The following is a 115343-nucleotide window of genomic DNA, read 5'->3' as shown; positions in this document are numbered from 1 at the left end:
GCTGCGCTGGCCTCTGCCACCTGCGCCAGCGCGGTGTGAGGGCCCAAACCCATCAATGCGCCAGTGAATATTGCGGTGGCAGCTATATTTTTCATGGCGTCCCTCAGTCCTTGGCCAGCGTGTACTGCACCAGGTCGATGTTGCCCATCGCAAACGCCGCCTCGCAGTACGCCAGGTAGAACTCCCAGATGTGCAGGAAGCGCTCATCGAACCCCAGCTGCAGGATCTGTGCGCGCTGCGCCAGAAAGCGCTCGCGCCAGCGCTTGAGGGTTTCGGCGTAGTCCTGGCCAAAGGTAAACTCGTCCGCCACGCGCAGGCCCGCGGCCTCGGCCTCGCGGCGGAACTCGCGTGGGCAGGGCAGGCAGCCGCCGGGGAAGATGTACTGCTGGATGAAATCGGTGGAGCTGATGTAGCGTGCAAACAGGCTGTCGTCGATGACGATGCTCTGGATGCAGGCCTTGCCGCCGGGCTTGAGCAGGCGGTTTACCGACTCGAAATAGGTGGGCCAGTATTCGCGGCCCACGGCCTCGACCATCTCGATGGAGCAGATGGCGTCGTACGGGCCGTCCTGGATGTCGCGGTAGTCCTGCAGGCGCAGGTCGGCCTTGTCTGCGACATCATGCTGCGCCATGCGCTGCTGCGCAAACGCGAGTTGTTCGGTGGACAGCGTCACGCCGGTGAGGGACGCGCCGAATTCGGTGGTCGCCATCTCGGCCAGCGCGCCCCAGCCGCAGCCGATTTCCAGCACACGGTCACCCGCCTGCACGCCCGCCATGCGCAGCGCGCGGCGCACCTTGGCGTGCTGGGCGGTGCGCAGGTCGCCGCCCGCGTCACCCTCGAACCAGGCGGACGAATAGTTCATCGTGTCGTCCAGCCACAGTTCGTAGAACGCATTGCCCAGGTCGTAATGGGCGTGGATGTTCTTCTGGCTGTTGGCGCGCGTGTTGCGGTGGAGCAGGTGCTTGATGCGGTACAGCAGGCGGCCCGCCCAGGTGCCGTAGATCACGCCTTCGACCTGCTGGCGGTTGGCGATGAGGAGCTTGAGCAGGTCGGTGAGGTGCGGCGTGGTCCAGTCGCCCGCGATGTAGCTCTCGGCAAAGCCGATGTCGCCCGACTTGAGCGCGGCGCTGCACACCTTCCAGTTCTTGAACGTGATGGCGGCCGACGGACCGTTGCCATGCCCGAAGTGCTGCAGCGTGCCGTCTGGCAGCTGGACCGTGAGGTGGCCATGCTGCAGCCGCTGCAGGAGCCTGAGCGCCGTGCGCGCGGCAGCGGGCGTGCCGGCAGGCAGCGTCTGTGCGGATCGTGGGGCGGTGCGGGGCGCGGTGGTGGAGTTCATGGCGGCAGTCTCGTTGTGCAGGGAGGTCAACGGGTCACGGCGGCGGCAGGCGCCTCGGGCTTGCGATGGAAGCGCACGCGCTTGAGCCACAGCCGCAGCGCGTGCCAGTGGATGCGGACAATGATGGCCAGCGTCATGGCGGGGTAGCCCCAGAGCGCGCGGCGCAATGTCTGTGCGGTGATGGCGTGCAAGGTGCCGCTCACGCTGGTCTGGATCAGCGGGCCGGTGTCGTCGTCGTGGTCGATGCGCACCACGGTTCGGCCCGCGTCCTGTGCGCTGGCCTCGGTGCGCATGAAGCGAAAGCGGTAGCTGCCGCTCACCTCGCAGAACGGCGACACGTGGAACACCTTGCGCGCCTGCTGCTCCACGCCATATTGCGGCGCATCCAGCAGGTAGCAGTGGCGCTCGCCAAAGGTGTTATTCACCTCGACCACGATGGCGCGCAGGCGGCCGTCCGCACGGTGGCAGTACCAGAAGCTCACGGGCTTGAAGGTGTAGCCCAGCACGCGCGGGTAGCAGTGCAGCCAGGCCTCGCCCGTAGCGTCGGTGATGCCTTCGGTGCGCAGCAGCTCGTCCAGCCAGGCGAGCGCACCGCCCTGCGCGGCGCCGCGGCCGTCGCCATGGTCCACGTCATGAAAGCTGATGGCGCCCGCCCGGTTCACGGCCAGTGCGCCCCGCACTTTGGTCAGGCTGCGCATGGGCAGCATCAGGAAAAACGTGGGGTAGGCAAACGCATGCCACGTCGGCCGCAGCCGTGTGTGGCGCACCTGGCCGAAGCCGATCAGGGGCGCTGCGGGTGGGGCCGGGGCGTGGCTCACGCGGCCTCCGCCAGAGGTGTGGGCAGGGCCGTCCGCAATTGCTCGGCCACGGCCAGGCCGGACTTGAGGCCATCCTCGTGGAAGCCATAGCCCGTCCAGGCGCCGCAGAACCAGGTGTGCTGCTGCCCCTGCAGTTGGCCCACCTGCTGCTGCGCGCGGATGGCGGCCAGGTCGAACACCGGGTGGGCGTACTCGTAGCTACCGATCACGTGTTCGGGCGCAATGTCGCGCACCGGGTTCAGCGACACCACCACGGGCTGGGCAAACGGCACGGGCTGCAGCTGGTTGATGAGGTAGTGCAGGCACACGCGGGCCGACTCGCGGCTGCGCTGCCGGGCACGCTCGTAGTTCCACGCAGCCCAGGCGGCACGGCGCGCGGGCAGCACCGAGGTGTCGGTGTGCAGCACGGCGCGGTTGGCCTGGTAGCGGATGGCACCGAGCACCGCACGCTCTTGCAGGGTGGGCTGGGCCAGCAGCGCGAGCGACTGGTCGGAGTGCGTGGCCAGCACCAACTTGTCAAAGTGTTCTGTGTGGCCTGCCGTCACCACGCGCACACCGGCCGCGTCGCGCTCGATGCGGCGCACGGGGGTGTTCAGGCGCTTGTCGGCAATGCCTGCCACGATCTTGTCAACGTAGTGGCGCGCGCCACCGGACACCGTCCACCATTGCGGGCGGTGGCTCACCTGGATCAGGCCATGGTTGTGGCAGAACCGGATCATGGTGGCCACGGGGAACTTCAGCATCTGGTCGGTAGGGCAGCTCCAGATGCAACCCAGCATGGGCAGGAAGTACCAGTCGCGAAACGCCTCACCAAAGCGGTGCTCCTGGAGGAAATCACCCAGCGGCTGCATCAGCGCTGCCTCGGCCTGCTGCTCGGCAATGCGCGTGCACAGTTGGTTGAAGCGCAGCAGGTCGCGCAGCATGCCCAGAAAGCGCGGGTTGACCAGGTTGGAACGCTGGGCAAACACGGTGCTCAGGCTGGTGCCGCTCCACTCCAGCGTGCGCCCACGGCGCAGGGCGCCCGGCACCTGCACAGAAAACGACATGTCGGACTTTGCCGTCTCGACACCCAGCTCGGTCAGCAGACGGATGAGATGGGGGTAGGTGCGCTCGTTGAAAACCAGAAAACCGGTGTCCACGCCATGCGTGACGGATCGACCCGACGCATCGGGCAGCATGACGTCCACCGTGTGGGTGTGGCCACCAAAGTAGTCACCCGCCTCATACAGGGTGATGGCCGCCTGGCCGCGCAATTCGTGCGCTACGGACAGTCCGGAGATGCCGGAGCCGATGATGGCGACTTTCATGGCCGGCCCCCTCTGGCCGGCGCCTGGAATAAAAAAGTTGCGAAGCGTCCCGAAACGAATAAGAGAGGGAGGGAGGAGAAGCGCTCCAGGAGGTCAGTCGGAACCCGGGGGCCCGAAAGGCTTCGCAACGTCAAACTGGTAAGGCGCCCAATGCGCTCTTGCAATCTACTGAGTGGAGTTATACCGCCAAAGTTCCAGCCCGTGGCGTAAAAAAAAACAGCCGTGCGTAACGAAGTCATGGAAATCACCGGAGTTCGGGCGTGGCCAGTTGCTGTTCGATGGCGCGCACCAGACCCTTGCTGCCGGGTGCCGTCAGGCTGGAGTAGCTGTCCACCAGCTGCCCGTTGCGCCCGAGCAGGTATTTGTGAAAGTTCCAGCGGGGTGCACCGCCCGAGAGCTGCGCCAGCTGGCGAAACAAGGGCGATGCCTCCGGGCCCTTGACGCTGCTCTTGGCGAACATCGGAAACTTCACACCGAAGGTGTTTTCGCAGAATTCGGCAATCTGCTGGTTGCTGCCGCTTTCCTGGGAGAAATCGTTGGACGGGAAACCGAGCACCACCAGCCCCTGGTCCTTGTAGCGGGCATAGAGTTCTTCGAGCCCCTTGTATTGCCCCGTGAACCCGCAATAGCTGGCGGTGTTGACGATCAGCACCACCTTGCCGCTGTACTGGCACAGCGACTGCGGCTTTTCATCCTGCAGCCGGTCAAAGGTGTGCTGCAGGGTTGGCGGGCAGGCCTGCGCCTCGCCAGAGTGCGCCACCGCGCCCGACAGCATCGCTGCCCCGGCCAGGCCCACTGTGCAAAGGATTCTCGTGCAGCGAGACAAGGGTTTTTCGGTGCATTTCATGGAGACTCTCCTGGAATTTGACCATCTCATCATATTTTACACCACTTGGTATTTATTTATACCAAATAGTATTTTTCACAGATACCACTGCGTGCATTGGCCGACACCACCGGTTCTGGCGCAGGGTATGGGACACCTTTCACCACGGTGAAAGCGCAAGGCCACCCCAAGGGCGGCGCAATGGCCGGAGATCGGCCTTGCAGGCTGAGCGCCGTGGAACGCCGCCGCCGATGGCAGGGACCTTGCGTCCAGGGCAGTTTCAGCGAGGCAAGGGAAAAGAGGCGGCCTTCGGGCCCACCGCGCAACCTGCGCGGCTTGCACTACACCAGGGCCAGCAAACGGGCCAGGGGCCATTGCGCCCTGACGTCCCGGCAGGCCACCACGCCGGCAATCTTCCAGGCGGCGTGGGAGGTATCACGCGGAATCATCTCGCCCGTGGGCATGCCTTCGCGGTCCATCACCACGGCCACACGGGGCGTCGTGGCCGTTGCGCCGCGCCGCAGCACCACCGCCACTTCCTGGTTGGCCAGCCGGACAAAAGCCCCGGGCGGGTACACGCCCAGTGTCTTTACCAGCGCCGCGCCGGCCTCGTCCACCTGGTGCGCTTCGTCGTAGTAACTGGCCTGCAGGGCGGCAGTGACCGGCATGGGAGAGCGCGCCACGCGGGGGGCCAGCCGGGCGCCAAAGATGTCGGCGCGCTGCAGCAGGCGCGCCATCTGCCGGGCCTCGGATCTTTTGGCCAGCGGGCCTGGCGTGCGCTGGTGATGGCAGAGCACCGCTTCCAGCCACGCAGGGTCTGCAACACCCAGCCTGCGCAGCAACTGCTCGGAGCGGCTGGAGTGGTCTTGCACCGCCTCGATCTGCTGCGAGGTGAGCGGCTGGGACTGCTGGGCCAGCTGATCCTGCAGCTCAGTCATGGCGATATTCATGGTGAGCGCAGCGCTGCCCAGCTGTCGCACCCGCTCGTCGGGCCAGTGCAGCATTTCGCGCGCCACCACCATGCACACGCAGCACACCAGCATGGCGTGGGTGGCGCTGTACATGCGGGTTTCCTGCGCCGAAAGATAGATCAGCGCCAACAGCGTGGCATCGGGCGTTTGCTCGCAGTGACGGGCCAGTTCACTGTGCAAGGACTGAAAGCGCCCATCGAAATCACCCGCCAGCGGCGCGCGCAGCAGCTGGGTGGCGCGCAACTGCCATTCCGGCCAATCGGGCACATATTTGCCGCCGCGTTCGCCGCCGGACTGCGCACCTGCCTGGATCTTCAGCGCGGCAATCTGCCCCAGGGAGGTTTCGGACAGCCGCATTTTTTGCAGCGGGGCGAGGTACGCACGGTGGCTGTCGTCCGATTCGTCCGTGTCCACGCAGAGCCTCAGGCCGCGCGCCACCAGCGCATCGAGTTCGGCGCGGGTGCGAATGGCATCGCCTTTTTGCGCCAGCAAAGCGCCATCCGCGCCACGCAGCTCAAAAGGCAGGGGCTGACCCAACGGGATGGACTCGATGTTCAGGGCAACAAGGCGCATGGTTCTCGTTACATTATCTAACAATCATCCCGTTGGCAAGGACTATGAACGCGCAACGCCGCACGCCGCTCCAAGGTCCCATCTGCGGGGGAAGCCGGTTTTCTGCCCCACCCCGGACTGGATGCCGTCACCGGCGAGGCGGCTCGTGGACGCTCTGCGCAATGGATGCGCCAGTGCACCGGGGTTTCCCCAACGATGAGGCGCTGGCCTTTCACACGGCCGGAAGAATCGGAGCCTCGCCAAAAACCGCATGCCAGAGCGCCAGCACCGCGCTCTGTTCAGCCTGCAGCGCTGGGGGCGTGACCTCGGTGGGCACCTCGTCCAGCCGCGCGCGGTGCTGGACACGCCGCAGTTCGCGGTAAGCGTCGGCGGCGGCGTGCCCCACCCCGGCGGGCAGCAGCCCCACCTGCTCGGCGCGCTGCAGCAACGCGATGTTGCCCACGTTGCCCACCAGTTCAGGGTGCCTGGCGGAATGTGCCAGCACCAGGTACTGCACCGCAAACTCGGCGTCCACCATGCCGCCCGGGCTGTGCTTCACATCGAACTGCCCGTCGCGCGTGCGATGGGCCGAACGCACACGCTCGCGCATGGTCACGATCTCTGCCTTCAACGCAACCGGGTCACGCGGGGAGGTGACCACGGCTTCGCGCACGGCATCAAACCGGGCCTGCAAGGCCGCACTGCCCAGCACAAAGCGCGCCCGCGTCATCGCCTGGTGTTCCCAGGTCCATGCCGTGTTGCTGCCGCGTTGCTGCTGGTAGGCCGCGTAGGCATTGAAACTGGTGACCAACAGGCCGGAGTTGCCATTGGGGCGCAGTGCCGTGTCGATTTCGTACAGATCGCCCTCGCCGGTCTTCACGGTAAGCCAGTTGATGAGCTTGCGCACAAAGGCCGCATAGATCTCGGGGGCACGTTCGTCGTCGTCATCGAATACGAAAACGATGTCGAGATCGCTCCCGTAGCCCAGCTCCTTGCCCCCGAGCTTGCCGTAGCCAATGATCGCGAATTGCGGGGTTTCGCGGTGCCGGTTCTTGAGGCGGCTCCAGCACCACTGCGCGGAAATGCGCAGCACGCTGTCGGCCAGGGCGCTGAGGTCATCGGCCACCTGCTCGACCGTGATCCGGTGCTCCACATCGCGGGCCAGCGTCCGGAAGGTTTCCGCGTGCTGCGCGCGGCGCAGCAGATTCAGCAGGGTTTCGTCGTCGTCCTCACCGGTGGACTGCAGCGATGCCAGCCGCAGGGCGAGCTCGCGCTCAAAATCGGCCACGACAAAACGTTCGGCCAGCAGCGTGTCGCCCACCAGCTCATCGATGACGCCGGGGTGCTGCACCAGGTAGCGTGCGGGCCATCGGGCAGCGCCCAGCAGGTGCAGCAACTGCTCATGCACCGAGGGGCGCTCCAGCAGCAGGGCCAGATAGCTTTCGCGGCGCAGCAGGGGCTCCAGCCAGTTGACGAGCCGCACGGCGGCTTCCCCGGTGACGCGCCCTTCGCCCAGCCACTGGGCCGTGCGCTGGACCAGCCGGAACAGCCGGGCGCGCGCTTCGTCGCGCAGCGCAGTCACGCGGGGATGGGTGCGCCATTCGGCCACGCGTTCCCGAAAACCGGCGGGCAGCTGCTCAAGCAGCCCTTCCAGTTCAGGCGGTGGGGCGGCAACCGCACGCGGCCCGCCACATCCGCCGCCATTGCACTCCTTCTTGCCATTGCCGCCCAGCAGGGTGTCGAACTCCTGTGCCACCAGTTCACGGTGGGCGTCGAGTTCATGCAGAAAGCCGCAGCAATCGCCGTGGCCCATGGTGCGGGCAATCCAGGCCAGGTCGTCGTCGCGCGTGGGCAGGACATGGGTCTGCTGGTCATCCAGGTACTGGATGCGGTGCTCCACGCGGCGCAGGAACACATAGGCCCGCGCCAGCGCATCGGCCGTTCCCTGGGGCATGAGCCCGGCCTGGGCGAGGCGTTGCAGCGCATCCAGCGTGGGCCGACGGCGCAATTCGGGAAACTGCCCGCCGCGCACCACCTGCAGCAGCTGCACGGTGAATTCGATTTCGCGGATGCCGCCGCGGGACAGTTTCACATCGTTGGCGCGCTCGGGGTGCCCGGCGCTGCGCCGGGAAGCATGTTCGCGGATCTGCCGGTGCAAGGTGCGCAGCGCGTCAAACACGCTGTAGTCCAGGTAACGGCGGAACACGAACGGCAGCACCACGCTGCGCAGCGCCAGCACTTCGGCACTGCCGATGCAGCTGTATGGCGCCACCACCCGGCTCTTGAGCCAGGCAAAACGCTCCCACTCGCGTCCCTGCACCTGCAGGTAGTCCTCCAGTGCCGCCAGCGACACGGCGGCGGGGCCGGAGTTGCCATGGGGACGCAGGGCAAGGTCCACCCGGAAGACGAAACCGTGCTCGGTGGTATCGCCCACCAGGCTGTAGATGATCTTCACCGCATGGGCGAAATATTCATGGTTGGAGATGCGGCCACGCCCCTCGGCGTTGCCGGCCGTTTCGCCGTCCTGCGCGTACACATAGATCAGGTCGATGTCGCTGGATACATTGAGCTCCCGCGCGCCGAGCTTGCCCATGCCGATCACCCACAGGGGCACGGGCTGGCCGTCGGGCCCCTGTGGTGCACCATGGCGGTTGTCGAGTTCGCGGCGGGCCTGGAGGCAGGACTGATCCAGCGCGAATTCGGCCAGCTCGGTGACGGCGCGGGTGATGTCTGCCAGCGGCGCCTGGGCGTCGCAATCGAGCCGGATCAACCGCTCCATGACCAGTTGGCGCAGCACACGCAGGGCGGTGGCGGTGTCGCACCCCCTGGCCTGCAGTGCAGCAAAGGCCTGCGCCATGGTGCCTTTGTGCGGTGCTCCTGCCGGTAGCAAGGCCAGGTCTTGTGCATAGCGCCGGTGCAGGCGCTGGAAGAAGCGGGAGTATTCGGCCAGGTCGGCAGGGGCAGCCGTGCTGCCGTCAGAAAACTCAGAGGAAGAAGTTGACATGGTGGGTCACGCGGGGGGCCGCTGCATACATAAGAACCTGTTCAAAGGACACCGGTTTTCACTGAACCCACCCTGCGGTCGCGGGTCATAATTCCTGCCACATTCAACCCCACCAATGATCGATCCATCCAATCGCCCCACACGCCTGCTGCGATTCGTCGCCGGGTTCGCGCGATGGTCGCTGGGCTGCCTGCTGGCCTTGTGGCTGCTGCTGGCCGTGGCGTGGGGTGCACTGCATGGCTGGATTGTGCCGCGTATTGGTGAGTTTCGCCCGCAACTTGAGGCGCAGGCCGCGCGGGCGCTAGGGGTACCGGTGCGCATCGGGTCGATCGCGGCGCGCTCGGAAGGTTGGCTCCCTTCGATAGAGCTGCTGGATGTGGCGCTGCTGGATGCCCAGGGGCGGGCCGCGCTGCAACTGCCGCGCGTGGTGGTGGCCCTGTCTCCGCGCTCTCTGCTGAACCGGGGTTTCGAGCAGCTCTACATTGAGCAGCCCGATCTCGACATCCGCAGGCAGCCAGATGGCCGCATTGTGGTGGCGGGCCTGCGCTTCTCCGAGACCCCGGGCGAGAGCAGCGAGGCGGCAGACTGGCTGTTTTCCCAGGGGGAAGTCATCGTCCGGGGTGGCACCCTGCGCTGGACCGATGAGCAGCGCGGCGCGCCCGAGCTGGCGCTGGAAAATGTCGATGTGCTGCTGCGCAACAGCAACTGGCAGCACCACATGCGCATTGCCGCCACGCCGCCGGCCGCCTGGGGCGACCGGTTCACGCTGACCGGGCGGTTTCGCGCGCCGCTGCTGCGCGTACGCGACGGCAACTGGCAGCACTGGAGCGGCCAGCTCTTTGCCGATTTTTCGCGCGTGGATGTGTCCCGCCTGCGCCACCACGCCGACCTGGGCGTCGAGGTGGCACAAGGCCGGGGCGCCGTTCGCGCATGGGCCGACGTACAGCGCGGCCAGATCGTGGGTGGCACGGCCGACCTGGCGCTGACCGACGTCCGTGCCACGCTGGGGCCGCAGCTCAAGGCGCTGGCGCTGCCATCCATCGCAGGCCGACTGGGAGCCCGACGGCTGGAAGGGGGTTTGGAGCTCCATACGCAGGGGTTGCAGTTCGAAACCGATGATGGCCTGGTGTGGCCCGGCGGAAACCTGCACCTGCAATACACGGAGGCCGCAGGCAAGGCGCCCGCCCAGGGCGAGCTGCGTGCAGACCGCCTGGACCTTGCCGCCCTGGCCCAGATTGGCAGCCGGCTGCCCATCGGTGCCACCGCCCACACGGCGCTGCAAACCTACGCTCCCCGGGGACTGGTCGACGAAGTGCAAGCCACCTGGCGCGGTCCGCTGGAGGCCTTGCAGCAATACCAGGTGCGCGGCAAGGTCACCGGACTGGCCCTGGCGGCTGGCGAGCGCGAGGCGGGCAACACCATTCCCGGCCTGCGCGGCGCCAGCATGGACATCGACATGACCCACACGGGCGGCAAGGCCAGCCTGGCCATCGCGTCGGGCGCTCTGGTCCTGCCCGGGGCGTTTGAAGAGCCGGTCCTGCCGCTGGACCAGTTGAGCGCAGAGCTGCGCTGGCAGGTGGAGGGGCAGCGCCTGGCGGTGCAGGCGAGCAATGTCCGGTTTGCCAACGCGGACGCGCAGGGTGAGTTGCGCGCCAGCTGGCATACCAGCGATGCCAGCCAGGGCCCCCACTTTTCGCGCTTTCCCGGCGTGATGGACCTTACGGGAACGCTGGTGCGCGCCGACGGCACCCGCGTGCACCGCTATCTGCCCCTGTCCATCCCGGCCGAATCACGCCACTATGTGCGCGATGCCATCCAGGCCGGCAGTGCCAGCAACGTGCAGTTCCGCATCAAGGGCGACCTGAACCATCTTCCCTTCAACGATCCCCGCCAGGGAGATTTCCGCATTGCAGCCCGCGTCAAGGATGTGACCTATGCCTATGTTCCACCCCGGCTGCAACCCCGCGACGCACTGCCCTGGCCCGCACTGACGCAACTGTCGGGCGAACTGGTTTTCGAGCGTTCGTCCATGCAGGTGCGGGGCGCCACCGGGGGTTTTGCCGGCACACCGGGCGTGCGGCTGGCCAAGGTGGAAGCGCAGATTCCCGATCTGTCCCACACCGTGGTCGCCGTCAACGCCGATGCCCGCGGGCCGCTGGCCGAACTGCTGACCATCCTGCGCACCTCGCCGCTGGCGCGCATGACGGGCCACGCCCTCGACCAGGCCAGCGGCACGGGTCAGGCCGGTTTGCAGCTGCGGCTGAGCCTGCCGATCTCCGACATCGACCAATCGAAGGTGCAAGGCAGTGTGGTGCTCGCGGGCAATGACGTGCATATCACCCCCGAAACACCGCCGCTGTCGCGCGCACGCGGCACCGTGCAATTTACCGATACCGGCTTTTCCGTGAACGGGGTGCAGGCGCACGCACTGGGCGGCGACCTGCGCCTGGAAGGCGGCATGCGTGCGCTGCCTGCCAGTGCCGCCCCGACGGAGTCCGCCATACAGCTGCGGGCGCAAGGCACCGCCACCGCCGAGGGGCTGCAGCAGGCACGGCAGCTGGGCATGCTTTCGCAACTGGCCCGCAGCGCCACCGGCAGCACGCCCTACACGCTGGCGCTGGCATTTCGCAGGGGCATCCCCGAGATTCTGGTCACCACCAGCTTGCAGGGACTGGGGCTGGCGCTGCCCGCGCCGCTGGCCAAGACCGCCGATGCCACGCTGCCGGTGCGCTTTGAGACCCAGGTCGCCCGGGAATCCCTGGGCGCGGTTCCCACAGGCACGGCCATGCCGCCAGTGCGTGACCAGCTCACATTGGACCTCGGCCCGCTGGGATCGGCCAGCTACCTGCGCGAGCACCAGGGCAACCAGACGCGCGTGGTGCGTGGCGCCATCGGCATCGGTCTGGCGGCGGGCGAAACCGCGCCCATGCCGGCGGACGGTGTGGCGGCCAACATCCATTCAGCACTGTTGGATGTGGACGCCTGGGACAAAGTGCTGACCCAGGCGACCACCACCGACGCCGCCACCCCGGCAGCCGGCAGCGCCGGCAGCGCGGCACCGGACTATCTGCCCACCACCTTCGCCGTGCGTGCGCAGACGCTCACCGCGCAAGGGCGCACGCTGCACAACCTGGTGGTGGGCGGCTCGCGGGAGAACTCCACCTGGCGTGCCAACCTCGACGCCGATGAGCTCAATGGCTATGTCGAATACCGGCCTGCGGGCGCCCGGGACAACCCGGCGGGCCGCATCTTTGCCCGCCTGGCGCGCATGAAGCTGCCGCAGAGCGCCGCCACGCAGTTCGAGGCGCTGCTGGATGAGCAACCCGGCACGATACCCGCGCTGGATATCGTGGTGGACGATTTTGATCTGCGGGGCCGCAAACTCGGCCGCGTGGAGATCGAAGCGCAGAACCGGGGGGAAGCGGCCCAGCGCGAGTGGCGGCTGAACAAGTTCAACATCTCGACGCCCGAAGCCAGCTTCACCGGCAGCGGCAACTGGGCGGTGCAGGCCGGTGGCGAGCGCGCGCTGCGCCGCCGCACAGTGATGGATTTCCAGCTCGACATCCGCGACTCCGGCGATCTGCTCGCCCGTTTCGGCATGGAAAACGTGGTGCGCCACGGCAAGGGCCGCATGCAGGGGCAGGTGGCCTGGATCGGTGCACCCATGAGCCCGGACTACCGCTCCATGACCGGGCAGATCAACCTGAACGTGGAGTCTGGCCAGTTTCTCAAGGCAGATCCGGGGCTGGCCAAGCTGCTCGGTGTGCTGAGCCTGCAGGCCCTGCCGCGCCGCCTGACGCTGGATTTTCGCGACGTGTTCAGCGAGGGTTTCGCGTTCGATTTCGTGCGGGGCGACGTACGCATCGAGCAAGGCGTCGCCATCACCAACAACCTGCAGATGAAGGGCGTCAACGCGGCGGTACTCATGGAGGGCAAAGCCGACATCGGCCACGAAACGCAGGACCTGCATGTGGTGGTGGTGCCTGAAATCAATGCCATGACCGCCTCGCTGGTCGCCACGGCCATCAACCCGGTCATTGGACTGGGCAGTTTTCTCGCCCAGGTGTTTCTGCGCGGCCCCCTGATCGAGGCGGCCACCCAGGAATTCCGGATCGATGGCACCTGGACCGACCCGAACATCGTGCGCATTGCCCGGCGTGGCCGGGAGTCTGGCAGCGCCGCCGTGCCTCCGGGTACCGCACAAGGACCCAAGGCGCCTGCCGCGCCTGCAGGAGAGCCCTCATGAAAGTCGCAGCACTGCAGATGGTCTCCGGCACGCAGCGCAGCGACAACCTGGCCATGGCCCGCCGCCTGCTGGAGCACGCCGCAGCCGCAGGGGCCGAACTGGCCGTGCTGCCCGAGTATTTTTGTGCCATGGGGTTGCGCGACATCGACAAGCTGGCGTTGCGCGAAACCCCGGGCGAAGGGGTGGTGCAGGCGTTTCTTGCCCGCGCTGCACAGGAGTTGCAGATGTGGGTGGTGGGCGGCACCCTGCCCATGCAGACCGGTGATCCGGCGCGCGTGCGCAACACCACGCTGGCGTATGCCCCGTCGGGCCAATGCGCTGCGCGCTACGACAAGATCCACCTTTTTCGGTTTGACAACGGGCGTGAGCATTTTGACGAGAGCCGGGTGATCGAGGCGGGGGCTGCACCGGTGCACTTTGACCTGACAGCACGCACGGGCCACACCTGGCGCGTTGGCCTGAGCGTTTGCTACGACCTGCGCTTTCCCGAGCTGTACCGCCTATACGCCCATGCCGGGGCCGACCTGCTGCTGGTACCCAGCGCCTTCACCCACACCACGGGACAGGCCCACTGGGAACTGCTGCTGCGGGCGCGGGCGGTGGAAAACCTGGCCTACGTGCTGGCCCCCGCGCAGGGCGGAGTGCACGAAAACGGCCGCCAGACCTGGGGGCACAGCATGCTGGTGGACCCCTGGGGCCAGATCGTCAACACACTGGCGCAAGGCCCGGGCGTGGTGCTGGGCGACCTGGATGCCGGGCGCGTGCGCCAGGTGCGCACGCAGTTGCCAGCGCTGGAGCACCGCGCCCTGTGACGCTGCCGCCACGCACCCGTACACCCTGGCAGCGCTGGCGCAGCGCCTGGCGCCGGTGGTCGCTCTGGACCCTGCTGGTGGTCCTGGTGGCGTCCATGCTGATCACGCTGGTGTGGCTGGCCGGGCGTTACGAGGCCAGCCAGGTGCAGTCCCGGCTGGAGCGGGATGCAGCAGACGCGGGTTCCGACATCCGCACGGCGCTTTCACGCAACGTGCAGAGCCTGCAGGCGCTCCAGGCGGGCGACCCCGGCCTGCTGGCCTGGGAGGTCAATGCGACCGAACTGCTGCGCCTGCGCCGCGAACTGGTGCGCATCGAGTGGCGGGACAACAACCTGCGCCTGCGCGCGCATGCCCAGACGCCCTACCGCCCCTTGTCGTGGGATGCCGCGAGCCGCGAGGACGCGCATACCGATGCGGCACTTGCCTGCACCAATGCCCGCCGGTTGGGCGCGCCGGCGTATTCGGGCAGCTATTTCCAGCCCCATGGCGATGGCATGGGGTCGGAGATGATGGAGCTGTGCCTGCCACTCAACAGCGCCGGGCGTCCGTCCGGCTTCCTGGTGGCCACCTATTCACTGCAAGAAATGCTGGTGGACCTGGTGGGGCACAACCTGACCCGCAGCCAGGAGGCCTCGTTCACCGAGGCCGATGGCACCCGGCTGGCCGTACTGGGCGCGGCCAGACGCGGCACGCGCATGTTCACGGCCCAGCAGCTGCTCGATCTGCCGGGGACCACGCTGGTGCTGCGCATGGACCGCTGGCACGGTGCACCCAATCTCTTTCCCAACGTGCTGACCGCGCTGGTCACCGCCATGTCGATTGCGCTGGTGACCGTGATGGTGGTGCTGGTGCGGGACAACCGGCGCAGGCTGCGTGCAGAGCGGGACCTGGCGGATGCGCTCGCCTTTCGCAAGGCCATGGAAGACTCCCTGGTGACGGGCCTGCGCGCGCGTGACCTGCAGGGGCACATCACGTACGTCAACCCCGCGTTCTGCGCCATGGTGGGGTTCAGCCCGCAGGAGCTGCTCGGGCAAAGCACGTCCGCCCCTTACTGGCCGCCCGAATATGCCGATGAATACCGGCAGCGCCAGGCCACGCGCTTTGCCGGTGGCATGCCGCCGCGCGAGGGCTTCGAATCGGTCTTCATGCGCAAGGATGGCACGCGTTTTCCGGTGCTCATCATCGAGGCCCCGCTGATCAATGCCCAGGGGCTGCACACGGGCTGGATGAGCGCATTTCTGGACATCAGCGAACAGCGCCGCATCGAAGAACTCTCCCGCGCCTCGCAGGAACGCCTGCAGGCCACGGCGCGACTGGCCACCGTGGGCGAGATGGCGTCGCTGCTGAGCCACGAACTCAACCAGCCTCTGGCGGCCATTTCCAGCTATGCCACCGGGTCGCTGAACCTGCTCGATTCCAGCGCCCCCGGCAACCTGGAGGATGTGCGCATGGCGATGCAGCACATTGCCCGCCAGGCCGAGCGTGCCGGACGCGTGATCAAGAGCGTGCACGATTTCGTCCGCCGCCGCGACCAGACCCGCGAGGCCGTTCCGCCCCAGGAGCTGCTCGATGCCATCCTGCCCCTCATCAGCCTGCAGGCCCGCAAGCTGGGCGTGCGCGTGCACACCACGGTGGAGCCCCATCTGCCACGCACGCTGTGCGACCGCACCATGGTCGAGCAGGTGTTGCTGAACCTGGCGCGCAATGCCATGCAGGCCATGGACGACCCGGCCATCCACCCGCGCATTCTGGACATCCGGGTGCGGCGGGGGGCGTCCAATGCCTACAGCGGGTGGCTGGAGATCTCGGTCACCGACGGCGGCGTCGGCATCGCGCCCGAGGTGGCACAGCAGCTGTTCACGCCGTTCTTTACCACGCGTGCCGAAGGCATGGGCCTGGGCCTGAGCCTGTGCCGCACGGTGGTCGAGCAGCACGGCGGCTTCCTCGCGTACGAGTCCCATGCGCCGCGTGGTACGGTATTCACCTTCACCCTGCCCGTCTGCCAACCGACCCCGACCTGATGGAACCTGTATCCGACGCTATTGTGTACATCGTGGACGACGATGCGGGCGTGCGCGAAGCGCTGGCCTGGCTGCTGCGCTCCCGCCGCCTGCTCAGCGAATCGTTCGACAGCGCAGAGGCTTTTGATGCGATGCGGCTGGCACATCCCGCGCTGCGCCAGCCCTGCTGCCTGCTGCTGGATGTGCGCATGCCGGGCATGAGCGGCCTGGCCCTGTTCGATGTGCTGCTGGCGCGGGGCGAGCTGCCCGCCATGCCGGTCATCTTCCTGACCGGCCATGCCGACGTTCCCACAGCGGTTGATGCCGTCAAGCGCGGCGCCTTCGATTTCTATGAAAAGCCTTTTTCCGACAACGCACTGGTGGATCGCATCGAGCAGGCGCTGGCGCAGTCGGCAGCCCAGCTGGAACAGGTGCGCCAGCGCAGCAGCCTGCAGACACGCCTGCACGATCTGACCGAGCGCGAGCGCGATGTGATGGACCTCGTGGTCGCCGGCCTGCCCAACAAGCTGATCGCCGACCAGCTGGAGATCAGCGTGCGCACGGTCGAGGTGCACCGTGCGCGGGTATTCGACAAGATGCAGGTGAAGTCGGCGGTGGAGCTGGCCAACCTGCTGCGCACCGGGCCCTGACGGACCACCGGTGCGCCGCTGCGTACCGCTTTAGCCGCGGGGACGCTCACCCACGTAAATTTCAACCCGGCGGTTGCGGCTGCGGCCCTGTGCCGTGTCGTTGGTGGCAATGGGCTGGCGCGCGCCCATGCCTTCGATGGAGATGCGGCGCCCATCAACGCCCCGGCCCGTGAGGTAGTTGCGCGTGCTGGCCGCACGGTCCAGCGACAGCGGGTTGTTCACGGCGTCGCTGCCGGTACTGTCGGTGTGGCCGATGATGCGCACGTCCGTATTGGGGTTGTTGCGCAAGCCGTCAGCGAAGCGGTCGAGCACCGGGGCAAAGTTGGACTGGATGTCCGAGCGGCCCACGGCAAAGGAGATATCGCTCGGGATATCCAGCTTGAGCTGGTTGTCCTGCGTCTGGGTCACGGCGATGCCCGTGCCCTGGGTGGCCTGCTCCATCTCGCGCTTTTGGCGCTCCATGTTCTGCGACCAGATGTAGGTGCCCAGGGCTCCCACGCCGGCACCCACCACGGCACCCGTGCCCGCGCGACCGCCCGTGGCCGAACTGAGCACGGCGCCCGCCAGCGCGCCCACGCCCGCGCCCGTGGCGGTGCGGCGCTGGGTATCACTCATCTCGGCGCAACCGGTGGCCAGGATTACAACGGCGGCGACGCCGGAAAGAAGGTATTTGCGCATGGCTAGGCTCCTTGTGAATGATGGGACGGCATACAAATCCGATATTGACTCGGAATTGTGACTCTACGCCTTCGAAAGCATATCGGCCAGCCTGCGCGCCTTGTGTAGGACGAAAGCTTGCGAATACCAGCCCTGCATTCATTGCGCGGGCGGGTCGGTGCCATCGTCCGGCGGTGCTTTCAGTTCACCCCGCTGGCGACCGGAAAACATCGTCCACCAGACAATCAGCACAAGCACCGCCAACGCCAGCAACGCTTCAAGCAAAATCAGCCCCATGAAAATGACACTCCTGCGCCTTGTGATGACGGCGCTGATTGTAGGAACGCTGGCGGCCTGCTCCACCGCGCCCACGCCAAGCCCCGCGCGGTCCGGGGCCATCCCGGCGCCGCCGCCCACCGCAGGCGTGGCCCTGCCGGGCGACACCGCACCGCTGCCTTCGGCCATGGTGCAGCCCAGGAGCCGCTGGGTGCCCGTGCGCTGGGCCGAACTGCCCGGCTTTGCCGACGACGCCCTGCACGAAGCCTGGAACGCCTGGATCAAGGGCTGCGAGCGCCCGGCGCCCGCCTTCGCCCCCCTGTGCGGCGAAGTGCGCCAGCTCAGCATTGCCAGCGCCGAAGAGCAGCGCGCCTGGATGGTGCAGCGCCTGCAGCCCTACCGCGTCGAGACCGCCGATGGCAATGCCGAAGGCCTGCTCACCAGCTACTACGAGCCCATGATCGACGCCGCACGGCAGCCCGGCAACGGCTACACCGTGCCGGTGTACGGCCTGCCCGCCGGCCACGGCGCCCGCAAGCCCTGGTACACGCGCCAGCAGATCGACACCCTGCCCGAGGCCCAGGCCGCGTTGCAGGGCCGGGCGATTGCCTGGCTGCGCGACCCAATCGAATCCATGGTGCTGCACATCCAGGGCTCGGGCCGGCTGCAGATCACCGAGGCCGACGGCCGCATCACCACCGTGCGCGTGGCCTACGCCGGCACCAACGACCAGCCCTACCAGAGCGTGGGCCGCTGGCTGCTGGACCAGGGCGCGACGCGCGATGCCACCTGGCCGGGCATCCGCGCCTGGCTGGCGCAGAACCCGCAGCGCACCAACGAGCTGCTGTGGAGCAACCCGCGCTATGTGTTCTTTCGCGAAGAGCCCTTGAGCCCGCTGGATGCCCGGTTCGGCCCGCGCGGCGCGCAGGGCGTGCCCCTCACGCCCGGCCGCTCGATCGCCGTGGACCGCCAGAGCATTCCCTATGGCACGCCGGTATGGCTGGCCTCCCGGGGCCCGCAGATCTCGATGCAGCGCCTGGTGATGGCGCAGGACACCGGCAGCGCCATCGTGGGCGCGGTGCGGGCCGACTATTTTGCCGGCTGGGGCGCCGAGGCGGGCGAGCTGGCGGGGCGGCTCAAGCAGGGCCTGCGCCTGTGGGCGCTGTGGCCGCGCTGAGCGGGCCGCGTCGAAGCGAATCCCCTTGCAGTATCAGCGCTCCATGAGGTAGCGCACTACCTCGGGGGGCGATTCACCCCGATGGAACGCCAGCTTGCGCTCGCGCAGCGCCACATCCGACGCGGTCACCCGGTCAAAGCGGCGCAGGTGCTCGGTCCAGGACTCGTCCACGATCTGCTCCACATAGCGCGCCGGATCGGCCAGGTCGTGCAGCAAATCGCACGACAGCGCCCCCTGGCGCAGGCGGCTGCGGCGGCTTTCCTGCATGAGGGTGCGAAATTCCGTGGCGCGCGCCGGGTCGATGGTGTAGGTGATGGTGACCACCACGCGCCCGGCCTCGGGCGGCGTGGCCGCCACGGGCGCCTTGAAGGCCTGCGAAGGACTCAGGTCCTCTTCCATGTGGCGGTCGGTCACCAGGCGCTGCACCAGGGCCATGGCGACCACGCCGGTCAGCGCGGCCAGCGCCAAGCTGAGGTGCACCGACGCCACCGTGGCCACCTGCCCCCACAAGGCGGCGCCCAGCGCGGTGGCGCCCATGATGGCCATCTGGAAGATCGACATGCCGCGCGCGCGCACCCAGTTGGGCAGGGCCAGCTGGGCCGACACGCTGAGCGAATTGGCCGTGGTGATCCACGCCATGCCCGCCAGCACCATGGCGGGCACGGCCACATAGACATTGGATGCCATGGCCATCACCGCCATGGCGGCTGCCTGCAGCAGCGTGCCCCGGCGCACCAGCACATCGCGCGCCATGGCCTGGCGCAGGCGCGGCAAAAACATGGCCGCCACGATGGCGCCCGCCCCCATGGAGGCCAGCAGCAGCGTGAACGTTCCCGCGCCACCGCCATTCAGCCCCTTGGCCACCAGCGGCAGCAGGGCCATCAGCGCCGTGGCGTTCAGGAAAAACACGGCGATGCGCCACAGCACGGCCCGCATGCGCGGCGACTGGTGCACGAACTGCAGGCCCACGCGCATGGCACTGGGCAGCTTTTCGCGGCCCAGCGGGCTGGGCACATGGGCGCGCTTCCAGCGCATGATCACCAGGCCCGACACCACCGAGAGTACGGCGTTGAGCACAAACACCCAGGCACTGCCGGCGCTGGCGATGATGGCGCCGGCCAGCAGCGGGCCGATGATGCGCGAGGCGTTCATGGCCACGCCGTTGAGGGCCAGCGCCGCGGGCAGCTGCGGACGGCTGACCAGCTCGGGCACGATGGCCGAGAACACCGGCCAGCGCATGGCCAGGCCGATGCCGTTGGCAAAGGTCAGCGCCAGCAGCAGCGGCGCCGTCATGCCGCCGGCCAGCACGGCCACGCACAGCACCAGCGCCACCACCGCCACCCAGAACTGCGTGGCGATGAAGTAGCGCCGCCGGTCCAGGATATCGGCCAGCGCCCCGCTGGGCAGGCCCAGCAAAAAGACCGGCAGCGTGGACGCCGACTGCACCAGCGCCACCAGGATGGGCGACGAGGTGAGTGTGGTCATGAGCCAGGCGGCCGCCACGTCGTTCATCCACATGCAGGTGTTGGCCGCCACCCAGGTGAGCCAGAGCATGCGAAATACCGGCACCGACAGCGGCGCCAGCGGCGAAAGAGAGGCCCGCTGGGCCGCGCTTTCGTCCAGCCTGGCGGTGGCGGCCTCTTCGGCACCCAGGGCGGCCGCCGCCACATCGGCCGGCGACGGGGCGGAATCAGGGGATGGGACGGGAAAAACGCCGTGGGCGCTGTCGTGGGGCGGCTGTGGAGGCATGGCTCGCCATTGTGCTGCGTAAGGGCGCGGAGCGCAGCGCCCGCCTGCGCGACCCGGAGTGGACCAGGGTCTGGTTTTCGCTGCAACTGGAGCAAAACAGCCTACATCGCCTTACCAGAAAGCACCTTATGCTATCGAATAAATAGCGCTCAGGAGCGCCCGCGGGCCAGGTGCGTGAGCGGCAAGGCGCTGCTGTCCTTCACCTCGCCCAGCGAAAAGCTGGTGTGCATGTCTTTCACATTGGGCAGATTGAGCAGCACATCGCGGGCAAACAGCGAGAAGCTGTCCAGGTCGCGTGCCACCACCTGCAGCTCGAAGGTGCCGGTGCCGCTGATGTAGTGGCAGGACACCACTTCGGGGATCTGCCGGATGGCCACTTCCATCGCACGGGTCAGGTTGCCCGTGCTGCGGTCGGCGTCCAGCCGCACGAAGGCCAGCACCCCCAGGCCGATCTTGTGCCGGTCGATCTCGGCGTGGTAGCCCTTGATGAAGCCTTCTTCCTCCAGCGCCCGCACACGCCGCCAGCAGGGCGCGGCCGACAGGCCCGCGCGCTGGGCCAGTTCGGCGTTGGTCAGCCGGGCGTTGGCCTGCAGTTCGCCCAGGATGGCGAGGTCAAATTTGTCCAAACTATGCATGATTTTCAGATTCTAAGAAAGATCCTTTCTGAATCAAGGGTAAACGTGGCATGAAAACGCAAGCACATAGCGCGTCACAGTGCCTAAACTGCCTGCAAAGCCATTCCACGCCAAAAGGCTGCCCACCCGGCGGCCTTTTTGGCTCGCCCCCCTTCTGGAGCACCACCATGAACGCCCCCCTGCCCGAGCACATCCGTAAAGCGCTGGAAACCGTCACGCTCGACGACAAATACACCCTGGGCGGAGGCCGGGCCTTCATGAGCGGCGTGCAGGCCCTGGTGCGCCTGCCCATGCTGCAGCGCCAGCGCGACGCCGCTGCGGGCCTGAACACCGCCGGCTTCATCAGCGGCTATCGGGGCTCGCCGCTGGGGACGTATGACCAGTCGCTGTGGGCCGCCAAGAAGCACCTGGCCGCCAACAACATCGTCTTCCAGCCCGGCGTGAACGAGGAACTGGCCGCCACGGCGGTGTGGGGCACGCAGCAGCTTGACCTGTACCCGCAAAGCAAGAAGTTCGACGGCGTCTTCGGCATCTGGTACGGCAAAGGACCGGGCGTGGACCGCTGCTCGGACGTGTTCAAGCACGCCAACATGGCCGGCACGGCCCAGCATGGCGGCGTGATTGCGATCGCGGGCGACGACCACATCAGCAAGAGCAGCACGGCAGCGCACCAGAGCGACCATATCTTCAAGGCCTGCGGGTTGCCGGTGTTCTTCCCGAGCAACGTGCAGGACATTCTGGACATGGGCCTGCACGCGTTTGCCATGAGCCGCTTTTCGGGCGTGTGGTCGGGCATGAAGACGATCCAGGAGGTGGTGGAATCGTCCAGCAGCATCAGCGTGGACCCGGATCGCGTGCAGATCATCCTGCCCGAAGACTTTGCCATGCCACCGGGCGGCCTGCACATCCGCTGGCCCGATGCGCCGCTGGAGCAGGAGGCGCGCCTGATGGACTACAAGTGGTATGCGGCCCTGGCCTATGTGCGCGCCAACAAGCTCAACTACAACGTGATCCAGGGCCCCAACGACCGCTTCGGCATCATCGCCAGCGGCAAGGCCTACAACGACACCCGCCAGGCCCTGGTGGACCTGGGGCTCGACGACGACACCTGCCGCCAGCTCGGCATCCGCGTGCACAAGGTCAACGTGGTGTGGCCGCTCGAAGCCACCATTACCCGCGACTTCGCGCAGGGCCTGCAGGAGATCCTGGTGGTGGAAGAAAAGCGCCAGGTCATCGAATACCAGATCAAGGAAGAGCTCTACAACTGGCGCGCCGATGTGCGCCCCAACGTGCTGGGCAAGTTCGACGAGGTCGAGGGCGACAACTCGGGCGGCGAGTGGTCCATGGCCAACCCCGGCCAGAACTGGCTGCTGCGTGCCAAGGCCGACCTCACGCCCGCCATCATCGCCAAGGCCATTGCCAAGCGCCTCAAGAAACTCGGCGTGCCCGGCGACACCATCGCCCGCATGGATGCGCGCCTGGCCATCATCGAGGCCAGCGAACGCGCCATGACCGCGCTGAAGGTGGACACGGGTGAGCGCGCCCCATGGTTCTGCAGCGGCTGCCCGCACAACACCAGCACCCGCGTGCCCGAGGGCTCGCGCGCCGTGGCCGGCATCGGCTGCCACTACATGACGGTGTGGATGGACCGCAGCACATCCACCTTCACGCAGATGGGCGGCGAGGGCGTGAGCTGGGTGGGCCAGGCACCGTTCACCAAGGACGCGCATGTGTTTGCCAACCTGGGCGACGGCACCTACTTTCACAGCGGCCTGCTGGCGATTCGCCAGAGCATCGCGGCGGGCGTGAACATCACCTACAAGGTTCTGTACAACGATGCCGTGGCCATGACCGGCGGCCAGCAGGTGGGCGAGCGGCCCGAGGGACATTCGGTGGCGCAGATTGCGCACAGCCTGCGCGCCGAGGGGGTGGTGAAACTGGTCGTTGTCACCGACGAGCCCGAGAAATACCACGGCCGCACGCACCGGCTGGACAGCAGCGCCGTGCGCGCCGGCCACCCCGAACTGATCAACGACCTGCCGCCCGGCGTCGAGGTGTTTCACCGCGACGAGCTCGACCGCATCCAGCGCGAATTACGGGAAATCAAAGGCTGCACGGCGATCATCTACGACCAGACCTGCGCTACCGAAAAGCGCCGCCGCCGCAAACGCGGCTCCCTGGTCGACCCGGCCAAGCGCGTGGTGATCAACGAACTGGTCTGCGAAGGCTGCGGCGATTGCTCGGTGCAGTCCAACTGCCTGTCGGTCGAGCCCGTGGAAACCGAATTCGGCCGCAAACGCCGCATCAACCAGAGCACCTGCAACAAGGACTATTCCTGCCTCAAGGGCTTCTGCCCGAGCTTTGTGACCGTGGAAGGCGGCCAGCTCAAGAAGCCCAGGAAGGAGAAGAAGGGCGACCTCTCGGCGCTGCCCGCCATCCCCGAGCCCGTGCTGCCGGTGGCCGAAAGCGCCTGGGGCATCGTGGTGGGCGGCGTGGGCGGCACGGGGGTGATCACCATCGGCTCGCTGCTGGGCATGGCGGCGCACCTCGAAGGCAAGGGCGTGGTCACGCAGGACGCCGGTGGCCTGGCGCAAAAGGGCGGTGCCACCTGGAGCCACATCCAGATCGCCAACCGGCCCGACGCCATCTACACCACCAAGGTCGATACCGCCAAGGCCGACCTGGTGATCGGCTGTGATTCCATCGTGGCCGCCCACAAGTACACGCTGGCCGTGATGCAGCCGGGCCGCACCTTCGTGGCCCTCAACACGCATGGCACGCCCACGGCGGCGTTCGTGACCAACCCGAACTGGCAGTTCCCGGGCGCCAACTGCGACAGCGCCATTGCGGCGGCTGTGGGCGCAGGCGGCGTGGGCAGCTTCGACGCGGAACAGGTGGCCACGCAGCTGCTGGGTGACAGCATCTACACCAACCCGCTGATGCTGGGCTACGCCTGGCAAAAGGGCCGCGTGCCCCTGACCCTGGCCTCGCTGATGCGTGCCATGGAACTCAATGGCGTGCAGGTGGAGAACAACCAGGCAGCGTTTGAATGGGGCCGCCGCTGCGCCCATGACCTGGCCTCGGTGCAGGCGCTGTTTGCCGCGGCGCAGGTGATCCAGTTCGTCAAGAAGCCATCGCTGGCCGAAATGGTGGGCAAGCGGGTGGAGTTCCTCACCGGCTACCAGAACGCCGCCTACGCAGCCGACTACCAGGCCTTTGTCGACAAAGTGAAGACGGCCGAAGCGAAGCTGGGCACCACCACCCGCCTGTCCGAGACCGTGGCCCGCTATCTTTTCAAGCTCATGGCCTACAAGGATGAATACGAAGTGGCGCGCCTGCACACCGACAAGGCCTTCACGGACAAGATCGCCGCCATGTTCGAGGGCGACTACAAGCTGGTGCACCATCTCGCGCCGCCCCTCGCGGCGAAGAAAAATGACAAGGGCGAGTTGGTCAAGCAGCCCTATGGCCCCTGGATGCGCAGCGCCTTTGGCCTGCTGGCCAAGCTGAAAGGCTTGCGCGGCACCGCCCTGGACATCTTCGGCAAGACCGGCGAGCGCCGCATGGAGCGCGCCCTGATCGGGGAATACCGCGCCTGCATCGACGAGCTGCTGGCCGGCCTCACCCCCGAGAAGCTGCCACTGGCCGTGGAGATTGCCAGCATCCCCGAAGGCATCCGCGGCTATGGCCATGTGAAGGAGCGCCACCTGAAGACGGCACGCCCGAAATGGGACGGCCTGATGGCGCAATGGCGCGGCGGCCAGACGACCGCGCCCCGGCGCCAGGCGGCCTGAACCCGCGCCATGGCCCGCGGCGCCCGGGGGCGGCGCGGGTTGCAACTATCAAAAAGAGAGCATTTGGCGCTTGCCCATCCAGCGCCAAAGGCTCTTTTCTTCAGCAATTGCGACGCTCCCTCGGCAGATCCACCGTGAGCGGCTAACACCCGGCACCGGCTTGGGTCTTAGCCCTTGGGTGCCGGGCGGGGGGCCGCATACAATGGTCTGTTTCGCCCCGGCAGGTGCGTGTCAAGCGTGTCTGCGGCGGGTTCTGTGTGTTTCGACCATCCATTGTGGAGTCCTGTCCGTGTTTATTTCTTCTGCTTTTGCCCAGACCGCTCCTGCTGCCGCCACGGGTGGCGGTGACATCATGTCCTCGCTCACGGGCATGCTGCCCCTGGTGCTGATGTTCGTGGTGCTGTATTTCGTCATGATCCGCCCCCAGATGAAGCGCCAGAAGGAGCACCGCGCCATGATCGACGCCATTGCCAAGGGCGACGAAGTGGCCACGGCCGGCGGCATCATCGGCAAGGTCACGCGCCTGTCCGAAGGTTTCCTGCACATCGAGATCGCCAGCGGCGTGGAAGTGCAGATCCAGCGCAGCGCCGTGGCACAGGTGCTGCCCAAGGGCACGGTCAAGTAAAGATGCACATTCCCCTGAGCGGCTGCGCCGCTTCCCCCTTCTCGCGCGCAATGCGCGCGAAGGGGGACGATGCCGATGGCCTGGCCAAGCCAGTCCCACGGCATCCCTGGCAGGGGTTGGCGCCATGCGCCATGGACAACTGAGTAGAGCGCGATCATGAACCGTTACCCGGTCTGGAAGTACGCGATCCTGGTGATCGTGCTGCTGGTAGGTGCCTTGTACACCCTGCCCAATTTCTTCGGCGAAGCACCTGCTGTGCAGGTTTCGTCCGCCAAGGCCACCGTCAAGGTGGATGCGGCCGTGCAGCAGCGCGTGGAGGAGGTGCTCAAGGAGGCGGGCGTCACCCCCGACCTCGTGACGCTCGAAGGCGGCTCGGTGCGCGCACGCGTGGACACCCCCGACACCCAGCTCAAGGCCCGGGACGCGATCCAGAAGGCCCTGGTGCCCGACCCCGCCAATCCCTCGTACATCGTGGCGCTGAACCTGGTGTCGCGCTCACCGGCCTGGCTCACGGCCCTGCATGCGCGCCCCATGTACCTGGGGCTGGACCTGCGCGGTGGCGTGCACTTCATGCTGCAGGTGGACATGCAGGCCGCGCTGACCAAGAAGGCCGAGTCCTATGCGGGCGACATCCGCACCGCGCTGCGTGACAAGAACATCCGCCACGGCGGCATCAGCCGCGACAGCCAGACCATCGACATCAAGGTGCGCGACGAAGCCACGCAGACGGCAACCCGCAACCTGATCTCCGACCAGTTCCCCGACCTGCAGACCGTCAGCACGCCCGAGGGCAGCGAATTCAGGCTGCGCGCCACCATCAAGCCCGAGGCCACGCGCCGTGTGCAGGAACAGGCGCTCAAGCAGAACATCGTCACCCTGCACAACCGGATCAACGAACTCGGCGTGGCCGAACCCGTGATCCAGCAGCAGGGCCTGGACCGCATCGTGGTGCAGCTGCCCGGCGTGCAGGACACGGCCAAGGCCAAGGACATCCTGGGACGCACCGCCACGCTGGAGGTGCGCCTGGTGGACGAAGGCACCGAAGCGCGCGCTGCAGAAGCCGGCCGGGGCCCGGTGCCGTTTGGCTCCGAGCGCTACCTGGAACGCAACGGCCAGCCTGTCATCGTGAAAAAGCAGGTCATCCTGACCGGCGAGAACCTGACCGACGCCCAGCCCGGCTTCGATGGGCAGACCCAGGAACCCACCGTGAACCTCACGCTCGATGCCAAGGGCTCGCGCATCTTCCGCGACATCACGCGCGAAAACATCGGCAAGCGCATGGCCATCGTGCTGTTTGAAAAGGGCAAGGGCGAGGTGGTCACGGCCCCCGTGATCCGCTCCGAAATCGGCGGCGGCCGCGTGCAGATCTCCGGCCGCATGACCACGGCCGAGGCCAACGACACCGCGCTGCTGCTGCGCGCCGGCTCGCTGGCCGCGCCCATGGAGATCATCGAGGAATTCACCATCGGCCCGAGCCTGGGCGCCGACAACATCGAGCGCGGCATCCACAGCGTGGTCTGGGGCATGGTGGCCGTGGCCGCCTTCATGTGCGTGTATTACCGGTTGTTTGGCGTGTTTTCCACGCTGGCGCTCTCGGTGAACGTGCTGCTGCTGCTGGCCATCCTGTCGATGCTGCAAGCCACGCTGACGCTGCCCGGCATTGCCGCCATGGCGCTGGCGCTGGGTGTGGCGATCGACTCGAACGTACTGATCAACGAGCGCATCCGCGAGGAGCTGCGCGACGGCATGTCGCCCCAGGCGGCCATCCACGCGGGTTACGAACGCGCCTGGGCGACCATTCTGGACTCCAACGTGACCACGCTGGTCGTCGGTCTGGCGTTGCTGGCGTTTGGCTCGGGACCCGTGCGCGGTTTTGCCGTGGTGCACACCATCGGCATCCTGACCAGCATGTTCTCGGCCGTTTTCTTCTCGCGCGGCGTGGTGAACCTCTGGTATGGCCGCCAGAAAAAGCTCAAGAGCGTGTCGATCGGACAGGTCTGGAAAGCAGACGCCGACTCCGCCGTGGCCAAGACCAACTAAAGGAGGAAGACCATGGAATTCTTCGTTCCAGCATCACATGCGCTGCGCGCCTATGAGCTTCCTCTGAAAACTCCAACCAAGGAATAAAAATCATGGAGTTTTTCCGCATCAGAAAAGACATCCCCTTCATGAAGCACGCGTTGGTTTTCAACGCGATCTCCTTCATCACCTTTGCGCTGGCCGTGTTCTTCCTGATCACGCGCGGCCTGCACCTGTCGGTGGAGTTCACCGGCGGCACGGTGATGGAGGTGGCATACAGCCAGCCGGCAGAACTGGCCAAGGTGCGCGAGACGGTCTCCGGCCTGGGCTACCCCGACGTGCAGGTGCAGAACTTCGGCACCGCGCGCGACGTGATGATCCGCCTGCCCGTGCAAAAGGGGGTGACCTCTGCCCAGCAGAGCGAGCAGGTCATTGCGGCGCTGAAGACGGCTGATCCGGCCGTCACGCTGCGGCGCACCGAGTTTGTCGGCCCGCAGGTGGGCGAAGAGCTGGTGCACGGTGGCCTCATGGCGCTGGCCATGGTGGTGGTGGGCATCGTGGTTTACCTCGCTTTTCGCTTCGAGTGGAAGTTCGGCGTGGCCGCCATCATTGCCAACCTGCACGATGTGGTGATCATCCTGGGTTTCTTCGCGTTCTTCCAATGGGAGTTTTCGCTATCGGTGCTGGCGGCCGTGCTGGCGGTGCTGGGTTACTCGGTCAACGAGTCGGTGGTGATCTTCGACCGGATCCGCGAGGCCTTCCGCAAATACCGCAAGATGAACACGCACGAGGTGATCGACCACGCGATCACCAGCACCATGAGCCGCACCATCATCACCCACGCATCGACGGAAGCGATGGTGCTGTCGATGTTCTTCTTTGGCGGACCCAGCCTGCACAACTTTGCGCTGGCGCTCACCATCGGCATCCTGTTCGGCATTTACTCGTCGGTGTTCGTGGCCGCCGCCATTGCCATGTGGCTGGGCGTGAAACGGGAAGACCTGGTCAAGACAGCCAGGAAAGAGAACGAGGATCCGAACGATCCCAACGCCGGGGCCACGGTCTGACACGCTAGCATTGACGCATGGCTGCCCCCCCCCCTTCTCCTCCGCAGCGTCGACTGGCCCGCCAGGCGCGCCAGAAGTTTGTGGAAGGAGTCTGCGCCGGGTTGCCTGATGTGGACCAGGCGGTTCTGGATTTCCTGACCCAGCTGATGTCCCAGACCGGCACGCAGCGCGAGATGCAGTCGCGGCGCGATGCCTGGCTGCTGTACCAGCAGCACCACGGCGACTGGCTGGCGCGCATGGTCAAGGCCCTGCGCGATGCACTGGTTCCCCCTGTCAGCGCGACACGCGACAGCCGGGCCACTGGCGCGCAGTTCGAGTTGCTCAGCGACGATGTGGTGGAGAACAAGATCGCTGCCTCGCGCATGGCGCTCACGATCACCGAACAGGTCAGCCAGCAGTTCGACACGGTACGCCAGCGAACCCAGTCGCTGGAAGGCCAGGACCTCGACAGCAATGACATCCTGCGCCCCGAGGCCGTCTGCCTGATCGTCGTCGAGCAATGGTGCGATGCGGGCCTGCAGCGCACGGATCTGCTGACCGTGGTGGACCCCCTGCAGCGCGACCTGGCCAACCTGCTGCAAAAGCAGTACCAGGCTGTGAACGTGTTCTATGTGGAGCAGGGCATCACCCCGCAAAACAACCTGCGGGCGCGCGTGCGTCGGACCGACGGCGGTGCAGTGACCGGCAACGATGGCGGAGCGGGTGGACTGGCATCGCAGGCACTGGCGCAAACGCGGGGGGCCATGGCCGCAGCGCACGCAGCGCCACCGAGGCAGTCCCAGCCCCAGGGCATGGGAACGGCCTTCGCCACGGGCATGACGCCACTGTCGCGCGCACGCCTGCGGGCACAGGGCATCATGGGCCAGCTGCGGCGGCTGCTCACGCAGCCCGCCACCGGCATTGACCTGGTCCATGCGCCGCCCGCATCGGCGGCGCTGGCGCATGCCCTCACGGCCCACCGCGTCCAGGCGGACACCTATTACAACGGTGTCGCCACGCGCATCGAAGACTACAGCCCCGCCGCGGTGGTCCAGCTGGCGGGCGCAGTCCGGGAGCGATCCACCGAGTTGAAGAAAAAAGCCTCGACGGCAGGAGAGAAGGCCATCATCGAGGTGGTGGCGCTGATGTTCCAGAGCATTCTGGCCGAGGACCGCATTCCCCCCGCCGTGCGCGTGTGGTTCGCACGCCTGCAGGTTCCGGTGCTGCGCGTGGCGCTGGCCGAACCGGAATTCTTCAGCAACAGCGCTCATCCTGCACGCCAGCTCATCGACCGCATGGGTGCGTGCGTCATGGGATTTGATGCCACCACCATCAATGGCAGCGCATTGGAGGCCGAAATTCGCCGCGTGGTGCAGGTGATCGAACAGTATCCCGAGACCGGGCGCCGGGTCTTTCAACTGGTGTACGACGAATTCGAGAACTTCCTGTCGAAGTTCCTGACCGAAAAGCAGGCCACCTCGCACCTTGTCAGCGTGGCCCAGCAGGTGGAACAGAAGGAAACGCTGGCCATCCAGTACACGATCGAGCTGCGCACCATGCTGCGCGACATGCCGGTGCGCGACGAGATTCGGGAGTTCCTCTTCAAGACCTGGGCCGAGGTACTGGCCCTCTCGGCAGTGCGCGAGGGCCCACAGCACGCCGACACCATCACATTCAAGCGCACGGCCGCCGATCTGGTGTGGGCTGCCAGTGCCAAACCCCATCGCAGCGAACGGGCACAGGTCATCCAGAGCCTTCCGGGCCTGCTGCAGCGCCTGCGCCAGGGCCTGGTATTGATGGGGGTCCAGGGAGCCGCCCAGGATGCCCAGATCAAGGTGCTGACCGATACCCTGGCCGATGCCTTCCTGTCCAAGACCGCGTCCATTCCGCAGGCCCACATCGACGCCATGGCCAAGCGTCTGGCCAACCTGGAAGACTTCATCGGGGATGCCACGCTGGGAGACATGCCGTTCAATGCCGACAGCATCGAAATGATGCTCGGCATCGACGCCTCCTCCATCCACGTGATTGCCGACAACGGCGCCCCGGTGGACGATGCCATGGTGGCGTGGGCCCAGGAACTGCAGCGCGGTGCGTGGTTCACACTGGACCACAACGGGGCTTCGGCCCAGGTGCAGTACGCCTGGCAGAGCCAGCGCAAGCAATTGCACCTCTTCGCTGCCACGGACGGCAGCAGCTACCTCATCCAGCTGCGCCGGCTGGCGGCCTACCTGCAGTCCGGGCTGCTGGTGGCGCAGGACGAGGAAGGCCTGACCTTGCGCGCCACGCGCGACGCGCTGGCCAAGCTGGACGCCAATCCGGAGCGGCTGCTGGGCTGAGGCACCCCGGCCGGCAGCGCAGGGCCGCTCAGGCGCTGCCCATGCGCTGAAACAAACCGCCCGGCAGCCGGGCCACGGCACCGGCCAGCTCCAGCTCCAGCAGCTCGACCTGCATGGCGGCGGTGTCCATGCCCGTGCGCGCCATCAGTGCATCGAGCCCCACCGGATCGAACCCCATCGCCTGCAGCAATGCGCTTTCGGGCGGATGGGCGGGCGCCGTCCCAGGAGAAGCCGGCAGTGGTGGCGCCGATGCAGCGGGAAAGTGGAGTTCTTCCAGCACATCCTGCACCGACTCCACCAACTTGGCGCCCTGCCGAATCAGGGAATGGCATCCGCGCGACTGGGGTGCATGGATGGAGCCCGGAATGGCGAACACTTCACGGCCCTGCTCCACCGCCAGCCGGGCCGTGATCAGCGAACCCGATGCCAGTGCCGCTTCCACGACCAGCGTTCCCTGCGAAAGCCCTGCAATGATGCGGTTGCGCTTGGGAAAATTGGGCGCCAGCGGCGGTGTGCCCAGGGGGTATTCGCTGATCAGCAGGCCGTGTGCGGCGATGCGCCGTGCCAGCCCCAGATTCTGGCGGGGGTACACCCTGTCAAGCCCGGTGCCGACCACCGCAATCGTGGCGGGGAATGTGGCATCTGCCATTGCGCTGTCCAGCGCCCCCTCATGGGCCGCAGCATCCACCCCCAGCGCCAGCCCAGACACGATGGTCAGCCCCGCCGCATGCAGCGCACGCGCAAACTGCCGTGCGTTGTCCGCCCCCTGGGCCGTGGGATTGCGGCTGCCCACGATGGCCAGACAATGCCCGGTGGAAAAAGGCCGGGCGGCCCACAACGCCGCAGGTCCGATGCCATACAGCACCAGCGGAGGGTCTTCTGTGTCGAGCAGGGCCTCTGGGTAACGCGCATCGCCCAGGGTCAGGAACACCCGCTCAGTCCCGTCTGGCGCCGGCCCCTGAAGCCAGGCCCAGGTGGTCTCCAGTTGCGGCGCCAGGCCCTCGGGAACCTGGCTCAGGGCCCGGGCCTGCACGGGCGTGACGCACTGCCCCAGCGCCCCCTCGGATTGCTGAAAAATGGCGGCAGGAAGACCAAAAGCCGCCAGGAGGCGGCGGGCCGTGCTGTTGCCGACGCCCGGTGTCAGCGTCAGGCGCAGCCAGCCGGAGAGTTCATCGATGTCCATGGTCAGGACAGAGGAAACACACGGGACACCGAGGCCGCAGCATGGCCACCGGCGCCCTCCTTATTCGGGATTGACCAGACGGTCACCCACCCGCACGCCGGTGCGGATTTCCAGAATCAACGCATAGGAAACCCGGTCAAAGGTGCGGAACACCATCACATGGCCATTGCGCTCGCTGGGCAGCTTGATCACCGTCTTCGCGGCATCGGTGCTGTCCTTGAGGCGATCACCCTTGGTCATGATGTGAAGCACCTGGCCGGCTTCCATGCCGTCCTTCGTGCCCCGGTTGATGGCAATGACCTGGTTCTGTGCGGCGTAGGTCACCGAGTTGCCGCCATAAATCGAGACCACCCGCGCATCGACCTCCACCTGGGGTGCGCGTGGCGTATAGCTGACGAAAGCGCGCGCAGGCGCTGGCAGCAGCCGGTCTCCCGCACGAACCTCTTCCTTGGTCGCAGACAGCGCCACGGTGGCGGGCACGTAGTCATACGCAATGCCGCCCTTGCCATTGGCCGATTCTTCCACCGACTCGCCACGCACCAGCTCTGCCTTGCCGACATATTGCGCTTCGTAACCCAGGATTTCACCCGTCAAGGGGTCCTTGAGGGCAATGGCATCCCGGAACACCCGGTAGTGGCGGGATGCACCGGCCTCCATCCGCAGCGGGCTGGATTCATCGCCCCGGGCATAGGCACGGTCGCCGTCGGCCATCAGCACGCGCTCGTCCACGGTGGCCACGATGCGCGGCGCACGCTGGAGCACCTCGGCGTCCACCACCAGCGGCTCCACCAGGAAAGGCTCGATGAGGTGCGGCTTGAGTGTGGGCAGGGCGGTATCGGCCAGGCTGTCGCTGCGCGTGCGGGGTGACACCCGCACCGTGTCAGGCGCGCCGCGGGCGCTGGTGCGCAGGCGCGCATAGCCGCCGTTCTTTTCAAGATGGAGCGTCTGGCCCGGAAAGATCAGATGGGGATTGGGCAGGGCCTGGAGGTTCATGCCCCACAGCTCGGGCCAGCGCCATGGGCGCTGGAGGTACATCCCCGAAATACCCCAGAGCGTGTCTCCGCGTTTCACCACATAGGTGTCAGGAGCCCCGGGTGCCAGCTCGGAAAGAGGAACGCCACGTTCGGCCACCTGTTGCGCCGTGGCACGCTGGCCGCTCGAAACAGGATAGTTCTGCGCGTGAACCGGCACGGCAAGCAAAGCGCCGGCAATTACTGTCAACGCACCCAGGGCGGTTCGCCGCACGCTGGTGAATGCCGTCATGTTGTTCCTTTTTTGATGCATTGTGAAACGCCCCCTCACTGGCGCCGCGATCGATTGCCCAATGCAAGCCGCCGGGCAGATACGTTACAAACCGTCTGAGATTTTCTGCTCAAGCCCTTGATTGGGCAACGAATAATGCACCAGGCGGCTGCAGCGCGGGGCAAAAGTGGCGAAAATAGCGACAGCTTTCACCTTCATTCATGGCAATTCTTCCCATTCTCTGTTATCCGGACCCCCGTCTTCACAAGGTCGCTCAGCCGGTCCAGGCAGTGGACGCCCGTGTCCAGGCGCTGGTTGCGGACATGCTCGCCACCATGTACGACGCCCACGGCATCGGCCTGGCAGCCACGCAGATCGACGTGCACGAGCGCATCGTGGTCATCGATGTCTCCGAGGAGCGCAACGAGCCGCTGGTGCTGATCAATCCGGAGATCGTCTGGGCCAGCCCGGAAAAGCATGTGGGCGACGAGGGCTGCCTTTCGGTGCCTGGCATCTACGACGGCGTGGAACGCGCGGCGGCCGTGCATGTGCGGGCGCTGGATGCGCAGGGGCAGTCGCGCACCCTCGAAGCCGAAGGCCTGCTGGCCGTCTGCATGCAGCATGAGATGGACCACCTCATGGGCAAGGTGTTCGTGGAATACCTCTCGCCGCTCAAGCGCAACCGCATCAAGACGAAGATGCTCAAACAGCAAAGAGAAGCACGCGAGTGAGTACCAACGCACTGCGCCGCCTTGGCATCGGCGCCGGTGCGCTGGTTCTGGTGGGACTGCTGTCGGCCTGTGCCTCGCCGGACCGGGAAAAACCCGGGGCCACCCGCGCCGAAGTGCTGTCGCGGCTGGGTCCGCCCTCCAGTGCGACCGCCCTGGAAGGCGGGGCAGAACGCCTGCTTTACTCCACTCTGCCAGCGGGCCGCCAGGTGTTCCACCTGGACTTCGATGCCGCCGGACGCCTTCAGCGCGTCGAGCAGACCCTCACCTTCGCCCGCTTCTCGGGCATTGCACTCAACGCATGGACCGCGGCCGACGTCGAGCGCAGCTTCGGCCCGCCGATGCTGATCGAGCGGGTGGCCCGCTTTGATGGCGATGTCTGGACCTACCGGTTCATGGACGACTACGAACCGCGCATGGCGCACATCCACATCGACCACGCGGGCACGGTACGCCAGCTGCTCTTCACCGACGACCAGCCCGTGGGCGATGACCGGAACCCCTGAGAGCGATCGCCCGACATTCCTTCATGAACATCATCTTTGCCGGAACCCCCGAATTCGCCCGCATTGCCTTGCAACGCCTGCTGGACGCCGGATTCACCGTCCCCCTTGTCCTCACCCAGCCCGACCGTCCCGCGGGCCGGGGCATGAAACTGCAGGCCTCGCCCGTCAAGCAATGCGCACTGGAGCATGGCATTGCGGTGGCCCAGCCCCGCAGCCTGCGCCTGGATGGCAAATTTCCAGAAGACGCCGCTGCTGCACGCGACGCCTTGCAGGCCGCCCAGGCCGATGTAATGGTGGTGGCCGCCTACGGCCTGATCCTGCCGCAGTGGGTGCTGGATGCCATGAGCGCCGCCTGGCCGCCCGAAGGCGCGAAGGCCCCCTCGGGGAGCGTGGGGGCCAGGGGCCTGGGTTGCCTGAACATCCACGCCAGCCTGCTGCCACGCTGGCGCGGCGCCGCCCCCATCCACCGCGCCATTCAAGCGGGCGATGCCGAGACGGGCGTCACCATCATGCAGATGGATGCGGGCCTGGACACGGGCGCCATGCTGCTGACCGAAAAGCTGGCCATCACCCCCCGCGACACCACGGCCTCGCTGCACGACCGGCTGGCCCACATGGGCGGCCGGCTGATCGTGGAGGCCCTGGAGCTGGCGGCCTGCGGCGGCCTGCAGCCGGTGGCGCAGCCGGCGCAGGGCGTGACCTATGCCCACAAGATCGAAAAATCCGAAAGCACGGTGGACTGGTCGCTGCCGGCCGAGGTGATCGGCCGGCAGATCCGGGCCTTCAACCCTTTTCCCGGGGCAAGCACCACACTGGGCACCGAGACCATCAAACTCTGGGACTATGAACTCCATAGCCATCAGAGCACACCGGACAAGCGCTACGGCCAGATCTTGTCCGTAGACAACACCGGCGTGCTGGTGGCCTGCGGCGAAGGCGCCCTGCGCCTGACCAGCCTGCAGCGGTCCGGCGGCAAGCGCTTGCCCGCCTCCGAGTTCCTGCGCGGCTTCCCGCTGCAACCCGGCATGGTGCTGGGGGCCGAGCCTCCCGCGCCAGCGATCGCGTCCACGGGCCCATGAGCATCGCGTCGGTCCGCCAGACCCTGCGCCACCCGGCGTTTCGCCTGGCCATCACCGACATGGCCGGCACCTCGCTGGGCCTGGCCGCCTGGGCCATGGTGACGGGCGTGGCCATGGTCAAAAGCGGCATGTCGGTGTCCATGGCGATTTTCATGTCACTGGTGGTCTATGCCGGCAGCGCCCAGCTGGCCGTGATTCCGCTGCTGGCCACCGGGGCGCCGCTGTGGGTGGTCTGGCTCACGGCGTCGTGCGTGAACCTGCGCTTCGTGATCTTCAGCAGCCTGTGGCGCAGCTACTTTGCGCACCTGCCGCGGCGCTGGCGCGTGACCATTGGCTACTTCAGCGGCGACGTGATCTTCGTGGCCTTCATGAAGCGCTTTCCGGCACCGCAGCCTGCGCCCGACCAGCTGCCCTATTTCTGGGGCGCCGCCGCCACCAACTGGCTGGCCTGGCAGGTGCCGTCGATTGCCGGCATCCTGCTGGCCAACGCCGTGCCGCTGTCCTGGGGCCTCGGATTTGCCGGTGTGCTGGCGCTGCTGGGCGTGCTGCTGTCGCTGCTGTTCGACCGCGCCACCTGGCTGGCCACGGGGGTGGCCGCCACCGCCGCCATTGCCGCGTTTGCGCTGCCGCTCAAGCTCAACATCCTGGTGGCCATTGCCGCAGCAGTCACCGTGGGGCTGCTGATCGAGGCCGTGGACCGGCGCCGCCACAAACCCGAGGTGCTGCTGGTGCCGGCCAACAGCCGGATCACCGCCGATGGGCTCGAACAAGTCGAAGCGGGCGACGCCGTGGCATTGCGCGAGGAGCAGCATCCATGAACTGGGATGGACTGGAAGCCTTTGTCGCGGTGATCGGCCTGGCCTTGCTCACGGTGCTGACGCGCTCGTTCTTCATGATCCCCGAGCGCGAGCTGCCCCTGCCCGACTGGCTCAAGCGCGGACTCAAATATGCGCCGCTGGCGGCGCTCACGGCCGTCATTGCGCCCGAAATACTCATGTCGCACGGCGCGCTCATCGCCACACTGAAAGACGCGCGCCTGCCCGCCGTGCTGTGCGCCGTGGCCTACTATTTCTGGCGCCGCGGCATCCTGGGCACCATCGTGGTGGGGATGCTGGTGTACCTGCCACTGCACATCGGCTGGGGCTGGTAGGCCGGCAGGCCCCCGCAGCAGGGCAGGGCAGGACGGGGCGGGGCGGGGCGGGGCGGGGCGCCTAAAATGACAGCCCCGTTACACGTGCCCCCTTCGCGAGCTACTTGCCCATGAACATCCTGCGTTTTTCCGACCTGTGCGCCCAGAACCGAGTCCGTGGTCAGCGCGTCTTCATCCGTGCGGACCTGAACGTGCCGCTGGACGCCGCCGGCCACATCACCGAAGACACCCGCATCCGCGCCTCGATCCCGTGCATCCGCATGGCGCTGGACGCAGGTGCCGCCGTGATGGTGACCAGCCACCTGGGCCGCCCCACCGAAGGCGCGTTCCAACCCGAAGACTCGCTTGCGCCCGTGGCCCGGCGCCTGTCCGAGCTGCTGGGCCGCGACGTGCCGCTGCTCGCCCACTGGGTGGACGGCGTCACCGTGGCCCCGGGGCAGGTGGTGCTGCTGGAAAACTGCCGCGTCAATGTCGGCGAGAAAAAGAACAAGGAAGAGCTGGCCCGCAAGCTGGCCGCCCTGTGCGACATCTTCGTGAACGACGCCTTTGGCACGGCCCACCGCGCCGAGGGCACCACCTACGGCATCGCCCAGTACGCCCCGGTGGCGTGCGCCGGCCCGCTGCTGTCGGCCGAAATCGACGCCCTGACCAAGGCCCTGGCCCAGCCCCAGCGCCCCCTGGCGGCCATCGTGGCCGGCTCCAAGGTGTCCACCAAGCTCACCATCCTGCAAAGCCTGGCCGACAAGGTGGACCAGCTGATCGTGGGCGGCGGCATTGCCAACACCTTCATGCTGGCCGCCGGCCTGCCCATCGGCAAGAGCCTGGCCGAGCCCGACCTGCTGGACGCCGCCCGGTCGGTGATGGCCGCCATGAAGGCCCGCGGCGCCGAGGTGCCGATTCCTACCGATGTGGTCACCGCCAAGACCTTCGCCGCCGACGCCCCCGCCACCATCAAGGCCGCCACCGATGTGGCCGACGATGACCTGATCCTGGACATCGGCCCCCAGACCGCCGCGCGGCTGGCCGCCCAGCTCAAATCGGCCGGCACCATCGTCTGGAACGGCCCCGTGGGCGTGTTCGAGTTCGCGGCCTTTGAAAACGGCACGCGCGAGATCGCCCAGGCCATTGCGCAATCGCCCGCGTTCAGCATTGCAGGCGGCGGCGACACCCTGGCGGCCATTGCCAAATACGGCATCGAGCAGCAGGTGGGCTACATCTCCACCGGTGGCGGCGCCTTCCTCGAAGTGCTCGAAGGCAAGACCTTGCCGGCGTTCGAGATCCTGGAAAAACGGGCTGCTGCACAGTCCTGAGGGGCGCACTGAAGAAGGGCCGTTGCGACGGCCTTTTTTCTGCGCGCTTACACCTTGCCTGGCCCGCCTAAAATTGCGCCCATGACCTTTCTCGACATGCTGCGCAATGCCGCCACCCAGAACAACTCGATGCTCTGCGTGGGACTGGACCCTGAACCCACCCGGTTTCCCGCCGGCATGCGCGGCGACCCGCACAAGATCTACGATTTTTGTGCCGCGATTGTGGACAGCACGGCGGATGTGGCCTGCGCCTTCAAGCCCCAGATTGCCTACTTTGCGGCCCACGGCGCCGAAGACCAGCTCGAGCGCCTCATGCAACACATGCGCTGCAACGCGCCCCAGGTGCCGGTGATCCTGGATGCCAAGCGGGGCGACATCGGCTCGACTGCCGAGCAATACGCCAAGGAGGCGTTCGAGCGCTATGGCGCCGACGCCGTCACGCTCTCGCCCTTCATGGGGTTTGACTCCATCGAGCCCTACCTGGCCTACCACGGCAAGGGCGCGTTCCTGCTGTGCCGCACCTCCAACCCCGGCGGTGACGACCTGCAAAACCAGCGCCTGGCCAGCATCGAGGGCCAGCCCCTGCTGTACGAACATGTGGCCCGCCTCGCCCAAGGCCCCTGGAACCGCAATGGCCAGCTCGGCCTGGTGGTGGGCGCCACCTACCCCCAGGAAATCGAACGCGTGCGCAGCATTGCGCCCACGCTGCCCCTGCTGATCCCCGGCGTGGGAGCCCAGGGCGGCGATGCCGTGGCCACGGTGCGCGCCGGCCTGCGCACCGACGGCCCCATCATCGTGAACTCGTCACGGGCCATTCTGTATGCCTCGGGCGGCGACGATTTCGCCGCCGCCGCGCGCCACGAAGCGCTGCGCACCCGCGCCGTGCTGCAGGCGGCGTGCGGCTAAGGATTTATCCGTAAATTAAGTAAACTCCAGACCTGAGACGACCTTCACTCGGTACAGGAAAGACAGATGGCCAAGGCCCATGCCCATTCGTGGGAGGTGACGGATGAATTCTGGGCCCGGGTAGAGCCCCTGGTGCCCCAGCCAGTGCGCGACCCGAACAAGCAATACCTGCGCAGTGCGGGAGCGGGGCGTCCACCAAAGGCGCCGCGATTGGTCTTTGAAGCCATCGTGTATGTGCTCAGGACGGGCTGCCAATGGAAGGCGTTGCCCAGTGAACGCTTTGGCAGTGCCAGCGCGGTGCACCAGAGATTCATGCAATGGTCCAAGGCTGGGTTCTTTGAGTCGTTATGGAAGGCGGGCCTTGCCGAATACGACGAGCTCGAAGGTATTGCCTGGCGCTGGCAGAGCATCGACGGGGCGATGATGAAGGCGCCGCTGGCGCAAGAGGCCGTTGGACCCAACCCCACGGATCGGGGAAAAAAACGGCAGCAAGCGCCACCTGCTGGTGGACGGGCGTGGCGTCCCGTTGTCACTCGTCGTGACGGGAGCCAACGCGCACGACGTGACGCAAATTGAGGCCGTGCTCGATGCCATCGTGGTCCAACGTCCGACTCCCAAGCAGCGTCGATCCAAACATCTGTGCGCCGATGCGGGCTATCGGGGCAAAGGCGCCATGGCCGTGATCCTTGCCCATGGCTATATCCCGCATGTGGTCAGTCGCAAGAGCGAAGCGGCGCAGAAAAAGCGAGAGCCAAAGAAGAAGGCCCGCCGCTGGGTGGTCGAGGCCTGTCATGGCTGGTTCAACCGATTCAGGAAACTATTGGTGCGCTACGAAAAGCTCGAACACACCTTCCTGGCGCTCAACCACCTGGCGGCAGCCATCATCGCCCTGCGCAAGATCGAGCTGCCAGTCAACATTATTTACGGATAAATTCTAAGAGGCGCTGCGCAACATACCGGATTGCTATTGATTAAATAGCTACAAACGCCTGATGAATAAGCGCTTCAGGCCTTTTTTATGCCCAACCGCGGTCCCAGCACCACACACGCCAGGGCCAGCACCACGCAGGCCACGCCCGCCCATTGCCAGGCCGTGATGGCCTCGCCCAGCACCCCCATGCCTGCGGCAATGCCGACCAGCGGAACACCCAGGCTGAAGGGTGCCACGCGGTTGGCCGGGTAGCGCTTGAGCAAGGTGGTCCACATCCCGTAGCCCAGCACCGTGGCGGCCCAGCCCAGGTACGCCAGCGACAGCCAGGCCACCAGCGGCACGGCGGCCCAGGTGGCCGGATCGAGCCAGCGGCTCGCATCGGGGTCCAGCCAGAGCGACAGCAGGGTGAAGGGCAGCACCGGCACCAGGCTGCTCCAGACCACGAACGAGAAAGGGTCGTAGCCCGGCGAGGCTTGCTGCGCCAGGCGCGAGACGATGTTCGACGCGGCCCACCAGGCCGCAGCGCACAGCGTCAGCAGCAAGCCGGCCAGCGTGGTGCCCGCCGCGGCATCACCCGGCTGCACGTAGTTCATCGCAAAGCACAGCAACCCCAGCCCCGCCAGCACGAGGCCCAGCACCAGCGGCCGGCCGGGGCGCTCGTGCAGCACCGCAAAACCGAACAGCGCCGTGAAGAACACCTGCGTCTGCAGCAGCACGCTGGCCAGCGCCGCCGTCATGCCCATCTGCAGTGCCACAAACAAGAAGCCGAACTGCCCCACGCCCTGGAAGCTGCCAAACAGCAGCACCCAGCGCCAGTGCATGCGCGGCGCCCGCACCAGCAGCACCAGGGGCACCGCCGCCCACAGGTAGCGCAAGGCGCCCAGCTGGAAGGGCGTGAAGCTGCGCAGGCCCCACTTCATGGCCACGAAGTTCACGCCCCAGAGCACCACCACCGCCAGCGCGGCCAGAAGATCGCGGCCCCGCATCGGGCCAGGTGCAGCAGGCATTTGCCGCCTTACTGCGCAGCGCGCGCCGCTTCGTCGGCCCAGCGCAAGACGATTCCCCCCAGGATGCGGCCGGATGGCGATGGTGCGCCACAGCGGGCCAGAAAGCGCAAGGTGATGGAATGCATGCTGGGGGATCTCCGCAAAAGGGACGCCAGACATTATTCACCAGCGTCTGCAGCCTGCCGATAGCCCCCAAGCGATCGAGCAGCTGCCGCCATCGCCTGATGTGAGCGTAATACCACTTTGCGCGAGCAATCCATGCATTGCGCTACGGATGGTGCAGCCCCGCATGGTTTTGCCGTCTGCCCTGGCCGCCGGCACGGTAGCCGAGCAGGGCCATGAGGTGGTGGGCGCCATCCGCCGCGTGACCGACATCGTGGGCGAAATCCGCGCCAGATGCGCATTTGAGGCGGTTTTGGGCATTATTTCTCGCTGTTCAACAGCGGTGGCGATGCAACACCCCGTTCGCCTTCCCTTGCCAGCTCTGCCAATTCCACCGCGGTGAACACGCGGGAACGGGTGTGGAAGGCCTTGCCCTCCGGCCCCTCCAGCGAGAAGGTGCCACCCGTTCCCTCGATCACATCGATGATGAGCTGCGTGTGTTTCCAGGTCTCGTACTGCGCGCGCCCGATGTAGAACGGGCAGCCGCCGATGTCGCCCAGGTACACGTCGCCCGCACCCATCGTGATCTCGCCGGGCAGATAGCAGTTGGCCGCGCTGTTGTCGCAGCAGCCGCCCGACTGGTGGAACATCAATTCGGGGCCGTGCTTGGTTTGCAGAAAGGCCACCAGCTCCAGCGCGGCGGGGGTGGCGATGACTTTTTCGACCATGGTTGTCTCCAGCGTGCGATGCAAAAGAAGCAAAAAGCGGCGCGTTGGAACAACGCGCCGCCAGCAGCGTGTCCTGCGGTTCACAGGCCGTTTCTGGCTAGGCGTCTCCGTCGCAGACAGTAGCAACGCTACGGCAAGACGGAGCAACGACGCCAGGGACGGTCTGTGGGCCGCCGCCCCTCAGAAGAAGCCTAGCTTGTTTTCGCTGTAGCTGACGAGCAGGTTCTTCGTTTGCTGGTAGTGGTCCAGCATCATCTTGTGCGTCTCACGCCCGATGCCCGATTCCTTGTAGCCGCCAAACGCCGCGTGCGCGGGGTAGGCGTGGTAGCAGTTGGTCCACACGCGCCCGGCCTTGATCGCGCGGCCCATGCGGTAGGCGACATTGCCATTGCGGCTCCACACGCCGGCGCCCAGGCCGTACAGCGTGTCGTTGGCAATCGCCAGCGCCTCGGCCTCGTCCTTGAAGGTGGTAACGGCCAGCACGGGGCCGAAGATTTCTTCCTGGAAGATGCGCATCTTGTTGTGGCCCTTGAACAGCGTGGGCTGCACGTAGTAGCCGCCCTCCAGGTCGCCGCCCAGGTGGGCCTGGCCGCCGCCGGCCAGCACCTCGGCGCCTTCCTGCTTGCCCAGGTCGAGGTAGCTCAGGATCTTGGTGAGCTGCTCCTTGCTGGCCTGGGCGCCCATCATGCTGTCGGTGTCGAGCGGGTTCTGGTGCTGGATGGCGGCCACGCGCTTCAGGACACGCTCCATGAACTTGTCATAGATCGATTCCTGGATCAGCGCGCGCGATGGGCAGGTGCAGACCTCGCCCTGGTTGAACGCGAACAGCACCAGGCCTTCGATGGCCTTGTCCAGAAACGCATCGTCCTTGTCCATCACATCGGCAAAGAAGATGTTGGGGCTCTTGCCGCCCAGCTCCAGCGTGGCGGGGATGAGGTTGTTGGCGGCGGCCTGCGCAATCACGCGGCCGGTGCTGGTGGAGCCGGTGAACGCAATCTTGGCGATGCGCTTGCTCGTGGCCAGCGGCATGCCGGCCTCGCGGCCAAAGCCGTTGACAATGTTGAGCACGCCGGGCGGCAGCAGGTCGGCAATCAGCTCGGCCAGGATGAGGATGGAGATGGGCGTGGACTCTGCCGGCTTGAGCACCACGCAGTTGCCCGCACCAATCGCAGGGGCCAGCTTCCAGGCCGCCATCAGGATGGGGAAGTTCCACGGAATGATCTGGCCCACCACGCCGAGCGGCTCCTGGATGTGGTACGCCACGGTGTTCTCGTCGATGTTGGAGAGGGCACCTTCTTGTGCCCGCACGCAGCCCGCAAAGTAGCGGAAATGGTCCACGGTGAGCGGGATGTCGGCGTTCAGCGTCTCGCGGATGGCCTTGCCGTTGTCCACGGTTTCGGCATAGGCCAGCAGCTCCAGGTTCTGTTCGATGCGGTCAGCAATCTTCAGCAGGATGTTGCCGCGCGTGGCGGCGTCGGTCTTGCCCCAGGCGTCGCTTGCGGCGTGCGCGGCGTCCAGCGCCAGCTCGATGTCTTCGGCGGTGGAGCGGGCGGCCTGGGTGTAGACCTTGCCGTTGACCGGCGAGATCACATCAAAGTATTGGCCCTTGACCGGGGGCACGAACTGGCCGCCGATGAAGTTGTTGTACCGGGGCTGGTAGGCGATCTTGGCGCCAGCGGCGCCGGGGGCTGCGTAAACGGTCATGGTGCATGTCTCCTGCGAGGGTTGTGTGCATCGGGCCGACCCTGCGGGTCCGTCCGATACCCACCCTCTACTCAAGACGCATGCCAGCACGCGCCGGCGCGTGGGGCCTTGATTTCATTGGAGTTTTTCTGCCGGCCAGGGTGTAGACCTGTCGCGACGGACAACACCGCACTGTGCCGGGCCGCGACACCTGTCACGAACTGGAACAGTTGGCGCCCACCTTGCGCCCATGCCTTTACCCCCCGGCGCATTGAGCTTGCAGCAACTGTCCAGCACGGCCATCGACCAGGCCCTGCAAGCCGCACGCGGCAACCTGTCACAGGCAACGCGCCAGCTGGGCATCAGCCGCCAGACGCTGTACCGCAAGCTGGCTTCACGCACGCATGGATCAGCCCTCAATGCAATAGCTCTCGACGCCTGATGGATATGCGCGAGAAGCCATTTTCATCCAGATATCTGTCCCAAATACGGTGCCAGATACCGCCCCGTGTGGCTGGCCGGGTTGGCCGCCAGTTCCTCGGGCGTGCCCACGCCCACCACGGTGCCGCCGCCCGCGCCGCCCTCGGGGCCCATGTCGATGAGCCAGTCGGCGGTTTTGATGACGTCGAGGTTGTGCTCGATGATGACGATGGTGTTGCCCGCATCGCGCAGCTGGTGCAGCACCTTGAGCAGCAGGTCGATGTCGGCAAAGTGCAGGCCGGTGGTGGGCTCGTCCAGGATGTAGAGCGTGCGACCGGTGTCGCGCTTCGATAGCTCCTGCGCCAGCTTCACGCGCTGCGCCTCGCCGCCCGAGAGCGTGGTGGCGCTCTGGCCCAGGCGGATGTACGACAGGCCCACGTCGAGCAGCGTCTGCAGCTTGCGCGCGATGGTGGGCACGTCCTTGAAGTAGGCGGCGGCGTCCTCGACCGTCAGCTCCAGGATCTGCGCGATGTTCTTGCCCTTCCACAGCACTTCGAGCGTCTCGCGGTTGTAGCGCTGGCCGTGGCACACGTCGCAAGGCACGTACACGTCGGGCAGAAAGTGCATCTCCACCTTCACCACGCCGTCGCCCTGGCAGGCCTCGCAGCGGCCACCGGCCACGTTGAAGGAAAAGCGGCCGGGGCCGTAGCCGCGCTCCCTGGCGGTGTTGACCTCGGCCATCAGCTCGCGGATGGGCGTGAACAGGCCGGTGTAGGTGGCGGGGTTGCTGCGCGGCGTACGGCCGATGGGCGACTGATCGACGTTGATGACCTTGTCGAAGTATTCGATGCCCACGATCTCTTCGTGCGGCGCAGGCTCGTCGTGCGCGCGGTACAGCTGGCGCGCCACGGCCTTGTAGAGCGTGTCGTTGACCAGCGTGCTCTTGCCCGAGCCCGACACGCCCGTCACGCAGGTGAGCAGCCCCACGGGGAAATCCACCGTCACGTCCTGCAGGTTGTTGCCCGTGGCGCCCGCCACGCGCAGCGCCTGCACGGCGCCCTGGCGGGCATGGTGCTCGGCCATGCGCTCGGCGCGGCGCTTGCTGGCCTCGGTCTGCGGAAAGCGCGACTTGGCCTTGGCCTCGACCACCGGCGCGGCCGGCTCCAGCACCGGCAGCCAGGGCGTGCGGCGCCGGGGCACGGCAATGGTGCGCGCACCCGACAGGTACTGGCCCGTGAGCGACTGCGCATTGGCGCGCACTTCGTCGTACGTGCCCTGCGCCATCACGCGGCCGCCGTGCACGCCGGCGCCGGGGCCCATGTCGATCACCTGGTCGGCGGCGCGCATCATGTCTTCGTCGTGCTCGACCACGATCACGCTGTTGCCGATGTCGCGCAGGTGCTGCAGCGTGGCAATCAGGCGGTCGTTGTCGCGCTGGTGCAGGCCGATGCTGGGCTCGTCCAGCACATACATCACGCCCGTCAGGCCCGAGCCGATCTGTGACGCCAGGCGGATGCGCTGCGCCTCGCCGCCGGAGAGGGTCTCGGCGCTGCGGTCCAGGCTCAAATAGCTCAGGCCCACGTCGTTCAGAAACTGCAGCCGCGTGGCGATCTCGCGCACCACCTTGTCGGCAATCTCGGCCTTGGCGCCGGTGAGCTTGAGGTCGTTGAACCAGGCATGGGCATCGCTCAGCGTGGCGTGGCTCACCTCATAGATGGCGCGGGCCTGCGCCCCCTCGCCCAGCTTCACATGGCGGGCCTCGCGGCGCAGGCGCTGGCCCTGGCATTCGGGGCAGGGCTGGGTGCCGCGGTAGCGGGCCAGGTCTTCGCGCACCACCACTGAATCAGTCTCGCGCCAGCGGCGCGCCATGTTGGGCAGGATGCCCTCGAACACATGCTTCTTGACGATAGCCTTGCCCTTGGAGGCGCCGCTGTCCATGATGTAGCTGAAGGCGATTTCTTCCTCGCCCGAGCCGTGCAGGATGGCGTGCTGCACGGGCGCGGGCAGTGATTCGAACGGTGCCTCGATGTCAAACGCGTAGTGCCTGGCCAGGCTCTCCAGCATGGCAAAGTAGTAGCCGTTGCGCCGGTCCCAGCCCTTGATGGCGCCGCTGGCCAGGCTCAAGGACGGAAAGGCCACCACGCGCGCCGCATCGAACACCTCGCGCTGGCCAATGCCGTCACAGGCCGGGCAGGCGCCCATGGGCGAGTTGAACGAGAACAGGCGCGGCTCCAGTTCGGCCAGCGCATAGCTGCACACCGGGCAGGCAAATTTGCTGCTGAACAGGTGCTCCTGCCCCGTGTCCATCTCCAGCGCCAGCACGCGGCCGTTGCCTTCGTGCCCGCCCACGCGCAGTGCGGCCTCAATGCTCTCGGCCAGGCGCTGCTGCAGGTCGGCGCGCACCTTCACGCGGTCGATCACCACGTCGATGCTGTGCTTCTCGGTTTTCTTCAGCTGCGGCAGGTTCTCGTGCTCATGGATCTGGCCGTCCACCCGGAAGCGGATGTAGCCCAGCGCCTGCATCTGCGCGAACAGCTCGGTGAACTCGCCCTTCTTCTCGCGCGCCACGGGGGCGAGGACCATGAGCCTGGTGTCCTCGGGCAGGGCCAGCACGGCATCCACCATCTGGCTCACGGTCTGCGCCGCCAGCGGCAGGCCGTGGTCGGGGCAATACGGCGTGCCCGCGCGGGCGTACAGCAGGCGCAGGTAGTCGTGGATCTCGGTCACCGTGCCCACGGTGGAGCGCGGGTTGTGGCTGGTGGCCTTCTGCTCGATGCTGATGGCGGGCGACAGGCCTTCGATCAGATCGACATCGGGCTTGTCCAGCCGCCCCAGAAACTGCCGCGCATAGGCCGACAGGCTCTCCACATAGCGCCGCTGGCCCTCGGCATACAGCGTGTCGAACGCCAGGCTGGACTTGCCCGAACCCGACAGCCCCGTGATCACCACCAGCTGGTTGCGCGGAATGTCCAGGTCGATGTTCTTGAGGTTGTGCGTGCGCGCCCCGCGGATGCTGATGCGCGCCTGCGCCAGGGCATGTCCCAGGTAAAGACCCGGGGGCCCGGAAGGCTGGTCATCGGCAGGACGTTGGGGCAGGGAAGGGTTCACAGTGGGGCGCACGCCAGAAAGCAGAAAAACCCACCATGATAGTGACGCGGGGCATTCCATGCAGGGCGCCGTCCGGGCAGCCTGTGCGCGGATCGCGGACAATCAAACGCTTTATCGCTTCTGCGGCCCAGGCCCACCGGCCCCTTTTGAGCGTGTCTGACATTACCGTGCCCCCCCCAACCTCTTCGCCCACCCCCGCAAACCCCTCCACGGCCATGACGCCGCTGGAGCGCCGCTCCAGCATCAGCCTGGCGCTGATCTTTGCGCTGCGCATGCTGGGCCTGTTCCTCGTGCTGCCGGTTTTTGCCCTGGAAGCGCGCAAATACCCCGGCGGCGACGACCCCGCGCTGGTGGGCCTGGCCATGGGCATCTACGGCCTGACCCAGGCCGTGCTGCAGCTGCCGCTGGGCATGGCCTCCGACCGTTTCGGGCGCAAGCGCGTCATCGTGCTGGGCCTGCTGGTGTTTGCGGCGGGCAGCCTGCTGGCGGCGCTGGCCGATTCGCTCACCGGACTGCTGGTGGGCCGGGCGCTGCAGGGCGCCGGGGCCGTGTCGGCCGCTGTCACCGCCCTGCTGGCCGACCAGACGCGCGACGCCGTGCGCACCAAGGCCATGGCGCTGGTGGGTGGCAGCATTGGCCTGATGTTTGCCGTGGCGCTGGTGGCGGCCCCCGTGCTCACGGCCCATATCGGCCTGGCGGGCCTTTTTGGCCTGACCTGCGCCCTGGCGCTGGCCGGCGTGGCCGTGGTGCTGTGGTGGGTGCCGGCAGAGTCGGCCGCGCACAAGAACGCGCCGCGCGGCCGCCTGGCCGATGTGTGGCGCCACCCCGATCTGCTGCGCCTGAACCTGGGCGTGTTCGTGCTGCACACCGTGCAGCTGTCGATGTGGGTGGCCGTGCCCGCCATGCTGGTGCAGGCCGGCCTGACCAAAGACCACCACTGGCAGGTGTACCTGCCGGCCGTGGTGCTGTCGTTCGTGGCCATGGGCGGGCTGTTTGCGCTGGAGCGGCGCGGCCGACTGCGCGGCGCCCTGCTGGGCGCGATTGCGCTGGTGCTGCTGGTGCAGCTGGGCCTGGGTGCGCTGGCCGCCAGCGGCGCCACGCCCACGCTGTGGGTGCTGGGGCCGCTGATGTTTCTGTTCTTTTGCGGCTTCAATGCGCTGGAGGCCAGCCAGCCCAGCCTGGTGTCGCGCATGGCGCCCGCGCCGGTGCGCGGCGCGGCGCTGGGCAGCTACAACACGCTGCAGTCGCTGGGGCTGTTTGCCGGCGGCGCACTGGGCGGAGCGCTGTTGAAATGGGCCGGCGCCCCCGGGCTGTTTGCCGCCACCGCCGCCTTGACCGCCCTGTGGCTGGTGCTGACCTGGCCCCTGCAGCCCGTGGGCCGCAACGCCGGCGGCGGGCACTGAAATATGGCCCTGCCGCAGGCCGTGAGCGCAGCCTCCGGTTGCGGCACAATGCAGCTTTTTGGCGCCTGGAATTCCCTCAAATCCGGCGCTTTCACCCTTTGAAGGCAAAGACACCACCATGGCATCCATCAACAAAGTCATCATCGTCGGCAACCTGGGCCGCGACCCTGAAATGCGCACTTTTCCCAGTGGCGACCAGGTGGCCAACGTGACCATTGCCACCACCGACAAGTGGAAAGACAAGCAAACCGGCGAAATGAAGGAAGCCACCGAGTGGCACCGCGTGGTCTTCAACGGCCGCCTGGCCGAGATCGTGGGCCAGTACCTGCGCAAGGGCTCGCAGGTGTATGTCGAAGGCAGCCTGCGCACCCGCAAGTGGACCGACCAGGCCGGCGTGGAAAAGTACAGCACCGAGATCCGCGCCGACCAGATGCAGATGCTGGGCGGCCGCCAGGGCATGGGTGGCCAGGGTGGCGGCCATGACGACGGCGGCTACGGCGGCGACCAGGGCGGCGGCTACGAAGCCCCCCGCCGTGCACCCGCCCCCATGCAGCAACGCCCCGCAGCACCCGCCCCCCGGCCCGCACCCACCCCGGTGGCGCAGGCCCCGCGCGCGGCCTCGGGGTTTGACGACATGGACGACGACATTCCGTTCTAAAACCTATCAGCCACCTATGACAACGGGTGCCTTCTGGCACCCGTTGTCATTTGCATCATCGAGATCAGATTTGGACGTCTCCCACATGACCTGGCTGAATGCCACGACGCGGCTGTCGGAATCTTTGACAGGCGGCCGGCCATAGCGCCGCCACTGCGTTGCAACCCACTGATTTCAAATGATTTTCATGACTCGGCACGAGTTATGCGTGACTTTTCCCGGCGAGGGGTTTCATCCCGAAATCTCACATCACCAGGAGAGCTAACATGTTGAAATCAATGTTTGTGGCGGCACTGGCCGCTGGCGTGCTGGCTGCGCCAATCGCAGCAACGGCCACCACCGTGACGCAGCTGATTCACTTCGATGACGCCAGCAACGGCTGGAAGTGGTACAGCGACGTGGATCGAAATTTCCTCTTCGACCCCACCAACCTTCAATCCTCCACGCTCTGCGCCGACTCCACCAACGGCGGCAACGGCAGTTGTGTGATCGAAGGCACGCAAGGCGTGCTGCCATTGATGACGCGTCCAACGACAGGGTCAACGCTCCAAGGCTCATCGAACCAGGCTCCAGATGCCTCAGGGTTCGGGACGTTCACCTTGGATTCGTTCTATTTCCTACTGACGGGCAACGGTACAGGTGCGGAGAATGCCATCACGGTTACAGGCGGCACGGGCACGTTGCCGGGTTCGAATGTGCTGCATAGCTACACCTTTGCCTTGGGCACGAATTGGGATGGCCTTCCGCTACCGGATGTCACGTTCTATGAAGGTGTCAACGCGGGCAACCTGGCCGGCGACTTGTTGAAGAATACCGGCTACATCGCAAGCTTCGGCAACTTGTTCGCGGGCATCACCTGGATGCAGTTCTCGGCGCCGAGCACCGCAGAGGTACGGCTCGACTGCGTCGTCGCCACGTTCGACGGTACCACCACGCAACCCGCATCGGGTTTCAGCAACGGCTGTGGAGGTCCCACCCAAGTTCCAGAACCTGGAACGCTTAGCTTGTTGGCTCTGGCGCTGCTGGGCCTCGGCTTCAAGGGACTGCGCAGGTCCACCTGACTTTCTAGCGAGAGATTCGGGCGCCGGGGTCAATTGCCCCGGCGTCGGTCTATCTGGCGAACCATTGGCAAACGCTGGATAGCGCTTTTGCGGTACGCGCGGACTTGGTGGCTGCGTTCAGTCGACCGCCCACGCAATCACGCCGCCACCCAGGCAGATCTCGCCATCGTAGAGGACGGCGCTTTGGCCCGGCGTGACGGCCCACTGGTTCTCGGCAAACTGCAGCTGGAACGCACTCCCGTCTTCCACACCCGAAAGGGTGCACGCTGCATCCTGCTGGCGGTAGCGCGTCTTGGCGGCATAAACGCCGGGCGCGGGTGCCTGGCCCGCGCACCAGCTCGCGTCCTGGGCATTCAGGCGGTGCGACAGCAGCCAGGGGTGGTCATGCCCCTGCACCACGCGCAGCACGTTCTTGTCCAGATCCTTGCGCGCCACGAACCAGGGCGCATGCTCGCCCACGCCGCGCTGGCCGCGCTGGCCGCGCTCCAGCGCCGCCTTCAGCTCGGCGCCCTTGGCCTTCACGCCGCCAATGCCCAGGCCCTGGCGCTGGCCCAGGGTGTAGAAGCTCAGCCCCACATGCTGGCCCAGCGTGCGCCCCCGGTCATCCTGGATGGGGCCGGGCGCATGGCGGATGTAGCGGTTCAAAAACTCGCGAAACGGCCGTTCGCCAATGAAGCAGATGCCGGTCGAATCCTTCTTCCTGGCATTGGGCAGCCCGATTTCTTCGGCAATGCGGCGCACCTCGGTCTTGTGCAGCTCGCCCACGGGGAACAGCGTTTTCGACAGCTGTGCCTGGTTCAGCCGGTGCAAAAAGTAGCTCTGGTCTTTGCTCGGGTCGAGCCCCTTGAGCAGCTCGAACAGGCCGCTCGTGGCGTTCTGGCGCACGCGTGCGTAATGACCGGTGGCGATCTTCTCGGCCCCCAGGCGCATGGCGTGGTCGAGAAAGGCCTTGAACTTGATCTCGGCGTTGCACAGCACATCGGGGTTGGGCGTGCGCCCCGCCTGGTATTCGCGCAGAAACTCGGCGAACACGCGGTCCTTGTAGTCGGCGGCGAAGTTGACATGCTCGATCTCGATACCGATCACATCGGCCACGGCGGCAGCGTCCACGAAGTCGATGTTGGACGAGCAGTATTCGCTGTCGTCGTCATCCTCCCAGTTCTTCATGAAGATGCCGACCACCTCGTGGCCCTGCTGCTTGAGAAGGTAGGCGGTGACGGCGGAGTCCACGCCCCCCGAGAGGCCGACGACAACGCGCTGTTTGGTAGGTGCAGTCATTGGTCTGATTGTATTTTTTATGCACTGGACGGCCTGCGCAAGGTTGGAGAACGCGTACCGGCAAGGTGGGCATGTGCCCCTCGGAACGGAACCATCCCTAAGGCTCAGGCGTTGGGCGTGACGAGGTCTCGGGGGTCTGCCGATGGTGTGGTCGAGCGCGTCGATGTGACGGGCTTCAATGCAGCAGCTTGACCAGGTTGCCCGCAGCCGCCGGGCCGTACTGCTTGACGATGTCCCACGTCTGCGCGACCAGCGGGTGGTCGCGGTGGGCGCTCAGACCCGACAGGGGGTTCAACCGCGTGCCCTTGGCCCAGGCCACCACGGCGGGGTGGACCAAGCGCGCGCGCTCGTGCGCCAGCAGCGCCAGGTAGGCCGTCAGATAGTCGCGGGGCGCATCCCAGTAATGGATCGGCGGGCACATGCGGTTCTTCTCGCCGGTGTCAGCAATGGTGGCCTCGACCACGCCCAGCAGTGCGAAGGGGTAGCAGGCGAAGCTCCAGAACAGCGGCTGGAGGGTCACCCGGTCGGCCTCGAAGATCGGCCGCAGCGGCGGCCGCGCGAGGCCGACGGCGGCGCAATGCACGTGCAGCGTTCCGGGGCCGGTGGGAACCGCACCGTCGTCGAACACGATGCGGTCGCGCTCGATGCGGCGCACATGCCCGCGCCGCACCACGTCGCCGATCTTGCGCAGCAGGGCGAGTTCGGCCTCGCTGACCATGGCGCCATGGCTCATCGTGGGCGCCACGGTGGAGTCCACCCGCAGGAAGAAGCCGTCGGCCTCGAGCCGGGCAAACACATCGTCGGCCGACGTGGCCTGCGCCATGGCCTTCAGCTGCAGGCCGACGCCAGCGAAGAAGGCGGGTAGGCCTTCCGCCGGCTGGTGGAAGCGCCGGTTCAGCCACCATCCTTCGCGTGGCCGGATCCACTGGATGCTGCTGGCCGACACGCCCTGCGTCAGCAGCCAGACGCAGGTGTCCAACGCCGTCTTGCCAGTACCGATGATCACGACCCGCTCGGGCGGGTAGGTCACACGCACGACATCGCCTGCGGCCACGCAGCGCACGCCCTCGGCCACCTCGAACGGCGGCGGGCTGGTGGCGGGAATGCGCCCTTCGAGGTAGCCGGTGTCGACCCACTTGCTCCGCACGCGCACCTCCTGCACCGCGCCGGTCAGGCGCGATGTGATGAAGTGGCGTCCGTCGGGCCCGATGGCGTGATCGCTGCAAGGCCGGTGCTGCACGCGTCCGGTCGGCAGGAAGTGCTGGTCCAACACCTGCGTGTAGTACGCGCGCAGTTCGTCGGCGCTCGCCTGCTCGTGGAACCCGGCGTTGACGCCGCTGGGGTTCACCGTGCCACGTCCCAGCGGCACCGACGACACGCCGTAGAACGCGGAGGGCTGGTGCAGGCGCACGAAGGAGTAGGCTTCGATCCAGTGCCCACCTGGCGCGTGGCGGCGGTCCACGAGGGTGACGGTGGCGTCAGAGTGGCTGAGCAAGGCGTCGGTGAAGGCCATGCCGGCCGCTCCAGTGCCGACCACCAGGTAATCCGTCTCGAGAGTTGCGCGCATCATCTCTCCTTTGCCGCCCGGTCTGATGCGGAGTCGCACCCCTGGCTCGTCGCATTAGATACAGGTCCGTGCACCTTGCCAAGCGGCATGGCAAAGCGCGTCTGCTCAGCGCACTGCCCTTGGCGGTGACTCTTCGCTGGTCGCGAGACCTCAGCGTCGGGGCGGCTTCAGTGCGACCAGTTCAAACGAGAGTCGCTGTTGGATGGCTGCCTCTCACCCATCTCCGAAATCGCCATCACCCCTGACGCACGGAGGATCGCTCGCATCTCATCCATCCCAGCGCGGCCGAATCTCCCCCCGTGAAAACGCTCTCCAATTCAATAGACCAAGGCCGCATGGCGTCACTGTGCGACCATCGCCCCCATGGAACTGCGCCAACTCCGCTATTTCGTCCGCATCGTCGAACTCGGCTCCATGGGCCGGGCGGCGCTGGACCTCGACATGGTGCAGTCCGCCCTGAGCCAGCAGATCAGCCGCCTGGAGGGCGAGCTTTCCACCCGGCTGCTGCAGCGCACGGCCAAGGGCGCTGTGCCCACCGAGGCGGGGCTGGCGTTTTTTCGCGAGGCGCAACTGGCGCTGCGCCATGCCGACCAGGCCGCGCGGGCGGCGCAGCAGGCGCGCCTCACAGGTACGGTGAGCGTGGGCCTGTCGCCCACCACGGCCTCGGTGCTGGGGGTGCCGTTGATGCGCGCCATGCACGAGCGCTACCCCGATGTGCGCCTGCACATGGTGGGCAGCCTCTCGGGCCACCTGTCGAACATGCTCAACGCGCGCCAGCTCGACCTGGCCGTGCTGTTCGACACCCAGCCCGCGCGCCGCTGGAGCGTGCTGCCGCTGCTGGAAGAGCGGCTGTTCCTGATCCGCTCGGCCCAGCGCGGCGTGCGCAAGCCGGCGCTGCGACGCAAGGTGGCCCTGGCACAGCTTGCCGATGAGCCGCTGATCCTGCCCACCGGCCCGCACGGCCTGCGCAGCCGGCTGGATGCGGCCTTTGCCCAGGCGCGCGTGGCGCCGCGCATGGCCATGGAGATCGATTCGCTGGCGTTGCTGATGGACGCGGTGGACATGGGCCTGGGCAGCACCATCCAGCCCTGGGCCGCCGTGGGCCGCTATGCCGATGCGGCAGAGCGCTTTGTGCTGGCCGAAATCGAGGACGGCCCGGCCTACCGCCCCGCCGCGCTGTGCAGCCTGTCGGACGACGAGCTTTCGCCGGCCGCCCTGGCCGCGCGCGTGGTGCTGGGCGACTGCGTGCGCGAGCTGGTGCAGTCGGGGCGGTGGATCGGCGCCACGTTGGCGTAGGCCCGCAGTGCTTCTTGCCTTCTCAAAAAAAGCACCCACCGTTCACGCTGAGCCCGTCGAAGCGCGGCGCAGGGCTTCGACACGCTCAGCCCGAACGGCTGGGAAGTGAAGGGCGCGAAACACAGGAGCCATCACGATCCGTGATGGGGCCATGCTGCGCAGCCCCTCCGCAAGCGGGGGCATTCTTTCTACATTCACGCTACCCATGAATGAAATGAACTCCCCATGCACCCCGATGTTTTGGTGATTGGCGGCGGCAACGCCGCCCTGTGCGCCGCGCTGATGGCCCGCGAGGCCGGTGCCAGCGTGCTGCTGCTTGAATCCGCCCCACGCGAGTGGCGCGGCGGCAACTCGGGCCACACGCGCAACCTGCGCTGCATGCACGATGCGCCGCAGGATGTGCTGGTCGAGGCCTACCCCGAAGAAGAATACTGGCAGGACCTGCTCAAGGTGACGGGCGGCCTGACCAACGAACATCTGGCGCGCCTGGTGATCCGCGCGTCCAGCAACTGCCGCGACTGGATGCGCAGCCACGGCGTGCATTTTCAGCCGCCACTGTCGGGCGCGCTGCATGTGGCGCGCACCAATGCCTTCTTCATGGGCGGCGGCAAGGCGCTGGTGAACGCCTACTACCGCAGCGCCGAAAAACTGGGCGTGCAGATCCGCTACGAAGCGCCGGTGGACCGCATCGAGATCGACAACGGCCGCTTCATCGCGGCGCATTGCACCGTCAACGGCCAGCCCGAGCGCATCACCGCCAGGGCCTGCGTGCTGGCAGCGGGCGGTTTTGAATCGAACCGCGAATGGCTGCGCGAGGCCTGGGGCCAGAACGAGCGCGGCGAGTGGCCGGCAGACAACTTCCTGATCCGGGGCACGGCCTACAACCGGGGCGTGCTGCTCAAGCACCTGCTCGACGACCATGGCGCCGACCGCATTGGCGACCCCACGCAGGCGCACATGGTGGCCATCGACGCGCGAGCGCCGCTGTACGACGGCGGCATCTGCACGCGCATCGACTGCGTTTCGCTGGGCGTGGTGGTCAACCGAGAAGGTGAGCGCTTCTACGACGAGGGCGAGGACTTCTGGCCCAAGCGCTACGCCATCTGGGGCCGCCTGGTGGCGCAGCAGCCGGGGCAGATCGGCTATTCGATCATCGACAGCAAGGCGATTGGCCGCTTCATGCCGCCCGTCTTCCCCGGCGTCAAGGCCGACAGCCTGCCCGAACTGGCGCAAAAGCTGGGCCTGCCGGTGGATACCTTCATGCGCACGCTCGATACCTACAACGCCGCCTGCCGCGTGGGCCAGTTTGACCACACGGCCCTGGACGACTGCCACACCGAAGGCGTCACGCCCGCCAAGACGCACTGGGCGCGGCCCATCGACACCGGCCCGTTCTACGGCTACGCGCTCAAGCCCGGCGTGACCTTCACTTATCTGGGCCTGCACACCGACGACACGGCCGCCGTGCGCTTCCACAACCAGCCGAGCAGCAACCTGTTTGTCGCCGGCGAAATGATGGCCGGCAACGTGCTGGGCAAGGGCTACACGGCCGGCGTGGGCATGAGCATTGGCACGGCCTTTGGCCGCATTGCGGGCACGAACGCGGCGCAGGCGGCTTTGGCATCACAACAGCCTCCAGCGCTTACAGATAAATCACCTGAAGCTATAAAAAATGGAGCGAACCATGCAATCGCTTGAAGCCCTGACGCGCGACGCCCGGGCGCTGGCGAACGGCGAGATCGTGCTGTCGGCCCCCGAAGCCGAAGTGGCGCGGCAGATGCAGATCTGCAATGCCTGCCGCTACTGCGAGGGCTTTTGTGCCGTGTTTCCGGCCATGACGCGGCGGCTCGAATTCGGCAAGGCCGACATCCACTTCCTGGCCAACCTGTGCCACAACTGCGGCGCCTGCCTGCACGCCTGCCAGTACGCACCGCCGCACGAGTTTGCGGTGAATGTGCCCCAGGCCATGGCCCAGGTGCGCGGCCAGACCTATGCCGACTACGCCTGGCCGCCCGCGCTGGGTGCGCTGTACCAGCGCCAGGGGCTCACGCTGTCGCTGGCGCTGGCAGCGGGGCTGGCGCTGTTCCTGGTGCTGGCCGTGGCCTTGAAAGGCACGCTGTGGAGCGCACCCGGCGGCGATTTCTACGGCATCTTCCCGCACAACCTGCTGGTGGGCCTGTTTGCCCCGGTGTTCCTGTTCGTGGTGTTCGCGCTGGGCATGGGCGTGCACCGCTTCTGGCGCAGCATCACGCCCGCCACCAGCGGCGCGCCTTTGAGTGCGCCCGCCGCAGCCGAAGCCACCGACGCCGTGCTGCGCCTCAAATACCTGGACGGCGGCCACGGCGACGGCTGCCACAACGAGGACGACGCCTACACGCTCGCGCGCCGGCGCTTGCACCATCTCACGTTCTACGGCTTTCTGCTGTGTTTTGCCGCCACCAGCGTGGCCACGCTCTACCACTACCTGCTGGGCTGGGCGGCGCCCTACGATCTGCCCAGCCTCCCGAAGCTGCTGGGTGCAGCAGGCGGCGTGATGCTGGCGCTGGGCACGGCGGGCCTGTGGCGGCTGAACCTGCGCCGCCACCCGCTGCACGGCGACGCCGCGCAAAAGCCCATGGACCGTGGTTTCATCGCCCTGCTGTTCCTCACCGCCACCAGCGGCCTGGCCCTGTGGCTGGTGCGCGGCACACCGGCCCTGGCGCTGCTGCTGTGCCTGCACCTGGGCGCGGTGATGGCGCTGTTTGCCACCATGCCCTACGGCAAGTTCGGCCATGGCATCTTCCGCACCGCGGCGCTGCTGCGCCACGCGGTCGAAAAGCGCCAGCCCAACCCCATAGGACTGGGCGCGGACTGAACGCCACCTTCATCCCCACCCACCCACGACACCACCACAACCCGAGGAGACCTTCATGAACAAACGCCAATTGCTGCGCGCCACTGCGCTCGCTGCTTCCACTTTGCTGCTGGCCGGCACGGCCAGCGCCCAGGACTTTCCGCCCAAGAAACCCGTCACGCTGGTGGTGGGCTTCGCTGCGGGTGGCGCTGCCGATGCCGCTGCGCGCCTGATCGCCAAGAAACTGGGCGAGAACATCGGCCAGTCGGTGGTGGTGGACAACAAGGGCGGCGCGGGCGGCAACATCGCCCACCAGTTCGTCGCCAATGCGGCGCCCGACGGCACGGTGCTGCTGTTCGGCTCGGTGGGGCCGCTCACCATCGCGCCGCACCTGATGAAGCTGAGCTACGACCCGTTCAAGGACCTGGCGCCCATCTCGGGCGGCGTGAACTTCCCGAACGTGCTGGTGGTGCACAAGGGCGCGGGCGTGAAGACGCTGGCAGAGTTCATCCAGCTCTCGAAGAAGAAGCCCGGCAGCGTGGACTTTGCCTCCACCGGCGCGGGCTCGGCCTCGCACCTGGCGGGCGAGCTGTTCAACCAGCGCGCGGGCGTGGACATGGTGCATGTGCCCTACAAGGGCGGCGCCCCGGCGCTGCAGGACCTGCTGGGTGAGCGCATCACCTCGTACTTTGCCGCGCCGCCCACAGCCATGCCGCATGTGGAAACCGGCAAGCTGATCCCGCTGGCCACCACGGGCCTGACGCGCCCGGCCTACCTGCCCAACATCCCCACGGTGGCCGAGTCGGGCTTTCCTGGCTTCGAGGCGCTGAACTGGTATGCCTTCGTGGCGCCGGGCAAGACACCCGTGCCGCTGCTGGACCGCTGGAACCAGGAGATCGTGAAGGTGCTTCAGGATCCCGGCGTGAAGGAAGCCCTGCTCAAGCACGGGCTCACGCCCCAGCCCACCACGCGCGCCGAGTTCACGGCCTTCATGAAGAAGGAATCGGCCCAGTGGGCCGCCATCATCAAGGAGCGCAAGCTCACGGCAGACTGATTCCGGGAGTGCAACCCGGCGAGGCCCAGGCGGCCTCGTACCCACCCAGCGGCCCCGTCAGAGGGCCGCTACGCCTTGTAAAACGCTCGCGTCGGTATGGATCAGCCCCAGCGGCGCGCGCTGCCCGGCCAGGTAGTCCTGGACGCACTGCAGCACCAGCGGGCTGCGGTGGCGGTCGGCGCTGGCATGCAACTCTTCGAGGGTCATCCACACGGTGCGCACGATGCCTTCGTCGAGCGCGCGCCAGCCATGGTGCGTGCCCAGCGTGCCGGTAAACACAAAGCGCAGGTAGGTGATGTCATCGCCCGTGCGCGTGCGGGTGAAGCGGTTCAGGTACACGCCCACCAGGGCAGCGGGCGCAAAGTCGTGGGCGGTCTCTTCCAGCACCTCGCGCGCGCAGGCGTCGATGGGTGATTCGCCCGGGTCCAGGTGACCAGCCGGGTTGTTGAGCCTGAGGCCGTCGGCCGTGTCTTCTTCGACCAGCAGAAAGCGGCCATCGCGCTCGATGATGGCGGCCACGGTGACGTTGGGTTTCCAGCGGTTTGGCATGGCGCGCATTATGACGACGGGGCATGACAGGCGCCCGATGGGGCCCGCAAAGGCACTTTTCAGACGCAGCAGGATCGCCTGGTGCGCAGTTCAGTGCGATGCAGCGGGCGGCTGCACGAAGTCTTCGAGCGACAGCCCCTTCTCCTGGAGCAGCGCCTCCAGCACGGGTTGCAGGCGGCCCAGGCTTTCATGCACGGCCTCGCGCACGGTGTCCACCATCACCTGCGTGCTGCGCTCGATCTCGATGTTCAGGTGGTCGCCCACTTTCTTGCTTTCAAACACGGTGGCGCGACGCGTCTCGGGAATCATCCAGATCTCGAACCAGCCCTCGGCGCGGTTCACCTCGGCCACCGTGAGGCTGGCGCCGTGGATGGCGATGTAGCCCTTGGCAAAGATGTAGCGGCGAAACGGTTCGGGCACGGCGATGCGCCACACCAGGTTGTTGTCGAACTCGCGGCGCTCGATCAGCGTGCCGGTGAAATCGACATGGCCCGACAGCGGGTGCCCGCCGATCTCGGCGCCGTCCTTGGCCGCGCGCTCCACGTTCACGCGGTCGCCCTGCGCGTAGCTGCCCAGCGTGGTGATGTTCAGGCTCTGCAGCATCACGTCGAAGTTGGCCTGCGTGGGCGAGAGGATCTCGGTGACCGTGAGGCAAACGCCGTCGGTGGCCACGCTGGCGCCCAGGCCTAAGTCCTGGCAGAAGCCCGCGGGAAAATCGAGCGTGAAGGTGCGCAGGCCTGCGCGGTCATGGATGGCGGCGATGCCTGCCGTGGCTTGGACGATGCCTGTGAACATGGTGGCGCGGCTTGTGGAGCGTTGGAAGGAGAGCCAGTAATTTTGCCACCCGCAGCATCCACGGGTGGCGCAAGGGTTGCCCCCCCCACACGCGCCCGTCTTTCCGGGGCATCGCACCCGTCTGCAGCGCTCAAAACTGGCGCGACCCAGGCCAGGACAGCCGAGCAAGGGCCGCCCCGCAGCGAGGGCTGCGTCCCCCTGCCCGCGCGGAGCGCGAGAGCGGGGGGAAGACGCGAAGCGTCTCAGGGGGGTGTCACCCTACTTGGCGCGCAGCAACTCACCCACTTCCAGCAGCACCAGCTCGTTGTCGTCTGCCTTGTTGGGCTCGCGGCTGCTGCTGAAAGGCAGGTTGTTGTCGTTGCCCACCACGATGTGCGTGCCGTCCACCACGTCCACATTCTCGATGGTGAAGAACGGGAAGGTCAGCACGCCGTTGTTCAGAGGTTTCTTCGCCAGGCGCTGCGGGTCCTGGATGTTCATGAGGTCGATGTAGCCGATCTTGCGGATCTCGCCACCCACATTGCTGTCGCTCAGTTCGACCTTGTAGATACGCTTGAACTTCGCGAGGTCGTGGAAGCAGTCGCTGCGTTTCTGACCTTCGGGGCAGGCCTTGTCGGCCGTGCCTTCACCGTTGTCACGCTCGATGATGAGGCCCGTGCTGCCATCGATCATGTTGAAGTCACCAATCGCGTGGTGGTTGGCTTCCATCACGTACTTCCAGTGGCGGCCTGTCCATTGCTCGCTCTTTACGTCGAATTCGAGCACGCGCAGGTATTGCTTGCCGCCCAGGTTTTCGTAGGCCTTGGCCTCTTCGTTCCACAACGCACCTTCGAGCAGCGCATAGAGCTTGCTGCCGTCCTTGCTGGCGGCCATGCCTTCATAGCCCTTGGAGCGCTTGACCTCGAACGCCGTGGGCTTGGCATCGGGGGCGCCGGGCACCAGCATTCCGGGCGCATCGGGCGAACGCACCAGCTTGCCGTCCACCTGGGTCTCGAACACGGCCAGCACCTTGCCGTTCAGGTCGGCCTTGATCAGGAAGGGGCCAAACTCCTCACCGATCCACAGCGCGCCGCCGGCGAACTGGAAGCTCTCGGGGTCCAGATCGGCGCCGGTCAGGTAGCGCTGCTTGCTGCCTTCGTGCGTGATGCGAAACGGCAGCTTCTTGTCGGGGTCCTGTAGAAACACGGTTTTCAGGCGGTTGAACTTGCCGCTTTGGAAGTCCACCTTGTAGTGGCTCAGGTGCAGCATGAAATCGGGCGAATTGGCCTTGGAGCCAGCGCCGTTGTCCGTCAAAACCCAGTACGAGCCGTCGGCCATGTGCTTGATGCCCGAATGGCCTTGCAGCGGCTGGCCCTTGAACGGCAGCGCAATGCCGGTGGGGCGACCGACCGACTTGCCTTCCACGCTGGCCAGCTTCTCAACGCGGCTGCCGGTGGTGAACTTGCCGCTGGTCTGCAGGTCGACCGGCGCATCCTTGGGCGCGGAAATCAGCGTCAGGGCGGGCAGCACGGCGTGGCCCGCCAGCGTGGCGGGGTAGGCCTGCTGGGCCAGGGCGGTGGAAGTGGCTGCGCACAGCAGTGCGGCGCAGGCGGCAATCGAAGTGATTCGGAGCATGGTGGCTATCGGCGTTGAAGGTGCTGCAACGATGCCGGGGCCGCATGACCGGCCCGTGAACGCGCCATGACACTGGCGTTACGCGCCGCGAAGGCCGCTGCGCATCAAGCAGCCATGGCCCGCGCCATAGCAGGCCTGCTGCACGGCCACAAGATCGGCCAGGTCGCGGTGCGCGAGGGCACGCAGGCGAACCGGTGGCGGAGGGGAGACAAGAGAAGACATCACGATGGGCTGCGGACAAAGCGCAAGCACCGGATTGTCAAGCCAGGCGCCCCGCGAGCAGGGCGAGCGCCTGGCGTGCGAGAGAGATCAGGCGGCCTGCACGGCGGCAGCAGGCAGGCCCCAGGCGTTGGCGGTCACGGCCAGCACGGCGGCGATGGTCGCGTTCAGGGGCAGAAGGGAGAGGATCGGCATGGCAACGGCATTCAGGCAACAGAACAATGCCGCAACGGTAACCACCGGCTGTGACGCGGGGATGACATGGTGCGGTGCAAACGCTGACAAGCAGCACACCCCGTGCAGGTGATGCGGGGGTATTGCTGGCACGTCACACGGCCGTCATGCAAGGGCAAAACACTGCGCCTTCGTTGTTTCAATTCGTCACACCACGGAAGGCCCACCATGCACCTGCACATCCCGTTTGTATCGCCCCGCCGTCCGCTGGCCCTGGCCCTGATGGGCGCGCTCTCCCTGGGCCTGGCGGCCTGCGGCGGCAGTGACGATGCGCCCAGCTTCAAGGCCATCGAGCTGAACATTGCCCACATCAACGACCACCACTCGCAGCTTGACGCATTTGCCGCCACCGAACTCACCCTCGACGGCGTGGCCACGCAGGTGGAGCTGGGTGGCTTTGCGCGCCAGACGGCGCTGTTCAAGTCGCTGGCCGGCACGCCCAACCTGCTCAAGCTGCACGCCGGCGATGCCATCACGGGCTCGCTGTACTACACCTTCTTCAAGGGCAAGGCCGATGCGCAGATGATGAACAGCATCTGCTTTGACGCCTTCATTCCGGGCAACCACGAGTTTGACGACGGCGATGGCGTCTTCAAGGGGTTTCTGGATGCCCTGGCAGACCCGGCCAACGGCGGCAGTTGCAAGACGCCCACGCTGTCGGCCAACATCGTGCCGCAGACCGGCACGCCCCTGGCTCCGGCGGGCGCCGCTGCCTACCTGCAGCCCTACACCATCAAGAAGATCGATGGCGTGGACGTGGGCATCGTGGGCCTGACCATTGCCGGCAAAACAACCACTTCGTCGCGCCCGCTGGCCACCACCCAGTTCCTGGATGAAGCCGCCTCTGCGCAAAAGGCGATCGACGAACTCAAGGCGAAGGGCGTGCGCCACATCGTACTGGTGTCGCACCTGGGCTACGACAACGACAAGCAGATCGCCGCCAAACTGACCGACGTGGACGTGGTCATCGGGGGCGATTCGCACACCCTGCTGGGCGACTTCAAGGCCGTAGGGGTTGCATCCGCCACCGGCACCTACCCGACGGTGGTGACCAACAAATCGGGCGAGACGGTGTGTATCGGCCAGGCCTGGGAATACGCCAAGGCCTACGGCCTCATGAACGTGAAATTCAACGACAAGGGCAGCGTCGCCAGCTGCGGCGGCAAGACCCAGCTGGTGATTGGCGACAGCTTCAAGCGCAAGGATGGCGCCGGCACCTGGCAGCCGCTGGCCGATGCCGATCGCGCCGCACTGGTCAGCAAGCTGGCGTCCAGCGCCAACGTGAAGGTCGTGGCACCCGACGCCACAGCGACGCAGACGCTGTCCGTCTACACATCCCAGGTCACGGCACAAAAGGCCATCACCATCGGCACGGCCAGCGAAGCCCTGTGCCTGATGCGCGTGCCCGGCGGCTCCAACAGCCGCAACACGGGCGTGGCGGGCTGCGAAACCGCCAACACCCTGGCCCGTGGCAGCGATGTCGCCCAGGTGGTGTCAGAGGCCTTCCTGCGCGCCAGCAAGCGCGCTGACTTTGCGCTGCAAAACGCCGGTGGTGTGCGCACCCCGATTGCCGCCGGCACGCTGAGCATGAACACGGCCTTCACGCTGCTGCCGTTCACCAACGTGCTGGTCGAGATGGACCTCAAGGGCTCCGAAGTGATTGCCGCCCTGGAAGACGGCGTGGCCGCCCATCTGGACGCCGCCGTGCCCTCGGACGGCGCGCACCCCTACGCCGCCGGCCTGCGCTGGGACCTGGACATGAGCAAGACCAAGGGCCAACGCTTCAGCAACGTGCAGGTGCGCAGCAAGACCACGGGTGCCTGGACCGCCATCGACCCGGCCCAGACCTATGTGCTGGTGACCAACGACTTCGTGGCCGCAGGCGGTGACGGCTACGCCACGCTCAAGCCGATCTACGCCGCAGGCCGCTATGTCAATACCTACCTGCTCTACACGCAGAGCTTTGTGGACTATGTGATCGCCCGGGGCACCATCGCCCGCCCCCAGGCAGGCGATTACTCGCACCAGAAGGTCATCACCAAGGCGGGCGTGGCGCTGCCTTGAGGCCGCCCGGTGTGGCATGCGCGCCTGTGGCCCGCCGCGCATGCCAGGCACCGAACCGGGGGAAAGCCACCCTACCGCGCCACCGCCAGCCCCGCGCCATGCCCGCGCGTGAAGGCCTCTTCGAACACCGAATACCCCGACCAGTCGCTGTGCGCAAACGCCAGCCGCGCCGTGGTGGGCGTGGGCAGCCAGGCAGTTCGCTCACCGTGGGATCGCTGATTGCGCGTGCTGGACGGGCGCTGCAGGCCTATCTGGCTTAAAAAACCCAGCACACCCGGCGTGGGGATGGCCATGGCATGGCCGTAGCGGGTGATGTCGATGCGCGTGGCGCGGCGCGGCAGGTCGGGGTGGGGGCCGCTCAAAGCGGCCAGCGCAGCCTGGGCCCAGTGCGTCCAGGGCTTGTTGGCCAGTTGCGCGCGGCCCTGCGGCACATCGCCCAGGGCCTGGTAGTAGCTGAGCACGGTGGGCCCGGCGAGCACGGCGCGGGGGTCCAGGCGCTGGTGGCCGGCGTCCACATAGCCCAGGCCGCCGGGGTTGGTGTCGCCGTAGAGCACGTTGTCCCACGCGGGCGCGGCGCCCGGGCGGTCGGCCAGCGGTGCGTCGATGTGGATATTGGCCACCAGCCAGGGCGCCCACTGCAGGCGCCGCGCGGCCTCGCGCAGGAAAGCCGGGGGCTGTTGCACCACGCGCGCTGCGACCATCACCGGCAGCGCCACGATGCAGCGCTGCGCCTGCCAGCGCTCCACGCTGTCGGTGGCGTGGTTGTAGGCGTCCACCTCCACGCCGTGGCGGCCCTCGGCGATGCGCAACACGCTGCAGGCGGTGCGCAGCTGCCCGCCGTCCTGCAGGGGCGCGGCCAGGCGCCGGGTGAGCCAGCCATTGCCCTCGGGCCAGGTGAGCACGCCCTCGCGCTCCTCGGGCGCGGCATCGCCCGGCGCATGGAAGCCGTGGCGGCTGGCGAAATAGTGGATGCCGGCCCAGGCCGACACACGCGCCGTGCCGGCGCCGTAGTCATCGCGGCAGCAGTAGTCGAGGTACCAGCGCAGGTGCGGGTCGTCCAGGTTTTCGCGCGCCAGCCATTCATCAAAAGTGAGCGCATCCAGCGCTTTGTGGACGGTCGCAATAGACCCTTTTGGATCAAAGCTCTTGAGCATGGGCATGGTGAAGCGCGCGGCCTGGCCCAGCGCCTGGACCCGCTCGGCAAAACGCCGGTACTGCGCCAGCGTGGCCGCGCCCACGCCCTGCACGGGCAGCAGGCCCTCTTGCCACTCGCCCTCGAAGAACAGGCGCTCCTGCGGGCTGTGGCACAGGTGCCGCTCGTCGTATTGCCAGCGCCCGGCGACGCGCTGGCGCAGGCCCAGCTCTTCCAGCAGGTTCTGCACCTCGCGCGCGTCGTCGCCGGGCACGGGCAGGTAGTGCGCGCCCAGCGGGCAGGCAATGCCGTTCACCTGGCCGCCGCGGCTGTTGCCGCCGGCCTCGTCTTCCAGCTCCAGCAGGGCAAAGTCGTCCACCCCCGCCAGCCGCAGCGAGCGCGCCGCCGCCAGCCCGGCCACGCCACCGCCCGCGATGACGACCTGCGTGCGGCGCACCAAGGCAGGCGCGGGCAACACGCCGGTGGCCAGCCGGTCGCGCAGCGCATGGCCGCGCGCCATGTCGATGCCGGTGAAGCCGCCTTCGAGCGTGCGCGGCACCTTGTCACACCCCGCCGATAGCAGGGCAGCCGCCGCCGAGGTGGCGGCCGTGGCTAGGAAATGGCGGCGTTGCATGGGACTTGATTCTGCGCCAGTAATGCAGCGCAGCGCGCGCAACAGGCACGCTCCAGACCTGTGCCGCCGTGGAACCGGCTTTGCCGGGCCAGTGGTGGCATCCCCCCGAGGAGGAAGAAGCGAAGCGGCTCAGGGGGCATCTAGTGTTTTCCCCACTCGCGTTCGTAGGTGTGCACCAGCGCCTGGTTCGACAGCCGGTTCACCTCGGTGGGCAACCGCGCCATGTCGAGCGGAAAGTCAAACAGCAACGGCAGCGTGCCCGCGCTCAAAAACTGCAGCCCTGCGGGCAGCGCCTCGGGCAGGCGCCAGGGGCGCCGGCTGGCGATGACGAAACCCCACTCGCCAAAGCTGGGCACATGGGCATGGTAGGGCGCCGTGCGCAGGCCCACCGACTCGATGGTCTGCACCACGGTCCAGAAACTCTGGCGCGCCACCAGGGGCGAAGTGGTCTGCACCACGGCGTAGCCGCTGGCCGCCAGGCGCTTGTCGAGCAGCGCGTAGAAACTGTTGGTGTAGAGCTTGCCGATGGAAAAATTGGTGGGATCGGGGAAGTCCACCACGATCACGTCAAAAGTGTCCGTCCCCTCCTGCAGCCAGCCAAAGGCATCGGTGTTGACGATCTTCACCTTGGGGTTTTGCAAGGCATGGCCATTGAGCTTGGCCAGCATGGGGTTGTCGCTGAAGATGCGTGTCATGGCCGGGTCCAGCTCGACCAGCGTGACCGATTCCACCGAGGGGTATTTCAGGATCTCGCGCACCGCCATGCCGTCGCCGCCGCCCAGCACCGCCACCCGTTGGGGTGCACCGTGCGCCGCCATGGCCGGGTGCACCAGGGCCTCGTGGTAGCGGTATTCGTCGCGCTCGGCAAACTGCAGGTTGCCGTTGAGGAACAGCCGGTGCCCGGTACGCCCCTGCGTGACCACGATGCGCTGGTAGGGCGATGCGGTGCTGAACACGATGCGGTCCTGGTAGAACTTGTCTTCGGCAAAGCTGGTGATGTGCTCGGCGCCCGCCAGGGCCGCCAGCAGGATGCCCAGCACCATCGCGCAGGCCGCCACATGCGCCTTCAGGCGCCGCAGCTCGTGCCGGAACAGCCACACGGCCCACAGCGCCACCAGTGCATTCATCAAGCCAAACAGCAGCCCCGTGCGGATCAGCCCCAGCTGCGGCACCAGCAGCAGCGGGAACGCCAGCGACACGGCCAGCGCGCCCAGGTAGTCGAAGGTCAGCACCTGCGAGACCAGGTCTTTCAGCGCCACGTTGCGCTTCAAGATGCGCATGACCAGCGGAATCTCCAGCCCCACCAGCGTGCCCACCATGAACACCATGCCGTACAGCAGGAAGCGAAAGGCGCCCGGCGTGTAGGCGTTGGCCAGGAACAGCGTGGCCGGCAGCGCCCCGCCCATCAGCGCCACCAGCAGCTCGATGCGCAGGAAATGCGCGGGCAGCTGCCGCTCGAAATACCGCGACAGCCAGGAGCCCACGCCCATGGCGAACAGATAGGTGCCGATGATGGTGCTGAACTGCAGCACCGAGTCGCCCAGCAGGTACGACGCCAGCGCGCCCGCCGCCAGCTCGTACAGCAGGCCGCAGGCGGCCACCACGAACACGCTGGCGAGCAGGGCGATGTCGATGGGGCGAGGGGCGCCGGGTGCCGTGGCAGGCGCTGCGGCAGGCGTCATGCCAGCACCATGTCCAGCTGCTGCGCCAGGCTCTTGCCGTCTTGCTGCTTGGTCAGCCAACCAAACACGGCTTTGCCCGCGCTGGCCTGTGCCCACAGCGCACCCACCTGGCTCTTTTCAATTTCGTAGGGGTCGCTCAGCAAATGCGCCCCTTTGTATTCGAGCAAGGCCACACGGCCATCGACCAGCTCGGCCACAAAGTCGGCAAAAAACCGGCCGCGCGACGTAGGCAGGGCAAAGCCGCAGGGCGCGGTATCGAGGTTGCGCACCCATTGCCGGACCTGGGGGTGGCGGTCGATCAACTGCGCGCACTGAAACTCTTCGCCGCCATCCTTCAGGTCGGCCAGCACGGCAAAGTAGTGCCGCGTGAACTGGTAGCGCCCGCTGTAGCGCGATGCCACCGGCGCCGGGTAGCGTCCAGGCTCAAACACATGGGGGTGCAGCCAGTCGCTCTCCAGCAACCAGGCGCCCGCCTGGCCTTGTTGCAACACGAGCTGGCGAAACTGCCGCTTGGCCGCCTGGTCGCGCAGATCGCCCACATGCAATGCAATGCACCGGGCCAGCTGAAAACGCGCCTGCGCCAGCAGCACCAGCGGCAGGCCGCAGGCATGCAGCTGGTGGTTCACCACGGCCGCCAAAAAAGCGCGGCGCTGCGACTGCGTGATGCCCGCCAGGGGCGCGTGCAGCGCCTTGTGCAGCGACTGGTCCAGCCAGCGCACCAGCGTGTCGGCGGTGATGCTGCTGGCGCCGTAGTCCATGGCCATTTGCTGCACATCGGTGGGGCGCAGCGTCACGCGTGCGTCCTGCACGTCGATCTCGATCACATTCGACTCTTGCACCACATGAAAACCGGGCAGCTGCACGGCCTGGGGGCTGAGCAGATCAAGCTCCACCGTCCCCAGCACCGCGCCCTGCTCCAGCGGCCACAGCGGCGCTTGTGCGTCGGTGCGATAGGCCAGCGTGGGCACGGGCGCAAAACGCACGCCGCGCGATGCGGGGGCCACGCTGGCCGCCACCAGCGCGTTGTGCTGGGCCACCTGCTCGCGCAGCTGCTCCTGCTTTTTGGCCCCGCGCACCTGGGCCAGCATCAGCGCCTCGGTGCTGGCCTCGATGTGGCCCGCAACCACCAGCTGCGCCGCACCGGCAATGGTCTGCTGCTGCACACCGGGCACTGCCAGCAGCTCGGGTGTGGCTGAAATTACATCAAAATTGGTAGCTATCAGCGCTTGAGGGGCGGGCGCTGCATGTGGATTTTCGTTAAATTCTTCGCCAAACAGCGGGTAGCTCGATGGCGGCGCCAGCATCGAAGCCACATCCAGCGCCTCGAACCCCATGTGCTGGATCAACCGGTCGGCCAGTGCATGCGCTGCAGCAGAAAACTCCGCCGCGCACACATGGGCATAAGCGCGGTTGAGCGCCTCGCGCCCACGCCGGCGGGCCTGCGGCATGCGCAGCACACGGCCCAGCAACTGCTCCACCGCCGTGGCGCTGGTCAGCTTTTGCAGGCTGCACAGCACATAGGCAAACGGGCAATCCCAGCCCTCGCGCAGCGCCTGCACCGTAATCACATAACGCACCGGGCAATTGCGCGCCGCCAGGTTGATGTCGTCCAGCCCGCGCTGGGTGCCTGTGGCCACCACGATCTGGTTGTCTGGCAGATTGAGCTCTTCCACCAGATAGCGGCGCAGTGCCTCCGGCGGCATCTCGTCGCCCAGGTTTTGCGCCTGAAAGAGCACGATGGGCCGCACATAGCCATGCCCCTCGGCCTCGTCCTTCAGCGCCTCGGCCTCCAGCTTGCGCTGCGTCTGCACTGCGCCAAACACGGCAGCAGGCCAGCCCTCGGGGTGCTCGGCCAGCACGATGGGCAGCTTGATCATGTCCTCGGCCGCCAGCTCCTGGGCGCTGACGTGGTAGAGCACATTGGTCTTGGTCGCAATCGGCGTGGCCGTCAGCTCCAGAATGAACGCGGGGTTCAGCCGCTGCAATGCCGTGAAACTCTTGTCCGTCTTGGTGTTGTGCGCCTCGTCCACGATGACCAGGGGGCGCTGCAGCGCCAGCCAGTTGGCCAGGCTCCAGCGCGGCTGGCCCACAAAGCCCGTCAGCACGCCGGTTTCGTCCTGCGCGGCGTCTTGAGCGGTCACCACAGCGTCGGGCAAGCCCTGCAGGCAGGCCATGCAGCCCTCAGGCGCGCTCTTGAAATGCGGCTCAAAGCCCTCCGAGAAGCTGTACACATTGCGCTGGCCTGCGTCCTCCACCCGAAAACTCTGGATGGTTGCCACCACCACCACGGCGTGCCGCCCCCAGTCGGGCGGGGCGATTTGCGCCACGTCGTCGAGCGTGCACACCTGCAAGCCCTCGCCATAGGCATCGGTCAGGGCGGCGCGGTAGGCATGGCCGGGCGTCTGCAAGGCCTTGAGCGTTTGCTGGCGAATGGCATCGCTGGGCACCAGCCACACGGCCACCGGCGCATCGCTGCCCTGCCACTCGCGCGCCAGCAGGGGCAGCGCGTGCGCCGCCAGCACCGTCTTGCCGCCGCCCGTGGGAATGCGCAGGCACACACAGGGCACCTGCGCGCCAAAGGCGTCAAGGTTGTAGGGGCGGCCCGCCAGCTCACCAAAGGCCAGCGCCGGGCCCTTGGTGCGGGCTGCGCGGGCGTACGCGCCCAGCGCATCGAGGGCGGTTTGCTGGTAGGTCTTGAGGGTGATGGGGGTCATGGGGATGGGTTTGAATTGGCGCAAATTTTGGCAATCTTTAGCCAATGCGCCAATGTAAGTGGTTGATTTACAAAAACTTTTTATTTCCCATTGGAAAAATATTGGCTAAACACGGGATCTCATTGGCGCAACCAGCGCCCAAACAGCGCCACGGGTCGGCTTGCCAATATTCCGGATCGAGCCCTGCCGTGCCATATCGGCCAGCAGTTCCTTGATGTACTTCTTGCGCTCCGACGCCCCTGGAATCCACAGCATCAGCTTGTCCATCAACAGGGCATCGATCTCGACACGGGGTTGGGGCGCCATGGCGAGCAAATCGCACACCGCCTTTTTGCAGTCCTCAACGGACGGGCCTTTTTGATTGAGATAGGCCACCTCTTGCCCCATTGCAACCGCCAACTGCGCGGAGATGCGCAACCTGGGGCTGCGCCCCTCCACCAAACCCTTGGCGCGCAGACGTCGCAATTCGCCTGCGGGTGGCTTGCGGCCTTTTTGAATCTGGTCGAGCAGCACGGCATCTTCCAGGCTGAGATCGCTGTTCGTCATCAAGGCATCGACATACCCCTTGTCCAGAACGCGGCCATACAGCATGACGCTGACGGATGCAGGTTGCGCCGCGATGTCGTAATCGGGCAGCGGGAAGAAGCGCTCCTTTTGCTTGCGGAACATTCCTTTCACGCCACGGTTGAGCGTCTCCATCAAGTCCAGCTCCACCATCGCATCGGCCAGACAGGCATTGCGGTAGCGCTGCTCGGGCTGCTGCGCATGTAGAACCTTGTCCAGTGACCCAGGCAGAAACTCTCCGTAGTTGAAAAAGCGCAGCGTATCCGGCCCCTCCGTCACCAGAATGCGTCCGCCCTGTGTGTAATCCTGGTGTGCCACGCAGTTGTGCAGGGCTTCGCGCAGCACCCAATCGTCGTAGTTGGGCAGATTCAGTGGCGCCACTTCACGCGGCGGCAAGATATTGATCTCGATGATGCGGATGCGGGCAATCAAGGCGTCGATGGACGACAGCAGCGGCAGTCCGAAATGCTGGTGCGTCACAGGTTCGTTTCGGTGGTCCAGCAGCTGCCAGCTGATGCGTGGCGTTGGCCCGCCTAACTGGCTGGCAGCCGTTGGCAGGCCCAAAAGCACCAGCGCCGCCCGCGTCAGGCCACCATGGACGGCCAAGCGCAGCGAATGCAGAAACTGCGCATCCGTCTGCCCCAGCATCTCTTTGACGATATCGGGCTTGCTGGCATAGCGACGCGCATACAGCTCCCGCGCCCTGGCAATGGCTGGGGCCGACAGCAGCGCCCAATCCTGCGTGACAACAGCCGCTGACCAGTCGTGCAAAGCCGATTGCGCACGCAAGGTATCGAGCTTGTGCAAGGGTAGCCCACACAGCTTCTCACCATTACGCCCCCAGTAGTGGCCCTTGCAAGAGACCGGCACCCCTCGGGGCGCAGCCGGAATACGCCACAGCAGCACCCGCGCTGGCGCTCCGTCTGGCCGGTCCACCTCCAGCTCGTGGGGTGGATGCAAAACGACGGGCGGTGCAGTTTGCGCAGCCACCGACTCTCTGATCCGGTTGAGTTCAGGCAATGCGCGCGCAAATTCTGTTCCGATCGCCGGGCGCATGCCGGTGGTCGGGTCCAGCCTGTCATCAATACCCATGACCAGCCAGCCCTCTTCGCGGCGGTGCAAATTGGCTTCGTTGGCCAGCGCAGAGACGTACTGCGCCATCTGGTCAAAGCTGAACGTCTGCCCGGCACGCTTGAACTCCAGCCATTCCGTCTCCGTGGACATGCGCCGAAGTTCATTCAGAAACTCGCCCGTAACGTCGTTCATTGCCCTCACCTCGCCTTCACGTCATACGGAATGTGCTTGAACGTGACGCGCGCCAGCGCCAGGCGCGCATCGCCCAGGCGGCAGGCCTCGCCATACACCACCAGGGGCGCATCGGGGTGGGGGGTGGCGGCGTGCAACTCCAGCAGCGCATCGAGCACGGCCGAAGTGAGCACGTTGCCGCTGGCCGGGCGCTTGTCGCCCAGGATGCCGTTGAACAGCAGGTAGTAGGCGGTGCGGCTGCGCAGTATCGGCTCGGGTTCCGGCGTGGCTTCCGGCAGGGTTTCAGATGAAATCGGCTCTGTGCGCTCTTCTGGCGAGCGCAAGTAGCTATCAAAAACAGAGTTCGTTCCCAGGTGCGGCGTGCCCGGCGTGGCGTGCGCGGGGTCGAAGGCCGTGCCGGTTTCCTGTTGCCAGACAAAGGCGGCCAGCGTGGCAAAGCGCACCTCGGGGTGGATGCAGCCATCGGCATCGAAGATGGGCGCGCCCAACCTCTGGAAGCGAAAACCGCCGCCGCCCTGCCAGCCCACCGCCTGGCTGATGCCGCCCGGCTCGCCGTCCACCACCTTTTGCAGGCGCGGCAGGCAGTGCGTGGCGGCGTGCTCGCCCATTTCGATGCCGATCCAGCGCCGGCCCATCTTGTGCGCCACGGCGGCCGTGGTGCCACTGCCAAGGAAGCTGTCGAGGACGAGGTCGCCGGAGTGGGTGGCGATGTGGAGGATGCGTTGAAGCAGACGTTCTGGCTTTGGAGTGCCGAAGCGAGCACTTTCAAATAAAGCAAGACCTTCCAGCATTGCCTCTTGGTTGTGGCCGGAGTCTTCGTGAGCCCAAATAGAGCGCGGAACAACATCACCAGAACCATCTAAAAATTTCTTGATGCGGGGTAGCGATGCACCACCATCCACACCCCAATAAATCATTTTGTTGCGTACGTGCTCTTCATGCGTTTCGCGGCCAAATGCCCAGACGCGCGTTTTTTTTGGCCAAACCTCTTCCCCGGTCTTGGGATGTACTAGCGGGTAGTAAAGGTTAGGACGCTCATCGGCAGTTTTCGCGCAGGTATAGGCTGCAGAGTTCCATGGGCCGCGGGGGTCGTTGTCGGGATTTGTGTAGTACTTTTGCTGCGCCTCACTTCTGGGTAGCTTGTTGGGAGTCCACTTTGCTTTTGCTTTCGCGTACACCAGTATGTGGTCGTGATCATTGCTGAAATAGTGCGCATCATTTGCGGGGCTGACACGCTTATGCCAAGCAAGGTTCGCCACAAAATTCCTCCGCCCAAACACCTCATCCATCAGCACCTTGAGGTAATGCCCCTCGTTGTCGTCAATGGTCACCCAGATCGAGCCGTCGTCACTGAGCAAGTCGCGCAGCAGCTGCAGGCGCGGCAGCATCATGCTGAGCCACTGGCTGTGCTCCAGGTTGTCGTCGTAGTGCTCGAACGCGCTTTGGGTGTTGTAGGGCGGGTCGATGAAGATGCATTTGACCTGCCCGCGGTAAAACGGCAGCAGGGCCTTGAGCGCTTCGAGGTTGTCGCCCTGGATGAGCAGGTTGTTTTGTGCACTGGCGGCGTCACCGTGGGTGGAGACGCTCTCCAGCAGGCGGTAGGGCACCTGGGCGGCGGTGGTGAAGGCGTGGGCGCGGTTGAGCCAGTCGAGGGTGGGCATGGGGGGGTGGTGTCAGGCCAGTGGGCCGGTGAAAGCAGGCGGTATTGTGTGGCCTGCGCCATGGCGCGGCTTGCCCGCCAGCGGTGGCAGCGCGGCCGGTGCTTTCGCAGTCAGTGGATGGCCGCCGCCACGATGATGCTGATCCCCAGGCACATCGCGGCCACCACCAGGGCCAGGGCCTTGTTCTGCTTTTCGACGATTTCGCGCCACAGGTCATAGGGCGTGATCTTGTCGATGAGGATGAAGGCCAGCCAGAAGATGACGATGCCCATGAGGGCATACAGCAGCGTGCCGACGATGGACAGGGGGTGAAGCCATTCGAATTTGGTCATGCTGTTCTCCGATGAAATTCGGGTTGTTTCAATGTCATTTGTGGCTGCCGCCGGAGGAATACCCCCCGAACGAGCCGCCCGAACTGCGGTAGCTGCTGCCCGACGAGCCCGAGCAGTTGCTCATGATGATGAGCACGATGAGCAGCACCACCACGATGAGGATGACCGTGCCGCAGCCCGCTCCCTTGGCGGCCACGAAGGGGCCGGGGTCGTCGCGCTGCAGCACGTCTTTTTTGTCGCCCAGGCCGAAGGCCTGCACCACGGTGTCGCTGGCCAGCCTGTCGCCGGCGGACCAGGTGATCTCGCTGGCGCTTTGCTCCATCGACAGCAGGCCGCGGGCAGCGGCAAAGTCGCGGTTGAAGGTTTTCTGGCCGCGCTCCACTGGCCAATAGAACTCGCCGAGCACATAGGTGGTTTCGGCGTTGTAGCTGTATTTGAGCTGGTAGGTGGTGCCCAGGTAGGTGGCCGTTCGCCCGGTGGCGGCCATCTGCGGCGCGCCGGTGGTGGGGCGCACCATGCTCCAGCCTTCTTCCGAATCGACCAGGAAGGCGAAGCCGCGCTTCTGGTTGTAGAGCAGGTATTCGCTCCAGCCAAAGTGTTCATCGTCGCCGGGCACCACGCCCATGCGGTGCTGAAAGCCCACCACCTGCCAGTGCACGCCCTGCAGCGGGCCCTTGGCGCCCAGCGGGATGATGGGGCGCACGGGCTCGTCCTGCATGGCCGAGCGCAGCTCGCCGCCCACGCCGCTGCCCAGGTCGATGATGCTGGAGCAGGATCCACAGGTGATGCTTTTGGTGGAGGCCAGCTGCACCTGCACCGGCGCGCCGCAGTGCGGGCAGTTGAACTGGCGGCCTTTTTCGTCCTTGGCGGATTCGTCCTTGAGGCCCTGGAGCTGCAGGTCTTCAAGCAGCACGGCGCGGCCGCGCTCGACGCGGGGCGGGGTGTGGCCGTAGTCGATGCTGAGCACTTCGCCATCGCTACTGCGCAACTCGACCATGCCGAAGGGCTGGCCCAGCGGCGGTAGCCTGGGCAGCTCGCCCTGCGCCGAGATCAGCTGCGCCTGGCCGGCGTAGGCCACGCTGTAGGGTTTGCCGTTGATGGCCGTGGTGGTGCCGATGGACCAGCGCGCGGCCTCGGGCAGCTCGCGACCCGGGTCGATGGGCCGGGAGAACACGTAGGCGCCGTTGTCCTCGCCCAGCGTGGCCAGGGTGCCGTCTTCGAGGAAGGCGGTCCATTCGGTCCAGACCCCGGCATCGCCCTTGTACTGCAGGCGGCCGACGAGGGTGAAGGGCACCTCCTTGCCATCGAGCGTGATGCGCCCGCTGGCCATGGTCTGCAGCGGGCTGTGGTCGTCGAACAGCTCGGCCATCTTGCCCAGGCGCGTGAGCACATCGCCGCTGCGCACCACGGTGCTCTGGCAGTAGCCGCAGACGGCGTGCGTGGACTGCGCGCTGCGGAATTCGACCGGCGCACCGCAACCGGGGCAGGGCGCGCGGTAGTGGCGTTGTGTGGCGCTTTCGGCCATTTTTTAAGGTGTTTTTGGCCTCTTGCGCTTACCCATCAAGCGCAGACAGCTATCCAGACAATAGCAATCAGACCAATTTCTTGAGCAGCTCGGCCTTCTTGGCGTCGAACTCTTCCGGCGTGAGGATGCCCTTGGCCTTGAGCTCGCCCAGCTTTTCGAGTGTGGCCATCACGTCTTCGGGCTTGACGCCCACCGGTGCGGCCGCAGCAGGCGCCTGCGCCGCCGCCCCGCCGCCTTGCAGACCGGCCTGCAGGTTTTGCGCCAGCACCTGGCCCAGCGCCACGCCAGCGCCCAGGCCCATGGCGTCGCCGGCAATGCCGCCACCGCCATTGCCGGCGCCTTCGGCAAATTTCGGGATGGCCTGCGCGGTCTGGTACTGCATGAACTTGCCCATGTCGTTGCCGACCATGCCCATGCCGATTTTTTGGTCCAGGATCTTCTGCAGCTCTTCGGGCAGCGAGACGTTCTGCACCGTCAGGCTCTCGATGACCAGGCCGATCTTGGCAAAAACGGGTGCCAGCTCCTTGGCCAGCGCATCGGCAAACATCACCTGGTTGGCCGCCAGGTCGAGAAACGGCAGGCCGCTGCCCGCGATGGCGTTGCTGATGTTCTGCAGCACCAGGCCGCGCAGCTGGCCTTCGAGGTCGGCCACAGGGTAGCTGTCGCGGGTGCCCGAGATCTCGGTGTGGAACAGCTTGGGATCGGCGATGCGGTAGGCGTAGTTGCCGAACGCGCGCAGGCGCACCGCGCCAAAGTCCTTGTCGCGGATGGTGATGGGCTGGGGCGTTCCCCATTTCTGATCGATCTGCTGGCGCGTGCTGAAGAAGTACACATCGCTCTTGAAGGGCGACTGGAACAGCTTGTCCCAGTTCTTCAGGTAGGTGAGCACCGGCAGGGTCTGCGTGGTCAGCTTGTAGGTGCCGGGGCCGAACACGTCGGCCAACTGGCCCTCGTTGACGAAGACGGCCATCTGCGACTCGCGCACCACCAGCGTGCCGCCGTTCTGGATTTCCATCCCCGCCATCGGGTAGCGCCAGGCAAGCTGGCCATCGCCCTCTTCGGTCCACTCCAGGATGTCGATGAACTGTTTCTTGATGAAGTCCATGAGGGCCATGCGGTGCTCCCGGTTGCGATGAGGGGTTGGGGGGAAAGACGGCCATCATAGCAACGGGGGGTGACGCGAAAGGCGGCTTTGCCGGCCCCGGCTGCGGGCGGCTATCCACGGCTTAGGCACGATCAATTGGCCACCGATGTTGAGAATGACTACCATTTGACTGCGCCTGTTTTTCACCGCAGGCCCCGTTGAAGCCAAGGAGTCCGCCATGTCCCTCATCCGCCGCGCCGCCCGCCAGAACAAGACCATGCTGATGAAGACGGGCAGCTACTACCTCATCCACATCTGCGTGGCCGCGCTGGTGGCCTATGCCGTCACCGGCAACCTGTGGGCCTCGCTCACGCTGAGCCTGCTGGAACCCACGGTGCAGGCCGTGGCCTTCTTTTTCCACGAAAAAGCCTGGGAGCGCGCCGCGCACCGCCAGGCGGGCAACAGCCCGGCATTGCACAACGCCTGAACCACCCACCACTTCAAGGAGCCCACCATGTACCGCATTCCCTTGCACAGCCGAAGCAGAGCGGGCCTTGCCTTCCAGCGCTGGCTGGTCCAGCGCCTGGCCGGACTGGCTTCGGCGGGTTGATGGACGTTGGAAGGCGAATCCGTATCAGGCCTTCACGTCGAGCAGCGCGTCCTCCCGCAGGCCCTGCGCCCTGAGGGTTTGCAGGCTGGCTCTCCATGGATGCCATGAAACGCCTGCAGGGCCGGCGCAATGCCGTGGGACTATCCACCATGCGCGGCCAGCAGGCATTGCGCAAACGCCTGGGCCGCGCGCGGTGGCTGGGGCGACTTGCGCAGCACGCTGACAAACTGGCAGCGGTAGAGAAACTGCGCGGGCTGCACGGCCTGCATCTGGCCCTGGCGCACGAAGGCTTCGGCGTAGTGGTCGGGCAGAAAGCCCAGGTAGCGGCCCGAGAGGATCAGCGTGGCGATCGACTCCTGGTCAAACCCCGTGGCCTTGCGCGGCAGATGCGCGCTGTGGCTCAGCTCCATGTTGGGCGAGTGGTAGCCCAGGCCGGCAAACTGGTGGGCACGCAAGGCCTCCCAGGTCAGGGCCGTGTGGTCGGCACCGAACAGCGGGTGGCGCACACCGCAGTACAGCAGCATGGTCTCGGTGAACAGGCTGGCATACACCAGGCTCTGCGAGGCGCGGTGCGCCGGGATGATGCCGATATGCAGGCTGCCGTCGATCAGCCCGCGCTCGATGGCGTTGATCGAGGCCACATGCATCTGCAGGCTCACGTCCGGTGCCTGGGCCGTGAACAGCGCAATCGCGTCGCCAATGTGCGCCGCCGGGTTGCTGGCGGTCTTGTCGAACACCGCCACCTCCAGGCGCCCGCCCATGCGGCGGTGGATGTCGTCGATGCTGCTGCGAAACGCGTCCACGGCGCTCAGCAGCCGCAGGGTTTCGTCGTACACGCGCTGGCCCTCGGGCGTGAGGGCAAAGCCCGCGCGCCCACGCCGGCACAGCGTGAGGCCCAGGCGCGTCTCCAGGTCTTTCATGTGGCGGCTGACGGTGCTGGTGCCGATGTTCAGCTCCAGCTCGGCCGCCGACATGCCGCCGCACTCGGCCACGCTCTTGAACACCTGCAGCAGGCGCAGGTCCATGTCGCTGAGCTGGCCCAGCACGGCACGTTCACGGGGGGAAGGGGCGGGCATTGCGGTGATACGGGCAAGGGAAAAACACCCCCCAAGGCTACCAGCCCGATAGCCGGTGCCGGCGCGAACGCAATAGCCTGAAAAGGCTACAGGCTTGGCCGGAACAGGCGCTTGCGGTGGCCCCGGGCACCCATCTACGATGGTCGCGTCCCACAAGAAAGGCATAAGACCATGACTCCCTCTCTTCAGAAACTGCTGGCCGCCCCTGCACTGGCCCTGCTTTGCACTGCCGCCCTGGCCGCCACCGATGCGCCCGCGCCCGTCAACCTGGTGGGCCGCGCCGTGCCCGAAATCGACAAGCTGCCGCCCGGCCAGTACCGCGAGCTGGTGCAGTACGGCCACGAGCTGACCACGCGCACCTTTGCCCACATCGGCCCCGAGGTGCAGGACGTACGCCGCCGCCTGGCGGGCAACAACCTGGCCTGCGCTTCCTGCCACCAGAGCAACGCCACCAAGCCCTTTGCCATGCCCTGGAGCGGCGTGTCGGCCACCTTCCCGCAGTACCGTGGACGCGAGGACGATATCAGCACCGTCGAGGAGCGCGTCAACGGCTGCATGGAGCGCAGCATGAGCGGAAAGCCCCTGCCGCTGAACTCGCGCGAGATGAAGGCTTTTGTGACCTACATCTCCTTCCTGTCGCAAGGCATCCCGGTGGGCGCCACGGTGCAGGGCGCTGGCATGGTGCAAAGCAAGATGCCCAACCGGCGCGCCGACACGGTGGCGGGAGGCAAGGTGTACGCAGCCAAGTGCGCGGTATGCCACGGCCCCGACGGCCAGGGCGTGCGCGCCGGCCAGGTGGGCGATGCGCAGGGCTACACCTTCCCGCCGCTGTGGGGCAACGACACCTTCAACAACGGCGCAGGCATGAACCGCCTGATCATGGCCACGCGCTTCATCAAGCACAACATGCCGCTGGGCGCATCGCACGACGCGCCGCAACTGAGCGATGACGAGGCCTACGACGTGGCCGCGTTCGTGCTCTCCAAGCCGCGCCCCACCAAGGCCAACCTGGAGGTGGACTTCCCGGCACGCTGGAACAAGCCGGTGGACTCGGCCTTCCCGCCCTACCTGCTGGGCGCCGATGCAGACCAGCACCGCTTCGGACCCTTCCCGCCGCTGGTGGCCAAGCAAAAGGAAATGATGGAGCAGCTCAAGGCCGGTGCCGCCGCCGAGCGCGCCAAGGCAGCGCCCCAGCCTGCCCGCTAAAGGCCTGAAAGTTCAGACAATTATGGTTGTAGCGCTTGGCGGCCTCAAATCCGAAGTGCAACAGCTCTTGATTTGATAGCTTAAACAGGGTGCGGCGGCGGCACGGAGGTGCCGCCGTCGTCCAGCGCCCGGGGGTCGGCGCGCAAGATCAAGCGGGCCAGATCGGCGGCATGGCCGCTGCCGGTCTTCTCGGTGATGCGCTGGCGGTGGACATGCACGGTGTGGTCGCTGATGCTCAGCTGCCGCGCCACTTCCTTGTTGCTCAGGCCCAATGCCACCAGGCGCGCCACATCGCGCTCGCGCGGCGACAGGCGCCCGAGCTGCTCCTGCGCGGCGGCGCGCAGCCCCTGCTGGTGCTGCGCTGCCAGGTTCACACCCACGGCGTAGTTCAGCGCATCGAGCAGCGCCTGCTCGCGAAAAGGCTTTTGCAGAAAGTCGATGGCGCCCGCGCGCATGGCCTGCACGGCCTGGTCGATGTCGCCGTGCCCAGTCATGAACACGATGGGATAGTCGCGCCCCAGGTCGGCCAGGCGCCGCTGCAGCTCCAGCCCGCTCATGCGCGGCATGCGGATGTCCAGCAGCAGGCAGCAGCCCTGGGGCACGGGCGCTGGATGGGCATCCAGAAAATCCTGCGCCTGCGCGTAACCCACGGGCGCAAAACCCAGCCCTTCGACCATGAACAGGGTCGAGCGCAGGAAGGCGGGGTCGTCGTCCACCACATGGATGACGGGAGGGGGTGCGGTCATGGTGTTGCGTCCTGGTGGGGCGTGGGCAGGGCCAGCGGCAGCAGCAATTCGAACACCATGCCGGGCTCGCCCGCCGCGCCGGCCGGGCGGGCCTGCAGCGCACCGCCATGCGTTTCGGCAATGCCCCGGCAGATGGCCAGGCCCAGGCCCAGGCCGTCGGGGCGGGTGGTGTAGAAGGGCTCGAACAGCCGCGCACGCTCGGCATCGCTCAGGGGCGCGCCCTGGTCCTGCACGGCGATGGCCAGGCGGTCGCCCTGGCGTTCGATATGGATAGTGATGGGGGCGTTTGCCCGGCCGGCGGCGCGGTGGGCGTCCAGCGCATTTTTCAGCAGGTTCAGCAGCACCTGCTGGATCTGCTGCGGGTCACCCGGCACGCGCAGGCCCCGGCTGCCGGGCGCGCATTCGACGCGAATCGGCGGTGCCTGGCCCAGCAGGCCACCAAACAGTGCCACGGCCTCGTTGGCCAGCGCCACCGGGTCGCTGAGCGCGCGCACCGGCACGCGCCGGCGTGCCAGCGCCCGGATGCTGGCGATCACGCGCGTGGCACGCTCGGTTTCCTGGGCCATGTCCTGCAGCGCCTGCGCCAGCGCGTCGGGCGTGAGCTTGCCGCTGGCGGCACGGCGCTGCACGCTGGCGGCGTAGTTGGCAATGGTGGCCAGCGGATGGCTGAGTTCGTGCGCCAGCGTGGCCGACAGCTCGCCCAGTATGGACAGGCGCGAGAGGTGGTCCATGGTCTCCTGCCCCTGCGCCAGTTGCTGCGCCAGGCGCTCGCGCTCGCGCAGGCTGCGCGTGAGCTCGGCGGTGCGGCGCTTGACCAGCAGTTCCACATGCAGCATGTAGACCGCACCCAGCAGCAGCACGGCCAGCGTGCCGGCCAGCAGGTACCAGTAGCGGCCCAGCAGCGCCTGCACCCGGGTCTCGCGCAAGAACGCATAGGGCTCGGCCTGCAGCGCGCGCAGCACCTCGTGCACGCGCTGGTAATCTGCGGGCACCGACCAGCGGCCGCCCTGGGCATCGACGGGCAAGGTCAATAACGCCAGCAGCACGGTGCGGCCCAGCTCGGGCGGCGTGCTGGCCAGGGCGGCAAACGCCCAGCCGGGGTACAGCGGCGTGGACGACTGGCAGGCCGCCGGCGCATCTGGCCGCGCGCCCACCACCACCAGCGCGCCCGGGGCCACGCGCCCCGCGCGTTCAAGCTGCTCCAGCACGCAGGTGCGCAGGATGCCCGCGTCGGCCCGGCCCGCCAGCACCGCGTCGGCCACGCGCTGCATCGGAAAACCGGTGAACACCCGCTGCACCGCGCCCGCCTCGGCGTCCAGGCCGCTCTGCAACCATTCATGCGCCACCAGCTGGTAGCCGCCAAAGGCATCTTCGGCCACGGCCGCCACGCGCTGCCCGCGCAAGGCCTCCAGCGTGGCGGGCACGGGCGTGCCAGCGCGCACCACCACGGCCGAGCCCACGGTGTGGGCGGGGTCATCGCTTTCGGCGGTGGTCTGGGTGGCGATGCGCGTGGCGCCGTGGCGTGCCTCCAGCCGCACATAGTGCCCCGGGTTGGTCACCACGAAGTCCAGGGCCTGCCGCGCCAGCGCCGATTCCAGCGCATCCGGGTCGAGCACCTGCAGCCGCACGCTGTGCCCCGGCAGGGCGCGCGCCAGCCCGTCGACCAGCGGCTGCCACAGGCGACGGGAGTCCTCGCCGTCCAGTACGGCCAGCACGCCGATGCGGATGGGCGCGGTGGCCACCGCGGCCGTCTGCCCGGCCCCCGCCAGCGGCGCAGCCAGCAGGCAGGCTGCCGCCAGCCAGCGCCCTACCGCGCCAGCGCATCGGAAGAAGGTGGGCTTGCGCATGGGCGAATTGTAAGCAAAGGTCGATTCAGTCTTTGAACAAAAAGGCCGAAACTCTTTCCTGTTCAGGATAAATAGCTATTTATTTAATAGCAAATCAAACACCATCACCGCACAGCAAAAACGACCAATGCTTGCATAGATCAGCAAGTGAACATTGATATTGCGTTCTTTGAGCAATTGGCAACCGGAACAACAATGGCTACTCCGTGCCCCAACCGGGGCGCCCATCTCTATCTGTATGCACCGGAGACCCCCATGAGCTTTGCCCCCATCGACACCCCCGCCGCTGGCGCCGCACCCCGCATGGACGCCGAATGGCTGGACGCGCACTGGATGCCCTACACGGCCAACCGCCAGTTCAAGCAAAACCCGCGCATGATCGTGGAGGGCAGCGGCGCGTATTACACCGACAGCGAGGGCCGCAAGATTTTTGACGGCCTCTCGGGCCTGTGGTGCTCGGGCCTGGGCCATGGCCGCCGCGAGATCGCCGAAGCCATCGGCAAGCAAGCGATGAAGCTCGACTACGCGCCCGCCTTCCAGTTCGGCCACCCGCTGTCGTTCGAGCTGGCCAACCGCATCAAGGCCATCACGCCCACCGGGCTCGACTATGTGTTCTTCACCGGCTCGGGCTCGGAGTCTGCCGACACCTCGCTCAAGATGGCCCGCGCCTACTGGCGCGCCAAGGGCCAGGGCACCAAGACGCGCCTGATCGGCCGCGAAAAGGGCTACCACGGCGTGAACTTCGGCGGCATCTCGGTCGGCGGCATCGTGGCCAACCGCAAGCTGTTCGGCCAGGGTGTGGAGGCCGACCACCTGCCCCATACCCAGCCGCCGGCGGGCTCGTTCCACAAGGGCCTGCCGCCCACCGGCAAGGAGCTGGCCGACCGGCTGCTCGACGTGATTGCGCTGCACGACGCAAGCAATATCGCCGCCGTCATCGTCGAGCCCTTCTCGGGCTCGGCCGGCGTCGTCATCCCGCCCGTGGGCTACCTGCAGCGCTTGCGCGAAATCTGCACGCAGAACAACATTTTGCTGATTTTTGACGAAGTGATCAGCGGTTTTGGCCGCAGCGGTGCCTGGACCGGCGCCGAGGCCTTTGGCGTGACGCCCGACATCCTGAACTTTGCCAAGCAGGTCACCAACGGGGCGCAGCCGCTGGGCGGCGTGGTGGCCAGCAAGGAGATCTACGACACCTTCATGGCAGCGGGCGGCCCGGACTACATGCTGGAGTTCCCGCATGGCTACACCTACTCGGCCCACCCCGTGGCCTGCGCAGCGGGCATTGCGGCGCTCGACATCCTGCAAAAGGAAGACATGATCGGCCGCGTCAACGCCCTGGCGCCGTATTTTGAAGAATCCGTGCACAGCCTGAAGGGCGCCAGGCATGTGCTGGACATCCGCAACTTCGGCCTGGCTGCGGGCCTGACGATTGCGCCGCTGCCCGGCGAACCCGCCAAGCGACCCTACGAAATCGCGATGAACTGCTGGAAGAAGGGCTTTTACGTGCGCTACGGTGGCGACACCATCCAGCTGGCACCGCCGTTCATCAGCGAACGCGCCGAGATCGACCGCCTGGTCAATGCGCTGGGCGATGCGCTGGCGGAGACGGCGTAAAACGCGCCAGATGCCTACACACGCCAATGGCTGCAAAATTCATAGCATCTGGCGCTTTATGGACAACGCCAGATGCGTTTTATTGCACATTCCGGCTCCGCCCGCCAGACACTCGCTGGCCACGGAACCGATGCTTCCGATCTTGCAGCTTTGATCCTTTCCTGAACAAGTGTTGCAATCAGATAAGCACGTTGGCGGGCCAGGGCTGTCACGGGACCCAGCCTACAATGCACCTCCCCTTACAAAGCTGACGGTCCGGCCCGAGCAGATCCACCGCGGACCCCGGCACTTTCTGAAAGCTGGAGACGCTTGATGCCCGAGAACACCACGGCCGACAACCATCCTCTTCCCGACAAGCGTGCGCTCCTGCGCAAGGCCGCTCTCGAATACCACGAGTTTCCCAAGCCCGGCAAGATTGCGATTGCGGCCACCAAGCAGATGGTCAACCAGCATGACCTGGCGCTGGCCTACTCGCCCGGTGTCGCCGCCCCCTGCGAAGAAATCGTCAAGGACCCCAACGCCGCCTTCAAATACACCAGCCGCGGCAACCTGGTGGGTGTGGTGACCAACGGCACGGCCGTGCTGGGCCTGGGCGACATCGGCCCGCTGGCCGGCAAGCCCGTGATGGAAGGCAAGGGCGTGCTGTTCAAGAAGTTCTCGGGCATCGATGTGTTCGACATCGAGATCAACGAGAAAGACCCCGAAAAGCTGGTCGAGATCATCGCTGCGCTGGAGCCCACCTTTGGCGGCATCAACCTGGAAGACATCAAGGCCCCCGACTGTTTCTACATCGAACGCAAGCTGCGCGAGCGCATGAAGATCCCGGTCTTCCATGACGACCAGCACGGCACGGCGATCACGGTGGGCGCCGCCATCCTCAACGGCCTGAAGGTGGCGGGCAAGGACCTGCAGAGCATCAAGCTCGTGACCTCGGGCGCGGGCGCCGCGGCACTGGCCTGCCTGGGCCTGCTGGTCAAGCTGGGCATTCCGCGCGAGAACATCTGGGTGACCGACATCGCCGGCGTGGTCTATGAAGGCCGCACCGAGCTGATGGACGAGGACAAGCGATTTTTCGCGCAAAAGACCGATGCGCGCACGCTCGGCGAGATCATCGCGGGCGCCGATGTGTTCCTGGGCCTGTCGGCCGGCGGCGTGCTCAAGAAGGATATGGTGGCCCGCATGGCACCGCGCCCCCTGATCTTCGCCCTGGCCAACCCCAACCCCGAGATCCAGCCCGAGGACGTGAAGGCCGTGCGCGACGACGCCATCATGGCCACCGGCCGCTCGGACTATCCGAACCAGGTCAACAACGTCCTGTGCTTCCCCTACATCTTCCGCGGTGCGCTCGATTGCGGCGCCACCACCATCACGATGGAGATGGAAATCGCCGCCGTGTACGCCATCGCCGAGCTGGCCCAGGCCGAGCAGAGCGAAGTGGTGGCCGCGGCCTATGTGGGCGAGCCGCTGGCCTTCGGCCCGGAATACCTGATTCCCAAGCCGTTCGATCCGCGCCTGATGATGATGATCGCACCGGCCGTGGCCCAGGCCGCCGTGGACAGCGGCGTGGCCCTGCGCCCCATCGCGGACATGGACGCCTACCGCGACCATCTGCAGACCTTCGTGTATGCCTCGGGCACCACCATGAAGCCCATCTTCACCGCCGCCAAGGCCGCCACCAAGAAGCGCGTGGCCTACGCCGAGGGCGAGGAAGAGCGCGTGCTGCGCGCCGCACAGATCGTGGTGGACGAAAAGATCGCCCGCCCCACCCTGATCGGCCGCCCGGCCATCATTGCGCAGCGCATCGAGAAGTTCGGCCTGCGCCTCAAGGAGGGGCAGGACTATGACGTGGTCAACGTCGAGCAGGACCACCGCTACCGCGACTTCTGGCAGACCTACCACCGCATGACCGAGCGCAAGGGCATCACCGCACCGATCGCCAAGATCGAGATGCGCCGCCGCTTAACGTTGATCGGCGCCATGCTGCTGCACAAGGGCGAGGTCGACGGGCTGATCACCGGCACCTGGGGCCAAACGGCACACCACCTGCAGTACATCGACCAGGTGATCGGCAAGCGCGCGGGGGTCAACACCTACGCGTGCATGAACGGCCTGCTGCTGCCCGACCGCCAGGTGTTCCTCATCGATACGCATGTGAACTACGATCCCACGGCCGAGCAGCTGGCCGAGATCACCATCATGGCGGCCGAGGAAATGATGCGCTTTGGCATCAAGCCCAAGGCCGCGCTGCTGTCGCATTCCAACTTTGGCTCCAGCAACCAGCCCAGTGCCGTGAAGATGCGCCAGACGCTGGAGCTCTTGCGCGCGCAGGCGCCCTGGCTGGAAGTGGACGGTGAGATGCACGGCGACGTGGCCCTGGACGGCAAGGCGCGCGCCGCGCTCATGCCCCACAGCAGCCTGGCGGGCGATGCCAACCTGCTGGTGCTGCCCAACATCGACGCCGCCAACATTTCCTACAACCTGCTCAAGACGGCAGCGGGTGGCAACATCGCCATCGGCCCGGTGCTGCTGGGGGCCGCACAGCCGGTGCACATCCTCACCCCCAGCACCACCGTACGGCGCCTGGTGAATATGACAGCCATTACCGTGGCCGACGCCAGCGCAGCACGGTAAGCCTTCAACAAACAGCGTGCACTAACTTTGGTGCACCCCCAAAACCCCCGGCGCCTGCCCAATCTTTGTGCAGGCGCTTGCTTTTTGGGGGGCTTTGAGCGACACTAGCCCGTTGAAATTTCGGGTTAACCCGTAGTTTCTGAAAGGTATCGTTGATGCTCAAGGCTGTAGCCACCCAAGTGCGAAAAGCAGGGGTTTTGTGTGTTGTGGGTGTTGCGTTGGTACTGGGTCCGGTTGCCGGACACGCCCGGAAATCCCCGTTCACCGACGGTTCCATGGCTTCCATCACCGTGGCGGAACTCCCCCCCCAGGGCCGTTCGACTTATGTGCTGATCCAGAATGGTGGCCCTTTTCCGCACGACAAGGACGGAACGGTTTTTGGCAATCGTGAGCGGATATTGCCGGCCAATCCGCGCGGCTATTACCGCGAATACACCGTCAGAACCCCAGGCGCGCGCGATCGAGGCGCCCGGCGCATTGTGTGTGGTGGCAAGCCCCGGGAACCGGATGCCTGTTATTACACCAGCGACCACTACACCAGTTTTCGCAGGATTGTCGAATGATGCCTGATGGGTTGTCCGCCCACCCTTGCCGGGGTGGTGGGCAGCAGACCCCCTTGTTTTCCCGACCCGAATCCCGCATCCTGCGGTTTTGTGGTCAGCCAGAAGTTTTTGGACCTTATAAAGAAAGAGCAACGGAGATGCAGACGCCCCTTCGTAAAGACCTGGAAACGCCACTGCGTGGCGTGCGCACCAACATCGTGCAATCCATTCGCGCTTTTCGCGTGCAGGATCTGCAAGATGCCGCGGGTTCCCTGGGTCACCATTTTCTGTATGCCAACCTGGCCCACGCCCAGTCCAAACAGGATGTGCTGGACTTGATTGCCGCGCAGTTCACTTTTCCGGCGCACTTCGGCAAGAATTTCGATGCGCTCTACGACTGCATGACCGATCCGCTGCACAAGTCGGGGCCGCAGCCGGGCTTCATCGTCGTGCTCGAACAGATTCCGGCCACGGGCAAGTTCGACAAGGAAGCACGGGAGCAGCTGCTCGATATCTTCCGCGATGCGGCAGATTTCTGGGGTGACCGCAAGATTCCCTTCCGCTGTTTCTATTCTTTTCTGTAGCCCGTTCTGCAACCACCAGCCAAGCAGAACGGGCGAACGAGGCTCAAGAAACGCCAGCGGTCCAGGGCATCGCCATCGACCCGGAAACCGCCGAAAAGATGCCAACCGACAAACTGGTCGACATCTCGCCCCTGGCACTGCGCATGAGCAGCCCCTTCAACGCGGGCTACTGGCTGACAGCCGCGTAATAGCGACATCCCCCTGAGGCGCTACCGCGCCTTCCCCCTTCTCTCGGCTGCGCCGGGAAGGGGGACGATGCCCTCGCTGCGGGGTGGCCCTTGCGCGGTGTCCCTGGTACGGGACACGCCATTCGCCACAGTTTTGATAGAAACTGGCTCTAGCGCTTATCCATCGATCGCTGGCAGCTACTCATTCAAGAGCACGCCTGGGCCAGCGCCACGTATTCGGCCACGGGCACTTCCTCGGCACGGCGCTGGGTATCGAAAGTGCCGGCAAAACCCCGGCCTTCGAGCCAGCGGCCCAGGGTGTGGCGCAGCAATTTGCGCCGCTGGCTGAAGGCCACCTGGACCAGCTCGGACAGCAGTGCCGGACGCACCGCTGCCGGTGCGGCGTGGGGCACCATGCGCACCACCGCGCTGTCCACGCGCGGCGGCGGATCGAAGCTTTCGGGCGGAACGAACAGCACGTTCTCCATGGCATAGCGCCACTGCAGCATCACCGAGAGACGCCCGTAGTCCGACGTGGCGGGCGACGCCACCATGCGGTCTATCACCTCTTTTTGCAGCATGAAATGCTGGTCTTCGATCGCCTGCACATGCTCCAGCAGATGGAACAGGATGGGCGTGGAGATGTTGTAAGGCAGGTTGCCGACCACCCGGATCTTTGGAACGCCCAGCTGCTGCGCCAATTGCGTGAAATCGACTTTCAGCACGTCGGACTCGATGACATCGAGCTGTCCGTGCAGCCGCAGCCGCAAGGCCAGGTCCCGGTCCAGCTCGATCACCGTCAGGCGCCCCAGGCGCTCCACCAGGGGTTGGGTCAGCGCGGCCAGGCCGGGGCCGATTTCCACCATGGGCTGGCCCGGCAGCGGCGCGATGGCGCTGACGATGGCCTCGATGATGCCGCCGTCGGACAGGAAGTGCTGGCCGAAGCGCTTGCGGGGGATATGTTTCATGCAGCGGCCATCTTCATTGCGGCGCTTCGCGGTATTCGACGTAGGCGCGGCCCCGCAACTCCTGCAGCCAGTTGGTGAAGGCCTCCTCGACCTTCTTCTCGCGCACCGTGTCGCGGGCCATGTCGCGCTGTTCGCGCTGGGTAAGCTTGGCCTCGCGGCGCGCCACCAGCTGGATCAGGTGCACGCCAAAACGCGACACCAGGGGCTCACTGACCTCGCCGGGCCTGAGTGCACCCATGGCCTGCTCGAATTCGGGCACGTAGCGGCCCGGATTGGCCCAGCCCAGATCGCCGCCCTGCTTGGCGCTGCCGTCCTGCGAATGCTCGCGCGCCAGCTCGGCAAAATCTGCCTGGCCCGCCACGATGCGACGCCGGTAATCGGCCAGCCGCGCTGCGGCGGCGCTTTCGGTCAGCTGGGGGCCGGTGCGCAGCAGGATATGGCGCACATGGCTCTGGGTCACCAGGGTGGAGACACCGCCGGTGGATCTGTCGGCCAACTTGAGCACATGAAAACCCGCCCCGGAACGCACGGGCCCGGCAATGCCTCCCACGGGCAGCTGCGCCGTGGCACTGACAAACAGCTCGGGATACCGGTCGGCCGGGCGCAGGCCCAGCAGCCCGCCCGCCGTCTTGGCTTCGGGGGAGTCCGAGAACTCTCTGGCCACGGCCGCAAAGTCCTCGCCGGCACGCACCTTGTCGGCGGCACGCTGGGCGCGGGCCTGGCGCTCGGCAACCTGGTCCGGGCTGGCGTTCTCAGGCACCCGCACCAGGATATGGCCCAGGTTGATTTCGACCTTGGAGGCATCCGCACTCGATTGCTGTTCGCGCAGGTACTGGTCCACGTCGAGATCGCTCACGCGCACACGGGACTGCACATCGCGCTCGCGCAGGCGTTGCAGCAGCAGCTGGTTGCGCAGCTCGTCGCGAAAGCGCTCCTTGCTGATGCCGTCGGCTGCCAGCCGGCGGTGCATCTCCGCCACGCTGACGCTGTTTTGCTTGGCCACGCTCTCCTCGGCCTGGCCCACGGCAAAGTCATCCACGCGCATGCCGGCTTCACGGGCCAGCTGCAGCTGGATCTTTTCCACGATCAGGCGCTCCAGCACCTCGCGGGCCAGTGCCTCGCGGGGCGGCAGGTTGCCGCCCTGCTGGGCCACCTGCTGTGCAATGCGCTCCGCCCGGGACCGCACCTCGTTGTTGGTGACGGGCTCCGAATTGACCACCGCCACGATGAAATCGGCCTGCCGCAGCGCGGCGCCCGCACCGGGAGCGGGCAAGGTGAAGGAAGGTGCCGCAGGCGAAGTGCGCGAGAGGCCGGGTCCCGCAGCCCCCGAAGAGCGCAAGCCCTGCGCCACAGCGCCATGGGTCACGAAAGATGCCAGGCACGCCAGGCCCAAAGCAATTGCACGGTGGTTCATGGTGTCAGGTTAGTCATAGTTGCTGAAGCGGCTGGGGGTGCTGACCTGATCACGCAGGTATTGGTAACGCGGCACATTCCGTTTCAGGGTGTCGAGGGGGTTGTTGCCCAGGCTCAGGCGCGAGAAACCCACGAATTCGATCTGGAACAGCAGCCGCGTGTTGGCAGTCGTCACGCTGCTTTGCAGGCGCTCCAGCACCACCCGGCCAATCCAGCAGCAGCTGTCGTATTCGAAGCCCACCACGGTGTCGACCAGTTTGCGGTCGCGCAGGCTGTAGTTGAGGCGGCCCACGGTGTACCAGCGGCCGCCGTCCTGGCCCTTGACGCGCTCCGGGCCGCTGCCCGCAGCTTGCCCGCCCCACAAGGCCGCCAGCGGCCACTGCCAGCCCACGTCGATCTGCTCGCTGGTGCCGCGCTGCAGGCGATAGACCGCGTTGATGGTGCGGAAGTTGCCAGGGCTGTAGCGTGCGCCCACGGTGGAACGGATGGAGCGCCCCGTCTTGGGGTTGTATTGCACGGTGGAGTCAAAGCCCCACTGCGGTGTCCAGTTGATGCCCGCTCCGAGCAGCACATCGGACAGGCGTTCACTGATGGGCGTGTTGTCCAGGGTCACGTTCTGGTCGGAGAAGCGCAGGCGCTGGGCAATGCCCAGGCGCAAGGCCTCGGCGCCGGTATTGGGATCCAGGAAGCGCGTCGTCACACCCATGGTCAGCAGGTTGTTGTCTGCCAGGCGGTCATTGCCGCCATAAGAGTTTTCGGTGTAGATGGTGCCGAAGTTGAAGTCTGTGGCCGCCGTGTCGTACAGCGGCAGGTAGCGCTGGTCGCGATAGGGCGTGTAGGTGTAGAACGCGCGCGGCTCCAGCGTCTGCGTGAAGGCGCGGCCCAGCAGGCGCGCATCGCGCTCGAACACCAGCCCGCTGTCCAGGCTGAAGGTGGGCAGGGTGCGGCTGGCCGAGCTCTGGCCATTTCTCAGCGGGTTGTCGAACTGGTATTGCGTGGCATGCAGTTGCAGCTTGGGGATGACGAAGCCCCCCGGCGCCAGAAACGGGCGGCTCAGCTGCGCCTGGACAAAGCTGCGCTGGCCATCGGCCGGGTTGGGCAGCACCCGGTCCGCCTCGAAACGCGTGGTGTCGGCCACCATGCTGAAATCCAGGCCCCGGTCCAGATCCTGAGGCGCATAGCGCCACAGCAGCTGGGGCATGAGGTTGTAGGGCGGCACGATGGGCGAGGCCACATCCTGCAGGGCCTGCCACTTCAGGGTGCGCACCTGGGCCGACATGTCGGCTGCAGCCCATGACAGGGTGGCATCGCTGGGCAGCAGGCGCTGGCGCAGCGGCAGCGGGCCCCGGCGGAAATCGCGCCAGTAGTTGTCGTCGCTCACCCGGTTGAGGTTGAGATTCAGGCCCACGCCGCCCACGGGGGTGCTGATCTGCCCCTGGTGCTGCGCCGAATAGCCCCAGCGCCTGCGGTCGCGCTGGCTGTCCGTGGGCATCAGGTTGACGTCCACCAGGCCGCGGTAGTCGCTTTCCAGATACCGGAACTCCCCCCCGACCTCGACGCCGCGCTTGGCCAGGATGGCGCCGCGCAGCGTGGCATCGCGGTTGGGGGCGATGTTCCAGTAGTAGGGCTGCATGTATTCGAGGCCGTTGCGGCTGTCCAGGCCCACCGTGGGCGGCAGCAGCCCCGACTTGCGCTTGTCCGACAGCGGAAAGCTGATGTGCGGAATGGGCAGTATCGGCACGCCCTTGAACTCCAGCACGGCCTCGTCGGCAGTGCCAACCTCTTCCGCCGTGTCCAGGTGGATGCTCTTGGCGCGCAGCACCCAGTCGGGCGCCCAGCTGGCCGAGTCGTCTTTCTGGCAGGTGGTGTAAGTGGCGGTGTGCACCACGCTACGGTCGCGGTCCAGGAAATCCACGCGCGCGGAATCACCATGGGCGCCGGTGCTGAGAAAGCGGTAACGCGCATCGCTGAAGAAACCCTGGAACGCGTCCACGCGCAGCTCCAGCACCGAGCCGTCATAGGTGTTGCCGGCCCGGTTGATGTGCACGCTCCCCTGCGCATGGGCCAGGTCGTCGGGCACGGTGTAATCCAGCCGGTCGGCACGGATCACGGTATCTCCGCGGCGCAGCTCGGCATGGCCGTCAATGGTGGCCTTCACATCGGGCTGGCCGGTGATGCGGTCGCCCGACACAAACACCGGCAGTTGGGGCCGCAAGTCGGCCGGCAGGGTCTCCTGCAGCTGGGGGCTGCGGCGCAGCGGAGGGGCATCCCAGGCACTGGGCGCATCGGCCTGCGCCAAGGCAGCCTGCGGCAGGCCGCACCAGGCCAGCGCCACGGCACAGGCCAGAGGGTGCAGCCCCGGCCGACGGGCCCGCGCAGCGGCTTGCCGCACCGGCCGGGAAAGGGGTTGGGGCTTCTGCACTAAGGAGGGCGGGCGGCGGGGCACGTCGGGCAATATGGACAAGGCTTGAAAAACGGCCCGCGCCAGGCAGGGCGGGTTTGTAAAATGGGATTATCCATGAGCCACCCCTCTTCCCCCCCAACGCCCCTTGCTGCGGCATCGCCCGCCATCGCCAACCCGGCCAGCCTCGTCAGCTGGCCCGATGCAGCCCGGCAGGCAGCGTTCGCGCAGTGGCTCGCACCGCTGGTCCCCGCCCACCAGCTGCTGCCCGCCAGCCTGCGCCCGGCATCGGCCGACGCCAGCTTTCGGCGCTACCTGCGCATCGACAGCGCCGCCGGCGCCAGCTGCATCGTGATGGACGCACCGCCCGACAAGGAAAACTGCCGCCCCTTCGTGCAGGTGCAAGGCCTGATGGCCGCCGCCGGCCTGAACGTGCCGCAGATCCTGGCGTGGGACGAGCCCGGCGGTTTCATGCTGCTCAGCGATCTGGGCAGCACCACGCTGATCGAGCTGCTGCGGCCCGAAACCCCCCAGGCCGCCTATGGCTGGTACCAGCAGGCCACCGACGTGCTGCTCGACTGGCAGAAGGCCTCCAGGCCCGGCGTGCTGCCGGCCTATGACGAAACGCTGCTGCGCCGCGAGCTGGCGCTGTTTCCCGACTGGTACCTGGCCAAACACCGCGCCGTCACGCTGGACGACAAGCAGCAGGCAACACTGCAAAGCGCCTTCGATGCCATCGTGGCCCACAACCTGGCCGCCCCGCAGGTCTATGTGCACCGCGACTTCATGACCCGGAATCTGATGGTGCCCATGCAGGAAGGCGGCCCTCTGGGCGTGCTGGATTTCCAGGACGCCGTCCACGGCCCCATCACCTACGACATCGCCAGCCTGCTGCGCGACGCCTTCATCAGCTGGGAAGAAGATTTCGTCATCGACATTACCGTGCGTTACTGGGAGAAGGCGCGCAAGGCCGGCCTGCTGGGCGCCACCAGCGCCAGCGGCTGGGGCGATGACTTCGGCGAGTTCTACCGCGCCGTGGAGTGGATGGGCCTGCAGCGCCACCTCAAGGTGGCTGGCATCTTTGCGCGCCTGACCCTGCGCGACGGCAAGCCCAGGTACCTGGCCGACGCGCCGCGCTTCATGGGCTATATCCGCGCCACGGCCAACCGCTACCGGCAACTGGGGCCGCTGCTCAAGATGCTGGACCAGATCGAAGGCACCGAACCCGTGACAGGCTTCGCCTACGGCCGGATGTGACGGGCTGCACCGTCCACCTGAAGCTTCAAGAGAAATATGGCTTTAGCGCTGATTGAAAAAGCGCTTGCAGCTATTAAATAAGTAGCATATGCCCCGTTTCCACTGCCCGTCACCCCTGGCCACCGGCGCCGAAATCGACCTGCCCCCGGGCGCCGCGCGCCATGTGCAGGTGCTGCGCCTGCAGCCGGGCGACGGCATCACGCTGTTCCATGGCGGCCAGGGCGCGGGCGACCCCGGCGGCGAATTCGACGCCACCGTGCTGCGCATGGGCCGCAGCGATGTGCGCGTGCTGGTCGGCACCCACCACGCCATCGAACGCGAGGCACCGCGCGCCGTGCACCTGCTGGCCGGCATCACCGCCAACGAGCGCATGGACTGGCTGGTGGAAAAGGCCACCGAACTGGGCGTGGCCAGCATCACGCCGCTGGTGGCCGAGCGCAGCGTGCTCAAGCTCAAGGGCGAGCGCGCCGACAAGAAAATCGCCCACTGGCAGGCCGTGGCCGTGGCCGCCTGCGAGCAGTGCGGGCGCAACCGCGTGCCCGTGGTGCATGGCGCGGTGGACCTGGCCGGCTGGCTGCGCGCCCACCCGCCAGCGCCCGCGCAGGGCGCGCGCCTGCTGCTATCACTGCGCGCCGGCACCGGGCCGCTGCATGCCGCCGCCGCTGCGGGTGCGGTGGTATTCCTGTCGGGCCCCGAAGGTGGCCTGAGCGCCACCGAAGAAGACCTGGCCCTGGCGCAGGGCTTTGCGCCCGTCACCCTGGGGCCACGCGTGCTGCGTGCCGAAACCGCGCCGCTGGCGGCCCTGGCGGCGCTGACGCTGGCCTGATCGCCCGCCCCGTGCTTCAGGCGCTCAGATGGGGCGGCGCACGCAACTGCTCGGGCGTGGTGAAGTAAGCCGCCGCATCGCCCAGGCCCGCGCGCGCACGGTCCAGCTCGTGCCGCGCCACGCTGCGCAGGTGCACCTCGTCGGGCCCGTCCATCAGGCGCAGGGCGCGGCCCCAGGTCCAGAAGGCCGCCAGCGGCGTGTCGGGCGACAGGCCCATGGCGCCGAAGATCTGCATGGCACGGTCCACCACGCGCTGCTGCAGGCGCGCGGCCACCACCTTGATGGCGGCGACCTGGGCGCGGGTCTGCTGCACGTCCGCAGCGCTGCCCTGGTCCAGCAGCCAGGCGGCGTGCAGCACCAAGAGGCGCGCCTGGTCGATCTCGATGCGCGACTCGGCGATCCACTCCTGCACATTGGCCTGATCGGCCAGCGGCTTGCCGAACGCCGTGCGCTCCAGCGCGCGCCCGGCGGCCAGTTGCAGGGCCAGCTCGCACTGGCCGATGGTGCGCATGCAGTGGTGCACCCGCCCCGGCCCCAGGCGCGCCTGGGCCATGGCAAAGCCGGCGCCCCAGGCGCCCAGCAGGTGGTGGGCGGGCACACGCACGCCCTGGAGCATGATCTCGCAATGCCCTTCGGGCGCGTGGTGGTGCAGCACGGGGATGTTGCGCACGATCTGCACACCGGGTGCGTCGGTGGGCACCAGCACCATGCTGTGGCGCTGGTGGCTGTCGGCTTCGTCGGCATCCGCATTGCGGCACAGCACGATGAGCAGTCGGCACTGCGGGTGCGCCGCGCCGGTGATGAACCACTTGCGGCCGCTGAGCACCAGGTCGTCCCCCTCGCGCCGCACCATGGTCTGCAGGTTGGTGGGGTCGGACGAGGCCACGTCGGGCTCGCTCATCGCAAAGGCCGAGCGCATCTGGCCGCCCAGCAGCGGCACCAGCCACGCGGCGCGCTGCGCGGGCGTGGCAAAGCGGTGCAGCAGCTCGATGTTGCCGGTGTCGGGCGCGTGGCAGTTGAAGACCTCGGGCGCCCAGGGCAGGCGGCCCATGGCCTCGGCCAGCGGCGCGTAGTCGAGGTGGCACAGGCGCGTTCCGGGCTCGTCTTCCCGCAACGTGGGCAAGAACAGGTTCCACAGGCCTTCCTCGCGGGCCAGGGCCTTGAGGTCTTCCAGAAAAGGCGGCGGGTAGTCGCCCGCCTGCACGGCCGCGTGCCAGGCGGCGTTGTAGGGCAGCAGGTAGCGGTCCATGAAGGCCAGCAGGCGTTCATGCAGTTGCCGGGCCAGGGGGGAAGGTGCGAAGTCCATGCCGGCATTGTGAAAACACCGCCGGTGCGCGTCAAAACGCAGGCGACACGGGCCTTGATGCACATCAGCGGCAGCAAGCTTGCGGGCCTGTGTGCTACTTAATTCGCTTTTATTTTGATAGCTGCAAGCGCTTATTCAACAGGTGCTAGAGGACTTTTTTGCTTCCAGCCTGCTCAGGGCGCGGGTACCATCGCCCCATGAGCACCCATTACGAAACCCTGCAGCATGCGGACACCTACCGCGAGGCTTTTGCGGTGGAGCCCCCGCATGCCTTGGGCGAACGCCACCTGTGGCCGCGCAAGCCGGGCTTCTTCATCGTGCATGCAGCCACTGCGGCGGCACTGGCGCAAGCACCGGGCGCGGCGCCCGAGACGCCCACCGATGCCAGCGCCGCCACCACCCGCGTGCTGGTGCCCGCACAGTGGGGCCTGGTGCCGCACTGGGTCAAGTCGGCGTCGGATGCGAAGCTGCGCGCGCCCAAGCTGGTCAATGCCAAGTCCGACCTGGCCTCCACGGGCACGGCGTTTCGCGATGCCTGGCTGAACGGCCAGCGCTGCATCGTGCCCATGGCCGCGTTCTATGAAGACGATCTGCGCAGCGGCAAGGCCGTGCCCACCCGGGTTGCCCGCGTGGACGGCAAGCCGATGGGCGTGGCGGGCCTGTGGGCACGCTGGCAGGGCACCGATGGCGACGTCATCGTCAGCTACTGCCTGCTCACGGTGAACGCCAACAACCACGCCCTGCTGCGCCGCTACGGCCAGCCCGGCAGCGAAAAGAGCATGCCCGCCATCCTGAACGAAGGCGCCTACGACGCCTGGCTCACGGCCCGGCCCGACAAGGCCAAGGAGTTCATGCGGCAATACGCGGCAGAGCGGCTGCTGGCCAACCCGGTGGAGAACAAGGCCGACAAGCGGCCCAAGGGCTGGCTGGGCTGATTCCGATCTGCGGGCCGCCCCGCCCGACGCAGCAGCCGTTCAGCTGCCGTCGTCGGGCTCCTGCGCGCCCGCCCAGCCCGCGCCCACGGCCTGGTACAGCGTGGCACTGCCCAGCAGGCGCCGCGCCTGGGCCGCCACCAGGTCGGTGCGGATCTGCTGCGCCTGCTGTTGGGCACTGAGCAGCTGCAAGTAGCTGGCCGCACCCAGTGCGTACTGCCGCTGCACCGACTGCAGGCTGCCCTGCGCGGCGGCATCGGCAGCGGCCTGCGCGGCCAGCGCCTGGGCGTCGGTGTCCAGCGCGTGCAGCGCATCGGCCACGCTGCGCAAGGCCTCCAGCACCACGCCCTGGTAGTTGGCGGCGGCGGCGTCCAGCGCCGCCAGCGCAGCGCGCCTCTCGGCCGGCAGCGCGGGGTTGAACAAGGGCTGCGTGATCTGACCGATCAGGCTCCACACGGCGGCGCCGCCGCCAAACAGGGCGCCCGTGGTCAGCGCCTGCGAGCCCAGGCTGGCGCTGAGGTTGACTTGCGGGTACAGGCGCGCCACGGCCACGCCGTAATCGGCCGTGGCCGCATGCAGCAGCGCCTGCGCACCCTGGATGTCGGGGCGCTGGCGCACCCACCCGGAAGGAATGGCCTGCGGCAGATCGGCCGGCAGCGTGAAATCGTGCAGCGTGAACCGGGGCAGCCCCTGCGCGGTGGGCTCGCGCCCGGCCAGCGTGGCCAGCAGGTGGCTGCCTTGCTGGTGCTGCTGGCGCAGCAGCGGCAGGCTGGCGCGTGTTTGCTCCACCTGCGCCTGCAGCGCCAGCACTTCGCTGTGCGCGGCCTGGCCCAGGCGCAGGCGTTGGCCGGCCAGGTGCAGCTGCTCGTCTTGCAGTTGCACGATGGCCTGCAGCGCCTCGATCTGCGCCGCCAGCCGTGCCTGCGTGATGGCGGTGCCGACGATGCTGGCCGCCAGGTTCAGCCGCGCGCCTTCGAGCTGGTAGCGCCGGTAGTCGGTGCGGGCACCCAGGGCCTCCAGGGCGCGCCGGTTGCCGCCGGCCAGGTCGAGCGTGTAGCGCACGCCGAGACTGGCGCTGTACTGGTCAAAGCTGCGCCCTTCGCCCGGCAGGCCTTGCGCGCTGGGCGAGATGCGCTGGCGCTGGGCGCCCGCGCTGGCATCGACGCGGGGCAGTTGCGTGGCGCCGGCCTGCGCCGCCTGCATCTCTTGCGCCTGGCGCAGCGTGGCCTCGGCGGCAGCCAGCGTGGGGCTGGCTGCCAGCGCCTGGCCGATCAGCTGGTTCAAGGGGGGCGAGCCCAACTGCTGCCACCACGGCGCGGCCAGGTCGATGGCGGCCGCCGGGTGGGGTGCGGGCCCCTGCGCGGAAATCTGCACGCTGTCGGGCGCGGCCGGCGGGTGAAAGTCGGGCCCGGTGGTACAACCGGCCAGCAGCGCCGCACAGGCGGCAGCGGCCAGCGCAAGCCGGGCACGGGCGCTGCGCTGCGTTGTCTTTGCCATGGCGTTTCCTTGTGGGGGGTTATGCAAGGCTGCGGCCTTCGCCCGCTTCCTCGTGCGTCACGCCGTCGCGGATGTGGTAAATCCGCCGGAAGGTGGGGATGATTTTTTCGTCGTGCGTGACCACGATGACGGCGGTTTCAAACCGGCGCGCCATGTCGTTGAGAATGCGGATCACGGCCAGGGCGCGCGCGCTGTCCAGGGGCGCGGTGGGCTCGTCGGCCAGGATCACGGGCGGGCGGTTGACGAGGCCGCGGGCAATCGAGATGCGCTGCTGTTCGCCGCCCGAGAGCTGGGCCGGCATGGCGCGCGCGCGGTGCTGCACATCGAGCGCGGTGAGCAACTCCAGCGCCCGGGCACGGGCCTCGGCGTTGGGCACGCCGGCCAGCATGGGCAGCAAGGCGACGTTGTCGGTGGCGTCCAGAAACGGAATCAGGTAGGGCGCCTGGAAGACAAAGCCGATCTTGTCGCGCCGCAGCGCGCGCAGGTCGCGCACCTGCCAGCCGTTGTCGTAGATCACCTCGTCGCCCAGCACCATGCGCCCGGCGGTGGGATCGATGACGGCGCCCAGGCACTTGAGCAGCGTGCTCTTGCCCGAGCCCGACGGCCCCACCAGCCCGACCACCTCGCCGGGGCTGACCTGCAGATTGACGTCTTTCAGGGCGTGCACGGCGGTGTCGCCCTTGCCAAAGCTTTTGCTCAGGCCTTCCACGCGGATTCCTTTGGCGCTCATGGCATCACCCTCCTATCAGCCTATGGCCTGCGCCGGGTCCACCCGCAGCGCCATGCGGATGGCGACCACGCTGGCGATCACGCAGATGCCCAGCACGGCGAAGAAGCCGGCCACCGAATCCATGGGCATGAGCAGCACGTACTTGGGAAAGAAGGGGGCGGCAAACGTGGCCGAGATCTTGCCCACCACGAAGCCGATCACCCCCAGCGCCAGCGCCTGCTGCAGGATCATGGCGGCGATGGTGCGGTTGCGCGTGCCAATGAGCTTGAGCACGGCGATCTCGCGGATCTTGTCCATCGTGAGCGAGTAGATGATGAAGGCCACGATGGCGGCGCTGACCACGGCGAGGATGGCCAGGAACATGCCGATCTGCCGCGCCGACGTGGCGATCAGCTTGCTGACCAGGATTTCTTCCATCTGCGGGCGCGTGTAGGCCGTGAGCCGCTTCCAGCGCTGGATGGCCTGGGCCACCTCGTGCGGGGCGGCGCCGGGCTGCACGGTCACCAGCACGGCGTTGACGAAGGCATTGGTGCTTTGCGAGGCGATCACGGCGTCGAGCAGGCCGGGCACCGCCGGGCGGTTGAAGGCGGGGTTGGCCTCGGTGCGGCGGCGGCTGTGCCAGATGGCGTCGTTGTCCTTGAGGAACTGCGCCTCTTGCGCATCCTTGAGCGGGATGAACACCATCGGGTCGCCGCTGGAGGACACCATGCGCCGCGTCAGCCCGACCACGGTGTAGTGGTTGCGCCGCACCGTCAGGCGCTCGCCCAGCTGAAAGCCGGCGGCCACGTCGGCCACGGCTTCGTAGTGGCCGCGCGTGACCTGGCGCCCGTCCACGAGGTATGGCGGCCAGCCCGGCGTGACGCCCGCCGGGCCCGGCGCCATGCCCACCACCATGGCGCGCACATCGGTTGTGCCCTTGCGCACCTGCGTGGTGAGGTAGGTGACGTTCGCGGCCTGGGCCACGCCGGGCATCGCCAGGATGCCGCGGTACAGGTCGTCCTGCAGGCTGGACGATTCAGCATAGGGCCCGAGCGTGTCTTTCTGCACCACCCAGATGTCGGCGCGGCTGTTGTCGAGCAGCGCCTTGCCGTCGTCCACCATGCCCCGGTACACCCCGGCCATGGTCAGCGTCACCCCGATCAGCAGGCCCAGGCCCACGCCGGTGAAGACAAACTTGCCCCAGGCATGCAGGATGTCGCGGCCGGACAGGCTGATCATGGTGCGCCCTTGGTGGCGCCCTTGGCCAGACTCTCCACCACCCGGATGCGGCTGCGCGCGCTCAGGGGTTTTTCGCTGTAGACAACCACCTGGTCGCCCTCGTCCAGCCCCTGCAGCACCTGCACATGGCCGTCGAGGTCGGCGCTGCCCAATTGCACCGGCGCGAATTGCAGCTTGCCATCGGTCCAGCGCCACACGCCGGTCTGGCCGCCCCCGCGCTGCACGGCGGCATTGGGCAGCACGGGTTGCGCCGCCAGCGCGGGCAGGGCTATGGTGACCTCGGCCAGTTCACCGAGCGGCGGCAGGGGCGAAGGCAGGGCCTCGAACACTACCTTGGCCAGCGTTTCCTCGGTCACGGCGTCGGCCAGCGGCTCGACGCGCAGCACGCGCCCCGCCAGCGCCTGGCCCGCGCGCGAGCGCAGCACCACCTGTGCCGGCAGGCCGGCCTTGAGACCATGCGCGTTGATCTGGTCCAGGCGCACATTGATCCACAGGCTGGCGGGGTCCACCACCTCCACCACCGCCTGGCCCGCCACCACGGTGGTGCCGGGGTCGGCAAAGCGCAGCGTCACCAGGCCAGCGGCGGGCGCCACCAGGCGCAGATGGCGCCGCTGCGTGACGATGGCGGCGCGCTCGGCACGCACGCGCACCGCTTCGGCCTGCGCGGCGGCCACGGCCGCATCGGCCACCTGCAGCTCCTGCTGCTTGGCGGCGGCCAGCTCTTCGCTGGTCGAGCGCACGGCCAGCAGTTGCGCATAGCGTGTGGCCTGCGCCTGCGCGTGGGCCTGGCGTGCCTGGGCCTCGCGCAGGCTGGCCTGCACGCGCTGCAGCGCGGCCTCCTGGGCCTGCAGGCGGTCTTGCAGATCGACCGCATCCATCTCGCCCAGCACCTGCCCGGCCTGGACAGCATCACCCACGCCCACATGCAGCCGCTGGATGCGCCCGGCCACCGTGGGGCCGATTCTGGTGGTGGTGCGGGCGCCGATGGTGCCCACGCCAAACAGCGCCGGAGCGAGGGCCTTGCGCTCGACCTGGGCCAGCGTGACCGCCACCGGGGCCAGCGGGCCCGAGCGCAGCACCACATAGACGAACAGCGCCAGCAGGGGCACCACCACGGCCAGCAGCGCCAGCGTGCGGCCTTGCAATGGGAATTTTTTCATCGTGTGCTTTCGCTGGCGGACGCAATGCCGCGCTGGTAGATGGCAAAAACCCGGGGGGCATCGCTGCGCATGCGCTGCATATCGCCGGTGATCAGCGACTGCATCACCAGGCCCTGGATGGTGCCGATGAACAACGTGGCCGCCGCCGGTACATCCAGCCCCGCGTGCACCTCGCCCTGCGCCTGGCCTTGCGCGATCAGGCCTTGCAGGCGCATGCCATAGCTGGTGATGAGCGTCTGCACCATCTGCTTGGGAAGCGTATCGCCCGCGCGCTGCAGTTCGCCAAAAATGATGCGCGGCGCGCCTGGGTGCTCGGCCACGAAGGCGACATGCGCCATGAACATGGCCCGCAGCGCCGCCAGGGGCGAAGCCGCGCCCTCGGCCGCGCGGTCGATGCGCGCCAGCAGCTGCGTGGCCACCCAATCCATCACCGCCTGCAGGATGGCGTCCTTGTTCGGGAAGTGCCGGAACAGCGCGCCCTGCGTGAGGCGCATGTGCCGGGCGATGGCCGAGGTGGTGATCTCGCTCGGGTTCTGCGTGGCCGCCAGCGCCACCACGGCCTCGACGGTGACGGCACGGCGTTCGTCGGCAGGCAGGTGTCTGGGCGGAGCGGCCTCGGTGGCGGTTTTTTTCATGATGAAAGTAAGTAATCTATTACTATCTTATCGCTGTTTGTGAACGATGTCATCTGGAAAGAAAACCGGGTCGCCGGTGGTATCGACCCTGGTTGCCCTTACAACCCCAGCGCCTGGTACAGCCCGTCCATGCGCGCCTGCACGGCGGCGTCCATGGCCATGGGCCGCCCCCACTCGCGCTGGGTCTCGCCGGGCCACTTGTTGGTGGCGTCCATCCCCATCTTGCTGCCCAGGCCGCTCACGGGCGAGGCGAAGTCGAGGTAGTCGATGGGGGTGTTCTCCACCATCATGGTGTCGCGCACCGGGTCCATGCGGGTGGTGATGGCCCAGATGACTTCGGGCCATGAGCGCACGTCCACATCGTCGTCCACCACGACGATGAACTTGGTGTACATGAACTGGCGCAGGTGGCTCCACACGCCCATCATCACGCGCCGGGCGTGGCCCGCGTAGGCCTTGCGGATGCTCACCACGGCCATGCGGTAGCTGCAGCCTTCGGGCGGCAGGTAGAAGTCCGCGATCTCGGGGAACTGCTTTTGCAGGAGCGGAATGAACAGCTCGTTCATCGCCAGGCCCAGCACGGCGGGCTCGTCGGGCGGCTTGCCGGTGTAGGTGCTGTGGTAGATCGCGTCCTTGCGCAACGTGATGCGGTCGATGGTGAGCACGGGGAATTCGGCGCACTCGTTGTAGTAGCCGGTGTGGTCGCCGTACGGACCTTCGAGCGCATGCTGCCAGCCGCTCGCATGGTTGGCATCGGGCTGGATATGGCCTTCGAGCACGATCTCGGCCGTGGCTGGCACCGTGAGCGGCACGCCCAGCGCGGGAGTGACCTCGGTGCGGGCGCCGCGCAGCAGGCCCGCGAACTGGTATTCGCTCAACGAATCGGGCACGGGCGTGACGGCGCCCAGCAGCGTGGCCGGGTCGGCGCCCAGCGCCACGGCCACGGGATAGGGCTGGCCGGGGTGGGTGGCGCAGTGGTCGCGGAAATCCAGCGCCCCGCCCCGGTGGGCCAGCCAGCGCAGGATGAGCTGGTTGCGCGAGATCACCTGCTGGCGGTAGATGCCCAGGTTCTGCCGCGCCTTGCGCGGGCCGCGCGTGATGGTCAGGCCCCAGGTGATGAGCGGCGCCACGTCGCCCGGCCAGCAATGCTGCACGGGCAGGCGGGCCAGGTCGACATCGGGGCCTTCCCACACCTCCTGCTGGCAGGGCGCGCCCCGGCCCACGGTGTGCGGCGCCATGTTCCACAGGGTCTTGAGCAAGTGGCCCATGCCCAGCATGTCCTTGAAGCCCTTGGGCGCCTCGGGCTCCTTGAGCGTGGCCAGCAGCTCACCGAAAGCACGCACGCCGCGCAGGTCGGCCACACCCATGGCCCGGGCCACGCGCTCGGGCGTGCCGAACAGGTTGGTGAGCACGGGCATGCGGTGGCCCGTGGGCTGCGTGAACAGCAGCGCGGGGCCACCGGCGCGCAGCACGCGGTCGCTCAGCGCGGTCATCTCCAGGTATGGAGATACGGGGTCGGCAACACGGCGCAGATCGCCCGTGGCTTCGAGCTGGGCCATGAAGTCGCGCAGGTCGCGGTAGGCCATCTCAGTACCCATATTTGAACCAACAGGCCGCCAGGCGCAGGGAGTGGTGCAGAGGGATTTTATGGAGCATCTGCCGCCAACCCCTCCCAGCGCGGCGCCAGGTCGTGCGCCACGTCGATGAGGTCGAGCGCGCGCGCCACGCTGTAGTCCACCACCTCGCCCACGGTCTGCGGGCGCAGGTAGAAGGCGGGCAGCGGCGGGCAGACGATGGCGCCCATCTCGGTCACCGCCACCATGTTGCGCAGGTGCGTGAGGTGCAGCGGCGATTCGCGCACCATCAGCACCAGGCGGCGGCGTTCCTTGAGCGCCACATCGGCGGCGCGCGTGAGCAGGTTGTCGGCCAGGCCATGGGCAATGGCCGCCAGCGTGCGCATGGAGCAGGGTGCCACCACCATGGCGTGGCACTGGAACGAGCCACTCGCAATCGCCGCGCCCACGTTGGCCACATCGTGCACGCGGTGCGCCAGGGCCTCCACGGTGGGGCGGTCCATGTCGAGCTCGTGCCGCAGGTTGCGCCAGCCGGCATCCGACACGACCAGGTGCGTCTCGATGCCGCTCTGGCCCTGCAGCACCTGCAGCAGGCGTGCGCCATACACGGCGCCGCTGGCGCCCGAGATGGCCACGATGACGCGGCGCGGGCGTTGGGCATCAGCCATGCGAGGGCTCCACGGCGGCGGGCCGCAGCGCCGGGCGTTGCAGGGGCTGCGCCATCTGGTCGGCCTCCACCTGCTCCAGCACCAGCGCGGCCTGCACGGGATCGAAGTCTTCGTGCGTGCGCTTTTTCACGCCGTACTGCTGCAGCTGGTAATGCCTGTCGGCACTGATGCCATGGCGCGCCAGCGTGCTTTTGACGCAGACCAGCGGGCAACCGTCGAGCGCAATGATGGGCCGGCCCGAACGGACGATCTTCATCAGGTGCGGCACGTCGCCGCCCACGCCGGCGATGCACGACATCTCGGCCACGCCGTGCCTGTCGAGCTGCAGCGCCACGTGGTTGGCCAGCTGCGCGGCGCTGGAGCAGCCGGAGCAGGAATAGACCAGGGGGTGGCTGGGATCGGCGGCCATGGTCATCGTCCGGCGCTGCGCGCGGAATCCATGCGCTGGCGCAGGCGGCCCAGCACCTGGCGTGGCGTCCACTGGCGCGGATCGAGCACGGGCAGCTCGATGGCGTCGAGCGCGTTCTTCACCACCAGGCCCAGTTCGGTGTCGCCCTCCATGGACAGGCGGCGGTTGAAGAACAGGGTATCGGGGTCTTGCTGGCGCTGGGCCAGCAGCAGAAAGTCGTGGGCGGTGGCGCTCAGCGTCAGGTCGGCCACGGCGGGGGCCACCAGCGGGGCCTGGGGCGCAAAGCGCTGGCCGGTCCAGGCGAAGTCGAACGTCAGGCGCGCATCGCGCACCTGCACGCGCATCTTCTTGTGCAGCATCAACTGGCCCACATCGGCGGGCAGGTGCCGGGCCAGCGCCAGGTTGAGCGCGGTCACCAGCAGCAGCGAGCCGGGGTAGGCGGGCAGGCGCGACAGCAAGGCCCCCACCGGAGCGGGAACCACCAGAAGATCAGAAGAAGCAGCCATGGCGTGGGAGTGGCACTCGGGCCAGGGTGAAAAGCACGGTGAACATCAGGAGCCAGGCGCATGGCTTGCGGCATGCCCCTGCTCCAGACCGGGACGGCCAAACCAGTAGCCATTGCAGGGCTGGTCGGGCATGAAGGCTTGCATGCGCTCGACATAGTCCACGCTGGCGGGCTGCGCCGGCCCGCGCGCTTCGTCGAACAGCGCGATGATCTGCGCCATGTGCTGCGCCTGCGGGCTCAGCCGCACCAGGTCCACACCCATGGCGCCCATCGCGGCCAGCTCGTTGGCCAGGTTGTAGACGCGGGCCGATTGCGTCTGCGTGCCATTGAGCACGAGGAAATCCTCGCTCTCGCGCGTGCGCAGCGTCAGGCCGTCGGCATGGTCCATACAGCTGAAGCGGCAGTCGTCCTTGGGCAGGTTGCGATGGCGCGCGGTGAAGCAGCGCGCCGAGTAGGCCAATGGCATGCGCCCGTAGGCGAACACTTCCGTTTCGAGCCCGGCCGGGCGGTTCCCCAGCATGGCGGCCAGCGCATCCTGCGCCATCTCCAGCGGCATCACCCAGCGGCTGGCGCCCAGCTGGGCCATCCATTGCAGCGAGGGCGCGTTGTACAGGTTCAGGTGCGGGCCGGCCACGAAGGGGCGCTGGCCCGACAGGCAGCGCACCGCGCCCATGTCGTTGGCCTCGACGGTGAAGTCGGTATTGGCGGCGATCTTGTGCAGCACGCTCACGTCCGAGCCCGACTCGATCAGCACCTGCGTGGACAGCACGGCCTGCTTGCCTGCGTCCTGCAGCATGCGGGCGATGTCCAGCCAGTCCGCCAGGCGCAACTCATGGCGGCGCGAGCACACGGTTTCGCCCAGATAGACCACGTCGAGCGGCGTGGCGGCCATGGCCTCATAAAAAGCAAAGATGGTTTCGCGCGGCCAGTAGTACAGCAGCGGGCCGAGAGAGAGTTTCATGGGGCGATCTCTAAGGTTTTCATCGTGGTAGCCAGGCGCCAAAGCGGCTCACTGAGTTCGAATCTGGCGCGGCTCAGGCCAGCGACCGCCGCGCAAGGGCCGCCCCGCCGCGCTGGCGGTGTCCCCCTTCCCGCATCGCGCAAGCGAGGCGAGAGAAGGGAAGGCGCGAAGCGCCTCAGGGGGTTGTTCCTCATTTCCAGGGGCGGTGGTAGGCGCCCAGCGTGTGCTGCTGGCCCTCGGCCACCTGGTCGAGGCTGGCCATCCAGGTCGTCTTGGGGGCGTAGCGGTGGGGATTGGCCAGGCACTGGTCCATGGCCTCGCGCCAGACCTTGGTGACCTGCGCCACATACGCGGGGCTGCGCTGGCGGCCTTCGATCTTGATGGCGCGCACACCGATTTTCAGCAGCTGGGGCAGCAGCTCCAGCGTGTTGAGGCTGGTGGGCTCTTCGATGGCGTAGTAGTTCTCGTCGTCGCCCACGTCGAAGCGGCCCTTGCACAAGGTGGGGTAGCCGGCGTTCTCGCCGGGTGCGTAGCGGTCGATCAGCACGCCGTTCAGGCGCGACTCGCGGCCCTGCGGCGTCTCCTGCCAGCGCACTGCCTTCGGCGGCGAGCACACGCCATGCGTGTTGGGCGATTCGCCCGTGACGTAGGACGACAGCGCGCAGCGCCCCTCGACCATCACGCACAGGCTGCCAAAACCAAACACCTCGATCTCCACCGGCGTCTTGTCGATGACCTGGCGCACCTGCTCCATCGACAGCACGCGCGGCAGCACGGCGCGCACGATGCCGAACTGCTCGCGGTAGAAGTTGATGGCCTCGTAGTTGGTGGCCGAGCCCTGCACCGACAGGTGCAGGCGCAGCTGCGGATGGCGCTGCGCGGCGTATTGCATGAGCCCGGGATCGGCCAGAATGACGGCGTCCACGCCCAGGTCCACCGCCTTGTCCATGGCGCTGCGCCAGGGTGCGGGGTCGGACGCCTGCGGGTAGGTGTTGAGCGCCATGAACACCTTGCAGCCACGCTCGTGCGCGTAGCGGATGCCATTGGCGATGGCCGCCTCGTCGAAATTGAGGCCGGCAAAGTTGCGGGCGTTGGTGGCGTCGCGCAGGCCCAGATAGACGCAGTTGGCACCGTTGTCCACCGCCGCCTTCAGGGCCGGCAGGCTGCCGGCGGGGCAGACCAGTTCAAGGGCTGGCGCCGCAGGGGGCGCCGCAGTAGGGTTCAGGGATTCCATGGCAAACGATCAATGGCCGGCTCCGGGCATGGAGCCACGGCACTGGCGGCACCTTAGCGGTCCCTGGCCACGGGGTGGCTGATCTTCATCAACTGCAGCCCACAATGCCAGACAAATGCCGTCGGGCTTTGATGCAGTCCCTGTTTTCGGGCGGGGCCCGCTCACCGGGTAGGCTCTACCCTTTATCTCCACACCCCAACCGCCGTGAACAGAAACCTCTGGCTGCTGGCCCTGTGCCAGGGCCTTTTCCTGACCAACAACGTGGTCTTCATCGCCATCAACGGCCTGGTGGGCCTGCAACTGGCGCCATTCGGCTGGATGGCCACGCTGCCCGTGATGGGCTATGTGGTGGGCGGCGCCCTGTCCACCCCGCTGGTGGCACGCAGCCAAAAGCGCTGGGGACGGCAGGTGTCGTTCCAGATCGGGCTGGCCGTGGCGGTGGCATCCGCCGCGCTGTGTGCCTGGGCGGCTTTCAGCGCCAACTTCTGGCTGCTGTGCACTGCGACCCTGGTGGCAGGCTACTACAGCGCCAACGGCCAGCTCTACCGCTTTGCGGCCGCCGAACTGTCGCTGCCTGCTTTCCGCGAAAAGGCCGTTTCACTGGTGCTCGCCGGTGGCCTGCTGGGCGCCGTCACGGGCCCCAATCTGGCCAGCGCCACGCGCACGCTGTTCCCCGTGCCTTTTGCGGGGGCTTACATCGCACTGATGGGCGTGGCGCTCATCGCCATGGCCTGCATGGCCGCCATCCGCTTCGAGGCGCAGCCACCGGTGCTCGACGCGGCAGGCCTGCCCGCCCAAGGCCGGCCCCTGGCCGAACTGATGCGGCAACCGGCTTTCATCGTGGCGGTGCTGGGCGCCGCCCTGGGCTACGGCGTGATGAACCTGCTGATGGCCGCCACACCGCTGGCCATGCAGGTCTGTGGCTTCGCCTTTGACGATGCGGCGACGGTGCTGCAATGGCATGTGATCGGCATGTTTGCGCCGGGCTTCTTCACGGGCCACCTCATCAAGCGCTTTGGCGTGCTGGCTGTCATGGGTGCGGGAGTGCTGCTGAATGCCGCCTGCGTGGTGATTGCGCTGATGGGGCTGGAGCTGCAGCACTTTGGCGTGGCCCTGTTCCTGCTGGGCGTGGGCTGGAACTTTCTGTTCACCGGCGCCACGGCGCTGGCCCTGACGGCCTACCGCCCCGAGGAAAAAGACCGTGCCCAGGCTGCCATCAATTTCTGCGTTTTTGCCACGCTGGCGCTCAGCTCGTTCTCGTCGGGCGTGCTGGTCACCACGCAGGGCTGGACGCTGCTCAACGCCGGCTCACTGGTCCCGATCGCCGTGACGGGGCTGGCGCTGGCATGGCTCGCGCTGCAGCGCAGGCGCGCAGTGCCGGTGCGCTAAGGCCACGCCCTGCAACCGCAGCGTCCACGGGTTCTGGAAAGCCTATATGGCTTGAACTCATCCGGCCACGGCTACCGGGGGTGCCAGCGGGCAATGGCGCACCAGCCACTGGTGCAGCAGGCCATACACCGGCGCGGCCAGCGCAGGGCTTTCGTTGAACAGTTCATGGAACAAGGGCTCAAAGCAATGTGACTGCACCACACCCTGGGGTGCCGCCGCGGCAAAGGCCTGGCTGCCAGCAGGATTGACCAATCGGTCGGCACCCGCCCACATCAGCAAGGTGGGCACACCCCAGTGCCTGGCACGCGCCATGGTGGCCGGCCCCGCGTCGGCCATGAACCGGGCCAGGCGGCCGCTGATGCGGTCATGGCACAGCGGATCGGCCAGGTAGGCGGCCACCACGGCCGGGTCGTGCGAGAGGTATTGCGCATCCAGCCCGTTGCCCACGCGCAGGTTGGGCGCGATGCGCGGCAGCGTGGCCAACAGCAGCTTTTGCATGGCGTTGAGCCCCAGGTCCAGCGCGGGCGATGACAGCACCAGCCCATCCACCGGCCGCAGGTGCAGCGACACGAACCGCGCCGCCACCAGCCCGCCCAGGCTGTGGCCCAGCAGCACCAGCGGCTGGCCCGGCGCCATGCGGGCGCGGGTGGCGTCCACCATGTCGGCCAGATCGTCGAGCAGGCGCATGGCCGTGGTGAGGCCGCCGCGCGGCCCGCCCGACTCGCCGTGGCCATACTGGTCGTAGCCCCGCACGGCAAAGCCCCAGGCATTCAGGCGCCGCGCCAGGGCATCGTACCGCCCCACATGCTCGCCCAGGCCATGCACCAGCAGCACGGTGCCGCGGGGTGAGCCCTCCATCAGGGGCCAGTCCTGCACGGCCAGGTTCTCGCCGTCTGCCGCGGTGAAGGTCGTCAAGGTGCTCAAGGTGGATACAACAGCGTCAGACATGGGCGGGACGACCAAGGTTGGGAGCAAGCGAAGTGCACGGGTGGCATGCGTTGCGGTGGAGGTTCCAGCAGATTGCCGGGGTGGTTGGCGCGCGCGCCCTGCCGGTGCTCAGGCCGTAGCGGCCTCCGAGGCGGCCTGCCGGGCCATGGCGCCGATCACCTGCGCCACCGAGGCGGTGAGGCGTTTGGCATAGGGCACATGCAAAAACTCGTTGGGACCATGCGCATTGCTCTTGGGGCCGAGCACGCCGCACACCATCATCTGGGCTTTCGGAAAACCCTCGCTGAGCATGTTCATCAGCGGGATGGTGCCACCCTGGCCGATGTAGCCGCAGGGCGCGCCAAAGTGCGCCTGCGACGCATCATTGAGCGCCTGTTCGAACCAGGGCGTAGTGGCCGGGGCGTTCCAGCCCGTGGCGCCGCCACTCCCGTCGAACGTGACCCGGGCTTGGTAGGGCGCGTTGTCTTCGAGCAGGGCTTTCAAGTCCTGCACGGCCTGGGCAGCGTCCACCAGCGGGGGCAGGCGCAGGCTGAGCTTGAAGGCGGTGTAGGGGCGCAGCACGTTGCCCGCGTCCTGCAGCGCAGGAAAGCCCTCGGCGCCGGTCACGCTGAGCGTGGGCTCCCAGGTACGCTTGAGCAGGGCCTGCAGCGGGTCGGTGGTGGTGGGCAGCGCAAAGGTGGTGGAGCCGCCGCAGTCGTAGTGCGCCCACGGAAAGCGCTTGTAGACCTCGTCGCCCAGGATGGCGGCCGTGGCACGGGCCTGGGCCAGGCGGTCGGCAGGCACCTGGCAATGGAAGCTGGCGGGCAGCAGGCGGCCGGTGGCACTGTCTTCCAGGCGGTCGAGCACCTGGCGCATGATGCGGAAGCTGGACGGCACCAGGCCCGAGGCGTCGCCCGAGTGGATGCCTTCGGTGAGGATCTCGACCTTGAGCGTGCCGCTGGCCATGCCGCGCAGGCTGGTGGTGAGCCAGAGCTGGTCGTAGTTGCCGGCGCCGCTGTCCAGGCAGATCACCAGACCCACATCGCCCAGGCGCGCGCGCAGGGCATCGATGTAGGGCAGCAGGTCGTGCGAGCCGCTTTCCTCGCAGGTTTCGATGAGGCCCACGATGCGCGGGTGCGGCACGTTCTGGCGCTGGAGTTCCTGCACGGCGGCGATGCTGGCGTACACGGCATAACCATCGTCGGCGCCGCCGCGCCCGTAGAGCTTGCCGTCTTCGTACTTGGGCGTCCAGGGGCCGAGGTCGCTGCGCCAGCCGGAAAACTCGGGCTGCTTGTCCAGGTGGCCATACATCAGCACGGTCTGGGTGGCGGCGGCCTCGGTGGCCTCGATCTCGAAGAACAGCACCGGGGTGCGGCCGGGCAGACGCACGATTTCCAGGTGCAGGCCCGCCACCTTCTGCGCCTCGACCCAGGTGGCAGCATTGCGCACCACGGTGTCGAGCAGGCCCTGCTGCGCCCAGTCGGGGGCAAAGGTGGGCGACTTGGCCGGAATGGCGATGTATTCGGTGAGCTGGCGCAGGATGTCGCTGTCCCATGTCTGGCCGATCCGCTCCAGCGCCAGCGCGGGTTCAAGGATTTGGGAGGGGGCACGGGCGTTCATGGGCAGGCTCCTGCGGCGTTGCGAAAACCGCATTCGACCACAACGTGCATGCAGGCGCCAAGTTCTCAGTGGCCAGGCGAGGAGCGCGTATCAGGAGGGGCCTGCTTCGGCCCCGGGATGGAGGCGCGGCGCAGCGCGGTCCAGCGCACGGATCAGCGCGCCGGCGAGAGCATCCACCGCCGCCATGGTGCGGTTGCTTTCACCGGCACGGTGCATGGCATGCTGACAAAGCCGATCGAATCGAGCAGCACCACCAGGCCAATGGCCATCCATGACCTGGCGCGCCACGGAGCGGTTGTGGGCAAAGGAGGCGGCCATGAGGGGGTCATCAGGCGTGCTCGAAATGGAACACGGCCGTGCCCGCCCGCGCGTTCGGGCACCAGCGAACCGTGCGCCCGGCCTGCAGGCCGAACGCATCGATCACGCGCAGGTGGTTCTTGAGCGCCAGCACCTCGAAATCCTTGTAGGTGCCCACGCGGATATTGGGCGTGTCGTACCACTGGTAGGGCAGGCGCCGCGTGACCGGCATGCGCCCGCGCAGCACCGACAGGCGGTTGGGCCAGTGCGCGAAGTTGGGGAAGGCCACCACGCCGGTGCGACCCACGCGGGCGGTTTCTCGCAGCATGACCTCGGCGTTGCGCAGGTGCTGCAGGGTGTCGATCTGCAGCACCACGTCGAAAGAGTTGTCGCCAAACATGGCCAGGCCCTCGTCGAGGTTGAGCTGGATCACGTCCACCCCGCGCTGCACGCAGGCCAGCACGTTGGCGTCGGCTATCTCGATGCCGTAGCCGCTGCAGCCTCGTTCGCGTTGCAGGTAGGACAGCATGGCGCCGTCGCCACAACCCAGGTCGAGCACGCGCGAGCCGGGTGGAACCATGCGGGCAATGGCTTGCATCGTGGTTTTCTCGGTCATGCCAGCTCCTTTGCAATGCTATCGAAGTAAGAGCGCATGACGTTCATGTAACGGGCGTCATCGAGCAAAAAGGCATCATGCCCGTGGGGGGCATCGATTTCGGCGTAGCTCACGCTGCGTCGGTTGTCGAGCAAGGCTTTCACGATCTCGCGGCTGCGCCGGGGAGAAAACCGCCAGTCGGTGGTGAAACTGACCAGCAAAAATTTGGCCGTGGCGCGTGCCAGCGCCTGGGTGAGGTCGCCGCCATGGCCGCGCGCCGGATCGAAGTAATCGAGCGCGCGCGTGATCAGCAGGTAGGTGTTGGCGTCGAAATACTCGCTGAACTTGTCGCCCTGGTAGCGCAAGTAGCTTTCGATCTGAAACTCGATGTCCTGGGTGCTGTACAAATAATCGCGGAGATCCGGCGTTGGGCCGCCCCGAGCCGGACCAGTCCCCTCGGGGGACAGCGAACCACGCGAAGCGGGGAGCGTGGGGGCACGCAGACTGCGGCCGAACTTCTCGTTCATCACGTCGTCGCTCAAATACGTGATGTGGCCGATCATGCGCGCGATGCGCAGGCCGCGCTTCGGGATCACGCCGTGGCGGTAAAAATGGCCGCCGTGGAAGTCGGGGTCGGTGACGATGGCGCGGCGCGCCACTTCGTTGAAGGCGATGTTCTCGGCCGTGAGGTTGGGCGCGCTGGCCACCACCACGGCATGGCGCACCCGTTCGGGGTACTGCAGCGTCCAGCTCAAGGCCTGCATGCCGCCCAGGCTGCCGCCCAGCACGGCGGCCAGCTGCGTGATGCCCAGCCGCTCCAGCAGCCGGGCCTGGGCATTGACCCAGTCCTCCACCGTGACCACGGGAAAATCGGCACCGTAGACCTCGCCGGTATCCGGGTGCAGGTGCATGGGTCCGGTGGAGCCGAAGCACGAGCCCAGGTTGTTCACGCCGATCACGAAGAGCCGGTTGGTATCCACCGGCTTGCCGGGGCCGATCATGTTGTCCCACCAGCCCTCGCTCTTGTCCTGGCCCTCGTACACGCCGGCTACATGGTGCGAGGCGTTGAGGGCGTGGCACACCAGCACGGCGTTGGACGCATCGGCATTGAGGGTGCCGTAGGTTTCGTAAGCCAGGTGGTAATCACGGAGCGATGCGCCGCTTTGCAGCGGCAGCACCTCCGGAAAATGCATGGTCTGGGGTGTGGCAATGAACGACATAAAAAAACCCGGCGTCGCTAAAAACGAGGCCGGGATGTGTCGGACGGGTCTTTAGCAGAATTTATTAAGCGCCCGCAAGCTGTGGCAAATCGGCGCGTGCGGCAAATATACCAAAAGGGCCGCCCGGCGGCGACGCTGGCCCATCAGGCCGGCGCAAAAATCGCCACCAGCCCGAGGACCACGAAAATGGCTGCCGACACAAGGTGCACGATGCGGATGGGCACCAGGCGCGTGATGCGGTCGCCCAGCCAGACCACGGGCGCATTGGCCAGCATCATGCCCAGCGTGGTTCCGGCCACCACCCACAGGTAGGCGTTGTACTGCGCCGCCAGCATGACGGTGGCGATCTGCGTCTTGTCGCCCATCTCGGCCAGGAAAAAAGCCACCAGCGTGGTGCCGAACACTCCCCAGCGCGGCGAACCGTCGGCATCGCCTTCATCGAGCTTGTCGGGGATCAGCATCCACACCGCCATGGCAATGAAGGAGGCACCCAGAATCCAGCGCAACATCTGTGGTCCCACCAACGTGGTCACCCAGGCGCCAACAGCCCCCGCCAACCCGTGGTTGGCCAGCGTGGCGACCAGGATGCCCAGCACAATGGGCCAGGGTTTTCGGAAACGCGCGGCCAGCACCAGCGCCAGCAACTGGGTCTTGTCGCCCATCTCGGCGAGGGCGACGATGGCGGTAGAAACAAAAAAGGCTTCCATGGGGAGGGGGGTCCGATCCGGCCGGATGGGTGGTGAACGCATTGACCGCACACCGACTCCGGCCAATGGATCGGCATGCAGTCAATGGTCTCGCCCAGCTCATCACAAGCCGCGTGCGCCATAGGTTGTGGGAACCCAAGTGTGTTGACGCAAGCCCCCGGCGCCTTGTGCGACCGGGCGGGCTACTCCCCAAAGACGGCGCTATTTTAGTGCAACGTGTTCCCCGGATCCCTTACAACGTTTTCTACCCGAAAATTTTCTCCTTAGAAATAAATATCCGCGCAGCGCATAAAAGTGATTGATAATGGCTTGGCTTTTTCTGCCTAGCAGGAAAGCAGTTAAGTTAGCGGTGATTGGTCAGTTTCGCGTCTTTGAAGTCGTCACAGGTTTGTTGATTGCGTAGGACTCCCATCGCGTTTTCATGTTTTTTCAGGAGTCCTTCATGGGCAACAAACTTTACGTGGGCAACCTGCCCTACTCTTTCCGCGACGAAGACCTGCAGCAGACCTTCAGCCAGTACGGCTCGGTCGGCAGCGCCAAGGTCATGATGGAGCGCGACACCGGCCGCTCCAAGGGTTTCGGCTTTGTCGAAATGGGCAGCGATGCCGAAGCACAAGCCGCCATCCAGGGTGTGCATGGTCAGAATTTCGGTGGCCGTGACCTCGTGGTCAACGAAGCCCGCCCCATGGAGCCACGCGCTCCCCGTAGCGGTGGCTTCGGTGGCGGCAATGGCGGCGGCGGTTACGGCGGTGGCCGTAGCGGCGGTGGCTACGGCGGTGGTGGTGGCGGTTACGGCGGTGGCCGTAACAGCTACTAAGACCGTTCAGCAGGTGCTTGCACCTGCCACCGGAAAACAAGGAGCCTCAGGGCTCCTTTTTTCATGGCTGCAGCATTGCTGCCACAGCGGGCAAAAGCACTTGCGTTTTCCCAAAAACTGTGCGACATATTCAGTTTGCGGGGTTTTTCTCGCCTAAAAGTTTGCGGTGATCCGTCGGTTTCGCGCTGAAGGCTTCGTTGAGATCAACTGGCTGCGTTTTCGGGACTCCATCGCTTTATCCATGTGTTTTTGAGGAGTCCCGTGATGGGCAACAAACTGTATGTCGGCAACCTGCCTTATTCGGTGCGCGACAGCGATCTGGAACAGGCCTTTGGTCAATTTGGTGCCGTAACAAGCGCCAAGGTCATGATGGAACGCGATACGGGTCGCTCCAAGGGCTTTGGCTTCGTCGAGATGGGCAGCGATGCCGAAGCGCAGGCGGCCATTCAGGGCATGAACGGCCAATCCCTGGGAGGCCGTGGCATCGTTGTCAATGAAGCCCGCCCGATGGAGCCACGTCCGCCCCGCAGTGGTGGAGGTTTTGGCGGTGGTGGTGGCTACGGTGGCGGCCGCAGCGGTGGTGGCGGCGGATACGGCGGTGGCGGTGGTGGTGGCTACGGTGGTGGCCGTGAAGGCGGCGGCGGTGGCTATGGAGGTGGTGGCCGAGGTGATGGTGGCGGCTACGGCGGTGGTGGACGCAGCGAGGGCGGTTTCCGCAGCCCCTACGGCACGGGCTCACGCAATGGCGGCCGCAGCGGTGGCGGCTATGGTGGCGGCGACAGTTACTGAGCCGCTCGCCCGCAGTTTGTCTTGAGCGGAAGGCCCCTTCGGGGCAATGCCAGTCAGTTAAGCTTGGCTTGATCTGATTGGCAGTAAAAAGGGAACGTGTTTCACGTTCCCTTTTTATTTT

Annotated in this window: 93 protein-coding genes and 1 riboswitch (1 of these 94 running past the window's edge); of the genes, 39 read left to right on the top strand and 54 right to left on the bottom strand. The window is 66.8% G+C overall.

What is annotated here, in order from left to right; all coding sequences use genetic code 11:
- From AC1RDS_RS16155 to glnE, 7 genes are all read right to left on the bottom strand, one after another.
- On the bottom strand, nucleotides 1-53 hold the start of the coding sequence (locus tag AC1RDS_RS16155; protein ID WP_026435534.1) for a chalcone isomerase family protein. 481 nt of this gene lie to the left of the window's left edge; the window shows 53 of its 534 coding nt (coding positions 1-53); the start codon lies at nucleotides 51-53; its stop codon lies beyond the left edge, outside the window.
- Between the two features lie 50 nt (nucleotides 54-103).
- Nucleotides 104-1339 carry an SAM-dependent methyltransferase gene (locus tag AC1RDS_RS16150; protein ID WP_026435535.1) on the bottom strand — a complete coding sequence of 412 codons (1236 nt, stop codon included), beginning with the start codon at nucleotides 1337-1339 and terminating at the stop codon, nucleotides 104-106.
- A gap of 26 nt (nucleotides 1340-1365) precedes the next feature.
- A complete protein-coding gene (locus AC1RDS_RS16145) occupies nucleotides 1366-2157 on the bottom strand; it encodes a DUF1365 domain-containing protein (protein ID WP_026435536.1) in 792 nt (263 codons plus the stop codon).
- Complete coding sequence (locus AC1RDS_RS16140; protein ID WP_026435537.1) at nucleotides 2154-3464, bottom strand: NAD(P)/FAD-dependent oxidoreductase; 1311 nt, start codon at nucleotides 3462-3464, stop codon at nucleotides 2154-2156. The genes AC1RDS_RS16145 and AC1RDS_RS16140 overlap by 4 nt, the downstream gene beginning before the upstream one ends.
- Before the next feature lie 244 nt (nucleotides 3465-3708).
- Nucleotides 3709-4239 carry a glutathione peroxidase gene (locus AC1RDS_RS16135; RefSeq protein ID WP_051248727.1) on the bottom strand — a complete coding sequence of 177 codons (531 nt, stop codon included), beginning with the start codon at nucleotides 4237-4239 and terminating at the stop codon, nucleotides 3709-3711.
- 392 nt (nucleotides 4240-4631) lie between these two features.
- Nucleotides 4632-5834: an HD-GYP domain-containing protein gene (locus tag AC1RDS_RS16130; RefSeq protein WP_348682694.1), complete on the bottom strand. Its 1203-nt coding sequence runs from the start codon at nucleotides 5832-5834 to the stop codon at nucleotides 4632-4634.
- Between the two features lie 211 nt (nucleotides 5835-6045).
- Nucleotides 6046-8817, bottom strand: coding sequence for a bifunctional [glutamate--ammonia ligase]-adenylyl-L-tyrosine phosphorylase/[glutamate--ammonia-ligase] adenylyltransferase (gene glnE, locus AC1RDS_RS16125; RefSeq protein WP_348682695.1), 2772 nt, complete (start codon nucleotides 8815-8817; stop codon nucleotides 6046-6048).
- Nucleotides 8818-8932: 115 nt separating this feature from the next.
- On the opposite strand from glnE, the gene AC1RDS_RS16120 reads away from it, so the two are divergent.
- From AC1RDS_RS16120 to AC1RDS_RS16105, 4 genes are read left to right on the top strand one after another with little or no spacing between them, the layout of a single operon-like run.
- Nucleotides 8933-13063 carry a YhdP family protein gene (locus tag AC1RDS_RS16120; protein ID WP_348682696.1) on the top strand — a complete coding sequence of 1377 codons (4131 nt, stop codon included), beginning with the start codon at nucleotides 8933-8935 and terminating at the stop codon, nucleotides 13061-13063.
- Nucleotides 13060-13875: a carbon-nitrogen hydrolase family protein gene (locus AC1RDS_RS16115; RefSeq protein ID WP_092697859.1), complete on the top strand. Its 816-nt coding sequence runs from the start codon at nucleotides 13060-13062 to the stop codon at nucleotides 13873-13875. Before AC1RDS_RS16120 ends, AC1RDS_RS16115 begins: the two co-directional genes overlap by 4 nt.
- Nucleotides 13872-15896, top strand: a complete 2025-nt coding sequence (locus AC1RDS_RS16110) for a two-component system sensor histidine kinase NtrB (RefSeq protein ID WP_287876981.1) — start codon at nucleotides 13872-13874, stop codon at nucleotides 15894-15896. Before AC1RDS_RS16115 ends, AC1RDS_RS16110 begins: the two co-directional genes overlap by 4 nt.
- Nucleotides 15896-16525 carry a response regulator transcription factor gene (locus AC1RDS_RS16105; RefSeq protein ID WP_287876983.1) on the top strand — a complete coding sequence of 210 codons (630 nt, stop codon included), beginning with the start codon at nucleotides 15896-15898 and terminating at the stop codon, nucleotides 16523-16525. Before AC1RDS_RS16110 ends, AC1RDS_RS16105 begins: the two co-directional genes overlap by 1 nt.
- A gap of 30 nt (nucleotides 16526-16555) precedes the next feature.
- Here the strand turns inward: AC1RDS_RS16105 and AC1RDS_RS16100 are convergent, their stop codons facing one another.
- Nucleotides 16556-17203 carry a YiaD family glycine zipper/OmpA-like lipoprotein gene (locus AC1RDS_RS16100; RefSeq protein ID WP_026435544.1) on the bottom strand — a complete coding sequence of 216 codons (648 nt, stop codon included), beginning with the start codon at nucleotides 17201-17203 and terminating at the stop codon, nucleotides 16556-16558.
- Between the two features lie 138 nt (nucleotides 17204-17341).
- Complete coding sequence (locus AC1RDS_RS16095) at nucleotides 17342-17479, bottom strand: hypothetical protein (RefSeq protein WP_167544067.1); 138 nt, start codon at nucleotides 17477-17479, stop codon at nucleotides 17342-17344.
- Between AC1RDS_RS16095 and mltA the strand changes: the two genes are divergently transcribed.
- Nucleotides 17478-18635 carry a murein transglycosylase A gene (gene mltA / locus AC1RDS_RS16090; RefSeq protein WP_348682697.1) on the top strand — a complete coding sequence of 386 codons (1158 nt, stop codon included), beginning with the start codon at nucleotides 17478-17480 and terminating at the stop codon, nucleotides 18633-18635. The two genes, AC1RDS_RS16095 and mltA, sit on opposite strands and share 2 nt — an antisense overlap.
- Before the next feature lie 33 nt (nucleotides 18636-18668).
- On the opposite strand, the gene AC1RDS_RS16085 is transcribed toward mltA, so the two are convergent.
- Both AC1RDS_RS16085 and AC1RDS_RS16080 read right to left on the bottom strand, forming a co-directional pair.
- On the bottom strand, nucleotides 18669-20384 hold the full coding sequence (locus tag AC1RDS_RS16085; RefSeq protein ID WP_348682698.1) for an MFS transporter: 1716 nt from the start codon (nucleotides 20382-20384) through the stop codon (nucleotides 18669-18671).
- Nucleotides 20385-20533: 149 nt separating this feature from the next.
- Entirely contained in the window at nucleotides 20534-21019 is a 486-nt protein-coding gene (locus AC1RDS_RS16080) for an Lrp/AsnC family transcriptional regulator (RefSeq protein ID WP_348682699.1), read from the bottom strand.
- Nucleotides 21020-21186: 167 nt separating this feature from the next.
- Here AC1RDS_RS16080 and AC1RDS_RS16075 point away from each other — a divergent pair, with 167 nt between their 5' ends.
- The 5 genes from AC1RDS_RS16075 (at nucleotide 21187) to AC1RDS_RS16055 (ending at nucleotide 30842) form a co-directional block, all read left to right on the top strand.
- Nucleotides 21187-24813, top strand: coding sequence for an indolepyruvate ferredoxin oxidoreductase family protein (locus AC1RDS_RS16075; protein WP_348682700.1), 3627 nt, complete (start codon nucleotides 21187-21189; stop codon nucleotides 24811-24813).
- Between the two features lie 289 nt (nucleotides 24814-25102).
- Complete coding sequence (yajC, locus tag AC1RDS_RS16070; protein WP_026435549.1) at nucleotides 25103-25438, top strand: preprotein translocase subunit YajC; 336 nt, start codon at nucleotides 25103-25105, stop codon at nucleotides 25436-25438.
- Nucleotides 25439-25594: 156 nt separating this feature from the next.
- Nucleotides 25595-27478: a protein translocase subunit SecD gene (gene secD / locus AC1RDS_RS16065; protein ID WP_092697855.1), complete on the top strand. Its 1884-nt coding sequence runs from the start codon at nucleotides 25595-25597 to the stop codon at nucleotides 27476-27478.
- 92 nt (nucleotides 27479-27570) lie between these two features.
- A complete protein-coding gene (gene secF, locus AC1RDS_RS16060; protein ID WP_026435551.1) occupies nucleotides 27571-28524 on the top strand; it encodes a protein translocase subunit SecF in 954 nt (317 codons plus the stop codon).
- A 17-nt stretch (nucleotides 28525-28541) separates the two neighbouring features.
- Complete coding sequence (locus AC1RDS_RS16055) at nucleotides 28542-30842, top strand: DUF1631 domain-containing protein (protein ID WP_287876998.1); 2301 nt, start codon at nucleotides 28542-28544, stop codon at nucleotides 30840-30842.
- 28 nt (nucleotides 30843-30870) lie between these two features.
- Here AC1RDS_RS16055 and dprA read toward each other — a convergent pair whose 3' ends face one another.
- Together dprA and AC1RDS_RS16045 are read right to left on the bottom strand one after the other, a co-directional pair.
- Entirely contained in the window at nucleotides 30871-32025 is a 1155-nt protein-coding gene (gene dprA / locus AC1RDS_RS16050; protein WP_092697853.1) for a DNA-processing protein DprA, read from the bottom strand.
- A 60-nt stretch (nucleotides 32026-32085) separates the two neighbouring features.
- Nucleotides 32086-33288 (bottom strand): LysM peptidoglycan-binding domain-containing protein, encoded by a 1203-nt coding sequence (locus tag AC1RDS_RS16045; RefSeq protein ID WP_092697852.1) that lies wholly within the window; start codon nucleotides 33286-33288, stop codon nucleotides 32086-32088.
- Nucleotides 33289-33488: 200 nt separating this feature from the next.
- Here AC1RDS_RS16045 and def point away from each other — a divergent pair, with 200 nt between their 5' ends.
- The 8 genes from def to AC1RDS_RS16005 all read left to right on the top strand — a co-directional run bounded on the left by def (nucleotide 33489) and on the right by AC1RDS_RS16005 (nucleotide 39877).
- Nucleotides 33489-33998, top strand: coding sequence for a peptide deformylase (def, locus tag AC1RDS_RS16040; protein ID WP_092697851.1), 510 nt, complete (start codon nucleotides 33489-33491; stop codon nucleotides 33996-33998).
- Nucleotides 33995-34501: a hypothetical protein gene (locus AC1RDS_RS16035; protein WP_244273648.1), complete on the top strand. Its 507-nt coding sequence runs from the start codon at nucleotides 33995-33997 to the stop codon at nucleotides 34499-34501. The genes def and AC1RDS_RS16035 overlap by 4 nt, the downstream gene beginning before the upstream one ends.
- 23 nt (nucleotides 34502-34524) lie before the next feature.
- Nucleotides 34525-35580, top strand: coding sequence for a methionyl-tRNA formyltransferase (locus AC1RDS_RS16030; RefSeq protein WP_092697850.1), 1056 nt, complete (start codon nucleotides 34525-34527; stop codon nucleotides 35578-35580).
- Nucleotides 35577-36398 (top strand): AzlC family ABC transporter permease, encoded by an 822-nt coding sequence (locus tag AC1RDS_RS16025; RefSeq protein WP_092697849.1) that lies wholly within the window; start codon nucleotides 35577-35579, stop codon nucleotides 36396-36398. Before AC1RDS_RS16030 ends, AC1RDS_RS16025 begins: the two co-directional genes overlap by 4 nt.
- Nucleotides 36395-36730 (top strand): AzlD domain-containing protein, encoded by a 336-nt coding sequence (locus tag AC1RDS_RS16020; RefSeq protein ID WP_092697848.1) that lies wholly within the window; start codon nucleotides 36395-36397, stop codon nucleotides 36728-36730. Before AC1RDS_RS16025 ends, AC1RDS_RS16020 begins: the two co-directional genes overlap by 4 nt.
- A gap of 110 nt (nucleotides 36731-36840) precedes the next feature.
- Nucleotides 36841-38040 carry a phosphoglycerate kinase gene (locus tag AC1RDS_RS16015; RefSeq protein ID WP_287877002.1) on the top strand — a complete coding sequence of 400 codons (1200 nt, stop codon included), beginning with the start codon at nucleotides 36841-36843 and terminating at the stop codon, nucleotides 38038-38040.
- 81 nt (nucleotides 38041-38121) lie between these two features.
- Nucleotides 38122-38946, top strand: a complete 825-nt coding sequence (pyrF, locus tag AC1RDS_RS16010; RefSeq protein WP_287877004.1) for an orotidine-5'-phosphate decarboxylase — start codon at nucleotides 38122-38124, stop codon at nucleotides 38944-38946.
- A 66-nt stretch (nucleotides 38947-39012) separates the two neighbouring features.
- A protein-coding gene (locus AC1RDS_RS16005) for an IS5 family transposase (RefSeq protein WP_492227185.1) occupies nucleotides 39013-39877 on the top strand; the annotation gives its coding sequence in 2 pieces (ribosomal slippage) (nucleotides 39013-39425 and nucleotides 39424-39877; 867 coding nt in all).
- A 74-nt stretch (nucleotides 39878-39951) separates the two neighbouring features.
- On the opposite strand, the gene AC1RDS_RS16000 is transcribed toward AC1RDS_RS16005, so the two are convergent.
- From AC1RDS_RS16000 to exaC, 3 genes are all read right to left on the bottom strand, one after another.
- Nucleotides 39952-40884, bottom strand: coding sequence for an EamA family transporter (locus tag AC1RDS_RS16000; protein WP_092697845.1), 933 nt, complete (start codon nucleotides 40882-40884; stop codon nucleotides 39952-39954).
- A 422-nt stretch (nucleotides 40885-41306) separates the two neighbouring features.
- On the bottom strand, nucleotides 41307-41714 hold the full coding sequence (locus AC1RDS_RS15995) for a DUF779 domain-containing protein (protein ID WP_492227184.1): 408 nt from the start codon (nucleotides 41712-41714) through the stop codon (nucleotides 41307-41309).
- A 180-nt stretch (nucleotides 41715-41894) separates the two neighbouring features.
- Complete coding sequence (gene exaC / locus AC1RDS_RS15990; RefSeq protein ID WP_287877010.1) at nucleotides 41895-43418, bottom strand: acetaldehyde dehydrogenase ExaC; 1524 nt, start codon at nucleotides 43416-43418, stop codon at nucleotides 41895-41897.
- A 229-nt stretch (nucleotides 43419-43647) separates the two neighbouring features.
- On the opposite strand from exaC, the gene AC1RDS_RS15985 reads away from it, so the two are divergent.
- On the top strand, nucleotides 43648-43839 hold the full coding sequence (locus tag AC1RDS_RS15985) for a helix-turn-helix domain-containing protein (RefSeq protein WP_425285656.1): 192 nt from the start codon (nucleotides 43648-43650) through the stop codon (nucleotides 43837-43839).
- A gap of 23 nt (nucleotides 43840-43862) precedes the next feature.
- On the opposite strand, the gene uvrA is transcribed toward AC1RDS_RS15985, so the two are convergent.
- Complete coding sequence (uvrA, locus tag AC1RDS_RS15980) at nucleotides 43863-46913, bottom strand: excinuclease ABC subunit UvrA (protein ID WP_492227188.1); 3051 nt, start codon at nucleotides 46911-46913, stop codon at nucleotides 43863-43865.
- 227 nt (nucleotides 46914-47140) lie between these two features.
- Between uvrA and AC1RDS_RS15975 the strand changes: the two genes are divergently transcribed.
- The 3 genes from AC1RDS_RS15975 (at nucleotide 47141) to AC1RDS_RS15965 (ending at nucleotide 50047) form a co-directional block, all read left to right on the top strand.
- Nucleotides 47141-48328, top strand: coding sequence for an MFS transporter (locus AC1RDS_RS15975; RefSeq protein ID WP_287877079.1), 1188 nt, complete (start codon nucleotides 47141-47143; stop codon nucleotides 48326-48328).
- A gap of 118 nt (nucleotides 48329-48446) precedes the next feature.
- On the top strand, nucleotides 48447-48986 hold the full coding sequence (gene ssb, locus AC1RDS_RS15970; protein WP_492227183.1) for a single-stranded DNA-binding protein: 540 nt from the start codon (nucleotides 48447-48449) through the stop codon (nucleotides 48984-48986).
- A gap of 266 nt (nucleotides 48987-49252) precedes the next feature.
- On the top strand, nucleotides 49253-50047 hold the full coding sequence (locus AC1RDS_RS15965; RefSeq protein ID WP_492227182.1) for a PEP-CTERM sorting domain-containing protein: 795 nt from the start codon (nucleotides 49253-49255) through the stop codon (nucleotides 50045-50047).
- A gap of 117 nt (nucleotides 50048-50164) precedes the next feature.
- Here the strand turns inward: AC1RDS_RS15965 and mnmA are convergent, their stop codons facing one another.
- Together mnmA and AC1RDS_RS15955 are read right to left on the bottom strand one after the other, a co-directional pair.
- A complete protein-coding gene (gene mnmA / locus AC1RDS_RS15960; RefSeq protein WP_492227187.1) occupies nucleotides 50165-51346 on the bottom strand; it encodes a tRNA 2-thiouridine(34) synthase MnmA in 1182 nt (393 codons plus the stop codon).
- 154 nt (nucleotides 51347-51500) lie between these two features.
- A complete protein-coding gene (locus tag AC1RDS_RS15955) occupies nucleotides 51501-52892 on the bottom strand; it encodes an NAD(P)-binding protein (protein ID WP_492227181.1) in 1392 nt (463 codons plus the stop codon).
- Nucleotides 52893-53255: 363 nt separating this feature from the next.
- Between AC1RDS_RS15955 and AC1RDS_RS15950 the strand changes: the two genes are divergently transcribed.
- The 4 genes from AC1RDS_RS15950 (at nucleotide 53256) to AC1RDS_RS15935 (ending at nucleotide 58075) form a co-directional block, all read left to right on the top strand.
- Nucleotides 53256-54188, top strand: a complete 933-nt coding sequence (locus tag AC1RDS_RS15950; protein ID WP_092697837.1) for a LysR family transcriptional regulator — start codon at nucleotides 53256-53258, stop codon at nucleotides 54186-54188.
- 225 nt (nucleotides 54189-54413) lie between these two features.
- Nucleotides 54414-55886, top strand: coding sequence for an FAD-dependent tricarballylate dehydrogenase TcuA (gene tcuA, locus AC1RDS_RS15945; RefSeq protein ID WP_492227180.1), 1473 nt, complete (start codon nucleotides 54414-54416; stop codon nucleotides 55884-55886).
- Complete coding sequence (gene tcuB / locus AC1RDS_RS15940; protein ID WP_092697835.1) at nucleotides 55873-57042, top strand: tricarballylate utilization 4Fe-4S protein TcuB; 1170 nt, start codon at nucleotides 55873-55875, stop codon at nucleotides 57040-57042. Before tcuA ends, tcuB begins: the two co-directional genes overlap by 14 nt.
- Nucleotides 57043-57097: 55 nt before the next feature.
- Nucleotides 57098-58075 (top strand): Bug family tripartite tricarboxylate transporter substrate binding protein, encoded by a 978-nt coding sequence (locus tag AC1RDS_RS15935; RefSeq protein WP_026435572.1) that lies wholly within the window; start codon nucleotides 57098-57100, stop codon nucleotides 58073-58075.
- A 57-nt stretch (nucleotides 58076-58132) separates the two neighbouring features.
- On the opposite strand, the gene AC1RDS_RS15930 is transcribed toward AC1RDS_RS15935, so the two are convergent.
- The 3 genes from AC1RDS_RS15930 to AC1RDS_RS15920 all read right to left on the bottom strand — a co-directional run bounded on the left by AC1RDS_RS15930 (nucleotide 58133) and on the right by AC1RDS_RS15920 (nucleotide 61033).
- The gene (locus tag AC1RDS_RS15930) at nucleotides 58133-58624 is read right to left on the bottom strand and encodes an NUDIX hydrolase (RefSeq protein ID WP_026435573.1); all 492 of its coding nucleotides are present in this window, start codon (nucleotides 58622-58624) and stop codon (nucleotides 58133-58135) included.
- Nucleotides 58625-58714: 90 nt separating this feature from the next.
- Nucleotides 58715-59419, bottom strand: a complete 705-nt coding sequence (locus AC1RDS_RS15925; RefSeq protein WP_092697834.1) for a riboflavin synthase subunit alpha — start codon at nucleotides 59417-59419, stop codon at nucleotides 58715-58717.
- Between the two features lie 258 nt (nucleotides 59420-59677).
- Nucleotides 59678-61033, bottom strand: coding sequence for an esterase-like activity of phytase family protein (locus AC1RDS_RS15920; RefSeq protein ID WP_092697833.1), 1356 nt, complete (start codon nucleotides 61031-61033; stop codon nucleotides 59678-59680).
- 621 nt (nucleotides 61034-61654) lie between these two features.
- Here AC1RDS_RS15920 and AC1RDS_RS15915 point away from each other — a divergent pair.
- Complete coding sequence (locus tag AC1RDS_RS15915; protein WP_092697832.1) at nucleotides 61655-63550, top strand: bifunctional metallophosphatase/5'-nucleotidase; 1896 nt, start codon at nucleotides 61655-61657, stop codon at nucleotides 63548-63550.
- A 71-nt stretch (nucleotides 63551-63621) separates the two neighbouring features.
- Here the strand turns inward: AC1RDS_RS15915 and AC1RDS_RS15910 are convergent, their stop codons facing one another.
- The 8 genes from AC1RDS_RS15910 to AC1RDS_RS15875 all read right to left on the bottom strand — a co-directional run bounded on the left by AC1RDS_RS15910 (nucleotide 63622) and on the right by AC1RDS_RS15875 (nucleotide 76174).
- The gene (locus AC1RDS_RS15910) at nucleotides 63622-65316 is read right to left on the bottom strand and encodes an FAD-dependent oxidoreductase (RefSeq protein ID WP_492227179.1); all 1695 of its coding nucleotides are present in this window, start codon (nucleotides 65314-65316) and stop codon (nucleotides 63622-63624) included.
- A gap of 140 nt (nucleotides 65317-65456) precedes the next feature.
- Entirely contained in the window at nucleotides 65457-66998 is a 1542-nt protein-coding gene (locus AC1RDS_RS15905) for a polyamine aminopropyltransferase (RefSeq protein ID WP_492227178.1), read from the bottom strand.
- Nucleotides 66995-69712: a DEAD/DEAH box helicase gene (locus AC1RDS_RS15900; RefSeq protein ID WP_492227177.1), complete on the bottom strand. Its 2718-nt coding sequence runs from the start codon at nucleotides 69710-69712 to the stop codon at nucleotides 66995-66997. The genes AC1RDS_RS15905 and AC1RDS_RS15900 overlap by 4 nt, the downstream gene beginning before the upstream one ends.
- A 105-nt stretch (nucleotides 69713-69817) precedes the next feature.
- Nucleotides 69818-71500: an RNA-binding domain-containing protein gene (locus tag AC1RDS_RS15895; RefSeq protein ID WP_280140369.1), complete on the bottom strand. Its 1683-nt coding sequence runs from the start codon at nucleotides 71498-71500 to the stop codon at nucleotides 69818-69820.
- Nucleotides 71501-71547: 47 nt separating this feature from the next.
- Nucleotides 71548-73203: a site-specific DNA-methyltransferase gene (locus AC1RDS_RS15890; protein ID WP_492227176.1), complete on the bottom strand. Its 1656-nt coding sequence runs from the start codon at nucleotides 73201-73203 to the stop codon at nucleotides 71548-71550.
- Nucleotides 73204-73313: 110 nt separating this feature from the next.
- On the bottom strand, nucleotides 73314-73535 hold the full coding sequence (locus AC1RDS_RS15885; RefSeq protein WP_092697826.1) for a DUF350 domain-containing protein: 222 nt from the start codon (nucleotides 73533-73535) through the stop codon (nucleotides 73314-73316).
- Nucleotides 73536-73569: 34 nt separating this feature from the next.
- Entirely contained in the window at nucleotides 73570-75060 is a 1491-nt protein-coding gene (locus AC1RDS_RS15880; RefSeq protein WP_492227175.1) for a DUF4178 domain-containing protein, read from the bottom strand.
- Nucleotides 75061-75127: 67 nt separating this feature from the next.
- Nucleotides 75128-76174, bottom strand: coding sequence for an SPFH domain-containing protein (locus AC1RDS_RS15875; RefSeq protein ID WP_092697824.1), 1047 nt, complete (start codon nucleotides 76172-76174; stop codon nucleotides 75128-75130).
- 208 nt (nucleotides 76175-76382) lie between these two features.
- Here AC1RDS_RS15875 and AC1RDS_RS15870 point away from each other — a divergent pair, with 208 nt between their 5' ends.
- Nucleotides 76383-76631, top strand: coding sequence for a DUF2061 domain-containing protein (locus AC1RDS_RS15870; protein WP_092697823.1), 249 nt, complete (start codon nucleotides 76383-76385; stop codon nucleotides 76629-76631).
- 263 nt (nucleotides 76632-76894) lie between these two features.
- Here AC1RDS_RS15870 and AC1RDS_RS15865 read toward each other — a convergent pair whose 3' ends face one another.
- Nucleotides 76895-77830 carry a LysR family transcriptional regulator gene (locus AC1RDS_RS15865; RefSeq protein ID WP_208859705.1) on the bottom strand — a complete coding sequence of 312 codons (936 nt, stop codon included), beginning with the start codon at nucleotides 77828-77830 and terminating at the stop codon, nucleotides 76895-76897.
- 171 nt (nucleotides 77831-78001) lie between these two features.
- Here AC1RDS_RS15865 and AC1RDS_RS15860 point away from each other — a divergent pair, with 171 nt between their 5' ends.
- Nucleotides 78002-79036 (top strand): c-type cytochrome, encoded by a 1035-nt coding sequence (locus AC1RDS_RS15860; RefSeq protein WP_092697822.1) that lies wholly within the window; start codon nucleotides 78002-78004, stop codon nucleotides 79034-79036.
- Nucleotides 79037-79116: 80 nt separating this feature from the next.
- Here AC1RDS_RS15860 and AC1RDS_RS15855 read toward each other — a convergent pair whose 3' ends face one another.
- Complete coding sequence (locus tag AC1RDS_RS15855; RefSeq protein ID WP_287877034.1) at nucleotides 79117-79782, bottom strand: response regulator transcription factor; 666 nt, start codon at nucleotides 79780-79782, stop codon at nucleotides 79117-79119.
- Entirely contained in the window at nucleotides 79779-81629 is a 1851-nt protein-coding gene (locus AC1RDS_RS15850) for a sensor histidine kinase (protein WP_492227174.1), read from the bottom strand. Before AC1RDS_RS15850 ends, AC1RDS_RS15855 begins: the two co-directional genes overlap by 4 nt.
- A 255-nt stretch (nucleotides 81630-81884) precedes the next feature.
- Here AC1RDS_RS15850 and aptA point away from each other — a divergent pair, with 255 nt between their 5' ends.
- From aptA to AC1RDS_RS15830, 4 genes are all read left to right on the top strand, one after another.
- A complete protein-coding gene (gene aptA, locus AC1RDS_RS15845; protein WP_287877037.1) occupies nucleotides 81885-83243 on the top strand; it encodes an omega-aminotransferase AptA in 1359 nt (452 codons plus the stop codon).
- A 312-nt stretch (nucleotides 83244-83555) separates the two neighbouring features.
- On the top strand, nucleotides 83556-85874 hold the full coding sequence (locus AC1RDS_RS15840; RefSeq protein WP_492227173.1) for an NADP-dependent malic enzyme: 2319 nt from the start codon (nucleotides 83556-83558) through the stop codon (nucleotides 85872-85874).
- Nucleotides 85875-86029: 155 nt separating this feature from the next.
- Entirely contained in the window at nucleotides 86030-86437 is a 408-nt protein-coding gene (locus AC1RDS_RS15835) for a guanyl-specific ribonuclease (protein WP_492227172.1), read from the top strand.
- Between the two features lie 137 nt (nucleotides 86438-86574).
- Complete coding sequence (locus AC1RDS_RS15830) at nucleotides 86575-87000, top strand: barstar family protein (RefSeq protein ID WP_026435591.1); 426 nt, start codon at nucleotides 86575-86577, stop codon at nucleotides 86998-87000.
- Nucleotides 87001-87373: 373 nt separating this feature from the next.
- Here AC1RDS_RS15830 and rsmA read toward each other — a convergent pair whose 3' ends face one another.
- Genes rsmA through AC1RDS_RS15815 form a run of 3 tightly spaced genes read right to left on the bottom strand, consistent with a single transcriptional unit; the run spans nucleotide 87374 to nucleotide 91994 of the window.
- Entirely contained in the window at nucleotides 87374-88135 is a 762-nt protein-coding gene (gene rsmA / locus AC1RDS_RS15825; RefSeq protein ID WP_092697816.1) for a 16S rRNA (adenine(1518)-N(6)/adenine(1519)-N(6))-dimethyltransferase RsmA, read from the bottom strand.
- Between the two features lie 13 nt (nucleotides 88136-88148).
- The gene (locus AC1RDS_RS15820) at nucleotides 88149-89549 is read right to left on the bottom strand and encodes a peptidylprolyl isomerase (protein WP_492227171.1); all 1401 of its coding nucleotides are present in this window, start codon (nucleotides 89547-89549) and stop codon (nucleotides 88149-88151) included.
- A gap of 9 nt (nucleotides 89550-89558) precedes the next feature.
- On the bottom strand, nucleotides 89559-91994 hold the full coding sequence (locus AC1RDS_RS15815; protein ID WP_492227170.1) for an LPS-assembly protein LptD: 2436 nt from the start codon (nucleotides 91992-91994) through the stop codon (nucleotides 89559-89561).
- Between the two features lie 72 nt (nucleotides 91995-92066).
- Between AC1RDS_RS15815 and AC1RDS_RS15810 the strand changes: the two genes are divergently transcribed.
- Together AC1RDS_RS15810 and AC1RDS_RS15805 are read left to right on the top strand one after the other, a co-directional pair.
- The gene (locus tag AC1RDS_RS15810) at nucleotides 92067-93206 is read left to right on the top strand and encodes an aminoglycoside phosphotransferase family protein (protein WP_492227169.1); all 1140 of its coding nucleotides are present in this window, start codon (nucleotides 92067-92069) and stop codon (nucleotides 93204-93206) included.
- 88 nt (nucleotides 93207-93294) lie between these two features.
- On the top strand, nucleotides 93295-94032 hold the full coding sequence (locus AC1RDS_RS15805) for a 16S rRNA (uracil(1498)-N(3))-methyltransferase (RefSeq protein WP_492227168.1): 738 nt from the start codon (nucleotides 93295-93297) through the stop codon (nucleotides 94030-94032).
- A 16-nt stretch (nucleotides 94033-94048) separates the two neighbouring features.
- Here the strand turns inward: AC1RDS_RS15805 and AC1RDS_RS15800 are convergent, their stop codons facing one another.
- On the bottom strand, nucleotides 94049-95338 hold the full coding sequence (locus tag AC1RDS_RS15800) for an acyl-CoA dehydrogenase family protein (RefSeq protein WP_492227167.1): 1290 nt from the start codon (nucleotides 95336-95338) through the stop codon (nucleotides 94049-94051).
- A 197-nt stretch (nucleotides 95339-95535) separates the two neighbouring features.
- On the opposite strand from AC1RDS_RS15800, the gene AC1RDS_RS15795 reads away from it, so the two are divergent.
- On the top strand, nucleotides 95536-96273 hold the full coding sequence (locus tag AC1RDS_RS15795; RefSeq protein ID WP_492227166.1) for an SOS response-associated peptidase: 738 nt from the start codon (nucleotides 95536-95538) through the stop codon (nucleotides 96271-96273).
- A 39-nt stretch (nucleotides 96274-96312) separates the two neighbouring features.
- On the opposite strand, the gene AC1RDS_RS15790 is transcribed toward AC1RDS_RS15795, so the two are convergent.
- The 11 genes from AC1RDS_RS15790 to ubiU form a co-directional block, all read right to left on the bottom strand.
- Nucleotides 96313-97767, bottom strand: coding sequence for an efflux transporter outer membrane subunit (locus AC1RDS_RS15790; RefSeq protein ID WP_492227165.1), 1455 nt, complete (start codon nucleotides 97765-97767; stop codon nucleotides 96313-96315).
- A gap of 19 nt (nucleotides 97768-97786) precedes the next feature.
- A complete protein-coding gene (locus tag AC1RDS_RS15785; protein ID WP_092697808.1) occupies nucleotides 97787-98497 on the bottom strand; it encodes an ABC transporter ATP-binding protein in 711 nt (236 codons plus the stop codon).
- A 15-nt stretch (nucleotides 98498-98512) separates the two neighbouring features.
- On the bottom strand, nucleotides 98513-99715 hold the full coding sequence (locus AC1RDS_RS15780; protein ID WP_492227164.1) for an ABC transporter permease: 1203 nt from the start codon (nucleotides 99713-99715) through the stop codon (nucleotides 98513-98515).
- Nucleotides 99712-100875, bottom strand: coding sequence for an efflux RND transporter periplasmic adaptor subunit (locus AC1RDS_RS15775; RefSeq protein WP_492227163.1), 1164 nt, complete (start codon nucleotides 100873-100875; stop codon nucleotides 99712-99714). The genes AC1RDS_RS15780 and AC1RDS_RS15775 overlap by 4 nt, the downstream gene beginning before the upstream one ends.
- Nucleotides 100872-101510, bottom strand: a complete 639-nt coding sequence (locus AC1RDS_RS15770; protein WP_492227162.1) for a TetR/AcrR family transcriptional regulator — start codon at nucleotides 101508-101510, stop codon at nucleotides 100872-100874. The genes AC1RDS_RS15775 and AC1RDS_RS15770 overlap by 4 nt, the downstream gene beginning before the upstream one ends.
- 98 nt (nucleotides 101511-101608) lie before the next feature.
- Nucleotides 101609-103096: a 4-hydroxy-3-polyprenylbenzoate decarboxylase gene (ubiD, locus tag AC1RDS_RS15765; RefSeq protein ID WP_492227186.1), complete on the bottom strand. Its 1488-nt coding sequence runs from the start codon at nucleotides 103094-103096 to the stop codon at nucleotides 101609-101611.
- A 59-nt stretch (nucleotides 103097-103155) separates the two neighbouring features.
- The gene (locus AC1RDS_RS15760; RefSeq protein ID WP_492227161.1) at nucleotides 103156-103752 is read right to left on the bottom strand and encodes a UbiX family flavin prenyltransferase; all 597 of its coding nucleotides are present in this window, start codon (nucleotides 103750-103752) and stop codon (nucleotides 103156-103158) included.
- A complete protein-coding gene (locus AC1RDS_RS15755; protein WP_492227160.1) occupies nucleotides 103745-104167 on the bottom strand; it encodes a putative zinc-binding protein in 423 nt (140 codons plus the stop codon). Before AC1RDS_RS15755 ends, AC1RDS_RS15760 begins: the two co-directional genes overlap by 8 nt.
- Nucleotides 104164-104667 (bottom strand): ubiquinone anaerobic biosynthesis accessory factor UbiT, encoded by a 504-nt coding sequence (ubiT, locus tag AC1RDS_RS15750; RefSeq protein WP_026435609.1) that lies wholly within the window; start codon nucleotides 104665-104667, stop codon nucleotides 104164-104166. Before ubiT ends, AC1RDS_RS15755 begins: the two co-directional genes overlap by 4 nt.
- Before the next feature lie 45 nt (nucleotides 104668-104712).
- Nucleotides 104713-105627, bottom strand: coding sequence for a U32 family peptidase (locus AC1RDS_RS15745; protein ID WP_287877065.1), 915 nt, complete (start codon nucleotides 105625-105627; stop codon nucleotides 104713-104715).
- A 190-nt stretch (nucleotides 105628-105817) separates the two neighbouring features.
- Entirely contained in the window at nucleotides 105818-106861 is a 1044-nt protein-coding gene (gene ubiU, locus AC1RDS_RS15740; protein WP_092697800.1) for a ubiquinone anaerobic biosynthesis protein UbiU, read from the bottom strand.
- A 204-nt stretch (nucleotides 106862-107065) separates the two neighbouring features.
- Here ubiU and AC1RDS_RS15735 point away from each other — a divergent pair, with 204 nt between their 5' ends.
- Nucleotides 107066-108250: an MFS transporter gene (locus AC1RDS_RS15735; RefSeq protein ID WP_287877066.1), complete on the top strand. Its 1185-nt coding sequence runs from the start codon at nucleotides 107066-107068 to the stop codon at nucleotides 108248-108250.
- A gap of 57 nt (nucleotides 108251-108307) precedes the next feature.
- Here the strand turns inward: AC1RDS_RS15735 and AC1RDS_RS15730 are convergent, their stop codons facing one another.
- From AC1RDS_RS15730 to AC1RDS_RS15705, 6 genes are all read right to left on the bottom strand, one after another.
- The gene (locus tag AC1RDS_RS15730; protein WP_492227159.1) at nucleotides 108308-109198 is read right to left on the bottom strand and encodes an alpha/beta hydrolase; all 891 of its coding nucleotides are present in this window, start codon (nucleotides 109196-109198) and stop codon (nucleotides 108308-108310) included.
- A 108-nt stretch (nucleotides 109199-109306) separates the two neighbouring features.
- A complete protein-coding gene (locus AC1RDS_RS15725) occupies nucleotides 109307-110797 on the bottom strand; it encodes a M20 family metallopeptidase (RefSeq protein WP_492227158.1) in 1491 nt (496 codons plus the stop codon).
- Between the two features lie 90 nt (nucleotides 110798-110887).
- Nucleotides 110888-111013: a hypothetical protein gene (locus AC1RDS_RS15720; protein ID WP_492227157.1), complete on the bottom strand. Its 126-nt coding sequence runs from the start codon at nucleotides 111011-111013 to the stop codon at nucleotides 110888-110890.
- Nucleotides 111014-111125: 112 nt separating this feature from the next.
- Nucleotides 111126-111710 carry a methionine biosynthesis protein MetW gene (gene metW / locus AC1RDS_RS15715; protein WP_092697795.1) on the bottom strand — a complete coding sequence of 195 codons (585 nt, stop codon included), beginning with the start codon at nucleotides 111708-111710 and terminating at the stop codon, nucleotides 111126-111128.
- Nucleotides 111707-112909 carry a homoserine O-acetyltransferase MetX gene (gene metX, locus AC1RDS_RS15710; RefSeq protein WP_492227156.1) on the bottom strand — a complete coding sequence of 401 codons (1203 nt, stop codon included), beginning with the start codon at nucleotides 112907-112909 and terminating at the stop codon, nucleotides 111707-111709. Before metX ends, metW begins: the two co-directional genes overlap by 4 nt.
- Nucleotides 112910-113052: 143 nt before the next feature.
- Nucleotides 113053-113616, bottom strand: coding sequence for a TMEM165/GDT1 family protein (locus tag AC1RDS_RS15705; protein WP_026435618.1), 564 nt, complete (start codon nucleotides 113614-113616; stop codon nucleotides 113053-113055).
- A gap of 19 nt (nucleotides 113617-113635) precedes the next feature.
- Nucleotides 113636-113819: riboswitch (yybP-ykoY riboswitch) on the bottom strand.
- Between the two features lie 239 nt (nucleotides 113820-114058).
- Here AC1RDS_RS15705 and rbp (AC1RDS_RS15700) point away from each other — a divergent pair.
- Both rbp (AC1RDS_RS15700) and rbp (AC1RDS_RS15695) read left to right on the top strand, forming a co-directional pair.
- Nucleotides 114059-114433, top strand: coding sequence for an RNA-binding regulator (rbp, locus tag AC1RDS_RS15700; RefSeq protein ID WP_287877067.1), 375 nt, complete (start codon nucleotides 114059-114061; stop codon nucleotides 114431-114433).
- A 264-nt stretch (nucleotides 114434-114697) separates the two neighbouring features.
- A complete protein-coding gene (rbp, locus tag AC1RDS_RS15695) occupies nucleotides 114698-115222 on the top strand; it encodes an RNA-binding regulator (protein ID WP_092697793.1) in 525 nt (174 codons plus the stop codon).
- Nucleotides 115223-115343 lie beyond the last annotated feature (121 nt).

The organism is Acidovorax sp. GW823-FHT02H02, from assembly GCF_058797075.1.
Note: the sequence above shows the minus strand (reverse complement) of the source record. Positions and strands in the feature narration are given on the sequence as shown.

Coding starts and splice junctions, on each gene's coding strand:
- AC1RDS_RS15950 (WP_092697837.1), top strand. CDS start 53,256: ATGGAACTGCGCCAACTCCGCTATTTCGTCCGCATCGTCGAACTCGGC.
- rbp (WP_287877067.1), top strand. CDS start 114,059: ATGGGCAACAAACTTTACGTGGGCAACCTGCCCTACTCTTTCCGCGAC.
- AC1RDS_RS16085 (WP_348682698.1), bottom strand. CDS start 20,384: ATGCCTCCACAGCCGCCCCACGACAGCGCCCACGGCGTTTTTCCCGTC.
- AC1RDS_RS15860 (WP_092697822.1), top strand. CDS start 78,002: ATGACTCCCTCTCTTCAGAAACTGCTGGCCGCCCCTGCACTGGCCCTG.
- AC1RDS_RS16025 (WP_092697849.1), top strand. CDS start 35,577: ATGAGCATCGCGTCGGTCCGCCAGACCCTGCGCCACCCGGCGTTTCGC.
- ubiU (WP_092697800.1), bottom strand. CDS start 106,861: ATGGAATCCCTGAACCCTACTGCGGCGCCCCCTGCGGCGCCAGCCCTT.
- AC1RDS_RS15920 (WP_092697833.1), bottom strand. CDS start 61,033: ATGCTCCGAATCACTTCGATTGCCGCCTGCGCCGCACTGCTGTGCGCA.
- AC1RDS_RS15995 (WP_492227184.1), bottom strand. CDS start 41,714: ATGGTCGAAAAAGTCATCGCCACCCCCGCCGCGCTGGAGCTGGTGGCC.
- AC1RDS_RS15975 (WP_287877079.1), top strand. CDS start 47,141: ATGACGCCGCTGGAGCGCCGCTCCAGCATCAGCCTGGCGCTGATCTTT.
- AC1RDS_RS15840 (WP_492227173.1), top strand. CDS start 83,556: ATGCCCGAGAACACCACGGCCGACAACCATCCTCTTCCCGACAAGCGT.
- AC1RDS_RS15985 (WP_425285656.1), top strand. CDS start 43,648: ATGCCTTTACCCCCCGGCGCATTGAGCTTGCAGCAACTGTCCAGCACG.
- AC1RDS_RS16030 (WP_092697850.1), top strand. CDS start 34,525: ATGAACATCATCTTTGCCGGAACCCCCGAATTCGCCCGCATTGCCTTG.
- AC1RDS_RS15745 (WP_287877065.1), bottom strand. CDS start 105,627: ATGAAACTCTCTCTCGGCCCGCTGCTGTACTACTGGCCGCGCGAAACC.
- AC1RDS_RS15775 (WP_492227163.1), bottom strand. CDS start 100,875: ATGAAAAAATTCCCATTGCAAGGCCGCACGCTGGCGCTGCTGGCCGTG.
- ubiT (WP_026435609.1), bottom strand. CDS start 104,667: ATGGCTGCTTCTTCTGATCTTCTGGTGGTTCCCGCTCCGGTGGGGGCC.
- AC1RDS_RS15885 (WP_092697826.1), bottom strand. CDS start 73,535: ATGACCAAATTCGAATGGCTTCACCCCCTGTCCATCGTCGGCACGCTG.
- AC1RDS_RS15810 (WP_492227169.1), top strand. CDS start 92,067: ATGAGCCACCCCTCTTCCCCCCCAACGCCCCTTGCTGCGGCATCGCCC.
- AC1RDS_RS16115 (WP_092697859.1), top strand. CDS start 13,060: ATGAAAGTCGCAGCACTGCAGATGGTCTCCGGCACGCAGCGCAGCGAC.
- tcuB (WP_092697835.1), top strand. CDS start 55,873: ATGCAATCGCTTGAAGCCCTGACGCGCGACGCCCGGGCGCTGGCGAAC.
- AC1RDS_RS15720 (WP_492227157.1), bottom strand. CDS start 111,013: ATGCACCGTGCCGGTGAAAGCAACCGCACCATGGCGGCGGTGGATGCT.
- AC1RDS_RS15805 (WP_492227168.1), top strand. CDS start 93,295: ATGCCCCGTTTCCACTGCCCGTCACCCCTGGCCACCGGCGCCGAAATC.
- ubiD (WP_492227186.1), bottom strand. CDS start 103,096: ATGGCCTACCGCGACCTGCGCGACTTCATGGCCCAGCTCGAAGCCACG.
- AC1RDS_RS15730 (WP_492227159.1), bottom strand. CDS start 109,198: ATGTCTGACGCTGTTGTATCCACCTTGAGCACCTTGACGACCTTCACC.
- AC1RDS_RS15705 (WP_026435618.1), bottom strand. CDS start 113,616: ATGGAAGCCTTTTTTGTTTCTACCGCCATCGTCGCCCTCGCCGAGATG.
- aptA (WP_287877037.1), top strand. CDS start 81,885: ATGAGCTTTGCCCCCATCGACACCCCCGCCGCTGGCGCCGCACCCCGC.
- AC1RDS_RS15850 (WP_492227174.1), bottom strand. CDS start 81,629: ATGCGCAAGCCCACCTTCTTCCGATGCGCTGGCGCGGTAGGGCGCTGG.
- AC1RDS_RS15800 (WP_492227167.1), bottom strand. CDS start 95,338: ATGGACTTCGCACCTTCCCCCCTGGCCCGGCAACTGCATGAACGCCTG.
- AC1RDS_RS15865 (WP_208859705.1), bottom strand. CDS start 77,830: ATGCCCGCCCCTTCCCCCCGTGAACGTGCCGTGCTGGGCCAGCTCAGC.
- AC1RDS_RS15955 (WP_492227181.1), bottom strand. CDS start 52,892: ATGCGCGCAACTCTCGAGACGGATTACCTGGTGGTCGGCACTGGAGCG.
- def (WP_092697851.1), top strand. CDS start 33,489: ATGGCAATTCTTCCCATTCTCTGTTATCCGGACCCCCGTCTTCACAAG.
- AC1RDS_RS16000 (WP_092697845.1), bottom strand. CDS start 40,884: ATGCCTGCTGCACCTGGCCCGATGCGGGGCCGCGATCTTCTGGCCGCG.
- AC1RDS_RS15835 (WP_492227172.1), top strand. CDS start 86,030: ATGCTCAAGGCTGTAGCCACCCAAGTGCGAAAAGCAGGGGTTTTGTGT.
- secF (WP_026435551.1), top strand. CDS start 27,571: ATGGAGTTTTTCCGCATCAGAAAAGACATCCCCTTCATGAAGCACGCG.
- AC1RDS_RS16120 (WP_348682696.1), top strand. CDS start 8,933: ATGATCGATCCATCCAATCGCCCCACACGCCTGCTGCGATTCGTCGCC.
- metW (WP_092697795.1), bottom strand. CDS start 111,710: ATGACCGAGAAAACCACGATGCAAGCCATTGCCCGCATGGTTCCACCC.
- ssb (WP_492227183.1), top strand. CDS start 48,447: ATGGCATCCATCAACAAAGTCATCATCGTCGGCAACCTGGGCCGCGAC.
- AC1RDS_RS15900 (WP_492227177.1), bottom strand. CDS start 69,712: ATGACCCCCATCACCCTCAAGACCTACCAGCAAACCGCCCTCGATGCG.
- AC1RDS_RS15880 (WP_492227175.1), bottom strand. CDS start 75,060: ATGGCCGAAAGCGCCACACAACGCCACTACCGCGCGCCCTGCCCCGGT.
- AC1RDS_RS15770 (WP_492227162.1), bottom strand. CDS start 101,510: ATGAAAAAAACCGCCACCGAGGCCGCTCCGCCCAGACACCTGCCTGCC.
- AC1RDS_RS16095 (WP_167544067.1), bottom strand. CDS start 17,479: ATGGGGCTGATTTTGCTTGAAGCGTTGCTGGCGTTGGCGGTGCTTGTG.
- pyrF (WP_287877004.1), top strand. CDS start 38,122: ATGACCTTTCTCGACATGCTGCGCAATGCCGCCACCCAGAACAACTCG.
- AC1RDS_RS15930 (WP_026435573.1), bottom strand. CDS start 58,624: ATGCCAAACCGCTGGAAACCCAACGTCACCGTGGCCGCCATCATCGAG.
- exaC (WP_287877010.1), bottom strand. CDS start 43,418: ATGACCGTTTACGCAGCCCCCGGCGCCGCTGGCGCCAAGATCGCCTAC.
- AC1RDS_RS15890 (WP_492227176.1), bottom strand. CDS start 73,203: ATGCCCACCCTCGACTGGCTCAACCGCGCCCACGCCTTCACCACCGCC.
- AC1RDS_RS15905 (WP_492227178.1), bottom strand. CDS start 66,998: ATGACGCCTGCCGCAGCGCCTGCCACGGCACCCGGCGCCCCTCGCCCC.
- AC1RDS_RS16100 (WP_026435544.1), bottom strand. CDS start 17,203: ATGCGCAAATACCTTCTTTCCGGCGTCGCCGCCGTTGTAATCCTGGCC.
- dprA (WP_092697853.1), bottom strand. CDS start 32,025: ATGGACATCGATGAACTCTCCGGCTGGCTGCGCCTGACGCTGACACCG.
- rsmA (WP_092697816.1), bottom strand. CDS start 88,135: ATGAAACATATCCCCCGCAAGCGCTTCGGCCAGCACTTCCTGTCCGAC.
- AC1RDS_RS15935 (WP_026435572.1), top strand. CDS start 57,098: ATGAACAAACGCCAATTGCTGCGCGCCACTGCGCTCGCTGCTTCCACT.
- AC1RDS_RS16140 (WP_026435537.1), bottom strand. CDS start 3,464: ATGAAAGTCGCCATCATCGGCTCCGGCATCTCCGGACTGTCCGTAGCG.
- AC1RDS_RS15785 (WP_092697808.1), bottom strand. CDS start 98,497: ATGAGCGCCAAAGGAATCCGCGTGGAAGGCCTGAGCAAAAGCTTTGGC.
- AC1RDS_RS15910 (WP_492227179.1), bottom strand. CDS start 65,316: ATGCAACGCCGCCATTTCCTAGCCACGGCCGCCACCTCGGCGGCGGCT.
- AC1RDS_RS15925 (WP_092697834.1), bottom strand. CDS start 59,419: ATGTTCACAGGCATCGTCCAAGCCACGGCAGGCATCGCCGCCATCCAT.
- secD (WP_092697855.1), top strand. CDS start 25,595: ATGAACCGTTACCCGGTCTGGAAGTACGCGATCCTGGTGATCGTGCTG.
- AC1RDS_RS16075 (WP_348682700.1), top strand. CDS start 21,187: ATGAACGCCCCCCTGCCCGAGCACATCCGTAAAGCGCTGGAAACCGTC.
- AC1RDS_RS15855 (WP_287877034.1), bottom strand. CDS start 79,782: ATGACCGCACCCCCTCCCGTCATCCATGTGGTGGACGACGACCCCGCC.
- AC1RDS_RS15965 (WP_492227182.1), top strand. CDS start 49,253: ATGTTGAAATCAATGTTTGTGGCGGCACTGGCCGCTGGCGTGCTGGCT.
- AC1RDS_RS15915 (WP_092697832.1), top strand. CDS start 61,655: ATGCACCTGCACATCCCGTTTGTATCGCCCCGCCGTCCGCTGGCCCTG.
- AC1RDS_RS15755 (WP_492227160.1), bottom strand. CDS start 104,167: ATGACCATGGCCGCCGATCCCAGCCACCCCCTGGTCTATTCCTGCTCC.
- AC1RDS_RS15895 (WP_280140369.1), bottom strand. CDS start 71,500: ATGTCCACGGAGACGGAATGGCTGGAGTTCAAGCGTGCCGGGCAGACG.
- glnE (WP_348682695.1), bottom strand. CDS start 8,817: ATGTCAACTTCTTCCTCTGAGTTTTCTGACGGCAGCACGGCTGCCCCT.
- rbp (WP_092697793.1), top strand. CDS start 114,698: ATGGGCAACAAACTGTATGTCGGCAACCTGCCTTATTCGGTGCGCGAC.
- AC1RDS_RS16080 (WP_348682699.1), bottom strand. CDS start 21,019: ATGCATAGTTTGGACAAATTTGACCTCGCCATCCTGGGCGAACTGCAG.
- AC1RDS_RS15790 (WP_492227165.1), bottom strand. CDS start 97,767: ATGGCAAAGACAACGCAGCGCAGCGCCCGTGCCCGGCTTGCGCTGGCC.
- metX (WP_492227156.1), bottom strand. CDS start 112,909: ATGTCGTTCATTGCCACACCCCAGACCATGCATTTTCCGGAGGTGCTG.
- AC1RDS_RS15820 (WP_492227171.1), bottom strand. CDS start 89,549: ATGAACCACCGTGCAATTGCTTTGGGCCTGGCGTGCCTGGCATCTTTC.
- AC1RDS_RS16045 (WP_092697852.1), bottom strand. CDS start 33,288: ATGACGGCATTCACCAGCGTGCGGCGAACCGCCCTGGGTGCGTTGACA.
- AC1RDS_RS16135 (WP_051248727.1), bottom strand. CDS start 4,239: ATGCTGTCGGGCGCGGTGGCGCACTCTGGCGAGGCGCAGGCCTGCCCG.
- AC1RDS_RS16150 (WP_026435535.1), bottom strand. CDS start 1,339: ATGAACTCCACCACCGCGCCCCGCACCGCCCCACGATCCGCACAGACG.
- AC1RDS_RS15725 (WP_492227158.1), bottom strand. CDS start 110,797: ATGAACGCCCGTGCCCCCTCCCAAATCCTTGAACCCGCGCTGGCGCTG.
- AC1RDS_RS15780 (WP_492227164.1), bottom strand. CDS start 99,715: ATGATCAGCCTGTCCGGCCGCGACATCCTGCATGCCTGGGGCAAGTTT.
- tcuA (WP_492227180.1), top strand. CDS start 54,414: ATGCACCCCGATGTTTTGGTGATTGGCGGCGGCAACGCCGCCCTGTGC.
- AC1RDS_RS16105 (WP_287876983.1), top strand. CDS start 15,896: ATGGAACCTGTATCCGACGCTATTGTGTACATCGTGGACGACGATGCG.
- AC1RDS_RS15830 (WP_026435591.1), top strand. CDS start 86,575: ATGCAGACGCCCCTTCGTAAAGACCTGGAAACGCCACTGCGTGGCGTG.
- AC1RDS_RS16055 (WP_287876998.1), top strand. CDS start 28,542: ATGGCTGCCCCCCCCCCTTCTCCTCCGCAGCGTCGACTGGCCCGCCAG.
- mltA (WP_348682697.1), top strand. CDS start 17,478: ATGAAAATGACACTCCTGCGCCTTGTGATGACGGCGCTGATTGTAGGA.
- AC1RDS_RS16015 (WP_287877002.1), top strand. CDS start 36,841: ATGAACATCCTGCGTTTTTCCGACCTGTGCGCCCAGAACCGAGTCCGT.
- AC1RDS_RS15870 (WP_092697823.1), top strand. CDS start 76,383: ATGTCCCTCATCCGCCGCGCCGCCCGCCAGAACAAGACCATGCTGATG.
- AC1RDS_RS16020 (WP_092697848.1), top strand. CDS start 36,395: ATGAACTGGGATGGACTGGAAGCCTTTGTCGCGGTGATCGGCCTGGCC.
- AC1RDS_RS15760 (WP_492227161.1), bottom strand. CDS start 103,752: ATGGCTGATGCCCAACGCCCGCGCCGCGTCATCGTGGCCATCTCGGGC.
- AC1RDS_RS15875 (WP_092697824.1), bottom strand. CDS start 76,174: ATGGCCCTCATGGACTTCATCAAGAAACAGTTCATCGACATCCTGGAG.
- AC1RDS_RS16130 (WP_348682694.1), bottom strand. CDS start 5,834: ATGCGCCTTGTTGCCCTGAACATCGAGTCCATCCCGTTGGGTCAGCCC.
- AC1RDS_RS15795 (WP_492227166.1), top strand. CDS start 95,536: ATGAGCACCCATTACGAAACCCTGCAGCATGCGGACACCTACCGCGAG.